The 113,800-nt window shown below is 55.9% G+C and carries 110 protein-coding genes and 4 tRNA genes; 40 read left to right on the forward strand and 74 right to left on the reverse strand.

Translation table 11 applies throughout. The features are described from left to right. Positions 1 to 35: 35 nt before the first annotated feature. A complete protein-coding gene (locus tag PQR63_RS17810; RefSeq protein WP_408169316.1) occupies positions 36 to 1,982 on the reverse strand; it encodes a SurA N-terminal domain-containing protein in 1,947 nt (648 codons plus the stop codon). Positions 1,983 to 2,265: 283 nt separating this feature from the next. Here PQR63_RS17810 and PQR63_RS17815 point away from each other — a divergent pair, with 283 nt between their 5' ends. Then, entirely contained in the window at positions 2,266 to 2,490 is a 225-nt protein-coding gene (locus PQR63_RS17815; RefSeq protein WP_408169317.1) for a hypothetical protein, read from the forward strand. Positions 2,491 to 2,503: 13 nt separating this feature from the next. Here PQR63_RS17815 and PQR63_RS17820 read toward each other — a convergent pair whose 3' ends face one another. From PQR63_RS17820 to PQR63_RS17850, 7 genes are all read right to left on the reverse strand, one after another. Next, a complete protein-coding gene (locus PQR63_RS17820; RefSeq protein WP_408169318.1) occupies positions 2,504 to 3,757 on the reverse strand; it encodes a phenylacetate--CoA ligase family protein in 1,254 nt (417 codons plus the stop codon). Positions 3,758 to 3,846: 89 nt separating this feature from the next. After that, a complete protein-coding gene (locus tag PQR63_RS17825) occupies positions 3,847 to 4,650 on the reverse strand; it encodes an ABC transporter ATP-binding protein (RefSeq protein WP_408169319.1) in 804 nt (267 codons plus the stop codon). A 96-nt stretch (positions 4,651 to 4,746) separates the two neighbouring features. Continuing rightward, a complete protein-coding gene (locus PQR63_RS17830) occupies positions 4,747 to 6,066 on the reverse strand; it encodes an ABC transporter substrate-binding protein (protein ID WP_408169320.1) in 1,320 nt (439 codons plus the stop codon). A gap of 88 nt (positions 6,067 to 6,154) precedes the next feature. Then, positions 6,155 to 7,231, reverse strand: a complete 1,077-nt coding sequence (locus PQR63_RS17835) for a branched-chain amino acid ABC transporter permease (RefSeq protein ID WP_050478826.1) — start codon at positions 7,229 to 7,231, stop codon at positions 6,155 to 6,157. 208 nt (positions 7,232 to 7,439) lie between these two features. Then, positions 7,440 to 8,354, reverse strand: coding sequence for a branched-chain amino acid ABC transporter permease (locus tag PQR63_RS17840; RefSeq protein ID WP_408169321.1), 915 nt, complete (start codon positions 8,352 to 8,354; stop codon positions 7,440 to 7,442). Positions 8,355 to 8,384: 30 nt separating this feature from the next. Then, positions 8,385 to 9,206 (reverse strand): ABC transporter ATP-binding protein, encoded by an 822-nt coding sequence (locus PQR63_RS17845; RefSeq protein ID WP_408169322.1) that lies wholly within the window; start codon positions 9,204 to 9,206, stop codon positions 8,385 to 8,387. 48 nt (positions 9,207 to 9,254) lie between these two features. Then, on the reverse strand, positions 9,255 to 11,228 hold the full coding sequence (locus PQR63_RS17850; protein WP_408169323.1) for an AMP-dependent synthetase/ligase: 1,974 nt from the start codon (positions 11,226 to 11,228) through the stop codon (positions 9,255 to 9,257). A gap of 314 nt (positions 11,229 to 11,542) precedes the next feature. Between PQR63_RS17850 and PQR63_RS17855 the strand changes: the two genes are divergently transcribed. After that, positions 11,543 to 12,199 carry a Crp/Fnr family transcriptional regulator gene (locus PQR63_RS17855; protein WP_408169456.1) on the forward strand — a complete coding sequence of 219 codons (657 nt, stop codon included), beginning with the start codon at positions 11,543 to 11,545 and terminating at the stop codon, positions 12,197 to 12,199. A 122-nt stretch (positions 12,200 to 12,321) separates the two neighbouring features. Here the strand turns inward: PQR63_RS17855 and PQR63_RS17860 are convergent, their stop codons facing one another. The 4 genes from PQR63_RS17860 to PQR63_RS17875 all read right to left on the reverse strand — a co-directional run bounded on the left by PQR63_RS17860 (position 12,322) and on the right by PQR63_RS17875 (position 16,793). Continuing rightward, a complete protein-coding gene (locus PQR63_RS17860) occupies positions 12,322 to 12,753 on the reverse strand; it encodes a response regulator (RefSeq protein WP_408169324.1) in 432 nt (143 codons plus the stop codon). A gap of 225 nt (positions 12,754 to 12,978) precedes the next feature. Beyond that, complete coding sequence (locus PQR63_RS17865) at positions 12,979 to 13,629, reverse strand: response regulator (protein ID WP_408169325.1); 651 nt, start codon at positions 13,627 to 13,629, stop codon at positions 12,979 to 12,981. Between the two features lie 2 nt (positions 13,630 to 13,631). After that, positions 13,632 to 15,089: a hybrid sensor histidine kinase/response regulator gene (locus tag PQR63_RS17870; protein ID WP_408169326.1), complete on the reverse strand. Its 1,458-nt coding sequence runs from the start codon at positions 15,087 to 15,089 to the stop codon at positions 13,632 to 13,634. Between the two features lie 60 nt (positions 15,090 to 15,149). Continuing rightward, on the reverse strand, positions 15,150 to 16,793 hold the full coding sequence (locus PQR63_RS17875; RefSeq protein ID WP_408169327.1) for a sensor histidine kinase: 1,644 nt from the start codon (positions 16,791 to 16,793) through the stop codon (positions 15,150 to 15,152). 788 nt (positions 16,794 to 17,581) lie between these two features. Here PQR63_RS17875 and PQR63_RS17880 point away from each other — a divergent pair. From PQR63_RS17880 to PQR63_RS17915, 8 genes are all read left to right on the forward strand, one after another. Then, the gene (locus PQR63_RS17880) at positions 17,582 to 18,019 is read left to right on the forward strand and encodes a Csu type fimbrial protein (RefSeq protein WP_408169328.1); all 438 of its coding nucleotides are present in this window, start codon (positions 17,582 to 17,584) and stop codon (positions 18,017 to 18,019) included. Between the two features lie 255 nt (positions 18,020 to 18,274). Next, positions 18,275 to 18,904 (forward strand): fimbrial biogenesis chaperone, encoded by a 630-nt coding sequence (locus PQR63_RS17885; RefSeq protein WP_408169457.1) that lies wholly within the window; start codon positions 18,275 to 18,277, stop codon positions 18,902 to 18,904. Between the two features lie 86 nt (positions 18,905 to 18,990). Continuing rightward, positions 18,991 to 19,929: a fimbria/pilus outer membrane usher protein gene (locus PQR63_RS17890; RefSeq protein ID WP_408169329.1), complete on the forward strand. Its 939-nt coding sequence runs from the start codon at positions 18,991 to 18,993 to the stop codon at positions 19,927 to 19,929. Continuing rightward, the gene (locus tag PQR63_RS17895) at positions 19,812 to 21,197 is read left to right on the forward strand and encodes a fimbria/pilus outer membrane usher protein (RefSeq protein WP_408169330.1); all 1,386 of its coding nucleotides are present in this window, start codon (positions 19,812 to 19,814) and stop codon (positions 21,195 to 21,197) included. Before PQR63_RS17890 ends, PQR63_RS17895 begins: the two co-directional genes overlap by 118 nt. Before the next feature lies 1 nt (position 21,198). Beyond that, positions 21,199 to 21,681: a Csu type fimbrial protein gene (locus PQR63_RS17900; protein WP_408169331.1), complete on the forward strand. Its 483-nt coding sequence runs from the start codon at positions 21,199 to 21,201 to the stop codon at positions 21,679 to 21,681. Positions 21,682 to 21,925: 244 nt separating this feature from the next. Continuing rightward, positions 21,926 to 22,423, forward strand: a complete 498-nt coding sequence (locus PQR63_RS17905) for a Csu type fimbrial protein (RefSeq protein ID WP_408169332.1) — start codon at positions 21,926 to 21,928, stop codon at positions 22,421 to 22,423. 225 nt (positions 22,424 to 22,648) lie between these two features. Then, a complete protein-coding gene (locus tag PQR63_RS17910) occupies positions 22,649 to 23,149 on the forward strand; it encodes a Csu type fimbrial protein (protein ID WP_408169333.1) in 501 nt (166 codons plus the stop codon). Positions 23,150 to 23,419: 270 nt separating this feature from the next. Further along, entirely contained in the window at positions 23,420 to 23,920 is a 501-nt protein-coding gene (locus tag PQR63_RS17915; protein WP_408169334.1) for a Csu type fimbrial protein, read from the forward strand. A 141-nt stretch (positions 23,921 to 24,061) separates the two neighbouring features. Here PQR63_RS17915 and PQR63_RS17920 read toward each other — a convergent pair. From PQR63_RS17920 to PQR63_RS17970, 11 genes are all read right to left on the reverse strand, one after another. Further along, positions 24,062 to 24,138: transfer RNA gene (locus PQR63_RS17920), tRNA-Asp, on the reverse strand. Positions 24,139 to 24,164: 26 nt separating this feature from the next. Then, a tRNA-Val gene (locus tag PQR63_RS17925) sits at positions 24,165 to 24,240 on the reverse strand. A 49-nt stretch (positions 24,241 to 24,289) separates the two neighbouring features. Beyond that, positions 24,290 to 24,562: an HU family DNA-binding protein gene (locus PQR63_RS17930; RefSeq protein WP_408169335.1), complete on the reverse strand. Its 273-nt coding sequence runs from the start codon at positions 24,560 to 24,562 to the stop codon at positions 24,290 to 24,292. A gap of 281 nt (positions 24,563 to 24,843) precedes the next feature. Further along, a complete protein-coding gene (gene lon / locus PQR63_RS17935) occupies positions 24,844 to 27,252 on the reverse strand; it encodes an endopeptidase La (protein ID WP_408169336.1) in 2,409 nt (802 codons plus the stop codon). Between the two features lie 319 nt (positions 27,253 to 27,571). Beyond that, positions 27,572 to 28,837: an ATP-dependent Clp protease ATP-binding subunit ClpX gene (gene clpX, locus PQR63_RS17940; protein WP_050476998.1), complete on the reverse strand. Its 1,266-nt coding sequence runs from the start codon at positions 28,835 to 28,837 to the stop codon at positions 27,572 to 27,574. A gap of 323 nt (positions 28,838 to 29,160) precedes the next feature. Next, entirely contained in the window at positions 29,161 to 29,787 is a 627-nt protein-coding gene (clpP, locus tag PQR63_RS17945; RefSeq protein WP_050476999.1) for an ATP-dependent Clp endopeptidase proteolytic subunit ClpP, read from the reverse strand. A gap of 53 nt (positions 29,788 to 29,840) precedes the next feature. Beyond that, the gene (gene tig / locus PQR63_RS17950; protein WP_094563667.1) at positions 29,841 to 31,187 is read right to left on the reverse strand and encodes a trigger factor; all 1,347 of its coding nucleotides are present in this window, start codon (positions 31,185 to 31,187) and stop codon (positions 29,841 to 29,843) included. 208 nt (positions 31,188 to 31,395) lie between these two features. After that, positions 31,396 to 32,739: an amidase gene (locus tag PQR63_RS17955; protein WP_408169337.1), complete on the reverse strand. Its 1,344-nt coding sequence runs from the start codon at positions 32,737 to 32,739 to the stop codon at positions 31,396 to 31,398. Between the two features lie 15 nt (positions 32,740 to 32,754). Further along, the gene (locus PQR63_RS17960; RefSeq protein WP_408169458.1) at positions 32,755 to 33,216 is read right to left on the reverse strand and encodes a CreA family protein; all 462 of its coding nucleotides are present in this window, start codon (positions 33,214 to 33,216) and stop codon (positions 32,755 to 32,757) included. A 122-nt stretch (positions 33,217 to 33,338) separates the two neighbouring features. Beyond that, on the reverse strand, positions 33,339 to 33,536 hold the full coding sequence (locus PQR63_RS17965) for a DUF1653 domain-containing protein (protein ID WP_408169338.1): 198 nt from the start codon (positions 33,534 to 33,536) through the stop codon (positions 33,339 to 33,341). A gap of 116 nt (positions 33,537 to 33,652) precedes the next feature. Beyond that, positions 33,653 to 33,739: transfer RNA gene (locus tag PQR63_RS17970), tRNA-Leu, on the reverse strand. A gap of 383 nt (positions 33,740 to 34,122) precedes the next feature. On the opposite strand from PQR63_RS17970, the gene hpnC reads away from it, so the two are divergent. Then, positions 34,123 to 34,932, forward strand: coding sequence for a squalene synthase HpnC (hpnC, locus tag PQR63_RS17975; RefSeq protein WP_408169459.1), 810 nt, complete (start codon positions 34,123 to 34,125; stop codon positions 34,930 to 34,932). Positions 34,933 to 35,045: 113 nt separating this feature from the next. Here the strand turns inward: hpnC and PQR63_RS17980 are convergent, their stop codons facing one another. After that, positions 35,046 to 35,387: a hypothetical protein gene (locus PQR63_RS17980; protein WP_408169339.1), complete on the reverse strand. Its 342-nt coding sequence runs from the start codon at positions 35,385 to 35,387 to the stop codon at positions 35,046 to 35,048. Positions 35,388 to 35,591: 204 nt separating this feature from the next. After that, positions 35,592 to 35,807, reverse strand: a complete 216-nt coding sequence (locus PQR63_RS17985) for a hypothetical protein (protein ID WP_094563661.1) — start codon at positions 35,805 to 35,807, stop codon at positions 35,592 to 35,594. Positions 35,808 to 36,001: 194 nt separating this feature from the next. Here PQR63_RS17985 and PQR63_RS17990 point away from each other — a divergent pair. Both PQR63_RS17990 and dbpA read left to right on the forward strand, forming a co-directional pair. Next, a tRNA-Met gene (locus tag PQR63_RS17990) sits at positions 36,002 to 36,078 on the forward strand. Between the two features lie 159 nt (positions 36,079 to 36,237). Further along, positions 36,238 to 37,644 carry an ATP-dependent RNA helicase DbpA gene (dbpA, locus tag PQR63_RS17995; RefSeq protein WP_408169340.1) on the forward strand — a complete coding sequence of 469 codons (1,407 nt, stop codon included), beginning with the start codon at positions 36,238 to 36,240 and terminating at the stop codon, positions 37,642 to 37,644. A gap of 85 nt (positions 37,645 to 37,729) precedes the next feature. On the opposite strand, the gene PQR63_RS18000 is transcribed toward dbpA, so the two are convergent. Continuing rightward, entirely contained in the window at positions 37,730 to 38,566 is an 837-nt protein-coding gene (locus tag PQR63_RS18000) for an HDOD domain-containing protein (protein WP_408169341.1), read from the reverse strand. A gap of 399 nt (positions 38,567 to 38,965) precedes the next feature. Here PQR63_RS18000 and hpnD point away from each other — a divergent pair, with 399 nt between their 5' ends. The 4 genes from hpnD (at position 38,966) to PQR63_RS18020 (ending at position 42,966) form a co-directional block, all read left to right on the forward strand. Next, complete coding sequence (hpnD, locus tag PQR63_RS18005) at positions 38,966 to 39,799, forward strand: presqualene diphosphate synthase HpnD (RefSeq protein WP_408169342.1); 834 nt, start codon at positions 38,966 to 38,968, stop codon at positions 39,797 to 39,799. A 48-nt stretch (positions 39,800 to 39,847) separates the two neighbouring features. Beyond that, positions 39,848 to 40,270, forward strand: a complete 423-nt coding sequence (locus PQR63_RS18010; RefSeq protein WP_408169343.1) for a YxeA family protein — start codon at positions 39,848 to 39,850, stop codon at positions 40,268 to 40,270. Then, positions 40,254 to 41,621, forward strand: coding sequence for a hydroxysqualene dehydroxylase HpnE (gene hpnE, locus PQR63_RS18015; RefSeq protein ID WP_408169344.1), 1,368 nt, complete (start codon positions 40,254 to 40,256; stop codon positions 41,619 to 41,621). The genes PQR63_RS18010 and hpnE overlap by 17 nt, the downstream gene beginning before the upstream one ends. Positions 41,622 to 41,823: 202 nt before the next feature. Continuing rightward, positions 41,824 to 42,966, forward strand: a complete 1,143-nt coding sequence (locus tag PQR63_RS18020; RefSeq protein WP_408169345.1) for an alpha-hydroxy acid oxidase — start codon at positions 41,824 to 41,826, stop codon at positions 42,964 to 42,966. A 92-nt stretch (positions 42,967 to 43,058) separates the two neighbouring features. On the opposite strand, the gene PQR63_RS18025 is transcribed toward PQR63_RS18020, so the two are convergent. The 6 genes from PQR63_RS18025 to PQR63_RS18050 form a co-directional block, all read right to left on the reverse strand. Then, positions 43,059 to 43,751, reverse strand: coding sequence for an ankyrin repeat domain-containing protein (locus PQR63_RS18025; RefSeq protein ID WP_408169346.1), 693 nt, complete (start codon positions 43,749 to 43,751; stop codon positions 43,059 to 43,061). 10 nt (positions 43,752 to 43,761) lie between these two features. Beyond that, the gene (locus tag PQR63_RS18030) at positions 43,762 to 44,541 is read right to left on the reverse strand and encodes a TatD family hydrolase (protein ID WP_408169347.1); all 780 of its coding nucleotides are present in this window, start codon (positions 44,539 to 44,541) and stop codon (positions 43,762 to 43,764) included. 70 nt (positions 44,542 to 44,611) lie between these two features. Then, positions 44,612 to 46,075: a PepSY domain-containing protein gene (locus PQR63_RS18035; RefSeq protein ID WP_408169348.1), complete on the reverse strand. Its 1,464-nt coding sequence runs from the start codon at positions 46,073 to 46,075 to the stop codon at positions 44,612 to 44,614. An 11-nt stretch (positions 46,076 to 46,086) separates the two neighbouring features. After that, positions 46,087 to 48,333 (reverse strand): TonB-dependent receptor, encoded by a 2,247-nt coding sequence (locus tag PQR63_RS18040; protein ID WP_408169349.1) that lies wholly within the window; start codon positions 48,331 to 48,333, stop codon positions 46,087 to 46,089. A gap of 72 nt (positions 48,334 to 48,405) precedes the next feature. Then, a complete protein-coding gene (locus PQR63_RS18045; RefSeq protein ID WP_408169350.1) occupies positions 48,406 to 48,951 on the reverse strand; it encodes a response regulator transcription factor in 546 nt (181 codons plus the stop codon). A gap of 38 nt (positions 48,952 to 48,989) precedes the next feature. Beyond that, positions 48,990 to 50,252: an ATP-binding protein gene (locus PQR63_RS18050; protein ID WP_408169351.1), complete on the reverse strand. Its 1,263-nt coding sequence runs from the start codon at positions 50,250 to 50,252 to the stop codon at positions 48,990 to 48,992. 329 nt (positions 50,253 to 50,581) lie between these two features. On the opposite strand from PQR63_RS18050, the gene PQR63_RS18055 reads away from it, so the two are divergent. Beyond that, complete coding sequence (locus tag PQR63_RS18055; protein WP_408169352.1) at positions 50,582 to 52,804, forward strand: TonB-dependent receptor; 2,223 nt, start codon at positions 50,582 to 50,584, stop codon at positions 52,802 to 52,804. Between the two features lie 154 nt (positions 52,805 to 52,958). Here the strand turns inward: PQR63_RS18055 and PQR63_RS18060 are convergent, their stop codons facing one another. The 4 genes from PQR63_RS18060 to mltG all read right to left on the reverse strand — a co-directional run bounded on the left by PQR63_RS18060 (position 52,959) and on the right by mltG (position 56,273). Beyond that, positions 52,959 to 53,462 carry a GNAT family N-acetyltransferase gene (locus tag PQR63_RS18060; protein ID WP_408169353.1) on the reverse strand — a complete coding sequence of 168 codons (504 nt, stop codon included), beginning with the start codon at positions 53,460 to 53,462 and terminating at the stop codon, positions 52,959 to 52,961. An 80-nt stretch (positions 53,463 to 53,542) separates the two neighbouring features. Then, positions 53,543 to 54,571 carry a DNA polymerase III subunit delta' gene (locus tag PQR63_RS18065; protein ID WP_408169354.1) on the reverse strand — a complete coding sequence of 343 codons (1,029 nt, stop codon included), beginning with the start codon at positions 54,569 to 54,571 and terminating at the stop codon, positions 53,543 to 53,545. Between the two features lie 58 nt (positions 54,572 to 54,629). Beyond that, entirely contained in the window at positions 54,630 to 55,238 is a 609-nt protein-coding gene (tmk, locus tag PQR63_RS18070; protein ID WP_408169355.1) for a dTMP kinase, read from the reverse strand. Positions 55,239 to 55,292: 54 nt separating this feature from the next. Next, positions 55,293 to 56,273, reverse strand: coding sequence for an endolytic transglycosylase MltG (gene mltG, locus PQR63_RS18075; protein ID WP_408169356.1), 981 nt, complete (start codon positions 56,271 to 56,273; stop codon positions 55,293 to 55,295). A gap of 97 nt (positions 56,274 to 56,370) precedes the next feature. On the opposite strand from mltG, the gene ygfZ reads away from it, so the two are divergent. From ygfZ to PQR63_RS18090, 3 genes are read left to right on the forward strand one after another with little or no spacing between them, the layout of a single operon-like run. Beyond that, positions 56,371 to 57,438, forward strand: coding sequence for a CAF17-like 4Fe-4S cluster assembly/insertion protein YgfZ (gene ygfZ / locus PQR63_RS18080; protein ID WP_408169357.1), 1,068 nt, complete (start codon positions 56,371 to 56,373; stop codon positions 57,436 to 57,438). 16 nt (positions 57,439 to 57,454) lie between these two features. After that, on the forward strand, positions 57,455 to 57,742 hold the full coding sequence (locus PQR63_RS18085) for a DUF4936 family protein (protein WP_408169358.1): 288 nt from the start codon (positions 57,455 to 57,457) through the stop codon (positions 57,740 to 57,742). Then, positions 57,733 to 58,554: an NRDE family protein gene (locus tag PQR63_RS18090; RefSeq protein WP_408169359.1), complete on the forward strand. Its 822-nt coding sequence runs from the start codon at positions 57,733 to 57,735 to the stop codon at positions 58,552 to 58,554. Before PQR63_RS18085 ends, PQR63_RS18090 begins: the two co-directional genes overlap by 10 nt. A 516-nt stretch (positions 58,555 to 59,070) precedes the next feature. Here the strand turns inward: PQR63_RS18090 and PQR63_RS18095 are convergent. From PQR63_RS18095 to PQR63_RS18110, 4 genes are all read right to left on the reverse strand, one after another. Then, positions 59,071 to 60,390 (reverse strand): dicarboxylate/amino acid:cation symporter, encoded by a 1,320-nt coding sequence (locus PQR63_RS18095; RefSeq protein WP_408169360.1) that lies wholly within the window; start codon positions 60,388 to 60,390, stop codon positions 59,071 to 59,073. A gap of 250 nt (positions 60,391 to 60,640) precedes the next feature. Then, entirely contained in the window at positions 60,641 to 61,066 is a 426-nt protein-coding gene (locus PQR63_RS18100) for a GNAT family N-acetyltransferase (protein WP_408169361.1), read from the reverse strand. A gap of 2 nt (positions 61,067 to 61,068) precedes the next feature. Continuing rightward, positions 61,069 to 61,545: a PaaI family thioesterase gene (locus tag PQR63_RS18105; protein WP_408169362.1), complete on the reverse strand. Its 477-nt coding sequence runs from the start codon at positions 61,543 to 61,545 to the stop codon at positions 61,069 to 61,071. A 12-nt stretch (positions 61,546 to 61,557) separates the two neighbouring features. Beyond that, complete coding sequence (locus PQR63_RS18110) at positions 61,558 to 61,860, reverse strand: Dabb family protein (RefSeq protein WP_408169363.1); 303 nt, start codon at positions 61,858 to 61,860, stop codon at positions 61,558 to 61,560. A gap of 188 nt (positions 61,861 to 62,048) precedes the next feature. On the opposite strand from PQR63_RS18110, the gene PQR63_RS18115 reads away from it, so the two are divergent. Both PQR63_RS18115 and PQR63_RS18120 read left to right on the forward strand, forming a co-directional pair. Beyond that, complete coding sequence (locus PQR63_RS18115; RefSeq protein ID WP_408169364.1) at positions 62,049 to 62,666, forward strand: 3'-5' exonuclease; 618 nt, start codon at positions 62,049 to 62,051, stop codon at positions 62,664 to 62,666. Between the two features lie 205 nt (positions 62,667 to 62,871). Further along, a complete protein-coding gene (locus tag PQR63_RS18120) occupies positions 62,872 to 64,530 on the forward strand; it encodes an MFS transporter (protein WP_408169365.1) in 1,659 nt (552 codons plus the stop codon). A gap of 85 nt (positions 64,531 to 64,615) precedes the next feature. On the opposite strand, the gene PQR63_RS18125 is transcribed toward PQR63_RS18120, so the two are convergent. Further along, positions 64,616 to 65,521 carry a LysR family transcriptional regulator gene (locus PQR63_RS18125; RefSeq protein WP_408169366.1) on the reverse strand — a complete coding sequence of 302 codons (906 nt, stop codon included), beginning with the start codon at positions 65,519 to 65,521 and terminating at the stop codon, positions 64,616 to 64,618. Positions 65,522 to 65,712: 191 nt separating this feature from the next. Here PQR63_RS18125 and PQR63_RS18130 point away from each other — a divergent pair, with 191 nt between their 5' ends. The 3 genes from PQR63_RS18130 to PQR63_RS18140 are packed head-to-tail and all read left to right on the forward strand — an operon-like array spanning position 65,713 to position 68,671. Then, the gene (locus tag PQR63_RS18130) at positions 65,713 to 67,014 is read left to right on the forward strand and encodes a CitMHS family transporter (RefSeq protein ID WP_408169367.1); all 1,302 of its coding nucleotides are present in this window, start codon (positions 65,713 to 65,715) and stop codon (positions 67,012 to 67,014) included. 9 nt (positions 67,015 to 67,023) lie between these two features. Further along, on the forward strand, positions 67,024 to 68,364 hold the full coding sequence (locus PQR63_RS18135) for an acyclic terpene utilization AtuA family protein (protein WP_408169368.1): 1,341 nt from the start codon (positions 67,024 to 67,026) through the stop codon (positions 68,362 to 68,364). A 1-nt stretch (position 68,365) separates the two neighbouring features. After that, complete coding sequence (locus PQR63_RS18140; RefSeq protein ID WP_408169369.1) at positions 68,366 to 68,671, forward strand: AtuA-related protein; 306 nt, start codon at positions 68,366 to 68,368, stop codon at positions 68,669 to 68,671. Positions 68,672 to 68,952: 281 nt separating this feature from the next. Here PQR63_RS18140 and PQR63_RS18145 read toward each other — a convergent pair whose 3' ends face one another. The 5 genes from PQR63_RS18145 to PQR63_RS18165 form a co-directional block, all read right to left on the reverse strand. Next, positions 68,953 to 69,291, reverse strand: a complete 339-nt coding sequence (locus PQR63_RS18145; RefSeq protein WP_408169460.1) for a TolC family protein — start codon at positions 69,289 to 69,291, stop codon at positions 68,953 to 68,955. After that, positions 69,288 to 69,491 carry a cysteine peptidase family C39 domain-containing protein gene (locus tag PQR63_RS18150; RefSeq protein ID WP_408169370.1) on the reverse strand — a complete coding sequence of 68 codons (204 nt, stop codon included), beginning with the start codon at positions 69,489 to 69,491 and terminating at the stop codon, positions 69,288 to 69,290. Before PQR63_RS18150 ends, PQR63_RS18145 begins: the two co-directional genes overlap by 4 nt. 102 nt (positions 69,492 to 69,593) lie before the next feature. Further along, positions 69,594 to 69,974, reverse strand: a complete 381-nt coding sequence (locus tag PQR63_RS18155) for a hypothetical protein (RefSeq protein ID WP_408169371.1) — start codon at positions 69,972 to 69,974, stop codon at positions 69,594 to 69,596. A gap of 290 nt (positions 69,975 to 70,264) precedes the next feature. Further along, entirely contained in the window at positions 70,265 to 70,519 is a 255-nt protein-coding gene (locus PQR63_RS18160; RefSeq protein ID WP_408169372.1) for a hypothetical protein, read from the reverse strand. Then, on the reverse strand, positions 70,512 to 70,835 hold the full coding sequence (locus PQR63_RS18165; RefSeq protein WP_408169373.1) for a porin: 324 nt from the start codon (positions 70,833 to 70,835) through the stop codon (positions 70,512 to 70,514). The genes PQR63_RS18160 and PQR63_RS18165 overlap by 8 nt, the downstream gene beginning before the upstream one ends. A gap of 356 nt (positions 70,836 to 71,191) precedes the next feature. Here PQR63_RS18165 and purT point away from each other — a divergent pair, with 356 nt between their 5' ends. The 4 genes from purT (at position 71,192) to PQR63_RS18185 (ending at position 76,969) form a co-directional block, all read left to right on the forward strand. Further along, positions 71,192 to 72,403 carry a formate-dependent phosphoribosylglycinamide formyltransferase gene (purT, locus tag PQR63_RS18170; RefSeq protein ID WP_408169374.1) on the forward strand — a complete coding sequence of 404 codons (1,212 nt, stop codon included), beginning with the start codon at positions 71,192 to 71,194 and terminating at the stop codon, positions 72,401 to 72,403. 162 nt (positions 72,404 to 72,565) lie between these two features. After that, on the forward strand, positions 72,566 to 74,167 hold the full coding sequence (gene nadB / locus PQR63_RS18175; protein WP_408169375.1) for an L-aspartate oxidase: 1,602 nt from the start codon (positions 72,566 to 72,568) through the stop codon (positions 74,165 to 74,167). A 94-nt stretch (positions 74,168 to 74,261) separates the two neighbouring features. Continuing rightward, on the forward strand, positions 74,262 to 74,540 hold the full coding sequence (locus PQR63_RS18180; protein ID WP_408169376.1) for a putative quinol monooxygenase: 279 nt from the start codon (positions 74,262 to 74,264) through the stop codon (positions 74,538 to 74,540). Between the two features lie 146 nt (positions 74,541 to 74,686). After that, the gene (locus PQR63_RS18185; RefSeq protein WP_408169377.1) at positions 74,687 to 76,969 is read left to right on the forward strand and encodes a patatin-like phospholipase family protein; all 2,283 of its coding nucleotides are present in this window, start codon (positions 74,687 to 74,689) and stop codon (positions 76,967 to 76,969) included. A 53-nt stretch (positions 76,970 to 77,022) separates the two neighbouring features. On the opposite strand, the gene PQR63_RS18190 is transcribed toward PQR63_RS18185, so the two are convergent. From PQR63_RS18190 to PQR63_RS18210, 5 genes are all read right to left on the reverse strand, one after another. Next, entirely contained in the window at positions 77,023 to 77,862 is an 840-nt protein-coding gene (locus tag PQR63_RS18190) for an alpha/beta hydrolase (protein WP_408169378.1), read from the reverse strand. Then, complete coding sequence (locus PQR63_RS18195) at positions 77,859 to 79,172, reverse strand: MASE1 domain-containing protein (RefSeq protein WP_408169379.1); 1,314 nt, start codon at positions 79,170 to 79,172, stop codon at positions 77,859 to 77,861. The genes PQR63_RS18190 and PQR63_RS18195 overlap by 4 nt, the downstream gene beginning before the upstream one ends. 215 nt (positions 79,173 to 79,387) lie before the next feature. Continuing rightward, a complete protein-coding gene (gene nadC, locus PQR63_RS18200) occupies positions 79,388 to 80,275 on the reverse strand; it encodes a carboxylating nicotinate-nucleotide diphosphorylase (RefSeq protein WP_408169380.1) in 888 nt (295 codons plus the stop codon). Further along, entirely contained in the window at positions 80,272 to 81,411 is a 1,140-nt protein-coding gene (gene nadA / locus PQR63_RS18205) for a quinolinate synthase NadA (protein WP_408169381.1), read from the reverse strand. The genes nadC and nadA overlap by 4 nt, the downstream gene beginning before the upstream one ends. A gap of 34 nt (positions 81,412 to 81,445) precedes the next feature. Further along, entirely contained in the window at positions 81,446 to 83,044 is a 1,599-nt protein-coding gene (locus tag PQR63_RS18210) for an ABC-F family ATPase (RefSeq protein WP_408169382.1), read from the reverse strand. 185 nt (positions 83,045 to 83,229) lie between these two features. On the opposite strand from PQR63_RS18210, the gene PQR63_RS18215 reads away from it, so the two are divergent. Beyond that, positions 83,230 to 83,826 carry a DUF1439 domain-containing protein gene (locus PQR63_RS18215; protein ID WP_408169383.1) on the forward strand — a complete coding sequence of 199 codons (597 nt, stop codon included), beginning with the start codon at positions 83,230 to 83,232 and terminating at the stop codon, positions 83,824 to 83,826. 44 nt (positions 83,827 to 83,870) lie between these two features. On the opposite strand, the gene ldcA is transcribed toward PQR63_RS18215, so the two are convergent. The 4 genes from ldcA to queE form a co-directional block, all read right to left on the reverse strand. Further along, positions 83,871 to 84,806 carry a muramoyltetrapeptide carboxypeptidase gene (ldcA, locus tag PQR63_RS18220; RefSeq protein ID WP_408169461.1) on the reverse strand — a complete coding sequence of 312 codons (936 nt, stop codon included), beginning with the start codon at positions 84,804 to 84,806 and terminating at the stop codon, positions 83,871 to 83,873. Positions 84,807 to 84,858: 52 nt separating this feature from the next. Next, positions 84,859 to 85,389 carry a tRNA adenosine(34) deaminase TadA gene (gene tadA / locus PQR63_RS18225; protein WP_198361817.1) on the reverse strand — a complete coding sequence of 177 codons (531 nt, stop codon included), beginning with the start codon at positions 85,387 to 85,389 and terminating at the stop codon, positions 84,859 to 84,861. A 19-nt stretch (positions 85,390 to 85,408) separates the two neighbouring features. Then, positions 85,409 to 85,855: a 6-carboxytetrahydropterin synthase QueD gene (gene queD, locus PQR63_RS18230; RefSeq protein WP_408169384.1), complete on the reverse strand. Its 447-nt coding sequence runs from the start codon at positions 85,853 to 85,855 to the stop codon at positions 85,409 to 85,411. Positions 85,856 to 85,990: 135 nt separating this feature from the next. Continuing rightward, on the reverse strand, positions 85,991 to 86,626 hold the full coding sequence (queE, locus tag PQR63_RS18235; protein ID WP_408169385.1) for a 7-carboxy-7-deazaguanine synthase: 636 nt from the start codon (positions 86,624 to 86,626) through the stop codon (positions 85,991 to 85,993). A 416-nt stretch (positions 86,627 to 87,042) separates the two neighbouring features. Between queE and PQR63_RS18240 the strand changes: the two genes are divergently transcribed. Both PQR63_RS18240 and PQR63_RS18245 read left to right on the forward strand, forming a co-directional pair. Next, the gene (locus tag PQR63_RS18240; protein WP_408169386.1) at positions 87,043 to 87,198 is read left to right on the forward strand and encodes a hypothetical protein; all 156 of its coding nucleotides are present in this window, start codon (positions 87,043 to 87,045) and stop codon (positions 87,196 to 87,198) included. Positions 87,199 to 87,228: 30 nt separating this feature from the next. Further along, positions 87,229 to 87,507, forward strand: coding sequence for a helix-turn-helix domain-containing protein (locus tag PQR63_RS18245; protein ID WP_408169387.1), 279 nt, complete (start codon positions 87,229 to 87,231; stop codon positions 87,505 to 87,507). Between the two features lie 33 nt (positions 87,508 to 87,540). Here the strand turns inward: PQR63_RS18245 and PQR63_RS18250 are convergent, their stop codons facing one another. Next, positions 87,541 to 88,128 carry a TetR/AcrR family transcriptional regulator gene (locus PQR63_RS18250; protein WP_408169388.1) on the reverse strand — a complete coding sequence of 196 codons (588 nt, stop codon included), beginning with the start codon at positions 88,126 to 88,128 and terminating at the stop codon, positions 87,541 to 87,543. 140 nt (positions 88,129 to 88,268) lie between these two features. Here PQR63_RS18250 and PQR63_RS18255 point away from each other — a divergent pair, with 140 nt between their 5' ends. Beyond that, positions 88,269 to 89,492 carry a YbfB/YjiJ family MFS transporter gene (locus PQR63_RS18255; protein ID WP_408169389.1) on the forward strand — a complete coding sequence of 408 codons (1,224 nt, stop codon included), beginning with the start codon at positions 88,269 to 88,271 and terminating at the stop codon, positions 89,490 to 89,492. Positions 89,493 to 89,576: 84 nt separating this feature from the next. Here the strand turns inward: PQR63_RS18255 and PQR63_RS18260 are convergent, their stop codons facing one another. After that, positions 89,577 to 90,191: a 2'-5' RNA ligase family protein gene (locus PQR63_RS18260; RefSeq protein WP_408169390.1), complete on the reverse strand. Its 615-nt coding sequence runs from the start codon at positions 90,189 to 90,191 to the stop codon at positions 89,577 to 89,579. 11 nt (positions 90,192 to 90,202) lie between these two features. After that, positions 90,203 to 92,407, reverse strand: coding sequence for an OsmC domain/YcaO domain-containing protein (locus PQR63_RS18265; RefSeq protein ID WP_408169391.1), 2,205 nt, complete (start codon positions 92,405 to 92,407; stop codon positions 90,203 to 90,205). A 222-nt stretch (positions 92,408 to 92,629) separates the two neighbouring features. Between PQR63_RS18265 and PQR63_RS18270 the strand changes: the two genes are divergently transcribed. Continuing rightward, entirely contained in the window at positions 92,630 to 92,932 is a 303-nt protein-coding gene (locus PQR63_RS18270; protein ID WP_408169392.1) for a type II toxin-antitoxin system Phd/YefM family antitoxin, read from the forward strand. A gap of 16 nt (positions 92,933 to 92,948) precedes the next feature. Then, the gene (locus PQR63_RS18275; protein ID WP_408169462.1) at positions 92,949 to 93,335 is read left to right on the forward strand and encodes a type II toxin-antitoxin system RelE/ParE family toxin; all 387 of its coding nucleotides are present in this window, start codon (positions 92,949 to 92,951) and stop codon (positions 93,333 to 93,335) included. A 140-nt stretch (positions 93,336 to 93,475) separates the two neighbouring features. On the opposite strand, the gene guaA is transcribed toward PQR63_RS18275, so the two are convergent. The 4 genes from guaA to PQR63_RS18295 all read right to left on the reverse strand — a co-directional run bounded on the left by guaA (position 93,476) and on the right by PQR63_RS18295 (position 97,502). Continuing rightward, positions 93,476 to 95,056, reverse strand: a complete 1,581-nt coding sequence (gene guaA / locus PQR63_RS18280; protein WP_408169463.1) for a glutamine-hydrolyzing GMP synthase — start codon at positions 95,054 to 95,056, stop codon at positions 93,476 to 93,478. 106 nt (positions 95,057 to 95,162) lie between these two features. Then, the gene (gene guaB / locus PQR63_RS18285; protein ID WP_094563603.1) at positions 95,163 to 96,623 is read right to left on the reverse strand and encodes an IMP dehydrogenase; all 1,461 of its coding nucleotides are present in this window, start codon (positions 96,621 to 96,623) and stop codon (positions 95,163 to 95,165) included. Between the two features lie 161 nt (positions 96,624 to 96,784). Continuing rightward, positions 96,785 to 97,078, reverse strand: a complete 294-nt coding sequence (locus PQR63_RS18290; protein ID WP_408169393.1) for an RnfH family protein — start codon at positions 97,076 to 97,078, stop codon at positions 96,785 to 96,787. After that, on the reverse strand, positions 97,071 to 97,502 hold the full coding sequence (locus PQR63_RS18295; protein ID WP_408169394.1) for a type II toxin-antitoxin system RatA family toxin: 432 nt from the start codon (positions 97,500 to 97,502) through the stop codon (positions 97,071 to 97,073). The genes PQR63_RS18290 and PQR63_RS18295 overlap by 8 nt, the downstream gene beginning before the upstream one ends. A gap of 68 nt (positions 97,503 to 97,570) precedes the next feature. Here PQR63_RS18295 and smpB point away from each other — a divergent pair, with 68 nt between their 5' ends. Beyond that, a complete protein-coding gene (smpB, locus tag PQR63_RS18300; protein WP_007875730.1) occupies positions 97,571 to 98,020 on the forward strand; it encodes an SsrA-binding protein SmpB in 450 nt (149 codons plus the stop codon). Positions 98,021 to 98,091: 71 nt separating this feature from the next. Here the strand turns inward: smpB and PQR63_RS18305 are convergent, their stop codons facing one another. After that, positions 98,092 to 99,690: a tetratricopeptide repeat protein gene (locus PQR63_RS18305; protein WP_408169395.1), complete on the reverse strand. Its 1,599-nt coding sequence runs from the start codon at positions 99,688 to 99,690 to the stop codon at positions 98,092 to 98,094. Between the two features lie 77 nt (positions 99,691 to 99,767). After that, complete coding sequence (locus PQR63_RS18310; protein ID WP_408169396.1) at positions 99,768 to 100,496, reverse strand: hypothetical protein; 729 nt, start codon at positions 100,494 to 100,496, stop codon at positions 99,768 to 99,770. A gap of 416 nt (positions 100,497 to 100,912) precedes the next feature. Here PQR63_RS18310 and PQR63_RS18315 point away from each other — a divergent pair, with 416 nt between their 5' ends. After that, positions 100,913 to 101,602: a response regulator transcription factor gene (locus PQR63_RS18315; protein WP_094566242.1), complete on the forward strand. Its 690-nt coding sequence runs from the start codon at positions 100,913 to 100,915 to the stop codon at positions 101,600 to 101,602. A gap of 3 nt (positions 101,603 to 101,605) precedes the next feature. Then, complete coding sequence (locus PQR63_RS18320; protein WP_408169397.1) at positions 101,606 to 103,012, forward strand: HAMP domain-containing sensor histidine kinase; 1,407 nt, start codon at positions 101,606 to 101,608, stop codon at positions 103,010 to 103,012. A gap of 102 nt (positions 103,013 to 103,114) precedes the next feature. On the opposite strand, the gene PQR63_RS18325 is transcribed toward PQR63_RS18320, so the two are convergent. From PQR63_RS18325 to ppsA, 3 genes are all read right to left on the reverse strand, one after another. Continuing rightward, positions 103,115 to 104,029, reverse strand: coding sequence for an SPFH domain-containing protein (locus PQR63_RS18325; RefSeq protein ID WP_408169398.1), 915 nt, complete (start codon positions 104,027 to 104,029; stop codon positions 103,115 to 103,117). A 51-nt stretch (positions 104,030 to 104,080) separates the two neighbouring features. Beyond that, positions 104,081 to 104,524 carry an NfeD family protein gene (locus PQR63_RS18330; protein WP_408169399.1) on the reverse strand — a complete coding sequence of 148 codons (444 nt, stop codon included), beginning with the start codon at positions 104,522 to 104,524 and terminating at the stop codon, positions 104,081 to 104,083. A 163-nt stretch (positions 104,525 to 104,687) separates the two neighbouring features. Further along, a complete protein-coding gene (gene ppsA / locus PQR63_RS18335) occupies positions 104,688 to 107,045 on the reverse strand; it encodes a phosphoenolpyruvate synthase (RefSeq protein ID WP_408169464.1) in 2,358 nt (785 codons plus the stop codon). Positions 107,046 to 107,444: 399 nt separating this feature from the next. On the opposite strand from ppsA, the gene ppsR reads away from it, so the two are divergent. Beyond that, positions 107,445 to 108,299: a posphoenolpyruvate synthetase regulatory kinase/phosphorylase PpsR gene (gene ppsR, locus PQR63_RS18340; protein ID WP_094563595.1), complete on the forward strand. Its 855-nt coding sequence runs from the start codon at positions 107,445 to 107,447 to the stop codon at positions 108,297 to 108,299. 26 nt (positions 108,300 to 108,325) lie between these two features. Here the strand turns inward: ppsR and PQR63_RS18345 are convergent, their stop codons facing one another. The 7 genes from PQR63_RS18345 to lpxD are packed head-to-tail and all read right to left on the reverse strand — an operon-like array spanning position 108,326 to position 113,759. After that, entirely contained in the window at positions 108,326 to 108,781 is a 456-nt protein-coding gene (locus tag PQR63_RS18345; protein ID WP_408169400.1) for a DUF6314 family protein, read from the reverse strand. Positions 108,782 to 108,826: 45 nt separating this feature from the next. Further along, positions 108,827 to 109,618: a TrmH family RNA methyltransferase gene (locus PQR63_RS18350; protein WP_408169401.1), complete on the reverse strand. Its 792-nt coding sequence runs from the start codon at positions 109,616 to 109,618 to the stop codon at positions 108,827 to 108,829. Positions 109,619 to 109,627: 9 nt separating this feature from the next. Beyond that, entirely contained in the window at positions 109,628 to 110,251 is a 624-nt protein-coding gene (rnhB, locus tag PQR63_RS18355) for a ribonuclease HII (RefSeq protein WP_408169402.1), read from the reverse strand. A gap of 5 nt (positions 110,252 to 110,256) precedes the next feature. Next, positions 110,257 to 111,408 carry a lipid-A-disaccharide synthase gene (gene lpxB, locus PQR63_RS18360; RefSeq protein WP_408169465.1) on the reverse strand — a complete coding sequence of 384 codons (1,152 nt, stop codon included), beginning with the start codon at positions 111,406 to 111,408 and terminating at the stop codon, positions 110,257 to 110,259. A gap of 13 nt (positions 111,409 to 111,421) precedes the next feature. Then, complete coding sequence (gene lpxA, locus PQR63_RS18365; protein ID WP_408169403.1) at positions 111,422 to 112,210, reverse strand: acyl-ACP--UDP-N-acetylglucosamine O-acyltransferase; 789 nt, start codon at positions 112,208 to 112,210, stop codon at positions 111,422 to 111,424. A gap of 3 nt (positions 112,211 to 112,213) precedes the next feature. Next, positions 112,214 to 112,678, reverse strand: coding sequence for a 3-hydroxyacyl-ACP dehydratase FabZ (gene fabZ / locus PQR63_RS18370; protein ID WP_050477075.1), 465 nt, complete (start codon positions 112,676 to 112,678; stop codon positions 112,214 to 112,216). Further along, positions 112,671 to 113,759: a UDP-3-O-(3-hydroxymyristoyl)glucosamine N-acyltransferase gene (lpxD, locus tag PQR63_RS18375; protein ID WP_408169404.1), complete on the reverse strand. Its 1,089-nt coding sequence runs from the start codon at positions 113,757 to 113,759 to the stop codon at positions 112,671 to 112,673. The genes fabZ and lpxD overlap by 8 nt, the downstream gene beginning before the upstream one ends. Positions 113,760 to 113,800: the final 41 nt, after the last annotated feature.

A 113,800-nucleotide genomic window follows, 5' to 3' on the forward strand; every position in this document is an offset into this window, starting at 1 on the left:
TAAGCGGCCTTTTTCTATCTTTTACGTCAATTACTTCACTTGGCCGCATCAACCGGCTTGTTGGCCGATGCACCCGAAGTAATCGCCTCGCCACCCTTCAGGATCTTGGTCTTCGCCTTTTCCTTGATGAAGTTGATGTACGACAGCATTTCCTGTTCGGCCAACACATTGGCAATCTGCTCCTGCTCGGTCTTGCGACGTGCAGTATCAGGCGTTGCCGGCTGCGCCACCTTGGTCACGCGGAATACGCTGTAACCCTGGCCCGGCAATTCGACTCCGGTGTAAGCAGGCAACTTGGCGGTATCGGCCTTCATGACTGCCAGGAAAGCTTCCTGATTCCAGCCTTGCGTCTTCACGCGGGAAGCCACCTTGACGTCACCAAAACCGGCTGCGTCGTCCTTGACCTTCAGCGCTGTCAGTTTGGCTTCGCCGGCTTTCTTGGCCAATGCCAATGCTTCGTCTTGCGTTACCAGCTCGCGCACCATGCTCTTGACGTCGTCAAACGGACGCTTGGTGACCGGCTTGTATTCCACGATGTGGCCCGCGATCAAGGTGGTCGGTGCGATTTGCACCGCTTCCGTATTGTGCTTGCCCTTGATGGTGTCGTCCGTGAACAGCGCCTTCAGGAACTTGGCATTGTTGTATGGAGTATTTGGCGCCAACGTTGGATTAGGCAGACGGGTCACGCCGGCAACCGTTTCAATCTTCAGCTTGAGCTTGTCGGCCACCGGCTTCAGGCTGTCGCCTTGTTCGTAGACGGTATTGTTGAAGATGTCGGCCAGCTCTGCGTATTTCTTGGCGGCCAATTGCTTCTTGATGTCACCGGCGATTTCGCCTTTGACTTCGTCCAGCGGCTTGACGCTGCCGGCCTTGATGCCGGTCAACTGGATGATGTGATAGCCGAAGTCGGACTCAACCGGATCGCTGATCTCGCCTTGCTTGAGCTTGTACGCAGCATCTTCGAACGACTTGAGCATCGCACCCTTGCCGAAGAAACCGAGGTCGCCGCCCTGATCCTTGGAGCCTGGATCCTGGGAATTGGCCTTGGCCAGCTTGGCGAAGTCGCCCGGATTCTTGCGCAGTTGCGCGACCAGCTCATCGGCCTTTGCCTTGATGGCAGCCTTGTCGGCGGCAGAAGCGCTCTTCTTGACTTCGAGCAGGATATGGCTTGCGCGACGTTGCTCTTCCGTCGAATACTGCTTGAGGTTCTGATCGTAGTACGACTTGATGTCGGCATCGGACACGCTGACTTGCGCGGCCACAGCGGCGCTGTCGAGGATCACGTATTCGATCTTCGCTTGTTCAGGTACTTCGAACTTGCTGCCGTTCTTGTCGTAATAAGCCTTAATCATGTCATCGGTGACCTTGACCTGGCTGATGTACGACGCAGCCTTGAAACTCAGTTCCTGAACCGAACGCTCCTGATCGTTCAAGTCCGACAGGCGGGCCGAAACAGCCTTCGGCGCGAACGCGGTGCCTTGTACGGCAAAGTTGAGCTGCTGCAATGCCAACGCACGGCGTTGGCTGGCTTCATAACCCTTCGGCGTGAGGCCTTGGGCTGCCAGCAACATGGCGTACTGTTCCTTGTCGAAGCTTCCGTCTGCCTTGAGCAAACCGGGGATCTGCATGATGTTTTGCTGCAAGGCCTGGTCGGTCACGGTCAGCTTGTCGCTGACGACTTCCGCTGCCAATGCACGCTGGGCGATCAGGCTTTCCAGCACATCGCGGCGCGCTTCAGGCGTATCGAACACCTTGGCGTCGATCTGGCCGCCGGACATCTGGCGCAGACGCTCCAGTTGCTGGCGCTGCGCGGCGTCCCATTCTTCCTTGGTGATAGTTTGCCCGGCCACCTTGGCCACGGCATTGTCGCCATCGGACAAACGGCTGTAGCCTTCCAGGCCAAAGAACGCGAAAGACGGGAAAATAAACAGCAGCAGCAGGAATTGCATCAAGCGCTGATGGTTACGGATAAATTCAAACATTGGTCAGCCGATCACGAAATCACAAACAAATGACATCAAATAAGAAAAAAGGCGAACTCACGTTCGCCTTATAGCAATTTATAGCAATGCTACCGCTGGCGGAGCAAACCAGGGCCTGCTCAGGGGGGGATGCCGCCTTGGCAACACCCGCGCGTCATTATACACAGCCAGCCGGGTCAAGTCACCGATACTGCCTCAGGGAAATACCCGGAATTACCGCTTTCGAGCCTGAGCTTACGATATCATCCTGCCCAAAACACGCTCTGGAACTAAAGGATCAAACATGGCCAAGCTGGAAGATATCGTCAAAAGACAGAAACAAGGCGCGCAATTCGTGCTGTCGGCACAGATGCTGGGCATGGACTTTGGCACCTTCGACACGGTTGCACAAACCTGGATAGAGCGCGGCGGCCCCGGTTTCGAGGCGACCGGCGTGCCGTTTCGCAAGGTGATCGACGGCGAGTTCCTGATTGCTCGTCTGACCGTGGTCAAGACTGATCCGGACTAACCGATCTCACTCACTACTCATATTTGCGCGCGTCCTCAATGACCTTGCCGTCATTGGGCAAACTCCCGGGAGCCGCAAACAGCACTTCGCCACGCAACTTGGTGATGTCGCGCACACTGTCTGCGATCGCCCCCGCCTGTTCCACCGCACTGTCCATGTCCATGGTTTCGCAATGCAGCGTCATGCTGTCATTCGCCATTTCCCCGCTGACAACCAGGCGCGCCTTCAGGATCAATGCGTGACGGCGCGTAATCTCCGCCACCTGCGAGGGATGCACAAACATGCCTCGCACCTTGGTCGTCTGATCGGCACGCCCCATCCAACCCTTGATACGCGTATTGGTGCGCCCACACGGTGACACACCGTCCAGCACGGCCGACAGATCACCGGTGCCAAAGCGAATCAGCGGATAGTCGGGATTGAATGACGTCACCACCACCTCACCGACCTCGCCCGGCTTCACCGGATCACCGGTGCCGGGGCGTACGATTTCCAGAATCAGATCCTCATCGAGAATCATGCCAGGATTGACCTTGCCATCGCTGATCGACTCGTAGGCAATATTGCCGATATCGGCCGAGGCATACAGTTGCAGCACGTTCGGTACGCCATGCTCGTGAAACCAGCTGCGCAGCGATGGCGGCAAGGCTTCGGCGCTGACCAGTGCGCGCTGCAAGCTGTCGAGGGCGACGCCCATTTCCTGCGCTTTTTCGATGATGATCTTCAGGAAAGACGGCGTGCCGACATAAGCGTCCGGCCTGAGCGACGCAATGGTCTGCACCTGCAACTCAGTCTGCCCGATGCCCGAAGGAATCACGGCGCAACCGATCTTGGCTGCCGCGCCCTCGGCCATGAAAGCCGCCGGCGTGAAGTGATAAGAAAAACAGTTCTGGATAATGTGCCCCGCACGCAACCCCAGCGCACGCATCGGCCGCTCGAAACGCCACCAGTCCAGTTGATGCCCTTCCGGATCAAAGATCGGTCCCGGCGAAACGAACAAGCGGCGCAACTGGCGATGCGGCGTGGTGTTGAGTCCGCCGAACGGCGGCGCGGCACTCTGCAAATCTTTCAGATCAGACTTGCGCGTGACCGGCAATTGCGCCAATGCAGCACGGTCGCGGATGTCACCGGCATTGACGCCTTTAAGGATGCGATTCCAGCCTTCTGCACCCTGCGCGCGTGCCACCAGATCCGGCAAAGCCTGCATGAGCGCGTTCTCGCGCTGTTGCGGGTCGCGTTGTTCCAGAGAATCAAGAATGTCAGACATGAAAGTACCGTATGCGTAGGCTGAAAGAAAAAGTGCGGCAAGGATGCCAACGACGCCAATGAAACCAATCGTATGTTTACGTTGCGGCGTCAGGCCAGCCAGCGTTTGCGGCGTCTGTAAAACTTCATGTCGCGGAAGTTCTTGCGTCCCGCTGCCGAGACGCCGAGATAGAACTCCTTGACGTCTTCATTGCTGGCCAAATCGTTGGCAGCGCCTTCCATCACCACGCGACCGTTTTCCAGGATGTAGCCAAAATCGGCGTAGCGCAGCGCTACCATGGTGTTCTGTTCCGCCAGCAGGAAGGACACGTTTTCCTTGGTATTGAGGTCTTTGACGATCTCAAAGATTTCTTCCACGATCTGCGGCGCCAGTCCCATTGACGGCTCGTCGAGCAGAATCATCGACGGCTTGGCCATCATGGCGCGGCCGATGGCTGTCATCTGCTGCTCGCCGCCGGAGGTATAGCCGGACTGCGACTTGCGACGTACTTTCAGGCGCGGAAAATAATCGTAGATTTTTTCCAACTCCTGCTTCACTTCGTTGTTGCTGATGTTGCGCGTGTAGGCGCCGGTCAGCAGGTTTTCTTCCACGGTCAGGTGGCCGAAACAATGCCGGCCTTCCATCACCTGAATCACACCGCGCTTGACCAGATCGTTCGGCGTCAACTGATCCACCCGCTCGCCCTTGAATTCGATACTGCCCTTGGTGACGTCGCCGCGCTCGGCCGTCAGCAAATTGGAAATCGCCTTCAGCGTCGTGCTCTTGCCCGCGCCATTGGCGCCCAGCAATGCCACGATTTTGCCTTCCGGCACCGCCAGCGACACGCCCTTCAGAACCAGAATCACGTGGTCGTAAATGACTTCGATGTTGTTGATATTCAGTGCTGTACCCATGCTTACTCCAGCTTGCCTACCTGTTTTCGGACTGTCTTTTCAAAAAAGCGTCGGCGCGCCCGACACACCTCAACACGCCGACGCCAAGGCCTGAACTTATTTCATGCAGGCTGGGGTAATACCTTTTTCTTTTGCATACTTCGCAGCAGATGCCTTGAACAGCGGGTGGATCAGGTTCTTGTTGCCTTCGATCCAGTCCGATACCAGCACCCATTTGCTGCCGTCCCATTGCTGAATCTTGACCTTGCCCGAACCCTCGTGGTTGTCGCAGGAAGTCTTGATCTCCGGCAGCAGACCGGTTGCGCCCAGTTGTTGCAGGCGAGCGTTGGTGATGTTCAGGTTTTCCAGACCCCAGCGCACGTCTTCGCCGCTCATGACCTTTTTGCCGAACTTGCCTTGCGCGGTGCGCACAGCTTCAACCGTTGCCAATGCCGCCGAGACGCCGCGGTTGTAGAGCACCGAACCAATCTTGTTCTTATCCTGCAGGTTGCCCTTGCCGGCGCCGTAGACCACCTTCTCGATATCGGCGATCAGCGGCACACCCTTGCCGGCCACGTTCCAGGTCGCGCTAAGGTAACCCTTGGCGGCATCGCCTGCAGGAATGGTGTCTTCCTCAGAGCCTGCCCACCACGAACCGATGATCTTGTCGCGTGCAAAGCCGACTTTTTGCGCCGCCTTCAACGCGGTCTGGTTCATCACGCCCCAGCCCCAGAAAATCACATAGTCGGGATTCTCCTGACGGATCTTCAGCCATTGCGCTCCCTGCTCATTGCCTGGATGAGCAACCGGAATTTCAACCAGTTTGAATTTACCGATACTGGCTTCCGCTTCCAGCGCAACGATCGGTTCTTTGCCGTAAGCAGAGTCGTGGTAGAGGAACACGATCTTCTTGCCGACCAGCGAACCACCGTTCTTGGTTGTCAGGTATTTGACGATGGCCGACACCTGCATCTGATAGGTCGTCACCAGCGGGAAAGCATAGGGAAAGACTGAGCCGTCCACTGCATCGGTGCGACCGTAACCGATCATCAGCAGCGGCACTTTGTCCTCCGCGCTCTTGTCGATCAGCGCGTAAGAAATCCCGGTCGCCATCGGATTAATGGCGGTGCCCTTGGTAACGGTGTTCTTGTTTTTCATGCGCTCATAGCACTCGACGCCTTTGGCATTGTTGTACTCGGTTTCGCATTCTTCCCAAGACAACTTGACGCCGTTGACGCCGCCATCCTTGAGATTGACGTAATTCAGGTAGTCGACATAGCCGCCGTAATACGATTGGCCGTTGGTACCGTAAGGGCCGACCCGATAGCTCGGAATCGCGATGAACTGATCATTGGCCTGCGCCATCGCCGGCAGCGCGGGAACCAGGAAGCTTGCGGCAGCGGTCGCAGCAAGCACCAGCTGTTTGATATTTTTCATACATGTCTCCTTGTGTAGTTTTACCCATGTGCGCGCTTTTATTGCGCGCATCGTTTTACTTCTGCAAAGCGGTTAGTGCATAAGCGTATTAATGCGGGAACGGCCACAGGCGCAACTTCTCCTTGGTAATCTGCCACAGGCGCGCCAGCCCATGCGGCTCAACAATCAGGAAGAAAATGATCAGCCCGCCGAACAGCATGAGCTGGATATGCGACACCGTCGCATTGGTGAACGGCAAGTGCAGAAAAGACGCCAGCGGCGGCAACACGTTGTCGAGGAAGATTGGCAGCAACAGGATGAAGGCCGAACCGAGGAAGGCGCCGAGTATGCTGCCCACGCCGCCAATGATGATCATGAACAGGATACGGAACGACAGATCCAGCGAGAAGCCGTCCGGCTCCACCGAACCAAGGTAGCAGAACGCATACAGCGCGCCCGCCACGCCGCAGAAAAACGAACTCACCGCAAACGCCAGCAGCTTGGTGCGCATCAGCTGGATGCCGATCACCTCCGCCGCCACGTCCATATCACGCACCGCCATCCAGGCGCGGCCGGTCGATGAGCGGACCAGATTCTTGGCCAGCATCGCCATCACGCAAACGATGCCAAGTACGAACAAATATTTCTTCACCGGCGAGTTGATGTCGATGCCGAAGAAATCGATCTTCTGCGTACTGATCACACCCGACGAACTATTGTTGGAGAACCAGGAAAACTTGGTCAGTGCCCACACCACGAAAAACTGCGCCGCCAGTGTCGCCACAGCCAGATAGAAACCTTTGATACGCAAGGAAGGCAGACCGAACACAATCCCCACCAACGCCGCACAGCCACCCGCAAGGATGAAGGACAGCACAATGGGAATGCCCTCAATACGCAGCTGGAAGTTATACGCGGCATAGGCGCCCACAGCCATGAAAGCGGCAGAGCCCAGCGACAGCTGACCCGCATAGCCGGTGAGAATATTCAACCCCAGCGCTGCAAGCGCAAACACCAGAAAAGGAATCAGAATCGCAGAGAACCAATACTCGCTGCCGATCAACGGAATGCCGACGAAGGCAATCGCCAACAGTATCGCCATACCGATCCGATCCTGCCGGATCGGGAAAATCTGGCTATCGGCAATGTACGACGTCTTGAACTGCCCGGCCTCACGATAAAGCATAGTGTTTCTCCTGTGTCTCCATCAGATATGGCGCTCGCAGTCATCAAATCAGCGATGCGTCTCACATCTCTATTTTTATCTCCGTCGTCCCAGCGCACGCTGGGACCCAGTGTCGTTTTACTCAATCACGCCAATGCGTAGAACGACGCTGGATTTCTGCGTTCGCAGGAATGACAAGGGTGTTATTTAATGCATTGACAGGTATTCCTTAAACCCGGTCAATATGCCGCTCGCCGAACAATCCCTCAGGACGCACCAGCAGGAATAACAGCGCGAACACATAAGGGAACCATCCCTCGATGCCGCCGAAGTTGCCGCCGAACAGATCTTGCAAAACGGGTGGAATGTAGATCTCGGCCAGCTTCTCCGACGCGCCGATGATCAGACCACCAACAATCGCCCCCGGGATCGACGTAAATCCGCCCAGAATCAGCACCGGCAATGCCTTCAGCGCCGTCATCGTCAACGCGAACTGCACGCCGTTGCGTGAGCCCCACAGCAAGCCGGCTATCAGCGCCACGAATCCGGCCACACCCCACACCACCGCCCAAATATGTTGCAGTGGAATGCCCAGCGATAATGCCGCCTGATGGTCATCGGCAACAGCGCGCAAGGCACGGCCGACTTTGGTGCGTTGGAAGAACAAGGCCAGCAGCGACACCAGCGCAATCACCATGCCGGACGCAAACAGATCGAACTTGGAGATGCCGATACCGATACTGTCCATGATGGACATGATCGGCTCGTCAACGATGCCCAGATTGATCGCGCGCACTTCGCTGCCGAACAGCAAAGGTCCCAGACCCTCCAGGAAAAACGCCAGGCCGATCGTCGCCATGAACAAGGTGATCGGCGGCTGATTGACCAGCTTCCGCAAAACGAACCGTTCGGTCGCCAACCCCACCAGAATCATCACCACGAACGAGCCGATGATGGCCGCCCACATCGGCATGCCCTTGTCCATCAGGCCGACCACGGCCAGCGCAGCGAAATACACCATCGCGCCCTGGGCAAAGTTGAATACGCCCGAGGCCTTGTAAATCAGCACGAAGCCCAGCGCCACCAGCGAATACATCAGGCCGGACAGCAAACCGCTGAGCGTCACTTCAAAGAAAAATTGCATCTGCGTTCTCCGCTTGTTCTGTTCGCTGGATTAGTGTGATGTGCCGAGATAGGCCTTGATCACTTCCGGATTGGCCATCACTTCGTCCGGCGTGCCGTCGCCGATCTTCTTGCCGTAGTCGAGCACGACCACGCGATCCGAGATATCCATCACCACGCCCATGTCATGTTCAATCAGCACGATGGTGGTGCCGAACTGTTCGTTGACGTCGAGGATGAAGCGGCACATGTCCTGCTTCTCTTCCACGTTCATGCCGGCCATCGGTTCGTCCAACAGCAGCATGCTTGGCTCAGCGGCCAGCGCGCGCGCCAGCTCGACGCGCTTTTGCAAGCCGTACGGCAGGCGCCCTACTGGCGTCTTGCGGATGTGCTGAATCTCGAGAAAGTCGATTACCTCTTCGACTTTGTGACGATGCTGGATCTCTTCATTGCGTGCCTTGCCCCACCAGATCGCATTGGCGAGAAAGCTGGAATGCATCTTGGTGTTGCGTCCGGTCATGATGTTGTCGAGCACGGTCATGCCCTTGAACAGCGCAATGTTCTGGAAGGTCCGCGCAATGCCTTGTCGCGCCACTTTGCTGGGATGCATGCTGTGGCGCTGCTCACCGCGAAAAACGATGTTGCCCTTCTGCGGATGGTAGACGCCGTTGATGACGTTGATCATCGAGCTCTTGCCGGCGCCGTTGGGGCCGATGATGGCGCGGATCTCATGTTCGCGTACATTGAACGAGATGTCGGTCAGCGCTTTGACGCCGCCGAAGGACAGCGAAATATTCTGCAGATCCAGCACGACTTCGCCGATCTTGCGACCGCCGTCTTCCGTTGCAGGCACATCCTGTCGCGCTGGTTCCATTGGCTGCACTTCTTCCGTGATATGTCTTTTCATGGTGGTCATGCAGGCCTATGCCGCTTGATTGAGGTTGGCGAAGGTCTTGACGTCGGCGATTTTCAGATCGGCCGAGATCATGCCCTGGCGACCGTCTTCGAACTTCACCTGCGTCTCGATGTATTGCGATTGCTTGCCCGCGTAGAGCGCTTCGATCAGCACGCCGTATTTTTCGGCGATGAAACCGCGCCGCACTTTGCGGGTACGCGTGAGTTCGTCATCGTCCGGATCCAGCTCTTTATGCAAGATCAAAAAGCGATGAACCTGGGAATCGGCCAGCAAAGGATCTTGCACCAGATCAGCGTTGACCTTTTCGACGCATTCGGCAATCAAGGCATAGACACTTTGATGCGCAGCCAGATCGGTGTATCCGCTGTACGCAAGGTGGCGTCGCTCAGCCCAGTTACCGACGGCGTCCATGTCAATATTGATGAAGGCAGTACATTGCTCGCGCTGGTTGCCGAAGACCACCGCTTCCTTGATGAAGGGGAAAAACTTGAGCTTGTTCTCGATGTACTTGGGCGCGAACATCGTGCCGCAAGCCATCTTGCCGACGTCCTTGGCGCGGTCGATGATTTTGAGATGACCATCGGCGTCGAAGAAGCCGGCGTCACCGGTATGGAAATAGCCGTTTTCATCAATCGCTTCGGCGGTTGCATCAGGACGTTTGAAGTAAGACTTCATCAAGCCCGGTGAGCGCACCAGCACTTCGCCATTGCCGTCGATGTGCACCTCGACACCCTTCATCGGACGACCGACCGTGTCGAGCTTGACGTCGCCGGATGGCTGCATGCACACCGTCACGCAGGTTTCCGTCATGCCGTACAACTGTTTGAGATTGATGCCAAGCGAACGATAGAAGTCGAACAGATCCGGGCCGATCGCTTCACCACCGGTATACGCCACACGGATGCGCGACATGCCGAGTACATTTTTCAGCGGGCCGTAAATCACCAGATGACCGATTGCGTAGAACAGACGGTCGCTCAAGGAGACATCGGGCTTCTTGTCGAGAATGCGCATGCCGACGCGGCGCGCAATCTTCATGAAGCCATGGAACAGCTTGCGCTTGACCCAGCCCGCGTCTTCGATGCGGATCATCACTTGCGTGAGGATGTTTTCGTAGATGCGTGGCGGCGCGAAATAATAGGTCGGGCCGATCTCGCGCAAGTCCGTCATGACGGTGCTCGGCGACTCCGGGCAATTGAGGCAGAAGCCTGCCACATGCGTCTGCGCGAACGAGTATAGAAAGTCGCCCACCCAGGCCAGCGGCAGATAACACAGCACATCGTCGCGATCGTTGAGCTGATCGAACTCCACCAGCGTGGTCGCAGTAGCGATCATCGCAGCGTGCGAGTGGCATACGCCTTTTGGCTTACCGGTGGTGCCGGAGGTGTACAGAATGATGGCGATATCATCGGTCGTGAGCGTATTGACCTGATCCATAAAGAACGATGGATTTGCCTTGTCGTAGGCACGTCCAAGTTCTTGCACGCTGGCAAACGATGACAGTTCCGGTTGGCGATAATTGCGCATGCCGCGCTCATCGTCATAGATGATATGCGTCGGACGTTCGCTGCCTTCGGAGAAGTTCAGTTTGATGTCAAAGACCTTGTCGACCTGCTCCTGATCTTCAGCAACGACGAAATCGATTTCTGCATCGTTGAGTACATAGGACATATCGGCTGCGGGCGCATCCTGATACAACGGTACCGGCATACCGCCCAGGCATTGCGTGGCCGACATTGCCCAATACAAGCGTGGGCAATTATTGCCGATGATCGCCAGGCTCATGCCGCGTTTGAAACCGAGTGCGGCCAGGCCGCAGGCAAACGCTCTCACCTCGTCGGCAACCTGCGCCCACGTTGTGGTTTGCCAGATGCCGAGATCCTTCTCCCGGAATGCAGGGCGATCCGGGCGTGCTTGTGCATTCATCAGGAGCAATTGCGGAAATGTCTGCGCTCCTGGACGTTGTGTTGTCTCCACCATCGTCCCACCTTTATTTATAAACACTCGGTTGCCGCCGGGTATGGCATGCACGCGAAGCGTTTGGGGTCTCTATGTGTGTCAAGTCAGTCTGAACCGGGATGCTTACGTCGCACTTACTGGGGCGCCATCTGTTTTTCTGCTTGTCCGCCCTCGTAAGCGAGCCGGTATTGCGCTGCTTTTGTGCGATGATAGTAGTGTGAGTTGACTGGCAGGGTTGTCATCTCACAGACAATTGCATGACAATTGCCAAACTTTTGATATTGCGACGCATCATAGAACTCATTCCAATGACAAGAGACACATCGATTAAGGACATGCTGGGCAAGACTATCTGGGCGCAATCGCTGACAGCCGAGCAATTGACGCGCGTTCAGGCAGAAGTATTCAGCCGCAAGTTTTCCGCCGGCGCATTCGTATGCCATAAAGGCGATCCGGTCACGCATTGGATAGGCGTGCATGAAGGCCTGCTGAAGATGAGCAGCGTTTCACCGGAAGGCAAGACCGTTTCTTTCGCAGGCATGGCCAATGGCGGCTGGCTGGGAGAAGGCTCGCTGCTCAAGGACGAGCCGCGTAAATATGACGTGGTAGCGCTGCGCGACAGCGAGTTGCTGTACATGCCGAAAGCGACTTATCTCTGGCTGCTGGACAACAGTATCCCCTTCAACCGTTTTCTCGTAACGCAGTTGAACGAGCGGCTGGCGCTGTTCATTTCGTTGGTGGAATATGATCGCATGCTCGAACCCGATGCACGTGTGGCGCGTTGCCTGGCCGCCTTGTTCAATCCCTATCTGAACCCGGGCATCGGACTGGAGTTGCAAATTTCTCAGGAAGAAGTCGGCAACCTCTCCGGCGCGTCACGCCAGCGCGCCAATCAAGCCTTGCAGGTATTGGAGAAAGCCGGTTTGCTGAAAGTCGATTACGGCAGCATCACTATTCTTGATCTGGAAGGCTTGCGTCAGTTTCCGTCTTGAAAAAGATAAAGCACGCAGAAATCAACCCGACATCACAGTGACAAAAAAACTGAAGCACCAAAGAAAAATGCAGGCTCGATGCCTGCATTTTTTATTTGTACTTGATCATCACGGCCGGCAACTTAACGAACCGGCTTGTTACGCGTCACCCAATACTGCCCGGCATCCGCAACCGTACCGATGAATTCGCGCGGATCGGCTGACTTCATCAGATAGCCGTTGGCGCCCAACTGATAACTTTGCACGATGTCGCGCTGATCATCAGAAGACGAAAACATCACTACCGGAATGTGCGCGGTGGCAACATTTGACTTAAGCATCTTGAGAAAGTCATGCCCGCTCATCAGCGGCAGATGCAAATCAAGAAGAATCAGACGCGGATGCAAATCCTTGCGATCAGCGTAACCGTTGTCGGCAAACATGAAGTCGGCAGCCTCTTCGGCATCGGCAAACCAGGTCATCTTGTCCGCAAGTTTTTTTGTCTCCAAAGCAATGCGCGTCAGCTCCGCAACCTCCGGGCTGTCGTCCACCAGCATGATATCCATTTGCTCCATATGCAGATCACTTTCTTGCGGCTACTACCTAAAACATCATCAGATTCTGCACCACATTGCAGCATGATCTGCTCATGGCAGACCAGACGCGTGGTGCAGCCTTGATCGACGTTGAATTTATCTGCATGTATCAGGCTAATCACTACATTCGCAGTATCAGGTCGGCGAATTAATTATGGCATAAGCAACAAAGGTCGCTATCAGGATTTTCCCGACATTGATCCTTTATTTATCGGATGTCGTCAGGCCGGTGCGGATGGCATAGCGAACCAGTCCAGGGACGTCCCTGATCTCCAGACGCTCCATCAATTGGGCGCGATGCGTCTCGATGGTTTTGGCACTGACATTGAGGCGGTAGGCGATTTCCTTGGTGTTGTTGCCTTCCGCAATCAGTTGCAGGATCTCGCGCTGGCGCGGCGTCAATACTTCGACCGGCGTACCGTCCTGCGCAACTTTCTTCATGTACAGATCAAGCGCCTCCTTGGAAATATGCGAATCGAGATATTGCCGGCCATGGATAACTTCGATCAGCGCCTTTTCGAGTTCATAGGCAGCCGAATCCTTGAACAGATAACCGTTGGCGCCCGCGTTGAGCGCCTGCATCACGTATTCTTCGCTGCCATACATCGACAACATCAGGAACTTGATGGTCGGATGATCGGCACGCAAGCGGCGCACCGCTTCCAGCCCGTTCATGCCTTTCATGGCAATGTCCATGACGACGACGTCGGGCTTGTACTTTTCCGTCATTTCAATGGCAGCGTTGCCGTCATCGGCCTCCCCGACTACTTCAATACCAGGCATCGCCGTCAGTAGCGAGCGAATGCCGCTGCGCACCAGTGCATGATCGTCCGCCAGCAAAATTCGTGTCAACATGTTCAAACCCTCCGCATGACTGGTGTAACAGGCAATTGCAAAACAATCTCGACGCCCTCGCCGGGCGCAGAGGCGATGTCCATGGTGCCGCCGACCAGCACGGCACGTTCTTCCATATTCAACAATCCAAAACTCGTCCCCGAAATGGCGTTGCTGCGCGCCTTCTCGATGTCAAAACCTTTGCCGTCATCGCGGATGCTCACGTTGAGCTGATCCTGGCGTTGGCTGACTTTGACCCAGATGTTTTCTGCCTTGGCGTGACGCAGGATGTTGGTGACGGCTTCCTGCACGATGCGAAAGCAGGTGTTTTCAATGTCATGATGCAACTCAACCGATATCGGCGAACTCTCGAACCAGCCTTTCACATTGGCAAGGTTGGATTTGTTCTCGACATAGGATCGTAGCGTGGCAATCAGCCCAAGGTTATCCAATTGCGGTGGCCGCAGATCCAGCGACAGGCTGCGCACCTGCGACAGCACGGACGCGACGATGTCGATGCCGTTCTGCAGCGAAGGGCCTTCCAGTGAGCCGGTTTTCTTGATGGTTTCCAGATTGATCTTCAAGGCGGTGAGCGATTGGCCGACGTCGTCGTGCAGCCCACGCGCCAGATGCTGGCGTTCGCGTTCCTGGACTTCGATAACGCGGCTGGCCAGCATCTTCTGCCGCTCCATGGCGTGCTCCAATTCTTTTTGCGAGTTGACGCGCTCGGTCACATCCATCGCCAGACCTGCCGCAAGACTCTTGCCGTCGCTGCCGATCGGGAAGCGCACCATGTCCATGATTTTTGGATTGTGGTTGGCATCGAAAATGGTTTCCTGCGTGTGCATTTCGCGTTTATTTTCGAGCACGATACGGTCATGCTCTTGTGCGTTTTGCGCCGCACCGCTGGACATCAGGTCAAAGTCGCTCAGGCCGATCATGTCGCTAGGCGTCATGCCAAAAAATGCGGACTGCGCAGGATTGACGTAGAGGTAACGCAACTCGGCATCCTTGATCCAGGCAGGCATCGGCGCGGCGTTCATGAAGGCATAAAAGCGCGCCTGCATCTCACGTAACGCGGCGGAACTGGCACGCTGCTTGCGCCGTACCAGCGCATCGCGCAGCTCACGCTCGACCGCAATCGGAAGCCGCGCGATACTGCTCTTGAGGAAGTAATCCTGCGCGCCCGCCTTCATCACCTCCACCGCCGTTTGTTCCCCGATGGCGCCGGAGACGATGATGAAAGGAATCTGATCGTTCTGGCGCTTGACCATCTCCAGCGCATCCACCGCACTGAACATCGGCATGGAATAATCGGAAATGACGATGTCCCATTTGTCGCGCATCGCAGCTTCCATGTCAGGCTCGGTATCGACCCGCTTCCATGTCGGCTCGAAACCACCGCGCTTGAGCTCGCGAACCATCAGGATCACGTCTTCTTCCATGTCTTCGACAAACAGAACCCGAAGTGGGATGCTCATAAATTCGGCTTTCGTAAAAAGTCGTCAGGGATGCCGCGCGAGGGCGTCATCCAAATCGATTCATGCAAGGTCGGACTGTTCTCTCGGCAGGGAAAAATAAAAACTGGTTTCTTCACCCGGCGTGCTTTCTGCCCAGACACGGCCACCATGCCTGACGACGATACGCTGCACCAGCGCCAGGCCAATGCCGCTGCCCGGAAAATCTTCCTGCTTGTGCAAACGCTGAAAAGTCCCAAAGAGTTTTTGTACATAGCGCATGTCAAACCCGACGCCGTTATCGGTCACCCGATAGATCGTTTCGTCAGGCGTTTCCGTGACGCCGACGCTGATCCTCGGCTCCGTCGTCTTGCTGCTGAATTTGGCGGCATTGCCGAGCAGGTTTTCCCACACTTCGACAATCAGGGCGCGGTTGGCGATCACGTCGTCGAGTGGATCGACGACAAACTCAACGTCACTGTATTCGCGTTGCAATTTTTTGATGACTTGCCCAACGATGTCCCGCATAGAGATGCTTCCCAAGGTTAGCTCGCCGGTACCTGACCTCGACAATCGCAACAAGTCGTTGATCAGTCCATCCATTTTCTTGACGTTCTTGCCGATGACTTGCAGCAGCTCCCGGCCCTTATCGTCCAAGGCCTCGACATAATCTTCTTCGAGCATCATGGCGTAGCCGGAAATGGCCCGCAACGGAGCGCGCAGATCGTGCGAAACCGAATAAGAAAAGCTTTCCAGCTCTTTGTTGATATTGCTCAGATGCAGAGCCTGCCGTTTGAGGTCGGCGTTGAGCTCTCCAATCTCACGCTCGGTTTGCTTGCGCGCCGAGATGTCATAGATTACGTTGCGGCTGAGTGTGTGACCGTTCTCCGGCTGGTGTGCCCAGCCGGCGCTCATCAGTGCGGAGAAATGCGTACCGTCAGCCCGCCGGTAATCGAGATCGATGTTGCTGACCGATTTGTCTCGCAGGAATCGCGGCCATACCTCAAGGCGATAGCGTTCAGCACTTTCCACCGTCAATAGATCCGCCTGCCGGAGTTTGCCGATCACTTGCTCGCGGGTGTAACCAAGCCAAGCCAGTTCGGTGTCGTTCATCTGCACGATCAATCCGTTCTCCTCGTCGATGGAGTGGTAGCCGCAAGGCGCTTGGTTGTACAGATCAGCAAGTTCCGCTGCATAGATGCGCTCCTTCAACTGCGCAGTCTTGCGGCGCTGCATCTCGCTCTTGAGACGCAAATACACGATCAGCAACAGCACCAGACTGACGACACTACCGCCGACAATCGCGACGATGCTCCAGTCGACGCTCTTTTTCGTCTCGATTGAGCGCTTTGCCAGCAAGGCGTTTTCCGCTTCCTTAAGCTGCATGAACTGCTTGCGTATGTCTTCGTTCAGAGCGCGGCCATATGAGTAAAGACTATCGAGCCGGACATCCTTGTTGGCTCCCACCAGGGTGCGAGCCAGTTCGACGCGTTTGCTGATGTTCTCGCGCAGTTGCGCCAGTCTCTCCATTTGCGCCTGATCACCCAGTTCCAGCGTACGCAAGCCACCAAGCATGTCGAGTAAGGCGGCACTATCAGCCTCAAAGCTGAGAAGATCATCTTGCTGACCAAAGAGTGCATAGCCACGCGCACTGGCGATCAAATCGCGCAAGGTCGAATGCGTCTCTTCAAGACGCTGCAAAACTGTATGCGTACGTTGAACCGACACCGCCCTTGCTTCGAAAATACGCACACTGCGATAAGAGACGACTGTGACGCCTACCGATAGCAGCATGGCGAAAAAGAAAAAGACGCCGGTATTCGCGATGGAGGATCTTCTCTTGTTTAATATCGGCATCGTAACGATAGATTTCGATGAGGCTTAAACAGTTTGTCGGGGACGCAGTGCCGGCGCTTTAGTACACATCTCCTTGCGCTGCTCTGATGTTGCGGTCCGCTAAAAATCGATTTGCAAAAACTAGCTTTTACTCGTTATGGTCGTTGCATTGCTTGTACTTACTGTCTTCGCTCTACGCTCTACGCTCTAAATTGCGATCTTCGTCTTTTGATTGTTGTCCGAAGTGAAATGTCACCTGCCTGGCGGCCCAGTCCTGCCGTGTCGGTACTTTAAGTCGGTACTTTTCGCGCGACTGCCTGAAATGTCCGCATCCCGCAGTCTCTGCGTTGATATTGAGATGCCCCGGACCGTCAATCTCCGTTCGACTTGGTATTACTCTTTCATGCCAGTCGAGAAAAACACCTGATCTATTTGTTTTTTTGGCATTTCCGGATGAAGAAAAATTTCCAGCATGACATTAAATGTTTTCATATAAACACTAAATGTGGCCTTCTTCTGACATTTTCTCCGCCAAATAGCTTGATCCCACTGTCAAGTCAGGGTTTTCCTTAGAATTTATTTTATAATAGCCTCAAACATCTGACGTTACCAAACGGCATTTTATTCAAATGAAAACAAAGCAAAAAATCGCATTTGCAATGGGGGCAGGAGTACTGTTCATGAGCAGCCTGGGTCAGGCCGCAACATCGACAGGAAACCTGGCAGTGTCCGCTATCGTCGCTTCGACGTGCAGCGTGCAAAGTGCCGCGTTGCCATTTGGTACCTACAATTCTTCCGCAGTACAACAGTCGGCGCAAGTCGGTGTAGTTTGTTCCAACGGCACCAGCTACACCGTCAGTCTCGATGCAGGTGCAGCCCCTGGCGCCACATCAACCGACCGCAAACTGGTCGGCGATTCCAGTGCAACACTGAGCTATGGCTTGTATCAGGATCCGGCTCGCAGCAAGAACTGGGGCAACGCATCCGGTTCGGAAACAGTGACCAACGTCGGTAACGGCTCCCAACAAAATCTGCCTGTTTATGGGTATATCCCAAGCGGCCAAAATGTTAAAGCGGGTAGCTACAATGATGTTGTAGGGATCACACTCTCGTATTAATGCGTTCTATTTCTAATGTATTTCTGATACGCTGATAACTAGAAGTAACATTTCAGCTTAATTAACAGTCACATTAGCAAACAGTAGTAACACACTCCGGCAGTCATGCACTGCTACATCCATTGTTGTAGTTGAATTAGCGTTCTTTCGTCGTCACGGGGGAAAATTATTTTTTACTACCTTGCACGCCTCTCTCTCCTCCTCTGCTTAGCTTACGGGCTAGTCTTCCAAGCAGCTGTTGCCTCAAACTTCGAAATATCCCCGGTAGTATTGGAATTGTCATCAGCCCGAACGGCTGGCGTCGTGAAGATCGTGAACAACGATACGCACGATGTGTCGCTGCAAATCCGCGCCTACGACTGGACGCAAAAAGACAGCCAGGACAGTCTTGAACCGACCCAAAGCCTGATCATCAGTCCGCCCGTATTTACCGTGGCGCCTGGCGCATCGCAGACTATCCGCATCGTTTCCAGGCGCCCTGCTGAAATTAACGAAATCGCATATCGGTTGTTGGTCGATGAGATCCCGACTGCCGCCGCCGGACCGGCGATCAATTTCAAATTCCGCATTTCCATGCCGATTTTCATCGCTCCCAATGCGGCGGCAAATCTGAAGATGGGTTGGAGCATCAGCGCCGGCAAAACACCCAAGCTCATCGTCACCAATACCGGCAACCGGCGCGGACGTCTGCTCAATCTGGCGCTGACACTGCCCAACGGCAAGAAAATCACACCGCCCGCAGGTGCCAATCCATACACGCTTGCGGGTATGACCAGACAGTATGTGTTTGATGTGGAATCGCCGCTACCCGCCGGTTCGCTGGTGAAGATGACAGCGAACTCGGACTCCGGCCCGATTGATACCGAGCTCACCGTGACGCCTTGAGAAGACCCAAAACATGGATCGGCTTGCTAGTCTTTACCGCCAGTGCTTATGCATATGGCGCGGACCAGAATTCCACTGAAACTTTGTTGCTGGAAGTATCTATCAACGGCCGGACGACCGAACTGGTCGGGCAATTCACGAAGCGCCAGGACGGCTTGTTTGCCACCGCAGGAGAACTGCGCAGCCTGGGCATCAAGGTGCCGGGAAAAGAGGATGAGCTGGTGCCGATCTCCGGCGTCACCAGCAAGATCGACCTGAATCAGACGGCGTTGAAAATCGACATGGAAGTCCCCATGAATTTTCTGAACACCACCGATATTGCAACATCAGGCAAGTCGGCCGACAACGTGCCGCTGACCGAAAACGCACGTGGTGTGCTGCTGAACTACGACCTGCTGGCGACCACCAGCGAAGGCGTACACAGTCTGGGCGGCTACTTTGACGGGCGCTATTTTTCCGGCAGCAGCGTGTTCAGTTCGACTGGTCTGGCCTATTTTGCCGGCAGTCCTGCCAAGTCGGCCCGGCTGGACACCACCTACACCTATTCGAACCCACGTGAACTGATTCGCTACCGGGTCGGTGACTTCATCACCAGCGGCCTCTCATGGACGCGACCGGTACGCTTCGGTGGCGCACAGTTCGGCACCGACTTTTCCTTGCGCCCCGATCTGATCAAGTATCCAACGCCAAGCCTGGGCGGTGAGGCGGTTGTGCCCTCGACAGTTGATTTGTTCGTCAATGGCGTGCGGCAGCTTTCACAACCAGTGCCGCCGGGCCGTTTGAAATCCGGCAGGCACCGATCGCCACCGGTGCAGGCCAGATCTCGGTCGCGGTCACCGATGAGCTGGGACGCCAGACTTTCCGTACCATACCGTTTTACGCTACCGACAGGCTGCTCGCAGAGAACTTGTCTTCCTACACTGCCGAAGGCGGCTTCGTACGCCGCAACTACGGATTGCGCAGCAACAATTATGGCGAGTTCGCCGTTGCGGGGACTGCGCGCCACGGATTCACTAAAACGCTGACGATGGAGACGCATGCGGAAGCAATGAGGGGCATGACGCTGGCCGGCGGAGGTCTGGTCTACAACGTCGACAACTTTGGTGTATTGACTGGTGCGGTATCGGCGAGCAATTCGGATGCAGGCACTGACCAGCAACTAGCGCTGGGCTTCGAGCGCAGCACCAGCCTGTTTAGCATGTCGCTGATGCGCACGCAGTCGGGTTCTAATTATCGCGACATCGGTGCCATGGAAGGATCGCCGGTATCACGCTCGTCCACTATCGCGACGGTAGGTCTCAATCTGGGCTCGTTGGGCTCGGTCAGCCTGGCGTATACCTTGGTAAAGAGTCCGGTGATTATCTCCACCTTGGGCAACATCGGGATCAGCAACAGCGAGAGCGTCACCGTTTCTTATTTCAAATCGGTGTCGCGCGGGGCCAATCTGTATGTAACCGGCTTCCGGGATTTTCGTAACGGCGGTTACGGCGCATCGATCGGCCTGATCATGCCATTTGGCGACAACAGCGCGGGCGGCGTGAGCGTGAACAACAACAACGGCATGAAGACCACCTCTGTGCAAGCCAGCCGCCCGACGATCTCTCCAGGCGACATAGGCTGGCAGTTGCAGACATCCGAAGGTTCCTACAAGCAACGTTATGGCGAAGTCGATTACAAAGGCACCAAAGGCCGCGCCAGCTATACCGTGGCGCAAAGCAATGACACCACCAGCCAGCGTGCAGGTGTTCGCGGTGCAGTGGCATGGATGGACAATTCCTTGTTCATGTCGAACTGGGTAGACGACAGCTTTGCCGTCGTCAATACGGAAGGTGCTAAGAATGTCGGCATCTATACCGAGAACCGCTATGCCGGCAAAACCGATAACAGCGGCCAGCTTCTGCTGACCGACTTGCGCGCTTATGACGTCAACAAGGTATCAGTCGACGTGCTGGATTTGCCCCTGACACTGCAAATGGATCAGAACGAGCAGTACGTCAAACCACGTGACCGCTCCGGCGTCGTCATCAACTTCAAGACCAAACGGACTTCTGACGTGAACCTGGTTCTCAAAATGTCCAACGGTGACTATGTCCCGGTCGGCTCCAGCGTCAAGATCCGCGAAAACGGCCAGCAAGCCCCCGTTGGCTACGAAGGCGCAGCCTATTTGTCCGAACTTGGCCCCATCAATACGCTCGATATCCTCATGCCGTCTGGAGAGACTTGCCAGGCGGTGTTGATCCCTGACCGCAATCTGGATGGCGGCATGAGCAGCAGCACATTGGAGTGTCACTGATATGAAGAACTTACGCTGCCTGCTTCGGGTTGCCATCCTGCTCTGCGCCAGTCTCTGCGGTATTGGAAATGCACAGGCGCAAGCCTGCACCACCTCGTCCCTGCCGGTTGCGTTTGGTCTTTATGACCCGAAGAGTGCGTTGCCCAGTGAAACCACGGGCACCGTCACCGTTGTCTGCCAAGCTACCGTCGCCTTGCTGGTCGCGTTTTCAGTCAAGCTCAACGGCGGCTCAAGCGGCAGTATCGGCGCCCGCAAGATGAATACCTCCGGCTCGCAGATGGGCTACCAGATCTACATGGACGCCGCGCGCACTATCGTTTGGGGCGACGGCACCAGCAGCAGCAGCTTTAACGTCGGTGGTTATCTGCTGGCCGTATTGGTACCTGTCACGACCACGTATACCGCCTACGGACGCATCACGGCGCTGCAGAACGTCTATGCGGGCGCATACACGGATACGTTGACGATTCTGGTGACGTACTAGAACCCAGTACTACACAAGCTCTTACAATGCCTTGAATAGGCATAGGCGTAGAAATAAAACAGATCACGGAAATTACGTTGTTTTTGTAACTCCTAAGGAATTTCCTGATGCGCTGGAACCCCGTGTAGGGATTCCCCTGATTTTGCATGAGGTATCAAAAATATAAAGTTCACCTGTACCCGGCGAGTTCGACATTCTTGTAATGGGACAAGAACCAGAACCACCGAATCCAGGAGAGATTGCCATGTTCACAATCAAAAAAAATCGCGTCATCTGTGCCACACTCGCTGCCGCCATGCTGATTTCCGGCGCACCGGTAATGGCTGCTACATCCAGCGGTTCGCTGGTCGTCACAGCCACCGTACTGGCATCCTGCACCGTGGTCGGTTCGACCATTGCCTTCGGTAACTACACCAGCTCGCAAGTTGACCAAACAGGCAACGTCGCTGTTTTGTGCACCAATGGCACTTCTTACACTATCGGCCTGGATGCAGGCGCCGGCACAGGCGCCACCACCAGTGTCCGCAAACTGACCGGCTCGCTCGGCGGCACCTTGAACTACGCGCTGTATCGCGATTCCGGCCGCACCAACAACTGGGGTTCGACCATCGGCACCGATACACAAGCAGGTACCGGCAACGGCCTGATCCAGAACCTGACCGTCTACGGCCGTATTGCAGCCAGCCAAACTCCCCTGGCCGGCGTCTATACGGACACAGTGACTGTCACCCTGACCTACTAATTTCCTTTCGATATCGACTGAGCCAGCTGTTGCTTTTACAGCGGCTGGATGGTGCCGGTCTTGCGGATTGAAAAGATCAAGGCAACTGCCAACTGAATCTGTTCTTCCCGCTCCTTGAGAAGCTGTTAAGTATTACCTCAGGTTCACCAGAAGTTCGCTTGTACCCGCCGCTGTATGGATGCTGCCAATAACACCAAAACGCAGGCTCGGGGTAAGGAGAGAACAATGTTCTTTGTACGAAAACATCGTATTTTTTGCGCCGCTGCGGCTATCGCCATCGCAACGGCGGGCATGCCCATGGCTGCGCATGCCAACAGCACCAGCGGCGTGAATTCATCGGCGGCAGTGCTCGCAACCTGCACGATTGTCGGTTCTGCCATTGCATTCGGCACCTATTCGTCAACGCAAGTCGACCAGACCGGCACCATCGCTGTGGTGTGCACCAATGGTATTTCTTATTCGATCGGACTGGACGCTGGAGCAGGCACCGGCGCTACGACCGCAGTGCGCAAACTGACAGGCTCTTCGGGAGGCACGCTGAATTACACCTTGTATCGGGATGCGGCACGAACCAGCAACTGGGGATCGACAATCGGTACCGACACACAATCCGGCAACGGCAATGGCATCGTACAAAATTTAACCGTCTACGGCCGGATCCCTAGTGGGCAAACACCACAAACCGGAAGCTATACGGATACCGTAACAATTACGCTTACGTATTGAGGTCTCCCAGGCTTACTGACGCTCCTGACTCCCTGACGCGCTCCGGCAGTATTTCTCTTTGCCGACATCCCCGCTCCGAAGCCAACCCGGCGGCATTCTTGCATCTGCTTTTGTCCGTCTAGGGAAATTCCTTAAGCAAATAACATCACATTCAGGAATCTCCTGATTTTGGCGAAGGCGTCAAAAATATAAAGTTCACCTGTGCCCACCGAATTGGAAATCCTCGTAATGGGACGAGGATACAAAAACGGTAATCCAGGAGAAATCGCCATGTTCACATCCAACAAAAACCGCGTTATCAGTGTCGCAACCGCCGCTATCCTGCTGGTTTCCAGCGCTCCGGTGTTTGCGTCTTCCACAGCAACAGGTTCGCTGATCAATACAGCCACGGTGCTGGCATCCTGCACCGTGGTCGGCTCGACCATCGCCTTCGGCAACTACACCAGCTCGCAAGTTGACCAAACCGGCAACGTTGCGGTTCTGTGCACCAACGGCACTTCTTACACAATCGGTCTGGATGCAGGCGCCGGTACCGGCGCCACCACCAGTGTCCGCAAGCTGAGCGGCTCGCTCGGCGGCACATTGAACTACGCGCTGTATCGTGATTCCGGCCACACCAACAACTGGGGATCAACCATCGGCACCGATACACAAGCCGGCACCGGCAACGGCCTGATCCAAAATCTGACCGTTTATGGCCGTATCGCCGGTAGCCAGACTCCCCTGGCCGGCGTCTATACGGACACAGTGACCGTTACGCTGACTTACTGAGTTTGAGTGATTGATGTGTGCGAATCGAAGATATCTGCCCGTACAACAAATTGTCGAAGTGACGAAATGAATCCGGCGCGAGTCAAGTAACTCTGACAAATAAAAAAGCCCGCTTAGTTTCCTAAGCAGGCTTTTGTATTTTGGCGGAGCGGACGGGGCTCGAACCCGCGACCCCCGGCGTGACAGGCCGGTATTCTAACCAACTGAACTACCACTCCTAAACTATTGCTGACCGTTTGAGTTTTGGTGGGTGCTGAGAGGCTCGAACTCCCGACCCGCGCCTTGTAAGGGCGCTGCTCTACCAACTGAGCTAAGCACCCGCACCTAAGCCCAAACAATCACTCGTCATCTGTCAACAACGAAAGACCGCTAGTTTAGCGCATCTTTCAAAGCTTTGCCAGGTTTAAATTTAGGTACCTTTGCTGCCTTGATTTTAATTGCTGCGCCGGTGCGTGGATTTCGCCCTGTACGCGCCGCCCGTTTACCGACGGAAAATGTGCCGAAACCTACCAGCGTAACGCTGTCGTTCTTTTTTAATGTGGTTTTTACTGCGCCAATGACGGCATCCAGCGCACGCGCCGAAGCTGCTTTGGAAATATCCGCAGACTTGGCAATGTGATCGATCAATTCGGTTTTGTTCACTTACGCCCCTTTAGACAAAGATTGGATTTCGCAACAGCGTCTTCCTCTGTGAATGAAGCAAGACGCTCATCACACGCAATGCAGAAAAATCTGCAGAGGGTATTAAACAAGCCGCAAACCCTTGTGTCAAGCGGTTTACAGCTGAATCAGCCTCGCCAAAAATCAGTCTTATCAAATTCGTAAAACATTTTATTTTTTGCCAACAGCATAAAAAAAGCGCTCCAAAGAGCGCTTTTTTATCTTGCCAGACAAATCCAGGGAATTGTCGGGCATGACTTCCATCAATGTTTCACGACGCTGGGATCTGTCGATTCTTCTTTCGGTGTCACCGCTGCGACAACCGCTTCTTCTTCAACCAAAGGGGTAGGCTGACGCTCCAAAGCAATTTCCAGCACCTTGTCAATCCAACGCACCGGCACGATTTCCAACTTGTTTTTTACGTTGTCGGGAATCTCGGTCAGATCCTTGACGTTTTGCTCAGGGATCAAAACCGTCTTGATGCCACCGCGATGCGCTGCCAGCAGTTTTTCCTTCAATCCACCGATTGGCAAAACTTCGCCGCGCAAAGTGATCTCGCCAGTCATTGCAACGTCTGCCCGCACTGGAATACCGGTAAAGACCGACACCATTGCAGTCGTCATCGCAATACCTGCCGAAGGACCGTCCTTCGGTGTCGCACCTTCCGGAACGTGAATATGGATATCACGTTTTTCGAACACATCGCTCTTGATGCCGAGCTTGTCCGCGCGGCTACGCACAACCGTGCGTGCTGCTTCGATCGATTCCTTCATCACATCGCCCAAGGTACCAGTGCGAATCACGCCGCCCTTGCCTGGCATTGTCACGGCTTCGATGGTCAGCAGATCGCCGCCCACTTCTGTCCATGCCAAACCAACGACCTGGCCGACCTGATTTTCTTTTTCGGCGATGCCGAAATCGAAACGACGCACGCCAAGGAATTTATCCAGATTGCGCGAGGTGACAGTGACCTTCTTTTCCTGTTTCTTCAACAGCAGCATCTTCACGACTTTGCGGCAGATCTTGGACACTTCGCGTTCCAGCGAACGTACGCCGGCTTCGCGGGTGTAGTAGCGAATGATGTCGCGGATCGCCGATTCAGCCACGCTGATTTCGCCTTCTTTCAGACCGTTGTTCTTGATCTGTTTCGGCAGCAAATAACGTTGTGCGATGCTGGTCTTTTCGTCTTCGGTATAACCCGACAGGCGAATCACTTCCATCCGATCCAGCAGCGCCGGCGGAATGTTGAAAGAGTTCGACGTCGCCACAAACATCACGTCCGACAAATCGAAGTCGACTTCGATATAGTGATCCGAGAATGTGTGGTTCTGTTCCGGATCCAGCACTTCCAGCAACGCGGACGATGGATCGCCGCGGAAGTCCATACCGAGCTTGTCGATCTCATCAAGCAGGAACAGCGGATTACGCACACCAACCTTGGCCAGGCTCTGCAGAATCTTGCCGGGCATGGAGCCGATGTAAGTACGACGGTGACCACGAATCTCAGCCTCGTCGCGCACACCTCCCAAGGCCATACGGACGAACTTGCGGTTCGTCGCACGGGCGATCGACTGGCCCAGCGAAGTCTTACCCACACCTGGAGGACCAACGAAGCACAGAATCGGCGCTTTCAGCTTGTCGACGCGTTGTTGCACAGCGAGGTATTCCAGAATGCGTTCTTTGACCTTGTCGAGGCCGTAATGGTCGCCTTCAAGGACTTTTTCAGCATTCGGCAGATCGTTATTGACCTTGGATTTTTTCTTCCAAGGCAAACCGACCAATGTGTCGATGTAGTTGCGCACGACCGTCGCTTCAGCGGACATTGGCGACATCAATTTGAGCTTCTTCAGTTCGGACTGAGCCTTTTCCAGCGCTTCCTTCGGCATCTTGGCGGAGAGAATCTTCTTCTCCAGCTCTTCCAGATCGGCGCCGTCTTCGCCTTCGCCCAATTCCTTCTGGATGGCCTTGACCTGTTCGTTCAAGTAGTACTCGCGCTGCGACTTTTCCATCTGGCGCTTGACGCGGCCACGGATGCGCTTTTCAACCTGCAGGATGTCCAGTTCGCCTTCGAGTTGGCCGAGCAGATGCTCATGACGCTTAGCGACGTTGAAGATTTCCAGAATGACTTGTTTTTGCTCGAGCTTGAGCGGCAAGTGGGCAGCGATGGTGTCAGCCAGGCGGCCGGCATCGTCGATACCTGCCAGCGAGCTCAGGATCTCTGGGGGAATTTTTTTGTTCAGTTTGACGTACTGATCGAACTGCTGAACGATGGTGCGGCGCATGGCCTCAACTTCAGCTTCGTCGCCCAGCTCAGATTCAACCGGTGTCAAATCGGCAACGAAATGGGTATCCAGTTCGCTGATGTGATGGATGCGCGCGCGTTGTGCGCCTTCAACCAGCACTTTGACAGTGCCGTCAGGCAATTTCAGCATTTGCAGGATATTGGCGACGCAGCCGATTTCATAGATATCGTCTGCCGATGGCTCATCCTTGGCGGCGGCTTTCTGGGCGGCAAGCATGATGCTCTTGCCCTGCTCCATTGCGGCTTCCAAAGCCTTGATCGACTTTGGACGACCGACGAATAAAGGGATCACCATATGCGGGAAGACAACAACATCCCGCAACGGCAACAGAGGCAATTGCGTTTGTTCTGTGAGAGTAGAAGTCGTCATGGCGAGCCTTATCAAAAGTTACTGTTAGTGATGTTGGCGCGAGCTGCTAAAACACAAGCCCAAACTGAATAAAAACACGACAACTTTTTGGCGTAATGCACTTGGCAAGGTAAAAACTGCGGTTAATAAAGTGTCAAAACAAGCTACAACAAGTGACAAAAATAACAACAATTTCACAAACAAAAAAAGCCACACACGAAGTCGCCCTCGGGTGGCTTTACGATGGAAGCCGAAGTGATGTTCGCGGTTTATTGTACCGCTTTTAGTTCAAACGGATTCCATCCGGTATTTTTTGCTCCCGGATGGTTTCCGCCTATGATCAGCCGCCCGAAACCTTGGGCTGTTCGTGATAGATCAACAAAGGCTTGGCGCCGTTGGTGATGGTGTTTTCATCGATGACTACCTTGGCGACGTTTTGCTGGCTTGGCAGCTCGTACATCACGTCCAGCAGTGCATGTTCAAGGATGGAGCGCAGACCGCGCGCACCGGTCTTGCGTGCCAGCGCCTTCTTTGCGATAGCTTGCAGAGCGGCAGGACGAATCTCCAGCTCGGCGCCTTCCATTTGCAGCAGCTTGGAATATTGCTTGATTAGCGCATTCTTCGGCTCCAGCAAGATCTGGATCAGTGCTTCTTCATTCAATTCGTTCAGCGCTGCGATCACAGGCAGACGGCCGACCAGTTCGGGAATCAGGCCGAACTTGACCAGATCGTCCGGCTCAGCGTGCAACAGCACTTCGCTGGCGGTCTTCTGAGTCTGACTCTTGACGCTGGCGCCGAAACCGATACCGCTCTTTTCCGAGCGCTCGGAAATAATTTTCGTCAAACCGTCAAATGCGCCACCGCAGATGAACATGATGTTGGTGGTGTCGATCTGCACGAAGTCCTGGTTAGGATGCTTGCGGCCGCCTTGTGGCGGCACCGACGCCATCGTACCTTCGATCAGCTTCAGCAAGGCCTGTTGCACGCCTTCGCCGGAGACGTCACGAGTGATCGACGGATTGTCCGACTTACGCGAGATCTTGTCGATTTCGTCGATATAGACGATACCTTTCTGGGCCTTTTCGACTTCGTAATTGCAGTTCTGCAGCAGCTTCTGAATGATGTTCTCGACGTCTTCACCGACATAGCCGGCTTCAGTCAGTGTGGTCGCGTCGGCGATCACGAACGGCACGTTCAGCATGCGCGCGAGTGTCTGAGCCAGCAAGGTCTTGCCGGAACCGGTTGGACCGACCAGCAGGATGTTGCTCTTGGCGAGTTCGACATCGTCCTTCTTGCCGAGATGCTTCAGACGCTTGTAGTGGTTGTACACGGCCACCGACAGAATGCGCTTGGCAGTCTGCTGACCGATCACGTACTGATCAAGCAATTCGGAAATTTCTTGCGGCGTCGGCAGATCCGATTTGGCACCGGCAACCGACTCAACGCTGGAAGCTTCGTCGCGAATGATGTCATTGCAAAGATCGATACATTCGTCGCAAATGAAAACCGACGGACCTGCGATCAGTTTTTTGACTTCATGCTGACTTTTGCCGCAAAACGAGCAATAAAGCAGCTTTTCGCCACTGGAAGATTTTTTCTCGGACATATAGGGCAAATGTGAATAGAGTTCGGCTTGATCATACCTGCGATTTCATGATTCGTCACGGAATCGCCATATTTGCGCGCCAGTAAAAACAGGTTCTAGCCTACTCCATATGGGATCGCAAACAAAAAAAGCAATACGATGGAAATCAGGCCTTAATCGAGGCATTGACAGGCGATATTGACCGTTTTTTACAGTATTTGCGTTGATGCAGTGCAAAAAGAAAATGCCCGAACCGAAGTTCGGGCATTTGCTGAAAACACAATAACCAAGCTACGTAAGAGGCCACGGAGACCGCCCGCTCAACACTGCTTGCCTGTTACTTGTTATGCGCGCTTTTCCAATACCTGATCGATCAGACCATACTCAGCAGCAGCTGCAGCCGACATGAAGTTGTCTCGATCGGTATCCTTGCCGATTTGATCGATCGTACGACCGGTCTTCTCAGCCAGGATGGCATTCAGGCGCTCACGCAGATACAGAATTTCGCGCGCCTGGATCTCGATGTCCGATGCCTGACCTTGCGCGCCGCCCAAAGGCTGGTGAATCATGATGCGCGAGTTCGGCAGCGAGAAACGCTTGCCCTTGGCGCCAGCAGCCAACAGGAAAGCACCCATCGAGGCAGCCAGACCAGTACACAGCGTGGAGACGTCCGGCTTGATGAATTGCATCGTATCGAAAATCGCCATACCGGCAGAAACCGAGCCGCCCGGGGAGTTGATGTACAGCGAAATATCCTTGTCTGGATTTTCGCTTTCCAGGAACAGCAATTGCGCCACCACCAGGTTGGCGGTCGCATCATTGACCGGACCAACCAGGAAAATGATGCGCTCTTTCAGCAAACGCGAATAAATATCATACGCACGCTCGCCGCGACCGCTCTGCTCGATCACCATTGGGACCATGCCGAGCATCTCTGTATCCAGTGCAGACTGCTTGATGAAACCTGTCATGTGCATTTCCTTATGCGTAGTAGTCTTCTCTGATGTTACCCGAGAAGGTCGAATTACGCTTGCGGCTGATTGCCCATCAACGCGTCGAACGCGACCGATTTCTCGGAGACTTTGGATTTACCCAACACGTAATTGACGACGTTTTCTTCCAAAACAAGAGCTTCGACTTCAGCCAGACGGCGACGATCGCTGAAGTAGTACTTCAGGACCTGTTGCGGGTCTTCGTAGCTTTGTGCGAAGTCTTCGACTTGCGCCTTGACTTGTTCTTCAGTGGCTTCCAGCTTGTTGGTCTTGACGACTTCAGCCAAGATCAGACCCAGACGGACGCGACGTTCTGCTTGTGCAGCAAACAGTTCGCGCGGCAGTTGCATGCCCTTAGGATCCATGCCGCGTTGCGCCATGTCCTGATGCGCCATTTCAACCAAACGCTCGATGTCTTGTTCAACCAATGCCTTCGGCACTTCCAGTTCGCTGACCTTGATCAGGGCGTCCATGACGCTGTCTTTGGTCTTTGCCTTGGTGCGAGCGCTGACTTCACGTTCCAGATTGCGCTTGATGTCTTCGCGCATCTTGGTCAGGTCGCCGTCTTCGATACCCAGCGACTTGGCAAATTCTGCATCGACTTCCGGCAGGTGCGCCCATTCCAGCTTCTTCAGGGTGATGGTGAATTCTGCAGTTTTGCCTGCCACGTCCTTGCCGTGGTAGTCAGCTGGGAATGCCAGCGGGAAAACCTTGGATTCGCCAACCTTCAAACCGATTGTCGCTGCTTCGAACTCAGGCAACATACGGCCTTCGCCCAGCACGAACGGGAATGCATCAGCCTTGCCGCCTTGGAATTCAACGCCGTCGATCTTGCCGACGAAGTCGACCGTCGCGCGATCGCCGTTTTGTGCAACTGGCTCACCGCCGTCGCCGTGCGCACCTTGCTCGCCCTTGACGTGGTAGTGCACGCGTTGCTTGCGGAGGATGTCCAGTGTCTTGTCGATTTCAGTATCGGAAACAGCCGATGTCGTCTTCTCGACTTCAGCCGAGGACAAATCGCCGATCGCGACTTCTGGGTAGACTTCGAATGTTGCGTCGAATGCCAACGAACCTTCAGCCACGCCTTCGCTGGTCTTTGGTTCGATCTTTGGATAACCGGCAACACGCAGGTTGTTTTCGACGGCGATGTCGTTGAATGCGCGACCGACTTTATCGTTCAGCACTTCGGTTTCGACTTGATAGCCGAACTGAGCGGCAACCATCTTCATTGGCACTTTGCCTGGGCGGAAGCCTGGCGCCTTGGCAGTGCGAGCGCGCACTTTCAGGCGTTTTTCAACTTCAGCCTGCACGTCGGCCAGTGGGAATGTCAGGGTGATACGGCGCTCAAGTTTGCTCAGAGTTTCGACTGCAGTTGCCATGTGAATCGTCCAAAAATTAATAAATTCCGTGGTGCGGCCCGGAAAGAACAAGCATGAAAACCATGCCTTTTGCCCTGCCCGGCCGCGCTAAAGTCCGCTATTTTATACGGAAAAGATGCCGTTGCGCCAAAACGCCCCGGTTCTGTTAATAAAAACGCCCGGCGCGGTCCGCAAACCTTGTACCGGCGCCGCCTGCGAGCCTTGTCCGTCAGCCCTGCTTGACGGACAAAACTGCCTCCACCGCGCGGCCGATTGCCAGCACACGTGCGTCGTCGCCATGCCGGCCGCAAATGCTGATGCCGACGGGCAATCCGTCTTCAGACGGGCAAGGCAAGTTCAACGCGCAGCCATCCAGGAAATTGATCACGCTTGGATTGCGTAATACTAGGCCGTTGGTTGCAAAGAAGGTTTCATCACTGTCTTGCAAAGCTTGCACCAACGGCGGCACCACAGGGACGGTCGGCATCAGCCATGCATCGAATACCGACAAGCGGCGCGCGGCCTGCGCAATGAGGCGCCGACGCGCCTCAAGAAGATCAAGATAATCAGCCGCAGTCTGTTGAGCGCCACGACGGATGCGCACCGCCACACGCTGATCGTACTGATCTGCAGAGCTTTCCAGCAGCTTGCGATGCCATGCCCACGACTCTGCTGCACTGAACCCACCGCCGGCATTAATCTGCGGCAACTCCTTCAATTCAGGAAATGAAAAGCGCTGAATCAACGCACCTGCGCTTTGCAAACGCGACAACGCCGCATCAAAAGCAGCGCGCACAGTAGCGTCCATGCCATCGGCGACAAAATCATCGGTTACACCGAATCGCAAGCCCGCCAAGGGCACCGCATCCGTTTCAAGATTTTCGCCGGACAAGATGGCATCGACGATGGCGCAACAATCCACGCTGCGCGACAAGGGTCCGGCAGAGTCCAACGTGGTCGACAACGGCACCGCCCCCAGCAGACTCACACGACGCGCAGTTGGCTTGAAACCGGTTAATCCGCAAAACGCAGAAGGAATACGGATCGAGCCGCCGGTATCCGTACCCAGAGCCGCTACAGCCATGTCCAGCGCTACCGTCACAGCGCCGCCGGAAGTCGAACCGCCACTGACGCGCTCCGCGTCCAAAGGATTGCGAGGCGTACCGTAATGCGGATTCAGGCCGAGACCGGAGAACGCAAACTCGCTCATGTTGGTGCGGCCGAGCAAAATGGCACCCGCATGCCGCAGGCGCGCCACAGCAGGCGCATCATTTTTCGCGGCCTGCGCGTTGGCGAGTGCTTTCGAACCGGCAGAAGTCACTTCACCTTGCACGTCAAACAAATCCTTGATCGAGACCGGCAAACCGGCCAACAACGAAGGCACGTTACCGGCAGCACGCGCGGCATCGCTGGCGCGCGCCGCAGCCAATGCCCGATCGGTGTCGACACTAATGTAAGCCACGCCGCCCTGCCCGCGATACGAGGCAATGCGATCCAAAGCCTGCTCCACCAGTTTGACGCTGGTCGTCTGCCCAGACTGCAGTTCTGCTGCGAGTGCTCTGATAGTTTTCATTGCTTTTTTCATTGCTTATTTCACCGGAATAGGAGTGGACGCAGCGACAGGAACCGCGGTAATCGCATTCATCGGACTACCGTCGATCAGCTTGTCGGAATACGTCAAATATACCAATGTGTTGCGCTTGACATCGACGAGCCGCACGATGTGCAAACGCTTGAACAGGATGGACATCCGCTCGGAGAAAACATCTTCCTGCTGAGGCACGGTGCCCTTGAACGTCACCGTCGCCGCAACCTGACGGCAGGCGATGGAAGCTTCCGCCTTGTCTTCGGCCAGACCGACTGTGCCCTTCACGCCGCCAGTGCGCGCGCGCGAGACGTAACAAGTGACCCCGATGACCTTTGGATCGTCGTAAGCCTCAACGGCGATGCGGTCATTTTTTCCCAGCCAGCGGAAAGCTGTGCTGACGTCGCCGAGTTCTTGCGCCGTCACGGGCAAGGTCGCGGACAGTGATACCAAAGACACGGTCATGAGCATGGCCAGTTTCAATACTTTACGCATAGGGTTCCTGCCTGAAGAAGAAGTCAACGAAGGTATGACATTAACAGATGCGACACGTCGGCCTCATCGAAGAATTGTCGAATTTGTGAGAATCAACCGGCCTCGTCCATCGGTGCAAAACGCGGCATACGCTTGCCGTCGACTTCGATGATTTCGTGGAATACCTCTTTCGGACGAATCCAGACCGTGCCATTGGCGGCACGATAAACAACCATCGGCGTCAGATCCGACTCCAGCGTCGCGTCGTAGAGATATTCGTAAATACCGCCCTTGTAATGTTGGTAGCGCATGCAAACCTCAACACAAAATGGAAAGACCGAAAATGAAAACGCCCGGAACAAGATGCGACCGAAGTCAGCACATTCTTGCCGGGCTAATATAACAACATCAATAACAAAGGGAATGTTGGTGCGAGGGAGGGGACTCGAACCCCTACACCATTGCTGGCGTCAGGACCTAAACCTGGTGCGTCTACCAATTTCGCCACCCTCGCTGAAAGGTGCATCACCGACCGGACTGCGTTGAGACTTTTCAGCGTATTTGCCGGAAAACCAAGCCCTGTCAATGAGGTAGCATTTTTATTGCAGCCCGCTATTCTACTGCAAGCTTGGCGAACTGTCTGCGTTTTTATAGAACCCTGATGCAATTTTTACGCACCTATCTCCCGTATCCTGCGACCGCTTTTATCGCCGCCAGCCCCCCATGCAAAGTCAGGACAAATGCAGCTAGCGTACGAATACTCCTCAGAAATCGGCCCAAACAAATTTTTCCATTACTATTCGGGACAGAAAAAGCAGGCTGCGACGCATGCTGCGCGCGGCACTGAAATACGTCACCACGCCTGCCCTCACCTATTTTCACTGGATATCCGTTTACATGGCTGTTGACCATTACGAAAATTTTCCCGTCGCTTCAATCCTTCTGCCGGCGCACCTGCGTCCCGCTGTCAAAGCCATTTATGCTTTTGCGCGCAGTGCCGACGATATTGCCGATGAAGGTGACGCCGAACCGGCGCAACGACTCGCCGCGCTGGCCGCGTATGAAAAGCAACTCGACAAGATCGAAGCCGGGACAGCACTTGCCGATCCGATGTTTCAGACATTGGCAGATGTTATTCATCAGTACCGACTTCCCTTGACTCCTTTTCGCGACTTGCTGTCGGCCTTCAAGCAAGATGTCGTGACCAAGCGTTATCAAGACTTCGATAGCTTGCTCGATTATTGCCGCCGGTCCGCCAACCCTGTTGGTTTGCTGATGCTGCACCTCTACCAAGCAGCAACGCCAGAGAACGTGCGCGACTCGGACGCCATCTGCTCATCATTGCAGTTGATTAATTTTTGGCAGGACGTTGCTATCGATTGGGAAAAAGAACGCATCTATCTTCCAAGGGAAGATCTGCAACGCTTTAGCGTCAGCGAACAAGATATCGCAGGAGCGACCAACAACCAGGCGTGGCGTGCGCTGATGCAGTTTGAAATCAATCGTGCGCGCGCCATGATGCTGGCTGCGGCGCCGTTGGCGCGTCGCTTGCCGGGACGAATAGGTTGGGAGTTAAAGATGGTTGTACAAGGCGGCTTGCGTATTCTGGAGCGCCTGGAACAAGCGGACGGTGATGTGTTCCGACACAGGCCGAAGTTGGGAAAGACAGACTGGTGCGCGATTCTGTGGCGTACCATTGTCATGTGACGACACTCATCAAAGCGACAGCCGGACGACAATAAGACGAAAAAAAGCCTCTTCATTGAAGAGGCTTTTTCGTCATCGACCTGATCTGATGCAGCGAGATTACAGACCTTGAATTACTGACCCTTGTTGAGATCGCTCTTGGGCTGAGGCTGCGCCAGCTGCGCATTACGCTCGGCAGTCGACTCCTTCTTTTCTGCCTTTAGCTCCTTCTTTGCGGCCTTCTTGTCAGCCTTCGCTTGCTGATTTACAGCCTTCTTCTGCGCCTTGTAGTCGGCCTTGGCGTCAGCGTCCGATTGACGCTTCTGCACAAACGGGTCGCTGGATACCCCGTTAGCCGTCGAAGCAGGCGCAACCATGCCGGGCGATGCAGGCACATCTGTCGTGCTTTGTTGTGCCATGGCGCCGCCGGTCATGGCGAGCAGTGCGGCTGTAATAACGAGTTGACGTGTCTTCATGTGTAAATCTCCTTCTACATTTTTCAATAAATCCATCGCCGGGAAGAAATGGCGCGATGTCTGTCAGACATCGCCGGACACCGCTTCCACAAAGGCTTTGCGACGGGCATGTATTAGTAGAGATCAGAAATTCACAATGGTTCTCGTGATTTGCAACTGAATGTTAGCGACCTTGCGTCAACGTCGATTTTCATCTCAGGCAATTCAGCGTTTTGGCGTCTTTCTTTTGCTTTGCTTATAAATCGTTTTAGCATCCAGCAATGCGCGCTCTTGCGTACGCATCGCTTCGAAATCATCGTGCTTGACGAAAAATTCCTCAGACTGCGCCTTCACCACCATCTTGATCGCATCGGCATCATTGACGTCATACAGCTCGGCAATCAGCGTGGTCACTTCATCCAGATATTCTTCGTAAGTCATTTGACACTCCCTCTTCTTGATTCTTGATTCTTAATCTACTCAATTGCTCGCACCGCGGCGGAACCGCGCAGTGTATGCGCCCCGCGCCTTGCAAGTCTATCGCCTCCAGCAAATATATTTACAAGAGAATGAGAAAGAATGGAAATGAGCGCTTGCTATTCAAATTGATCCTCTGTAGACTTCGGCTCCTCAGACGCGGGGTGGAGCAGTCTGGCAGCTCGTCGGGCTCATAACCCGAAGGTCGTAGGTTCAAATCCTGCCCCCGCAACCAAATACGATAAGGGCTTGCACATTGTGCAGGCCCTTTTGTTTTAGCTTCTGTTCGTTCTTATGGCGGATTCATCGCCTGCCGCCTCCGATATGACTGAAGGCCGCTCCTGATGCCGCTCTGTTAGACTTCCCTCACTTCCGTTAGCGCTCAGGTCCAATCATGGTGAACACGACACCCTCGCCCTCCTTTCCTTTTTCAAATCTGGCGCTTATGCCGGCCATGCTCGCCAACCTGGACGCGCTCGGCTATCGCGAGATGACGACGATCCAGGCTGAAAGTCTGCCTGCGGCGCTGGAAGGACGCGATCTGATTGCGCAAGCCAAGACCGGTAGCGGCAAGACTGCGGCATTCGGCATCGCCATGCTGCATCGGCTCAATCCATCGTATTTTGCGATTCAGGGCCTGGTCATTTGCCCGACGCGTGAACTGGCGGATCAAGTATCGAATGAATTGCGCCGCCTCGCGCGCTTTACCGAAAACATCAAGATCCTGACCTTGTGCGGTGGCACTGCCATGCGCCCACAAATTGCATCGCTGGAACATGGCTGCCATATCGTCGTCGGTACGCCCGGTCGTATCCGTGATCACATCGGCCGCGACACCATCAACCTCAAAGCCGTTCAGACGCTGGTGCTGGACGAAGCCGACCGCATGGTAGACATGGGATTCTACGAAGACATCGAAGGCATCGTCAGCGCCTGTCCTTCGCGTCGCCAGACTTTGCTGTTTTCAGCAACCTATCCTGACGACATCCGCAAGGCCAGTGCACGGTTCCTGCACGACCCGGTGGAGATCAAGGTTGAAGCCCAGCACGATGGCGAAAAAATCGAACAGCGCTTTTTTGAAGTCTCGGCCGAGCAGCGCAATTTTGCGGTTGCACGCCTGCTGCAACACTATCAGCCGATATCGACCCTGGCCTTCTGCAATACCAAAATCCATTGCCGCGAGTTGGCTGAAGAATTACGCGCACAAGGATTCAGCGCATTAGCCCTGTACGGCGATCTGGAGCAGCGCGAACGCGATGAAATCCTGGTGCAGTTCGCCAACCAAAGCTGCTCAGTGCTGGTTGCGACCGATGTGGCAGCACGCGGACTCGACATTGCCAACCTGAGCGCAGTGATCAACGTCGACGTCACCCGCGACACGGAAGTCCACATCCACCGTATCGGCCGCACCGGCCGCGGACAGGACAAAGGTCTGGCACTGAATCTGTGTATCCCGACCGAAAAACGCTGGGTAAAGCTGATTGAGGAATATCAGAAAGCGCCGGTGCAATGGTTCGACCTCAATGCGCTGGATACCAATGAAGACAAGGTATTGCGGGCACCGATGCGCACCCTGTGCATTCAAGGCGGCAAGAAGGACAAGCTGCGTCCGGGCGATTTGCTCGGCGCGCTGACAGGTGATGTCGGCCTGACCAAGGAACAGGTCGGCAAGATCAACGTGTTCGAGTTTTCAACCTATGTGGCGCTGGACTACCGCATTGCTGAAAAAGCCTACGCGCGCCTGAGCGAAGGCAACATCAAGGGCCGCAACTTCAAAATGCGCCTGATGCGCACTGCCTGAGGTTCAATCGACGGTAAATAAAAAAGCAGCCTTGATGATGATGGCTGCTTTTTTATTACCGCAGGCGCTCACCCGACTCAGGGAATCAAATCAGCAAAGCCTGGGTCAGTGAACGGATTTCGTCGGCAGAATCTTCCAGCATGTCCCGCAAGGAATCATCACCGATGAATTCGTCGACGATGGTGTCCGGGCCACGGCCAGCTTCCAGCAGACTCTTCTGGAACGGCGAAGGCACCGGCGACAACTCTTTCGCCAGCAACAGCACGTCTCCCAGCGTTTCCGGCGGCAACACCCGGATGCCATGCCACAAGGACTCCACGGCGGCAACCACAGCTTCGGGAATGCCGAGCTTTTTCAGCACGGCGCGACCGATCATTTTTTCACCGTATTCTGCCCAGTCTTCGGAATTGCCATCGAGCAGGCCGGGGAACTCATCCGTGCGCGACAACAGGTAAAACCCGCCGACTTCGTGGACGATACCGGCAAACATGGCAGTTTCCGGATCCAGCCGCGTCATCTTCAACGCAATCACCTGGGCGATCGCAGCGACGTTGGCCGTGTGCTCCCACAGTTGCGCCGCCTTGACGCGCATTTCCGGGTCGGAGATGTTGCGGCCCAGCTGGCGCACGATAACGGCTGTCGTAATCGCGTTCAGGGTTTTGAAACCGAGACGCATGACCGCCGTACGGACGTTGTTGATTTCACCACCGGAGCGGTTGTATGCGGCCGAATTGGCGATCGCCACGGTACGTGCCGACAGCAGCGGTTCTGCCATCACAAGCTTGGCAGCCGCTTCCAGGTGACAATTCGGATCGTTAAGCGCTTGCTGCAGTTTGATCGATGCATTGACGTTGGTAGGAAATACCAGTTCGCCGCGACCGGCCTGCGCTGCAATGCTTCTGAAAGCTTCCAGTCTGTTCATGAAGAATTAGTCTCCTCGCTTTGATATGAGCTGCTTACCCCTGCCGCATCCGGGAATGGCTTCCATCAGAAGCGCATGCGCCGATCCAGCTTCTTTTCTTATATTCTCTTATCCTGCCGTGCTGTCGCCATCCCTGCTGCCTTGACCCACGTTTTTTTGCATTTTTACCAACAGGATCCGACTGCCCGCCAGCGATCAAGCCATTGCCGCCAATCATGTCTCGTTGCCCTCAGCTTAATGTACAAAGTCTACTGCTGCAACAATATATATCGAGACTTTTCCCCTCTATTTTCGAGGCTTTGCGAGAATGCCGCGTACAAAGCAGATTGCCCTTCGCCCCCTAGTCGGCTAGCATAGCGGCTTCGCGCATTGCGCCCGCTTTCATTGCTATCCCACTTCATGTCTCCTGACGAATATTGCCAGCAAAAAGCTGCCCAGAGCGGCTCCAGCTTTTACTACAGCTTTTTGTTCCTGCCACCTGAGCGCCGACGTGCCATTACTGCACTGTACGCCTTCTGCCGCGAAGTGGACGATACCGTTGATGAAATAGAAGACACCGGTGTGGCGCGCACCAAACTGATGTGGTGGCGCAAGGAAATTGCTGCAATGCTCAATGGAAATCCCAGCCATCCGGTCACCCTTGCCCTGCAGCCGCATGTAGCGCCTTACGGCCTTAAAGGCGAGCACCTGCAGGCGATCATCGATGGCATGGAGATGGATCTGGATCAGACCCGTTACCTCGACTTCCCCGGCCTGCAACGCTATTGCTGGCATGTCGCCAGCGTGGTGGGCATTTTGTCGGCGAGCATCTTCGGCGTCACGCAAGGCGGTACGCTGCTATTCGCGGAAAAACTCGGACTTGCGTTTCAACTGACCAACATCATCCGCGACGTCGGCGAAGACGGGCGCAAGGGTCGTATCTACTTGCCGGTCAACGAATTGCAGCAATTCAACGTCACCGCCGCCGACATTCTCAATGCCCGCCACAGCGAAAACTTCGAGAAGCTGATGCGCTTCCAGGTGGAACGCGCCCAGCGCGTTTACGACGAAGCCTTTGCCCTGTTGCCGAAAGAAGACCGCCGCGCCCAGCGCCCGGGTTTGATGATGGCGGCGATTTATCGCACCTTGCTCAACGAGATTGAGCACGATGGTTTCCACGTCTTGAATCAACGCATCTCGCTCACGCCGATACGCAAACTGTGGCTGGCGTGGAAGACTTATATACGCGGCTGAAGCAAGCCACAGAAACACAATATAGAAACAGACTTGTAACAGCTGCCGGTGCAGCTGAACTTTAGCCCGCTCAGAACGTCAATTCGCTTTCCGGATTTGACCGACGAGAAAATGAAACGAATTTACGCAGTATCGCTGTTTGCCGGCCTTGCCTTCATTGCCAGTATGGTTCTCAATCCCGCATTCAACAACACGTTGAATCGCTGGGGTAAAAAAGAGTTTTATGTCTACGTAGTGGATCCTGGCAAACGTATTTTGCCGGACACCATCGTGCGGCATATTTATGAATACCGCCTGCCGGCCATGGATGAAGGCGGCAGCCAGAAAACGCTGACCTTCACTTCGGACAAGCAATTGTCGCTCGACACGTATCTGCGGCTCTACGTGTCCTCAGCCGACAAAGTGACCGCCTGGGAAGAAGTACCGCAGCAGGAATTACCGGACCGGATCAAGAATGGGAACATCCCCTGACAATAAAAGTACCGATCACATCGCCGTCATCGGCGGCGGCTGGGCCGGCTGCGCTGCGGCAGTCAAACTGGCTCAGGCCGGACGACGCGTCAGCCTGTTCGAATCCAGCCGCGTCCTCGGTGGCCGCGCCCGGCGTGTAGAAATCGACGGCCGCACGCTGGACAACGGCCAACACATCCTCCTCGGCGCCTACCGCGCCACGCTGCAACTGATGAAAACTGTCGGCATCGATGCCGGAAAAGCCTTGCTGCGCCTGCCGCTGCAGATGCGTTATCCGGCACACACCGACGGCATGGATTTCATCGCGCCACGCTTGCCAGCCCCTTTGCATGTGCTGGTCGCGCTGGTCAAAGCCAAAGGGCTGACACGCGAAGACAAAATGGCGCTGGCGCGTTTTTCCACCACTGCGCGCTGGATGGGCTGGCAGCTGTACGACGATTGCAGCGTCGCAGAATTGCTGGAGCGCTACGAACAAACCGAGCGCCTGACGCGCCTTATGTGGACGCCGCTCTGTATTGCGGCACTCAACACGCCACCGCAGCGCGCCTCTGCCCAGGTCTTCCTGAACGTACTGCGCGACAGTCTGGGTGCGCGTCGCGCTGCGTCCGACATGCTGATTCCGCGTACCGACCTGACGGCGTTGTTTCCGCAACAAGCAGCCACGTTTATCGAGCAATGCGGCGGCGATATCGTATGCGGGCGTGCGGTGGAATCGATCTCTCCGCACGCCCTCTCTCAAACCGGATCCCCGTCGGTGCGCTGGCAAATCCGTTTCAAGCAAATCGACGATCCGGCCTCCTTCGACGGCGTCGTCATCGCTACCGGCCCGGAAGTCGCCGCCGATTTGCTGGAGGGAATCTGCGATACCGCTTCGCTACGTGCGCTGGATTACGAACCGATCACAACGTGCTATTTGCAATACCCGCCGCAAGTACGTCTCGATCAGGCGTTCTACGCTTTGGTGGATGACCCGCAACAAGCGGCGTGGGGGCAATTCGTCTTTGATCGCGGCCAGCTCAGTGTTGATGACGCCGACAGTGCGGGCCTGCTCGCCGTCGTGGTCAGCGCCGCCGGCGACGCCATCGCACAGGGACATGCGGCACTCACCGAAGGTATTACCAATCAACTGGCACAACAGTTGCAAAATCCGCTACTGAAAACGCCGCTCTGGAGCAAGGTCATCTCAGAAAAACGCGCAACGTTTTCCTGCACACCCGGCTTGTTACGCCCCGACAATAGCGCCATGCCGCCTGGCTTGGCGCTGGCCGGCGACTATGTCGCAGGCGACTATCCCGCGACGCTGGAGGCTGCCGTGCAAAGCGGCATCAAGGCCGCCGAGCTGCTTTTGTAAGCAGACGGCCCGTCTTGGCCATTTAAATGGCCATTTTGGCGACAATGTCGTCCACGGTCGTGCAGACATTTAATTCAGCGAAACTTTTCATCTTTGCCGCCAAAGGGATTCACCCCATGAGCGGCCTGTTTGTTCTACGATACGGTCAAAATTCAGCAAACACGTATCCCTATTTACGGATTCTATTTTTCGGAGAATAAACATGCCCGTCATCACCTGTGTCGAAGATTTGCGCGTTCTGGCAAAAAAACGGGTACCTAAAGCGTTTTACGACTACGCCGACAGCGGCTCCTATACTGAGAGCACCTATCGCGCCAATACCGACGACCTGGCTGCGCTGAAGCTGCGCCAGCGCGTTGCCATCAACGTCGACGAACGCTCCACCCGCACCACCATGATCGGCCATGACGTCACCATGCCGGTGGCGATTGCTCCGACCGGACTGACAGGCATGCAGTGGGCAAACGGCGAAATGCTGGGCGCGATCGCGGCAGAAAAATTCGGCATCCCTTTCACACTGTCGACCATGAGCATATGCTCGATTGAAGACGTCGCCAGCGTCACCACCAAGCCGTTCTGGTTCCAGTTGTATGTGATGCGCGACCGCGGCTTCGTAAAGTCGATGATTGATCGCGCCAAGGCAGCAAAGTGCTCTGCGCTCGTGCTGACGCTGGATTTGCAGATCCTCGGGCAACGCCACAAGGATCTGAAAAACGGCATGTCGGTGCCACCGAAGCTGACGCTGGACACGCTCATGGATCTGGCGAGCAAACCGGGCTGGGCCTTGCGTGCGCTGACCGGCCGCAAGACCTTCGGCAATCTGGCGGGCCACATCACCGGTGGCGGCAGCGGCATCCAGACACTCAGCCAATGGACGGCAAGCCAGTTCGATCCGACGCTGAACTGGGACGACGTCGCGTGGATTAAAGAACAATGGGGCGGCAAGCTGATCCTCAAGGGTATCCTCGACGTCGAAGACGCCAAGCTGGCGGCACAAACCGGTGCCGATGCGTTGGTCGTCAGCAACCACGGCGGCCGCCAGCTGGATGGTGCGATGTCGTCAATCGAAGCGCTGCCGGCAATTGCCGAAGCAGTCGGCGACCAGATTGAAGTTTGGTTCGACGGCGGCATCCGCACTGGTCAGGACATCCTGAAGGCAACCGCACTGGGTGCCAAAGGCACAATGATCGGCCGCGCCTTCCTGTATAGCCTCGGCGCCATGGGTGGCGAAGGCGTAACCAAGATGCTGCAGATCCTGCAAAAAGAACTGGATGTCAGCATGGCGCTGACCGGCACCAAGGACATCAAGGATGTCGGCCCGCAGATTCTGATTCCGCGTCGCTGATCAGTACCTGCAACAAAGAAAAATCCCGGTTCACGTCTGACGTGGCCGGGATTTTTTTATAACTACAGGAGGTATAGGGATGCAGATACGAGCTACTGTCCGGGACGCTGCTGCGACCACGGCGTGTGCTGACCGGTCAGTTCTTCAACCACGTCCTTTTGATCGAAATGACGCGCCAGATCAAGAGCAGTCATGCCATCTACGTTTTTCAGCGTGATATCTGCGCCCTCTTCCTTGAGCAACCTGACGGCGGCAGTCCGGCCGCGCACAGCGGCCAGCATGATCGGCGTCATCTTGTCGTCGGGGGATTCCGCATCGATATAAGCGGACGCGTCCAGCAGTTGCTTGATGATGTTCGGATTGCCGTTGATGGCCGCATAGTGCAAGGCAGCCCAGCCGGGGCGATTGACTTCCACTTCCTTGTCGAGCAACAGTTTCACCACGCGCTGATTGCCGTAAAACGCGGCAACCATCAAGGCCGTATCACCATTCTTCGCTTTCACTTCAAGATCGACGCCCGGCGTGTTGAATAACACGTCGAAAGCTTTCATCGAATCTTCGCGGATGGACAGGGTCAGCGCTGAATAGCCGCGCTGCGGCTCAACCACATTGGGGCCAAGACCGCGCTTGATCAGCTCCTGCAGCTCGCGCGGCGCATCCATTTTGACCGCAGTGATGTAATCCTCGTAAGAGCCGGCCTGCGCAAAAGGCGACGCCAATGTGACTACTGCCAGCGAAGCAACCCCGACAAAACGTTTAACAAACTGCTCGATCTGATTCAGCATGCCGCAACCCTTATTTGGCTATCTTGAACAAGGTGAAGAAATTTTCCGTGGTGTGACGCGCCACTTCTTCCAGCGAAATACCGCGCAAGTCGGCGATGAATTCTGCGACGTGACGCACAAGCCCGGGCTCGTTGGTTTTACCGCGGTGCGGTACCGGCGCCAGATAAGGCGAATCGGTTTCGATCAGCATGCGCTCCAGCGGTATCGTACGTGCGACCTCTTGCAACGCCTTGGCGCTTTTGAACGTGACGATGCCGGAGAAGGAAATATAAAACCCAAGCTCAATGGCTGCATCAGCGACTTCCTGCGACTCCGTGAAGCAATGCATGACGCCGGCAACGCCACCGGCTTCAGGACTTGCCCCCTCTTCGCGCAGGATACGGATTGTGTCTTCCGAGGCTGAGCGGGTGTGGATGATCAGCGGCTTGCCGGTGATGCGCGAAGCACGGATATGCGTGCGGAAACGTTCGCGCTGCCATTCGAGATCACCTTGCAGGCGGAAATAGTCGAGCCCGGTTTCACCGATGGCGACAATGCGCGGATTGTCGGCCAGCTCGACCAGTTGCTCGACAGTCGGCTCCGGCGTGTCTTCATAGTCGGGATGCACCCCGACCGAAGCGTAGATATGTGGATGCTGCTCCGCCAGCGCGAGCACTTGCGGAAATTCAGGCAGGTTCACCGATACGCACAACGCATGGCTGACGCGGTTCTCAGCCATCTTGCCGAGGATATCGGGAAGACGCGCTACGAGTTCGGGAAAATTGATATGGCAATGGGAATCGATATACATGATGGCCGCTATTTTACGCCATCGCCCCGCCGCCGGCCTGCGGTGATCATTGGTACGCCGACGCAGCCCTTCAGCGACGCAACCGGCGTACCCCTATCACTACGCCGGTGCCGCTCAACGCCAGTCCGCCCAGGCTCAGTAAAATCAACGCGGCATCCCACCAGGGGCGGCTCGACAGCAATACCGGCAAATCCCAACTGTGCAAAAAGGCGAACAACCAGCGTTTGACACGTTGCCGCTGATCCAGCTTGCCAAGCACGACGCCGGTAGCCGGATCTATATGCACCCAGGTTTGCGCCGCATCAGCATACCGGATGCGCAATACCGGCAAGGAATGCGACATGCCGCCCATCATGGTGTGTGCCTCACGGCTGTAGTAGTAGGCATCCTCTTGTTGCAACAATTGCACGTCCGCAATCGGTGCGTCGATCAGCCTGGCGGCGGCACTCAATATATCTGCTGGCGGCGCCACATCGCTAACCCTCTGCGCCTTAGCATCGATCATGCGCGTTGCCCCCGCGCCGTCGACGGCGATCAGATACGGCTTGCCGTCAAGCAGATGCCAGCGCAACTCTTTGACATGCAAATCGGACGGCAACAAACGCAAGGCATCGCGACCGCCAAGCGGCCAGGTCACCGGCGTCAACTTTGCACCTGCGTAAGCCTGCTGATTCATTGCCGGCGCGGCGCCGCTGAAAATATTCCAGGGATTCATCGACATCAAGCCACTGAACACCCAGGTCAACGTCACACCGGCAAATCCCAAACCGACCAGATGATGCCAACGCATGACAGGTTCACGATAAGGCGTCTTCGCTCCAGATCGAAACCGGCCGCGGAATCGCCAGCGCCAGATGCCGATCACGCTGCCGCTGATGGCGACCAACACGCCGGCCAGCGACAGGTAGACCACGATGCCATTCCACGCGCCTTCCAAGGGACCGCCGCGAAAAGCGTATAGCCAGTGCAACCAGGCGCCGGCGTAATTCCAGAAACGCTCGGTCTGCGTTGCCTTGCGCACGACTTCGCCTGTCGCGCCGGATATATAAAGCAGCGTCCGCTCGGGATCATTCATCTGCACACGATGCAAGGGCCGATGCATATCAAGGCCACGTGTGTGTGTCCAGGTATCCTCATCAATCAAATCGACATAACGCGGCGTTGCCTGCGGCATGAATACCTGTGCCGCCGATATGGCGTCGTTGCTCGAAACACCTTTTATCAGCGCTCCGCTGATCGCATCGACGGCAAAGATTTTTTTACCGCTGCGAAATTGATACTGTGCTTGTTCGCCCGCACTGGTCAGCACAATGGACGACGGCTGGATACCTTGAGGCAGCGCACGAGCAGCCTCATCCACGGCGATGCAGCAGCGGCGACTATCGAGATCCGGCAAGCGTGCCAATCGCTCTGCCGATGTCAGCTTGGGATAGCCGACATACATCATCACCACGCCGCTGACGAACCACAACAGCATGACCAGACAGACGACAATCCCGAGCCATCGATGGATGAGAAAAATTCCACGTTTCATGGCCGTGCTGCTTAGAAATTCGCCAGCACGGCGATTTCAAACGTACGCGGTGCGCCAAGGTAGAACATCGGCGCCGAGGTGACGTTGTCGGCATACACTTTGTCCGTCAGATTTTTGACGCGCGCAGTGACAGTCGCGACGCTTTGGATCTTGTAACTCAGGCTGGCGCCAAAGATGGCGTAGCCCGGCGCACTCAGCGTATTTGCCGTATTGCCATAGACCGACGATACTGCGCGCGCATCGAGGCCTGCGTTCCAGCCTGGCATGAAGGCGTAGTCCAGCCACAGGTTGGCGACGCGCATCGGTGTATTGGTGGGTCGCTTGCCGGCGCGCGACACGGCTACGCCGCCGACGTTTTCGGTAAAGTCATCGTACTGCGCCTTGACCAGCGAAAAATTGCCCTGCAGGCGCACATTCTTTACCGGCCGCACACCGAACGCAAACTCCAGCCCGCGCGAAGACTGTTGGCCTGCCGGCACCGTATTGTTGGGGTTGGTGGAATCGGTGACCGCCAGATTCTTGCGCTTGATTGCGTAGGCGGAAATAGTCGCGTTGCCGCGGCCGTCCCAAAAATCGAACTTGCTGCCGGCTTCGACCTGATCGCCGGTAGTCAGATTGAAATCTCGTACCTGGCTGAAACTCGCCGTCGTCAACACACCTGCCGGTGGATCTGCCGCCGTACTGTACTGGACGAATACATTGGCGCTCGGCGTGATGTCCCACACCAGCCCTGCCCGGCCGGTGGTCGGGCGATAGGTATTGCTGAAATAGGCAGGATCAGTCGCGCTGGCCGTGCGCAGGTTTTCGACTTCCAGCTTGATCTGATCGTGGCGCAACCCCGTGACCAAGGACAGCGAAGGCAACAGCCTGGTGCGGTTCTCAAGAAAGGCTGCCAGCGTGGTGACGCGATTGCTGCGATCCGGAACAAAATCCGGCGTCATGCCTGGAATGGAAAAGAAGCTCTCCGTGCTGAAATTGTAGGGATCAACCGAGCTGATCGGTCCGGCCACAGTGCGCGGAAACCGTTTCATCCGATTGATGCTGTAGTCGACGCCGCCGGCCCAATCAGACTGCATCGCGCCCAGCTTGCCATGGTGCTGCCACTCCAGACGATTACCGGTCAGCTCCTGATCGTGCCGCTGCAGAAATGCTGAATTGCGCACGACCTGCGTATTGGTGGCGTTGTATCGATACACCTCAACATTGCGATAGTCGCGCAAGGCATTGTAGTGATAGAAGGTATTCTTGATCGACGTGTCGGCAGACAGCCGATAGTCAACGATGGAGCGAAACCATTCCACGGTTTGTTCATAAACGCCATCGTTGGCATTGTAATTTTTAAAGCGCGTGGCCGGATCGATACGCCCGACGCCGGTAGTCGGATTGAGCAACGGCGTGCCCCAGTATGGGCGATCAACATGCTCCTGCTGGTATTCATAGGCGAGCGTATGCGACAGCTGCGGCGTGATGTCAGTCAACAGCGAAAAAGCACCGGTCAGAGAGCGGCGTTTCTCACCATCGACATAACCGTCGCTGCCGCTGCGGCTGAGGTCGATGCGCAGGTAGTTGGTCACACCAGCACCATCATCGGCTGAATTCTCGCCACCGATCTTGCGATTAATCCCTGCTGCGACGACTGATGAATTGTTCGAACCATAGCTGCCGTAAAGCTGTGCCGTGTTGCCGTCGCGATTGGCGAGCTTGGTGATGTAGTTGATCGCACCACCAACCGATCCGGCGCCATTGACGAAACCGGATGCGCCACCGACTGCTTCGACGCGATCGTAAATCCAGCTATCGATCGGCCGAGCCGAGATGGAGTCGTACTGGACGGTGATACCGTTAAAAAGCTGCGTGATTTGCGACGCAGAAAAACCGCGATAAGAGACGAAACCCGCCTGGCCTGGCGGCGCGGACGCCGTGACGCCGGGAATACCTCGCAAGATCTGTTGCGTGTCGCTGGCGCCGCGCGCTTCGATGGCGCTGCGATCGATGATGCTGATGCTGCCGGGCGTTTCACGTACGCTCAGTCCTAGCCGGCTGGCGGTCGATGCACTTTGATCCAGCGGCAGTTTTTCATTCGGTTCGTCTCGCGTCTCGCGTACTTCAATGGTCTCCAGAACATCACCGGCTGCCACGGCGGTGCTACCGGCTGTTCCCGACAAACTCAAGATGGCGATGACGACCGCGCGCCGTGGCGGCAAGACTTTACCGAATAGCTTTTTCACCTGACTTCCCCCTAGAAACAAAGGGGGCATCCTAGTGCGTAGTGCGGTGATTGGGAATGCGACCGATTGTCGCAGTAGTGTCTGCGACGAACTTCGAGGGACTTATTTTGCGACCGGACGTTTGGCCAGCTTGCGCTGCAAAGTGCGGCGATGCATGTTGAGCGCACGCGCTGTCGAGGAGATGTTGCCCTGATGTTCGGCCAGCACACGCTGGATGTGCTCCCATTCGAGACGTTCCACCGACAACGGTACGGCGACGTCGACGCTATCTGCCCCTTCGCTGTCGGTATTGTTGGCGCTATGTTCAAGCGCTGAAAGAATGGAGTCCAGATTGGCTGGTTTGGCGAGGTAATTGTCAGCACCGGCCTTGATCGCCTGCACGGTCGTAGCAATGCTTGCGTAGCCGGTCAGCACCAAGAGGCGAGCGTGAGGCAATTGCTGCCGCAATGGCGCAATCCATTGCAAGCCCGAGTCCTGTTGCAATTGCAAATCGATCGTGGCGTAGGCGAAATCGGTATCGGCGGCGGCCTTCATCGCCTCTTCCCCGCTATGGGCGACGGTCGCAGAAAATCCTCTGCGCGATAGCGAACGCGCCAACGTGGAGGCGAAGACGTCGTTATCATCAAGGATCAGAAAAGCTGCGCTCATTGTAATTTTTCTTTCTTCTGTGGAGCAGTTCTATTGTCTTACAAGGGGACCGTCAAGGTCGCGCAGACGCCGCGTCTCCCGTCCGAAGCCAAGGTCAGTTTTGCATCGAATTGCCGCGCCGTGGCAAAAGCCAGCATCAGACCGATGCCCTTGCCGCCGGTATTGCTGCGTACCGGTTCGTAGCCAAGACGTTTGAGCAGATTGGGCGCAATGCCCGACCCATCGTCGACGACGCGAATCATAGCCTCATTGCGCTGCATGCTCAATGCCATGTCGATCTTGCCGCCTTCGTTGACCGCCTGCGCGGCGTTGTCCAACAACGTCGACAGAATCTGTCCGATCAATTGCTGGTTGCTGACCGGCACCGCTTCGGCAGGCAGCGAGAGGCGAATCGATATAGCAGGATGACGCAAACGCCAGGTATCAACAAAATGCCGCAACCAATCCGTCAAGCGCACCGGCGTTGCACTATCTGCGTGCCCCCCCTGCACCTGTAAATCCATACCCATGCGGTCGAGCGCGATCTTGCAAGCGGCGATCTGCTCTTCCACGATCGCCAGATCGTCGCGATACATCGTGAGCGCGCCGTTGCGTCCGGCTTCGATACGCAACTCGCCGGCAATCACGGCAACTGTCGCCAAAGGTGTACTCATTTCGTGGGCCGCACTGGCAGCTTGCGTGCCAAGGGCGACGATACGCTCGTCTTGCAATTGCTGTTCACGTGCCTGCGCGAGCTGTGCATCACGGGCGCGCACGGTCGCCGACATGCGCGTCACAAACCACGTAATCAATGCCGCCGAGACCAGAAAATTGACCCACATGCCGGCCAGGTGATAGGCCATGGCCTGATCATGGTCGTGAATATGCAGCGGCTGATACAGATAAGTCAGTCCCGAATAACAAGCAAAGGAATAGAGCGCCAGCACGAACGCGTAGCGTGGTGCGAGGATTGCCGCACCGACTGCCAGCGCCGGTAGGTAAAAAGACACGAAGGGATTGGTCGCACCGCCGGTGAAATACAGCAACGCCGACAAGCCGCTGATATCGACAAAAAGCTGAAAGAACAGCTCCGGCTCGCGCACCGGATACACCAGACGCATGCGCCACCACGTCAGGCCATTGAACGCCAGCATCAGCATCAGGACCGCACACAAGGGGGTCAGCGGCAAGCTGAGCTCCATGCCCAGATAGGCGCCGGCAACCAGCAAAGCTTGCGCCAACGTCGCAATGCAACGCATCCAGAACAGGCGTAGCAGCAACTGATGTTGGGGCAAAGGGCGAGAGAGGGAAAGTATCGGCATGAGGGAATTATATGTCGTCACGATCATGACGCAGTTGGGTGCCAGACGGCGGTCGACTGGGGGCGACCGACTCGAATCAAAAATGGCGGCAAGAAAATTACCCCTTGGAAATATTTTGAGCAAACAAGCAACATCTGAGCAAAAATTTACATAAATTATGAGCTTTTAAGTAAATCGTAAACGCAAATAATAACGATTCCTAATTATAATCAAGACCACCCTGCTCTCCAGCGCCCGCTATCGCTACCGTATCAACCTTGATTTGTTCAGGTGCGATCTGCTCTGGAACGCCAAAATTTTCGATTATTTCCCTGCTATCAAAGGATCCCATGCACTACCGCCTTACCCCTATCGCCGCTGCATTGGCTGTCGCATTTATCGTCCCACTGACTTATTCCAGCCCCGCCCGGGCACAAACTACGTCAACCGATACCGTACAACCTGCAGCAAAAGACGCAAAAACCGATCAGGCACTGCCATCCGTGACGGTCAATGCTTCTGCGGATGCATCCGCAGAAGGCTTGCCGCCGGCATATGCAGGTGGTCAGGTCGCGCGTGGCGGCCGGGTGGGCTTCCTCGGCAACAAGGATTTTCTGGAAACGCCGTTCAGCACGACGAGCTATACCCAGGAATTCATCAAGGATCAACAGGCGCGGGGTATTGGTGACATTCTGCAAAGCGATCCGACTATTCTGGTGACACGCGGTTATGGCAATTTCCAGGAAATGTACGTCATCCGGGGCATGGCGCTCAACTCTGACGATCTCGCCTACAACGGCTTGTACGGTTTGCTGCCGCGCCAGTACGTCGCTTCCGAATTGCTTGAACGCGTCGAAGTATTGCGTGGCGCGAGCGCCTTCCTCAACGGTATGACACCTGGCAGCAGCGGCTTGGGCGGCACCATCAATCTGCTGCCCAAACGTGCTTCCAGCGATCCGATCACGCAAGTCACGATGGGCTGGGAATCCGGCGGCCAAGGTTACTATGCTGCCGACATCGGCCGTCGTTTCGGCCCTGACGATCGTATCGGCGTACGCGTCAATGCAGTCCGTCGCGAAGGCGGCACCGGCGTGAGCGGCGAAAACCGTGAGTTGAGCCTGGCATCGGTAGGACTGGATTATCGCGGCAACAGCTTCCGCCTGTCGGCCGACTTCGGCGTACAAGAACAACGCTTGACCAATGCCCGCACCAGCGTTGCACTCGGAACCGGCGTCGCCGTTCCGTCAGCGCCAAGCGCCTCCAGCAATTATGGCCAGCCGTGGGCTTATTCGAATGAACGCGATCAGTTCGGCACCTTGCGCGGCGAATGGGATCTGACCTCCGACATCACTGCCTGGGCTGCTTACGGCATGCGTCACAGCTATGAAAGAAATTCGCTGTCGGGCGTCACCGTCACCGGTGCGAATGGCGCTGCTGCCACCTATCGTTTCGACAATGCCCGTGAAGACACCGTCAACACCGGAGAAGTCGGTATCCGCGGCAAGTTCAATACCGGCCCGGTAAAACATGAAGTCAGCGCTACCGCATCGATTTTCGAACTGGATTCGCGAAATGCTTACGGCTTCAGCGATTACAACGCGCTGGCAACTAATCTCTATTCCCCAACCACCTATGCAATCCCGGCGATTACGTCCACCGGCGGCGGCGACCTGGCTGCGCCAAAGACCACCAACAAGCAACAACTGAGCAGTGTCGCAATTGCCGATACCGTATCGTTCTTCGACGATCGCGCCCAGGTGACTCTGGGTGTGCGCAATCAACGCGTCAAGACTACCGGTTATGGCTACGACGGCATCCAGAGCAGCTATTACAATGCCGACGCGACAACACCGATGGCAGCGGTCGTCTTCAAGCTTCTGCCGAATCTGTCGGTCTACGGCAGCTATGTCGAAGGTCTGCAAACCGGCACGTCGATCACTGATAACACCGCCAGTAATTTCGGCACAACATTGGCTCCGTACAAGTCGAAGCAAAAAGAAATTGGCGTCAAATACGATGCCGGCAAAGTTGCTCTGACCGCAGCCTTGTTCACTATGTCGAAGCCCAATATTTATAAAAATACGACGACCAACTACTACGGTGAAAACGGTAATCAACGTAATCGCGGCGTTGAGTTCTCTGCCTTCGGCACACCGATGCGCGGCGTTCGCCTGCTGGCAGGCCTGACCTTGCTCGATGCCAAACAACAGAGCACGGAGAACGGCACCTATGACGGCAAGTACGTCATCGGCGCGGCCAAGACCCAGGCCAATGCAGGCGTGGAATGGGATATCCCGGGCGTGCAAGGTCTGAGCATCAATGCGCGTACGGTGTACACCGGTTCTCAGTACGTTGACTCGGCCAACACGCAGGAAATCCCGTCCTGGACGCGCTATGACCTCGGCGCGCGTTACGTGACGACCATTGGCGGCAAGGTCATCACTTTCCGCGGTCGTGTCGACAACGTCACCAACAAGGGTTACTGGGCATCGACTGGCGGCGGCTCGGGTCTCGGCTATCTGGTCCAGGGTTCGCCACGTACCGTGGTCTTGTCCGCAGCGGTCGACTTCTGATCGCACGTCATGCGCTATCGCATGACGCGTTGATACAATTTCATGCAATTTAATGCAGGTTGATGAGGCAATAAAAAAGCAGATCTCCGGATCTGCTTTTTTACGCCCTGACAATCAAGCTTCATCCATCTTCGCGCACCTTCGTGGACTCCACTCACGCCACACGCTTACCCAAAATCACCAGATCGCGCTCAATACCGTCCAGCGTTGCCACCCGTGGCATATTGGCCCAGCGTTCAAATGAAAACGCTTCAAACAGTTTCAGGCTCGGCTGATTGTGACCAAACACAAATCCCAGCAGCGTATGCACATTGATCGAGGGTGCAAACGCAATGGCCTGCTCCAAAAAATAACGTCCCAGTCCCTGTCCGCGGGCCGTCTCATGGATATAGACCGACAATTCCGCCGTGCCTGAATACGCCGGACGGCCGTAGAAGTTGGAATACGACAGCCAGCCGATAATCTCACCGTCCCGCTCGGCAATCCACAGCGGGCGCTTGTCGGGCGTGTGTTCGTCGAACCAGGCTTGGCGCGACTCGACCGAAACCGGTTCGGTGTCCGCAGTCACTTCGCGCGAAGCAACAGTGCTGTTGTAGATGGCGACGATGGCATTCAGATCTTCCTGGCGCGCCAGGCGATGGGTATAAGTAAAGCGCATGGTGAAAACTTAGTGAATGAATCAGTTGAATCAGTTTGTTGGTTGACCAAGCTAAAAGCCGCTAACAAAAAGCGGGCGGCTTAAGCGAACAAGGTCGAATACTCGATCAGCATTTCTTCAATGAACAGCCTTGCCGACAACGGATGATCCGCAATCGCACGGCGATCATTGGCAGCCTTCAGTGCAGAAGCAATTGTCGCTGTATCAATGCGACCACTCAGCGCGCCAAGCTCTTTGCTATAACGCGGATAGTAGCGAATCGGGCCGCCGGATTTCAGCGAAAACAAATCGTAGAGCCAGCGCTGTTGCCAGCCCACCAGATCGACAACCGGAATTTTTTGCAGCCGCTCGGCAGTCTTCAGCGCCACATCGATGCCGGGATGACTCAAGGACCGCAGGAAATCATCCATCGTCTCACGGCTATCGCCCTGCGAGGCATTCAATGCCGCCAACGGTGCACCGCCCTGCTCCGACAGCCAGACGTCGGCGTCTTTGACGTTCTGTTGCTTGAGCCACGCCAGACCGTCGTCATGCGACGGCAGTGCCAGCGCAAATTTACGGCAGCGCGACAGGATAGTCGGTAACAAACGGTCGAGCCGGTTGGACACCAGCAGAAACATGGTGCTCGGCGGCGGTTCTTCCAGCGTTTTCAGCAAAGAGTTCGCGGCAGCGGTATTGAGCGCTTCGGCCGGATACAACACCACCACACGCATGCCCGAACGGTGTGTCGACACGTTCATGAAATCAGACAAGGCACGGATCTGGTCGATCTTGATTTCCTTCGAAGGTGTTTTGCTAGCCTTCGCAGTCTTTTTTTCTTCGCCGTCGCCGTCATCGGCAGCATCGTCACCGTCAAGGACTTCCGGCCGGACACGACGGTAATCGGGATGGTTGTATTGCGAAAACCAGCCACAGGAAGGACATGCACCGCAGGCATGGCCGTCAGGCTGGACGTTTTCGCATAGCAGCGACTGTGCAAACGACTCGACGAAGTCGGTCTTGCCGATGCCTTCGGGGCCGTAAAACAAAATGGCGTGCGGCAAGCGGGCTCGCAACTGCTGAAGTTGCAGCCAGCTGTCCTGCAGCCAGGGAAAAACGGTATTGCTCATGCGTGATCAATCAAGAATGAAGCGTTGATCGGAAAATAGGTGTATCTCAGAAATTCGCTCAGACATCCGCCAGCAACTGCGCGATCTCTTGCTGAATGTCGATGATGGGACGGGTCGAATCGATGACTCGGAAACGCTGCGGGAACTGCTTTGCCCGGCGCAGATATTCAGCACGCGTGGCGGCGAAGAAGTCAGCTTTCTCTTGCTCGAACTTATCCAACGTGCGCTCGGCATCAAGACGCGCACGCGCCACTTCCAGCGGCACATCGAACAACAGCGTCAGATCAGGCTGAAGATGCGGATGGACCCACTGTTCCAGCGCGTCGAGCTTGTCAAGCGACAGATGGCGGCCACCGCCCTGATAGGCGAATGTCGCGTCGGTAAACCGGTCGGAAATCACCCAGTCGCCGCGCGCCAAGGCAGGTTCGATGACTTGCGCCAGATGTTCGCGACGGCCGGCGAACATCAAGAGTGCCTCGGTTTCCAGATGCATCTTTTGATGCAGCACCATGGAACGCAGACTTTCGCCCAGTTCGGTGCCGCCTGGCTCACGCGTGGTGACGACAGTCAGTCCGCGTGTACGCAGCAGGTCAGCGACGAAAGCGATGTGCGTCGACTTGCCCGCGCCGTCGATGCCTTCAAAGGTGATGAATTTGCCTGATGCCATGTGGTCGGTCTTCGTCAGATAAAAAGTTTCAGCGTGGAGTCGTTGCGATGCAGATCAACGTTGATATTTGTTGACCGCCTGATTGTGTTCGCTCAGGTTGCTGGAAAAATGGCTGGTGCCGTCGCCGCGCGCAACAAAATACAGCGCCTCGGTCTTGTCCGGATTCATTGCAGCCGCCAGCGATGCCGCACCCGGCAAGGCAATCGGCGTGGGCGGCATGCCCTTGCGAGTGTAGGTATTGTAAGGCGTGTCGGTCAACAGGTCGCTTTTGCGGATCACGCCCTGATAGCGCTCGCCCATGCCGTAAATAACCGTCGGATCGGTTTGCAGCAACATGCCGGTTTTCAAGCGATTGACGAATACGCCTGCCACCATGCCGCGCTCGGACTTCTGGCCTGTTTCTTTTTCGACAATGGATGCCATGATCAGCGCATCGTAGGGCGTCTTGTAAGGCAACGACAGGTCACGCTTGCTCCAGGCTTCGGCCAGGCGCTTGTTCATTAGCGAAAATGCCTGGCGATAGATCTGCATATCGCTGGCACCTTTGGCGAACAGATACGTATCCGGGAAGAACAAACCCTCCGGTGCGGTGAATTCGGTGGTCAGCCTGGCCAGCAACTCAGTGTTGGAAAGCGCGGCGGTATCGTGTTTGAGTCCCTTGTGGTCGGCGATTGCCTGGCGCATCTGCCGAAAACTCCAGCCTTCGATGATGGTCAGCGATTCCTGTGCAAATTCGCCGCGCACCAGTTGCTCCAACAGGCGTAATGGCGTGGAACCCGGTTTCAGCTCGTAGCTGCCGGCCTTGATGCGATTGCCTTTGCCGCTGCCGCGCGCCAGCAAGGCGAACAGAATGGGATTGACGGGCGCGCCGGCATCCGCGATCTGCTGGGCGGCGCCATTGGTGCCTGCCCCCGGCGTGATGGTGAATTCAACCGGCTTCTGCCCTTCTTCGATAATCGGCTGGCTCAGCCAGTAAGCCGCCCCGCATGCAAGAGCGACACAAAGCAACAGGAGAGTGTTAAATATTTTTTTCATTGTTGAGGCAAAATCCGGCGCAATCCAACGCGTTTTTCCAGCGCCACTATAATCGAGGCATCAATGATAATCGCTGTATAGCTCAGTAACCTAATTTATGACCGAATCGACTCAAGCATCCACGCCCTGGCAGGCATTTCTCGAACAGCAAGGCGCTCATATCGAGGCCGCAAACGGTGCGGAAGTGCGCTATTTCGGCCCGACAGCAGCAGCGGAGTTGCCTGACAATTTCGTTGCGCCGCTGACCGATCTTGGCCTGATCTCGCTGAGCGGAGACGATGCCGCCAGCTTCCTGCACAATCAGATTACCAACGACGTCGAAAAACTCGACCTCGCCACAGCTCGGCTAGCCGGCTATTGCACGCCGAAAGGCCGCCTGCTGGCGACCTTCCTGATGTGGAAGGATGCAGGACAAATTATGCTGCAGTTGCCGCGCGCCCTTCAGCCGGCTATCCAGAAGCGCCTGCAGATGTTTGTGATGCGCTCCAAGGCCAAGCTGGCTGATGTCAGCGAACAGTACGTCGCGCTCGGTCTGGCCGGCAACACTGCCGCTGAGGTTTTGCAACAATGGTTTCCCCAATTGCCGGCGCAGCCTTATACCAAGATCGACAATGAACACGGCACGCTGGTGCGCGTCGCGGACAGCCGCCAGGCCCCGCGCTATCAGTGGATCGCCTCGGTTGAGCAAGCGATTGCCGCCTGGCCTGCCCTGACACAAAAGCTGAGCGCAGTCGGCACTCATGCCTGGCGCCTGACAGATATTTATGCGGGCGTACCGGTGATTACGCAGCCGACACAGGAGCAATTTGTGCCACAAATGATCAATTTTGAATTGATCGGCGGCGTCAACTTCAAAAAAGGCTGCTATCCCGGCCAGGAAATCGTCGCGCGCAGCCAGTATCTGGGCAAACTCAAACGCCGCAGCGTGCTGGCACTGGTTGATGCAGTCGATGTCCGCGCCGGCGCGGAAGTGTTCTCCAGCGAAGATCCGGGCCAGCCTTGCGGCATGATCGTCAATGCAGAACCCGCAGGCACAGGCAAATCCGCCTGCCTGGTGGAAATCAAACTGGCGGCGAGCGACAACGGCACTATCCACCTGGGCGCCGTCGGTGGCCCCGTACTGCAATTGCAGCCCCTGCCCTACGAATTGGCGGAACCGCAATAAGCGCCCGGGATTGTCGATGGATCTATATATCTACTACCGCGTGTTTCTGAGCAATAGCGAACAGTTGCAAAAGCAGGCTACGGTCATGCAGGCACAATTGTCACAGCAATACAAAGTCGCCACCGAATTGAAACGCCGCCCGCAAGACCAGGATGGCAAACACACCTGGATGGAGGTTTATCTGGATGTGCCCGATGGATTTGAGTCGGTATTGAAGCAAAGTATCGCCGCCAATCAGCTGGATCAGCTGATTGACGGCCCGCGCCATACCGAACACTTTCTGGACTTTTCACCATGTGTCTGATCATTTTTGCGTGGAAAGTCATTCCCGGCATGCCGCTGATTGCGGCAGCCAATCGCGACGAGTTCTATCAACGCCCCGCCGCTGCGGCCGGCTGGTGGGAGGATCGGCCGGACGTATATGCCGGCCGCGATCTGCAAGCCGGCGGTACATGGCTTGGCGTGACCCGTGACGGACGCTTTGCAGCATTGACCAACGTACGTGCGCCGTCGGAAAAACGCCCCGATGCGCCCACCCGCGGCAAATTGGTTTCAGACTATCTGTCCGGCACATTCACTCCAGAACAATACGTCGAACAAATCCGACCGGGTGCGGCGGAATATAACGGCTTCAACCTCCTCATCGGCGATCGCGAAACGTTGCTGTGGTACTCCAACAAGGGTGACGATGATCCGCGCAATGGCAAGCCGCTCGGTTACGGCGTCTACGGCCTTTCCAATGCCTTGCTGGACACGCCATGGCCCAAGGTGACCCGCGCCAAGGCGCAGTTTGCCAGCCTGCTTTGCCAGGGAGCACCGGAAGAAACCTTTTTCGAGCTTCTCAGCGACGGCACCCGCGCCAACGATTGCCGTCTGCCAAGCACAGGAGTCAGCCTGGAGTTGGAGCGCGTCTTGTCGCCGATTTTCATCTGCTCTCCGGATTACGGCACACGCGCCTCTACCGTTGTACGTGTGCCCATCGTCGGCGAGCCCGTGTTAAGCGAACATGTCGTTGATCCGGTCAGTTCATGCCAGGCGGCACCGACGACTGAACCGCAAAAGAAAAACGCTCCGTGCAGGATCAAGATCCAACCAGACGCAGAAAGCCCGAGCTGAATGCCGCAATATCACGAGATATAAGCAAAATAGATATCTGATATTTGATAAATAAAGTAGTCGAAATTTGTGCGGAGCATTAAAGTTACACCTGTCTCCTCCAATTTCCTCCTTAAAGAATTGGATTTAAGCCCGCGCCGCAAGGCAGCGGGCTTTTTTTTCGCCCCGTCACAACCAGCACCAGCAGCCCATTGCGCTTGCCAAACCTTCTGAGACACTCATATTCAGCCTGCCGTTTGCCTTCGATTTCCCTCATCATTCTTGTTGAAATAACATGCTGCACCGCAGAATGACTATTGCGCGCAAAGGGAACACAATAGATCTAAATAAATCCAGTCCTTAAGAGGCTGTGAGGAGACCAAGACCCGTAACGTTCCCCCTTCGTTATGGGTCTTTTCTTTTGTGCGCACGCTTTACGCTTGCTTCGGCAAATAAAAAACGGCGGCAGGACCATCAAGTCCCGCCGCCGTTTTTTTACAGCACACTCCAGCAAGCCGGAGTGCGCCGTCCTCACTGTCAGTGATGAATCTTCGCTTCTGTACGATCCAACACCGCTTCCGGCGAGTTCGCCTCTTCCGATGTTTCATTGTTCAGTTGAGCATGCAGACGCTTCTCGTCCAGTTCATTGCTCCACTTCGCGACGATGATGGTTGCGACGCCGTTACCGATCGTGTTGGTCAGCGCGCGCGCTTCGGACATGAAGCGGTCGATACCAAGAATCAGCGCCAGACCGGCTACAGGCACGTGGCCCACTGCCGACAAAGTCGCTGCCAGCACAATGAAGCCGCTACCGGTGATGCCTGCGGCCCCCTTCGAAGTCAGCAACAAGACTGCCAGCAAAGTGAGCTCTTGCGTCAGCGTCATCGGCGTATTGGTCGCCTGTGCAATAAACACCGCCGCCATGGTCAGATAAATCGCGGTACCGTCCAGATTGAACGAGTAACCGGTCGGGATCACCAGGCCGACGACCGTCTTCTTCGCGCCCAGGTTTTCCATCTTGGCCAGCATGCGTGGCAGCACCGATTCCGAAGAGGAGGTACCAAGCACGATCAACAGCTCTTCCTTGATGTATTTGACGAATTTCCACACGCTGAAGCCGTGCAGACGCGTGATGATGCCCAGCACGACAAAAATGAAGATCAGGCAGGTGAGGTAGAAAGTGCCCATCAGCTTGCCCAAAGACAGCAGCGAGCCGACACCATACTTGCCAATAGTGAACGCCATCGCACCGAACGCGCCGACCGGAGCTGCCTTCATGATGGTGCCAACGACTGCGAACAGGACGTGGGAGATTTTTTCGATGAAATCAAAAATCATGGTGCCGCGACCGCCGAAGCGATGCAGCGCAAAACCAAACAGCACCGAAATCAGCAGCACCTGCAACACGTCGCCCTTGGCGAACGCATCCACCATGCTGATCGGGATGATATTCATCACGAAATCGATCGTACTGGTCATCTTGCCCGGACCGGTGTACGCCGTGATGCTCTTGGTATCGATGGTGGTCGGATCGATGTTCATGCCTGCGCCAGGCTGCAACACGTTGACCAGCACCAGACCGACGATCAGCGCCAGCGTGCTGACGACTTCAAAGTACAACAGCGCCAGGCCACCGGTCTTGCCGACCTTCTTCATGTCTTCCATGCCCGCAATACCGAGCACGACAGTACAAAAGATCACCGGAGCGATGATCATCTTGATCAGTTTGATGAAGCCGTCGCCCAGCGGCTTCATTGCCTCGCCGGAGGATGGATAGAAATGTCCCAGCAGGACGCCGATGACAATTGCCACCAACACCTGAAAGTAGAGTGATTTATAAAGTGGCGTCTTGCCCATGCGGTTCTCCATTTATTCTAGGATCTCAGGAAACTTGTCGTGCAGTCGACATTGCCAAAGAATAAAGCCGCAACTGTCACTGCGGGCGCAAGTATGCATTACCAGCATACCCCTAGATATTGTGGGAAACCACAACAAAACGACTAAACATGGCCGGAAGGCAACGGAAGAACTTTTAAATTCGCTTGCTTAAATTGCTGCAATGCGAAAAAAACGGAAGCCGCCGTCATCGTCGCTACTTAAAGTTAGATCAGGCCAATGCTGCCCGCATGTGGATATGCGGAATACCCGCGTCCATGAACTCGTCGCCTTCTTGCGCAAAACCGTGGCTGCCATAGAAAGACGCCGCATGTGTCTGCGCGTTCAGAACCACTTCATGATCACCGCGTTGGCGCGCCGCGGTCATCAGCGCCTGCAATACGGCGCCACCGACACCTTTGCCACGACCAGGCTTACGCACCGCCATGCGGCCGATATGACCATCCGGCAGCAAACGTCCGGTGGCGATGGGTGTGCCGCCTTCGTCGTAAGCGACCGCATGTACGCAGACGGCGTCCATTTCGTCCATTTCCAGCTCTGCCGGCACATTCTGCTCTACGACAAAAACTTCATTGCGAATCAATGCAGCATCTTCACGCAGATCATTCCACGCAGCGATTTTGATGTTGTGTTTCATATTCAGTCCTGTTGCGATGCTGCCGGCGCAGCCGGTGTCTCATTTATTTCGTGCGTCAGTTTCTTGGCGATGTCGACGCGTTTGATTGCCTTGAATGTTCCCATGGATTTGGCGACCAGCTTGTCGCCGTTCCACAACTCGGCGTCACAAAAACACATCGTCGTGGAACGGTGGTACACATTTCCGCGCGCGATGATGGTTTCGCCAGCCTTGCCTGCGGGCTGCAGAAAACTGGTGCTCATGTCAACGGTCGCCGACGATTTCGCGTCCGGGATGGCGGTGCGTGCAGCCAGCCCCATCGCCACATCCATCAGCGTCATGGAAATGCCGCCTTGCGCCACCGCCCAGCTGTTCATGAATTCGGGCTGCAGCTTGAGCGCCATCACGGCCTTGCCGTCACCGTATTCCAATACTTCGACGCCGAGGCTTTCCAGATAAGGATTGCCATTGGTGAAAACTTCAGAGAGTGAATAAGTCATGTCGGCGTGAACTCAGACCAGATAGTCCATGCATTGACGTGCCTCGCGAATCGCACCGATGAATGGCTTGATGGCGATATGTTCCGGGTGATCCTGATAGGCATCCAGCGCCGTCTGGGATTCGAATTCGGAATACAGCACGACATCGTATGTGGCTTCCAGACCGGGTTGCGCCAACGCTGCTTCGAACCTCAGGATACCCGGCACCAGATTGGCACAGCCGTCGAGCAACTCTTTCATCTTGCGCGCGTTGGTGGCCTTGTCGGCACCTTCGGCCTGGTCTTTTAGTTTCCACATGACGATATGTTTGAGCACGGTGTTTCTCCTGACTGCAATGGGTGAATGATAAATCGCAAAGCCGTAATGATAAGCGAAGGCAGCCAAGCAAGCAGGCAATGCGATTCCCCGGTTTTCGGAGAAGACGCCTCCACGTATTAAAATGATGTCTTTCCGCTGTCATTCGTTGTCAGTTTTTGCCATTTTATTTTTGGACTAGCGTTACCGTGATCAATCAACCTGTCGTCATGCTGGACTTCGAAACCACCGGCCTGAGCCCTGCGCAAGGCGCCCGCATCACCGAAGTCGCCGCGCTGCGCATCGTCGACGGACGTATCGTTGAACGATTCGTGTCGCTGATCAATTGCGACGTCGAGGTTCCTTACGAAATCACGACGCTGACAGGAATTACACAAGAGATGGTCGATTCGGCACCGTCCGTGGAGCGTGTTCTGCCGGAACTGTTGCGCTTCATCGGCACCGATGCTCTTGCAGCGCACAATGCCAGTTTCGACGCCAAATTCCTGACTTCGGAAGCTGAACGCCTGGACATGCAGACGGGTTATTCGGAGCTGGTCTGCTCGCTGTTGCTGTCGCGCCGGTTGCTGCCGGGGCTATCCAGCTACCGCCTGTCGAGCCTGGCCGACAGTCTTGGCATTCGCTTCAGCGGCAACGCCCACCGGGCCGAGGCCGATGCTGAAGTGTCCGCAGAATTGCTGCTGCACCTGAGTGATCGCTTGCGCGGTCACTACAAATGCCCACGTATCGATCCCGGCTTGCTGGCCGCGATCAACCGCCTCCCTGCCGCCAAGGTTCCCAGCTTCTTGCAAGAACAGGCAGCCTGATTTTTGCTGCACTGCGTCTGCCGTAAGCCTGCGCACCCGTTTCTGATCTACCCCAATCCGCCGTTTTGCGTCTGTAAGCTTATGTAAGTTTCAAGCAAGTCCTGCGTAAGTTTCGCGTCGCACACTCCATGCGTGCACAAATGGCGCCTGCGCAGTTTGAGTCGCCCGTTTGTACATCCACATTAATAAAATCAAGGAGACAAGCATGGCGACAGCTTCCACTGCGCACACCATTACGCCTGAAGAGCGCAAAGTTATTTTTGCCTCTTCCCTGGGCACTGTGTTTGAATGGTACGACTTCTATCTGTACGGCTCGCTGGCAGCGATCATCGCCAAGCAATTCTTCGCCGGTACCGATCCCAACACCGCTTTCATTTTCGCGCTGCTGGCATTTGCCGCAGGCTTCATCGTGCGCCCGTTCGGCGCGCTGGTGTTCGGCCGCCTGGGTGACCTGGTCGGACGCAAATACACCTTCCTGGTGACCATCCTGATCATGGGTGCGTCCACCTTCATCGTCGGCATCCTGCCGAACTACAACTCCATCGGCATTGCCGCACCGGTGATCCTGATCATCCTGCGCATTCTGCAAGGCCTGGCGCTGGGCGGTGAGTACGGTGGTGCAGCAACTTATGTTGCCGAGCACGCGCCGGAAGGCAAACGCGGCTCCTTCACTGCATGGATTCAAACGACAGCGACACTGGGCCTGTTCCTGTCGCTGCTGGTGATCCTGGGCGTGCGTACTGCCGTGGGCGAAGCTGCATTCGCGGACTGGGGCTGGCGCATTCCTTTCCTGGTCTCCATCATCCTGCTGGGCATTTCCGTCTGGATCCGCCTGTCGATGAATGAGTCTCCTGCTTTCCTGAAAATGAAATCCGAAGGCAAGATTTCCAAAGCGCCGCTGACCGAAGCATTCGGCCGCTGGAAAAACCTGAAACTGGTTATCCTGGCACTGATCGGTATGACTGCAGGTCAAGCCGTGGTCTGGTACGCAGGTCAGTTCTACTCGCTGTTCTTCCTGACGCAAACGCTGAAGGTTGACGGCCCGCTGGCCAACATCCTGATCGCGCTGGCACTGTTGCTGGCGACACCGTTCTTCCTGATCTTCGGTTCGCTGTCCGACAGAATCGGCCGTAAGCCAATCATCCTGGGTGGTTGCCTGATCGCCGCACTGACTTACTTCCCGATCTTCCAGGGCCTGACCCACTACGCTAACCCAGCGTTGGAAGCGGCTCTGCAAAAAGCACCGGTGATCGTCACTGCCGATCCTGCCACTTGCCAATTCCAGTTCAACCCGACCGGCACCAAGAAGTTCACTTCGTCTTGCGATATCGCCAAGGCCAAGCTGTCCGCTGCTTCGGTGAACTACGAAAACGTGGCTGCGGCACCCGGCTCGGTTGCCACCATCAAGATCGGCGACAAGATCCTCACGTCGTATGACGCCGCCGGCCTGTCCAAAGAAGATGCTGCGGCAAAAGACAAGGCGTTTTCCAAGGAATTGGCTGACGACATCAAGGCTGCAGGTTATCCAACCAAGGCTGATCCTGATCAGATGAACAAGCCGATGGTTCTGCTGCTGCTGTTCATCCTGGTGCTCTACGTGACCATGGTCTACGGCCCGGTCGCTGCTGCGCTGGTCGAAATGTTCCCGACCCGCATCCGCTATACCTCGATGTCCATGCCTTACCACATCGGTAACGGCTGGTTCGGCGGTCTGCTGCCAACCACAGCGTTCGCACTGGTGGCGTACAAGGGCGACATCTACTACGGCCTCTGGTATCCGATCGTGATCGCTCTGGCGACTTTCGTCATCGGTCTGCTCTTCGTCAAAGAGTCCAAGGACAACAACATCAACGCCGAAGACTAAAAGCATCAAGAGGGGGAAGCCAGGCGACTCCCTCGCTTGAAATCAGGTAGCTTTTAGTTAAAAGCGAGAGAGAACGTCGAGCCGGTCAGGGTGCAAATCCTGACCGGCTTTTTTCTTGTATCAGCTCCAGCAAACCTTGCGCGGCGATAGACAGGCTGCGCTCCTTGGCTTTGACGATCAACAGCGGCCGCACCAGATCGGGCGCGTTCAGCGGGATCGCCACCAGATTCGGATGGCGGAACTGGAACAGCGTCAGCTCCGGCACCAGACTCACCCCCAACCCGCTTTCAATCAGCCCGGCGACGGTCGCCAGATGCTCCACTTCCAATCCTGTATTGATCACGCCAACCGGCTGCAGCAACGCGTCGAGATGCTGACGCACGCTGGTCGAGCGCGCCAGATGGATCAGCTCGCAACCGGCCAGTTGCGAAATCTGGATAACGCGTTTTTTCGCCAGCTTGTGATCGCGCCGGCACACAAGATAAAACGGGTCTTCACACAGTGGTTGCGTGTCGAACTCCATCAGATTCGGCCCCGGGGCGGTCAATGCAATATCGGCCTTTCCCTGTCGCAGATAGTTCAGACAATGGTCTGAAATCGCATCGAACAACTCCACCGTCACGCCCGGATGCTGCGCGCGATACTGAGCCAGCACAGGCGGCAACCAGCCCGCCGCCAATGAAGGCAAAGCTGCGATCGACACCCTGCCCTTGCGGCGTGCGACGTAGTCGCTCATGTCTGAAAACGCGGCCTCGATATCGCTCATCAGTTGCCGCGCCACCTCGACGAACAGTTCTCCTTCCGGCGTCAACGTCACGTTGCGGGTATCGCGTTCGAACAGCTTGGCGCCGGCGGCGGCTTCCAGCTTTTGAATCATCACGCTGAAGGCCGATTGCGAGACATGACAGCGCTCGGCCGCATGACCAAAATGACGGCAATCGTTCAATGCCAGAAAACCTTGCAACAGCTTGGTCGAGATATTTGCTTGCATGGCAATTCATTCATAAAACCGATTAATCAATCGGAAAAATGCACTTTACAACAAAATTGCACGCCGCCTACACTCGGCCTGCAATTGCATAGCGTCTGGACCAGACCTATAGAACCATCCAGACGGATCGACAAGAATCCTCGGAAACCGCCAAGCGGTATTCCGCCAAACAAAAAATACCGGAGACACGCATGCTCGCCCTGCTCGGCTTTATCACGATCGTTTTGCTATTCACGGCCATCTTGACCAAAAAGATGTCGCCGCTGGTGGCCCTCATTGCCATTCCTATTGCTGCTGCACTGATCGGCGGCTTCGGCATGCAGACGTCCAAATTCATCGTCTCCGGCGTGACCTCGATTGCACCGGTGGCAGGCATGTTTGTCTTCGCGATTCTATTCTTCGGCATCGTCACTGACGCCGGCATGCTGGATCCGATCATCAGCCGCATCCTGCGCACCGTCGGCAGCCGCCCCAGCCGTATCGTGCCAGGGACTGCCTTGCTGGCATTGCTGATCCATCTGGACGGCTCCGGTGCAGTGACCTTCCTGATCACCATTCCTGCGATGCTGCCGCTGTACAACCGCCTCGGTATCGACAAGCGTATCCTCGCCTGTGTTGCTTCGCTGGCTGCGGGCGTCAACTTCCTGCCGTGGACGGGGCCAATGATTCGCGCTTCGGCGGCGCTGCATATCCCTGTGAGCGACATCTTTACGCCGCTGATTCCGGTGCAGCTGGTCGGTCTGGCATTCGTCTTCATCACATCGTATGTACTCGGCTTGCGTGAAGAAAAACGCCTCGGCCTGAGCGCCGGTGCTGCTGCAGGTTTCGTGCAGGAACACACACTGACAGAAGACGAAAAGAAGATCCGCCGTCCGCGCAATTTCTGGATCAACATCATCCTGACCGTGTTCGTGCTGGGCGTGATGATCAGCGGCAAGGTCGACCCTGTTGTGATGTTCATGATCGGCGTGGTTCTGGCGCTGATGATCAACTATCCTGATGTCAACATGCAGCGCGCCCGCATCGATGCGCATGCCAAGGCGGCATTGCTGATGGCGAGCATTTTATTTGCCGCAGGTGTGTTCACAGGCATCATGACCAAGTCGGGCATGCTGACCGCGATGGCGAAGATGGCAGTAGGTTTCGTGCCGCCGTCGATGGCCTCGCATATCCCGGTTGTGCTCGGCTTGCTGTCGATGCCGCTGAGCCTGCTGTTCGATCCTGATTCGTTCTACTTCGGCGTGCTGCCGGTGATTGCGGAAGTCAGCCACATCCTTGGCGTGCCCTCGATCCAGGTTGCACAAGCAGCATTGCTGGGCCAGATGACCACCGGCTTCCCGGTCAGCCCGCTGACGCCGGCAACCTTCCTGGTGTGCGGCCTGGCCGGCATCGAACTGGCCGATCATCAAAAGTACACGATCCCTTTCCTGTTCGGCGCATCGGTGATCATGACGATTGCCTGCGTGCTGCTCGGACTGTTTCCCTTGCTGTAAAGAGCTGCCATGAAACATATTCGCATCGGCGCCGGCGCCGGCTATTCCGGCGACCGCATTGAACCCGCCGTCGAACTCGCCGAACAAGGCGATCTCGATTATCTGATCTTCGAGTGCCTGGCCGAACGCACCATCGCCATTGGCCAGCAGGCGCGCCGCGCCGATCCGCAAAAAGGCTATGACCCGCTGCTGGCCGAGCGCATGCATGCAGTGCTGAAATTGTGCGCAGACAAGGGCATCAAGATCGTCACCAACATGGGCGCGGCCAATCCGCTGGCCGGTGCCGCAAAGATCCGTGAAATCGCCACGGAACTCGGCCTGCCGCAGTTGAAGATTGCCGCCGTCAGCGGCGACGACGTGCTCGACATCTTGCAGAACGACGACTACCGCATTGAAGATAATGGCCTGCCGGTGAAATCGCTCGGCGACAAACTGGTATCGGCCAACGCCTATCTCGGCGCACAGCCTATCGTCGACGCACTCAAAGCCGGCGCCGATGTCGTCATCACCGGCCGCATCGCCGACCCCGCACTGGTGCTCGGTCCGCTGATCCATGAATTTGGCTGGGCTACGGATGACTGGAAGCTGATGGGACAAGGAACGCTGATCGGCCATTTGCTGGAATGCGCCGGGCAAATCACCGGCGGCTATTTCGCCGATCCCGGCATGAAAGACGTGAAAGACCTGGCGCGCCTGGGATTCCCCATCGGCGAAGTGGCGGAAGACGGCAGCGCTGTCATCACCAAAGTCGCCGGCTCGGGCGGACAAGTCACAGCTGCGACCTGCAAGGAGCAATTGCTGTACGAGATTCACGATCCGCGCAGCTACTTCACACCTGATGTGATCGCCGATTTTTCGCAAGTCGTCATTACCGAAATCGGCCCTGATCGTGTTGCCGTCAGCGGCGGCAACGGACGCGCCCGGCCAGACACTCTCAAGACCACGCTTGGCTATGTCGACAGCTATATCGGCGAAGGTCAGATCTCCTACGCCGGCCCCGGCGCGCAGGCACGCGGACAACTGGCCCTCGACATCGTCAGGGAACGCCTCGCCATCATGGGCGTGCAAAGCGATGAAATGCGCTACGACCTGATCGGCGTCAACGCCATCCACGGCCCGCAAATTTCCACCGCATCCAACGAACCTTACGAAGTCCGCGCACGCGTGACTGGCCGCACAGCCAGCATGCGCGAGGCCGTACGCATCGGCAACGAAGTCGAAACACTCTATACCTGCGGCCCGGCAGGCGGCGGCGGCGCCACCAAATCAGCCAGGGAAATCATCGCGGTACTCTCGGCGCTGGTGCCGCGCGCCTTGATCAAACCGACCATCCATTTCGAGGAGAGCTGACATGCTGTTACGCGACATCGCGCATTCGCGTGCAGGCGACAAGGGCGACATCTCCAATATCTCCGTGATCGCCTACGACATCAAGGACTACCCGCTGCTGGAAAAGCAATTGACGGCCGAACGCGTGAAGGCCCATTTTGCCGGCGTCGTGCATGGCGAAGTCGTACGCTACGTGTTGCCGCACCTGGGCGCACTCAACTTCGTGATGAAACAGGCGCTGGGCGGTGGCGTGACCCGTTCGCTGGCGCTTGATGCGCATGGCAAGTGTCTTAGTGGGGCGATGTTGGGGATGGATATTACTGACTGATATATCTTCACTCTTGCATGATGCTGACACGACCTTGGCCTCGATTCTGTTACGAAACCACTCTATTGCCAAACCATGCTCACGGTCTTGCTGTGTCCTGATGAATAATTTCCACGGAAGTCGACTCATGCGGGTTGACGGCATCGTCATTACAACCAAATTTTTCAATGGATATCAATAAATCGGACATTTTTTCAATGTTTAAAATGTCAACGCGCAAGACGGAGACTGTTATGCAATCACAACAACGCTGATCATGAGGGGGCGATGAGAATTTCTTGTTATTTTTTCTCCAAAACTTCCATCTCTCCTAGCATTGCGACTAAACGAACCTGAGCCGCGTGCCAATCAGAAATCGCCTTAATTCTCTGCTGCTGAATATCGGCCAAATCGTTTTGCCCCTTAAGCAACTCTACAACCGTCCCGATTCCAGAGGCATATCTTCCGGAGACAGCCTTATAAGTTAGCTGAACCTTCGCCAGTTGCTGGTTTAAAAGTCTTACATGCTCGGTCTCCTTATCCAATAGCTCTCGATTTTTATATACCTGAGCCTCAAGATCGCGCTGTGCCTTATCAAGATCTGCTTGCGCCGATTGTTTTTCGGCAGTATTGCAACTTATAAAAAGACTCTAGCGATAATACGATCAGCCATCTTAACAAGATGAGACAACGTGGCGCCCTTAAGCGACACCGGAAATTTGTTTCGCAGTTTTCGAATGTCGATATCTAGTCCATGAAAACTAGCCACCATGCAAACAGACACCAAGCCACATTCAGTAGCTTCCGTTTGCAATATTATTGGTAGATCTGCTCTGCCCAATCTGGAGAGATATGTGAATTATTCATGCGCACAATGATGGGCTTATCTGAATTCAGATAAACCCTCATATTTGATTTCAGGGATTAAGTAGTTACGCTCTCTTTAATGCGTTTTTTTAGCGAAAGAAATTAGCTTGCCTTCACGCAGTGAAATTATTCCTTCACTACCCAAAAAAGTCATAAAAATCCCAATTTCCAAAACATTCGAATTTTTGAGATAAGGAAAACTTGCGCAACAAATGATTCCAAAAAATAAAATACACACACATACGGTGTTGAGATCCATTCCGAGAAACTTTTCTCGAAATCCGTAGTGCCGGTGCATGAAATGGGCAACTGGCGTCCATATTATCGACATCGGAATGTAAGCTCCAATCACTGTCATGAGCGGGCCAAGTATTGAATAACTAGGAAGGAGCATCACCCCTAACAGTATTAGTATGACGGCTACATACCACAGCACTCTTGATAAATAGATTTTCATAACACCTCCAGGAAATCAAAAAAATTAATCCCCATCGCTTCCTGAGTTTCCCGAACTCGGGCCAGTTACAGTCTCAATTAATTTACCGCACCCATAGCTTGCAATTCTCGTCGTCAGATATCCAATGGCTGGATTTTGACTGAGGATGCCTGCGGCCAATCCAAATCCCCCGGCAAATATGTAGCATGCAAGGGCTTGACCACTGTTCCATGTATAAAATGGTGTATTGCTTCCCACATAGGAGAAACGAAGCGTAGTACTTTGGTTAGCTTCAAGGGTCGTTGTTAACCTCATATTTCCAGGGAGAGAATATTCAATCGTATCGGCGCCCGATATCCCATTCCATAAAGAGCGACCTTGCTCCGCGATGCTTTGTCGGCCGTACGCGAAATCGCCGCAAGGATTCTGCCGCGCCCCAGACGATATTGCGTGCCGACGCTGACACTATGAGAATCCAGCCTGGCATTGCTCCCAACAATGTTGACGTAGGTCGCCCCGATCACAGGCGTCAACAGCGGCACGATGGCGGAATGGTCGTTACGCATGTGCGCATAAACCCCGCGTCAGATTAGCGCTGATATTGGGCGCAATATAGCCGTTCGATATTCCTCCTGTATCGACCTCGATCCGGCTTTCCAGGTTGATCATTGCCTTGTAGCCTTGCCCAAGGTCTTCCCATCCTTTGACGCCAATCCTCGAGCCTTCGAATTGTCCGCTTGCCAGATTGAATTGCGTGCCGTTACCAAATCGGGAAACCTGCGTGCCGGCATCCATGACGCCGTAGATCGTGATACTGGATTGTGCCAAGGCCCCGGTAAAAGGAAGTACGAGAACGCCCATGCCGATGATGAGTCGATGCATACGAATGACTTACTTAAAGAGGAAATTAAAAACAGGCTTGACGATTGGCTAGCCGATGCGCGTCATGTCAGATGGCTTGATCAACGCTTATCTCTCTGACAAGGATGCGGATTGAAACAGAAATATGAGCCCATTGGCCGCGACCTCACTCTATACCTGTCACTTTTCAGATTTTTTCTGTGGCGATCCCATTTAAATATCGTCGATAAAAGTTAATAAATTGAAAACACGTGCGACATCTGACTGTCCGAGATCGTGTACCTTATCGGCAACTTTGGCTGTCCAAAACAGTCAAGATTTGGTATCGTCGCGCGATTCCCCGACTTTCCCATCCTTTCCTATCTGCATTGACCTCCATGAAGACACCTGTCCGCCTCGGCACTCCGCTTTCCCCTTCCGCCACCAAAGTCATGCTGCTCGGCTCCGGCGAGCTTGGCAAAGAAGTGATCATCGCCCTGCAACGCCTGGGCGTGGAAGTCATCGCCGTGGACCGCTATGCTGATGCGCCCGGCCATCAGGTGGCACATCGTTCACACGTCATCAACATGACCGACGGTGCGGCGCTGGCTGCACTGATCGAAAAGGAACAACCTGATCTGGTCGTGCCGGAAATCGAAGCCATCGCCACCGAGACCCTGGTCGAGCTGGAAAAAGCCGGCAAGGCGCGCGTCATCCCGACCGCCCGCGCCGCCTGGTTGACCATGAACCGCGAAGGCATTCGCCGCCTGGCCGGTGAAACCCTGAGCCTGGCGACGTCGCCTTACCGCTTTGCCGATAGCCTGGAAGAACTGAAAGCCGCCACAGAACAAATCGGTTTCCCCTGCGTGATCAAACCGGTCATGTCGTCCTCCGGCAAGGGCCAGTCGAAAATCGACAGCGCCGCCGAAGTCGAAGCCGCATGGAACTACGCCGCAGCCGGCGGCCGCGTCGATTCCGGTCGCGTGATCGTCGAAGGCTTCATCGACTTCGACTATGAAATCACTCTGCTGACCGTACGTTCGCTCAACGAAAACGGCGACACCATCACCAGCTTCTGCGAGCCGATCGGCCACGTGCAAGTCAAGGGCGACTATGTCGAATCCTGGCAGCCGCATCCTATGCATCCGACCGCATTGGACAAGGCTCGCGACATCGCTCGTAAGGTCACCGAAAACCTCGGCGGTCTCGGCCTGTTCGGCGTGGAATTGTTCGTCAAGGGTGAAATGGTCTGGTTCTCCGAAGTCAGCCCGCGTCCGCACGACACCGGCATGGTCACCATGGTCAGCCAGATTCAGAGCGAATTCGAACTGCACGCCAAGGCCATCCTTGGCCTGCCGGTCAACGTTGCATTGCGCACGCCGGGCGCGTCTGCCGTGATCTACGGTCAGCACGATGCCAAGGCCATCGCCTTCGAAGGCGTGGCTGACGCTCTGCGCATACCAGGTGCCGATATTCGCCTGTTCGGCAAGCCGGAGTCCTTCGAGCGCCGCCGCATGGGCGTGGCACTGGCTGCCGCCGACAACGTCAATGATGCACGCATCCGCGCCAAGCAGGCTGCCGCCAAGGTCAAGCCAGTCAAGACCAACTAATCTCTGCAGAACCCGCTGTATCGGCATCGCTGTGCATTCGTGCAGCGATGCATCCTCCCCGCCGTTCTTTCCCGACTTCCCCGCTGACAGCGACCTGTGCGATTGCCGACCACGATTGGCAGCTATAATCGTGCATTCCTTTCAACATCTTTGCCTGCTCTCATGAAATTCGATGTCGCCATCATCGGCAGCGGACTTGCCGGTTTGTCGGTTGCTCTGCATCTTGCCGAAAAGAAAAACGTAGTCGTGATCTCCAAGGGTGAACTGCTCGACGGGGCCAGCAACTGGGCGCAAGGCGGCATCGCTGCCGTGCTTGATTCGGGCGACAGCCATGAGCAGCACATCGACGACACGCTGATCGCTGGCGCCGGCTTGTGCGACGAAGGCTCGACCCGCTTTATCGTCGAACACGGCCGTGAAGCCATTGAATGGCTGATCGAGCAAGGCGTACCCTTCACACGCGACGACAGCGCCGAGCTGGGCTATCACCTGACGCGCGAAGGCGGCCATAGCCAGCGCCGCATCATTCACGCCGCTGACGCCACCGGTCATGCGGTGCAGGTGACGCTGGAGCAGCGCGTCCGCGCACACCCGAACATCACGTTGCTGGAGCATCACTGCGCCATCGACGTCATCACGACGAAAAAACTCGATCCGTCCACCAAGGGCACGCCACGTTGCGTCGGCGTCTACGTACAAGACATCAGGCAAGGCAAGGTCGTCACCGTCGCGGCCGATCACACCGTGCTGGCAACCGGCGGCGCAGGCAAGGTCTATCTCTATACGTCCAATCCCGATTCCGCCACCGGCGACGGCATTGCGATGGCTTCGCGCGCAGGCTGCCGCGTGGCCAACATGGAGTTCATCCAGTTCCACCCGACCTGCCTGTATCACCCGTACGCCAAGTCTTTCCTGATCAGCGAGGCCTTGCGCGGCGAAGGCGCCTTGCTGAAACTCCCCGCCGCTGCCGGTGCGGCTGCCGGGACGCGCTTCATGCCCGAGCACGACGACAGGGCCGAACTCGCGCCCCGCGACATCGTCGCCCGCAGCATCGACTTTGAGATGAAAAAGCGCGGTCTCGATCACGTCGACCTCGACATCAGCCATCAGCCGCCGGAATTCATCAAGGAACATTTCCCAACCATTCAGGCGCGTTGCCTGGAGTTTGGTATCGACATCACCAAGCAGCCGATCCCGGTCGTGCCGGCCGCGCATTACACCTGTGGCGGCGTGGTCACTGACATGTCCGGCCGTACCGACCTGCCCGGCCTGTATGCCGTCGGCGAAACCGCTTACACCGGCTTGCACGGCGCCAACCGCCTGGCCAGCAATTCACTGCTGGAATGCCTGGTGCTGGGCCGTGCTACCGCTCAATACATTGAACAGCAGGCGGCCGCCCCCGAACTCGCCTTGCCTGTCTGGGACGAAAGCCGCGTCACCAACGCCGATGAAGAAGTCGTGATCTCGCACAACTGGGATGAATTACGCCGTTTCATGTGGAATTACGTCAGCATTGTGCGCACCAACAAGCGGCTCGAACGCGCCCAGCATCGCATCCGTCTGCTGCGCGAAGAAATCGACGAGTACTACGCCAACTTCCGGATCACGCGCGACCTGTTGGAACTGCGCAATCTGGTGGAGGTGGCGTCGCTCATCGTCAACAGCGCACTGGCACGCAAAGAAAGCCGCGGCCTGCATTACAGCCTGGACTATCCGGATACACTGGCGAAAGCTTTGCCAACGGTGCTGTCACCACAAAAATAAACAGGCTGAAACACAAGCTGAGGTGCATGTTGAAGCGCAGGTTCGGGATAATAATGGAAGGCAGTACAAATCGAATTTGCTGAAGGAGGAGATGATGAGCATTACGCGTATCAATACATTCCGGGCACTCGACGACCGTGTCGATGATTTGAAAAAATTCCTGCTTGCGCTGCTTCCCACCATACGCGCATCGGCCGGTTGCCAGTCCTGCCAGTTCCTGCAAGATCAGAGTATCCCGTCGCGCATGGTCATCATCGAAGTCTGGGACAGCATCGACGCGCATCACGACTCGTTGCAGCACGTCTCCAAGGCCAGTATTGAAGAAGTCAAAACCATGCTGGCGGCAGCGCCTGTGGGCGGCTACTACCAATAACACCAAGGGCTCCGGCAAATACGGCACCAGAACGTATCCGATTTCGGCTACATCGCGGTCTGCGCCCATCTTTCTTGCGCTCCTCGCATTGCCGACATGGCGGGGAGCGATTTACCATTACCGCATTGCCATTCTCTCTTTCTATCGTGACACGCACTCCCTTCTTCAATCTGCCCCGTCTTGTCGCGGGAGTTGCCCTGGCGACTCTGCTCACGCAGTCCGCGCTGTCCGCCGAGAATGTCGATACGCCAACCAAGGAAGCCGCCACAAAGCCCAGACCGCGCATCGGCCTGGTGCTATCCGGTGGCGGTGCACGCGGTTATGCCCATCTGGGCGTCCTGCAATATCTGGAAAAGCTGCACATCCCGGTCGATTACATTGCCGCCACCAGCATGGGCGCACTGGTGGGCGGCCTTTACGCCAGCGGGATCTCGGCGGAAGAGCTGGAGCACCGACTGTCCAAAACCAACCTGAGCGATATCGCCTTTGATCGCAATGAACGCGCCAAGCTCCCCCAGTCGCAACGCGAGGATGATTTTCAATATCCGATTTCGATTGCGGTCGGTTATGACGACGGCAAACTGAAGCTTGCACCGGGGCTCGTACAAGGCAACAACCTGCTGACGCTGCTGCAAAACTGGACGGCACAGCTACCGGGCAACATTTCCTTTGACCGGCTACCCATCCCTTTCCGTGCCGTCGCCACCGATCTCGGCAAGGGTACAGCCGTCATTCTCGATCATGGTTCGCTGCCGCGTGCGATGCGCGCCAGCATGGCCGTTCCGGGGTTATTTGCACCTTATCAGATTGACGGCCGCACGCTGGTCGACGGCGGTCTGGTAAGCAATCTGCCGGTACAGGAAGCGCGCGACATGGGTGCCGATATCATCATCGCCGTCAACATCGCCACGCCGCTGCAGGATCCTGCCAATCTGCAATCGCCGACCGCTGTGGCGCAACAGATGGTGGGCATCCTGATTCAGCAAAACGTCAAATCGCAGAAAGCCTTGCTCGGCAAAAGCGACATCCTCATTGAACCGGAACTGGCCGGCATGTCTTTCACCGATTTTGCACGCGGCAGAGATGGCGTGAATGCCGGGTGGGACGCCGCTCAGGCGCAAAGCAAGCGGCTCACTGAACTCTCTCTGCCGCCGGAAGAATGGAAAACCTATCTGGCAGCGCGCCACACCGACATGGCATTGGCGAAAGGCACACGCGTCGATGCCATCGAGATCAAGACCACCGGCCGCATTCCCGCCGCCTACGTACGCAGCCGCCTGAGCGTCAAGGAAGGCGACGTCTACGATGCCGACCAGATCAACCAGCAGTTGTCGCAACTGTCGACCAACGGCGACTTCAATGCCTTGACACAGGAGATAGTCAACAAGGACGGCCGTAACGTCCTGCTGATCGATGCCGAAGAAAAATCCTGGGGACCGCAATACCTGCTGTTCGGTCTCGGTATTTCCAATACCTTCGATGGCCGCGGCAGCGTCAACCTGCAGATCGGCCATCGCTATCCATGGATGAATCAGAGCGGTCTGGAATGGCGCAACGATGTCATTCTCGGCAATAAACGGGCAAGCCTGCACAGCGAATTGCGGCAACCACTCTTCGGCTCGTCAGGATTGTATGTTTCGCCCTATATTGATATCGGCCGTCGCTATGTGGATATCTATCCGGACGGCAGTAATGCCAAGGCATCGCCTGTAACGCAATATCGTTTCGACACCGATACTGCCGGCATCGATCTTGGCATGCCGTTGGCGCAATTGGGCGATTTACGATTGGGTGTCAGCTATCAGCATACAAAGTACACGCCGACCTACAACATCTCTTTGGAAAGCGTTGGGCCGCTATTCACGGCCATCCAATCCAACCAGCCGGTCGCGCGTGCCCGCCTGACCATCGATCAGCTCGACGATCCACTTTTCCCGCGCAAGGGCTATTACATTTATTCAGAGGTCAATCGCGGATTTGGTCAGGTGGACAATCGTTATAGCGATGCCCAGCTCAAAACACTATGGGCATTCAGCCGGGATCGCAACACCTTCAATGTCGCGGTGGAAGCGGCCAGCAATCTGTCCAGTAACAACGCTGGGCCGGGATTTTTCCTTGGCGGATTTCAACGTTTATCGGCTTACGCGCCGGATCAGTTCTATGGCAACTACTTGCTGTACAGCCGCCTGACTTATTTGCGCGACCTGACTGACTACAGCTTGCTCGGTCTGCGCAATCCGGTTCTCGGCAGCAGCCTGGAGGCCGGCAATGTCTGGCAAACACGCGATGCTTTCGGGGATGGGCCCTACAAAAAGAGTCTGAGTCTTTTCCTTGGCGGGAACAGCCCTGTCGGCCCCGTCTATTTCGGCGCGGCCTTAGGACAGCAGGGAGTGTGGAATTTGTATTTGCAGCTGGGACGGGTGTTCTGAGTCGAACCTGAGGCACGACAAGGCAAGACAAGGCAAGACAAGACGATGGGCCTTTAGCTTTGCGCGTTGTCGTTCTTTTCTTCCGCAACTGCGCCGCGCATGCGCTTGCGCGCACGTTCCGGCATAGGCGGAAAACCGAAGAATTCCAGCACGCTGTTGGCAACCTGATCACGATCATTGTCGACGCAAATCATGTGATAGCTGTTCTCCAGCACAACGGTGCGCGCATCCGGGATGCTTGCCTGCAGATATTCTGCCGACCGCAAGCTGGTCAGTTCGTCTTCGCGCGCATGCACGATCAGCGTCGGTGCTTTGATGTTCTTTGCCCCCGCACTGGCCCAACTGCGCAGACGATCGACCTGGCGAATGCAAGCCATCGGCACCCAGCGATAATGGAAATTGTCGCCACGCTCGAACTTGGCTTTCACCACAGCACGCACCAGCGTGTTCTTGATGCCGAATGGTTCGCCCTCCTCCACCTTCATACGCGACGCAACACCTGGGATCAGATAGAACAGCGACCGCAAGCCGGCATACCAGGGCGTTGACCAGCCGTCGATGTAAATCGGCGGCGCCAGCGTGACCAGCTTGCCCTGCTGTGCGGTGTGACCGACGCGCTCGCACACGGCGAGCGCGAGCAAAGCGCCCATGCACATGCCCATGACATGCAATTGCTCATATTGCGGCTGCAATTCTCGATACTGCGCCACGACCAGATCTATCCATTGTTCAGCACGAATCGGGATGAGATCCTCCGGCCTTGTACCGTGTCCGGGCAAGGTAACGGCATGGGTATCGGCGCCGGCTTTTTGCAGGATCTTGTGCATGGATCCCAGATCGTATTGTGTGCCGCCAAGCCCGTGAATCAGTATGACCCCAACCTTGGCGGTCATTTTTCGCTCCGGCCTTGCGTGAGATCAGCGGCATCGAAATGCCAGGTACCCGCGACCATGACGAGACTGCCATCCGGGTCGTGCAGACTGCGGCTCATGTCCGTTGCGCCGATAACACGGCCATTGCCCAGCAAGAGACGAAACGGCAGGTCTTCGCGCACATCATCGCCCTCATTGCCCTCATCGCCTTCACTACGATTGTCTTCCGACCAGCGCTGACGCATGCGGTGCTGATCCAGAGGATGCACCAGCTTGAGCGCATCATCCAATGTTGTGAACTTGTCCGGCGACAGACCCAACAGGCTTTGCACATCGCCGCTCCAGGCAATGGTTTTCTTTTCAGGATTGATGCTGTACACCAGTTGGCGACTTACTGTCAGCGCCAGCTCGACTTCGCTCTTCCAACGCGCTACATCCTCATGCAGTTGTTCGCGCGTCGTCTTCAAGGCGCTGATCAGCAACGACAGCAACGAGGCCACTGCCAGATAGACCTGTAATTCGAGCAAGGCATTGCTCGAATTCAGCTGAACCAGTTCGACGAAAGGTCCGCGCCCGAGCGAGTTGTAGACAAACGCCATCAGCGACAGCACCGCCACCGACAAGGCGCCGCCGCGACCACCCCACAGCAGCGCAACCAGTGCGATGAAGAACAACGGCAGATAGGTCGATGAAAAATCGATATCGAAAATGATCCGATCAAGATTGCTGTCGAAGGCAATGTAGCCAGTCGCAATCACGGCAATGAACGCTGCCAGACCCAGCAAAAATTCAGTACGTGCAATCCCGCCCGAACGCGTCGCACGGAACTGCGACCAACTCGCCAGCACCGGCGTCATGATCAGGATGCCGACCAGATCAGACAGCGCCCATACGCGCAAGGTCGGCCAGAATGGTGTGTCTTGCGTCATCACGAACCAGGCTGCGCCAAAAATCCCGCTGACGACGCTGGCGCCGACCCCGACCATCAGCAAACCACGCACAAAATACAGCCCTTCCATCGGAAAGGGCGCACGCCGCACCAGCCATACCGCTATCGCGGCAACACCGATCTCATCGAGGCAAAACAAGGCCATGCGCCAGAGTTCGCGATGTTCCAGCCAGCCCAGCAGTATCTGCGCGGCAAACAGCAGCACCAGCAACGGAAACCAGCGCGCCGTCGGCGTCAGCAACAAGGCGCTGACGGTGATCCCTGCCGGCAGCCAGATATACCCCGTCGCCACGAAGGAGCCGTTCAATGCATGCGACACATAACCGAACACAAAGTACAGTGCGGCCCACAGAAGAGGTGCGACAAGATTGTTTGATTTCACGATGAATTCCCTGAGGATTGCCTGCTTGTTCTTGCACGCCCCGACCACGCAAATAACATGATGCGACTTGCTTGCCGGGAACGACTGGATGGCGCATTTTAGCAGGCTCGCTGATACCAGCCGCCAATGTAAAACAACCCGCATCTTCCGAAGAAAATGCGGGTTGCTTCAAGAACCGAACCTCAACATCTGAACCGGCTTTTCAGCCGATGAGATCAATCGATAATGCGCAAGGAGTAATCGATCGCCTGAATATCCTTGGTGAGACTGCCCACCGAAATGCGATCCACACCCGTCTCGGCGATGGCGCGCACGGTTTCCATGTTGATGCCGCCCGAGGCTTCCAGCACGGCGCGGCGTGCCGTGATCATGACGGCTTCACGCATCATGTCCAGCGAGAAGTTGTCGAGCAGGATGGACGTTGCGCCCGCTGCCAGTGCTTCGCCCAGTTCATCGATGCTTTCGACTTCCACCTGGATGGTGACGCCGGCATTGAGCTTGATGGCGGCAGTCACCGCCGCCGTGATGCCACCGGCTGCAGCGATATGATTTTCCTTGATGAGGATGCCATCGTAGAGCGCCAGACGCTGATTCATGCCGCCGCCGACGCGCACCGCGTACTTCTGCGCCAGGCGCAAACCCGGCAAGGTCTTGCGGGTATCGAGAATGCGCGCACGTGTGTCGCGAATCAGGTCGACGTAGCGGCGCGTCGCCGTCGACACGCCGGACAACAGTTGCAGGAAATTCAAAGCACCTCGTTCTGCCGTCAGCAAGGCGCGCGCGGGACCTTCGATACGACAGACTTCGTCGTTGGCTTGCATGAGATCGCCTTCACCGAATTTCCACTCAACGCGCAAGCGCGGATCGAGACGCGCCATGACAGCTTCGAACCAGGGCGCACCGCATAACACGGCTTGTTCACGCACGATGACACGCGCCTTGACGTGTTCGTTTTCCGGCACCAGCTTGCCGGTATGGTCACCGTTGCCGACGTCTTCGGCGATGGCCAGATTGACGTTGGCGTCGAATGCCGCCGACAAGGCAGGATCGAAAGGCGCAAACGGATTGCGCAGATTGCTGGTGCTGCTGACGGTGAGACTCATGCTGGGCCGATTCCTGCAAACAGTTTTTGTTCGTTTTCCAATGCGCCGGTCGCGCGCACATTGGCTTTCTTCTGCGCCGCGAAATCCAGCATGCGGTCAATACACACCACGGCCTTCTTGCCGATAGCAGGATCGATGTGGATTTCGTTGCTGCCGGTTTCCAGTACCTGCAGCAGGTTCTGCAAACCGTTCATGGCCATCCATGGGCAATGCGCACAGCTCTTGCAGGTGGCGCTGTTGCCGGCGGTCGGCGCATCGATGAAGATCTTGCCCGGTGCAGCCATGCGCATCTTGTGCAGAATGCCGTTGTCGGTGGCGACGATGAATTCCTTCGCATCCGACGACTGCACGGCAGCAATCAGTTGCGAGGTTGAACCGATGACGTCAGCCTGTGCAACAACGGCTTCAGGAGATTCCGGATGAACCAAAATGAGCGCCTTGGGATATTCCTTGCGCAGCAGCTCCAGCTCGACGCCCTTGAACTCGTCATGCACCAGGCAGGAACCCTGCCACAGCAGCATGTCGGCGCCAGTTTGCTTTTGGATATAGCCACCCAGATGCTTGTCGGGGGCCCAGAGAATTTTCTTGCCCTGCTCATGCAGGTGCTTGACGATATCGAGACCGATTGACGATGTCACCATCCAGTCGGCACGCGCTTTGACGGCGGCGCTGGTGTTGGCATAGACCACCACCGTACGATCGGGATGCGCATCGCAGAAGGCGGTGAACTCGTCGGTCGAACAACCCAGATCGAGGGAGCATGTCGCATCGAGATCGGGCATGAGGATGCGTTTTTCAGGACTCAGGATCTTGGCGGTTTCACCCATGAAGCGCACGCCGGCAACCACCAGCGTCTGCGCCTCGTGACTGCGTCCGAAGCGCGCCATTTCCAGCGAATCGGAGACGCAGCCGCCGGTTTCTTCGGCGAGGTCTTGCAGGTCTCCGTCCACGTAGTAATGGGCGACCAGCACCGCGTTCTTTTCCTTCAGCAATTGCCTGATGCGCGCCTTCAATGCCTGGCGTTCATCTGCCGTCGGCGTGGCCGGAACCTTGGCCCACGCGTTGGCGGTACAGCTGCTGCCTGTCTCCATCTGCGGCCGTTCAAATTCGACGACCTTCATTGCTGTTGCTTGCATGGCTTTTGTGTGACGCCGAAGCGCCTGAAAAGATTTACTGAATGCCCTGGCTGGCCAGATAGTCTTCGTAGCTGCCGCGGAAGTCGACGATCTCGTTTTCTTTCACTTCCAGAACACGCGTCGCCAGCGACGAAACGAATTCACGGTCGTGCGACACAAAGATCAATGTGCCGGCGTATTTTTCAAGTGCGATATTGAGCGATTCGATCGACTCCATATCCATGTGGTTGGTCGGTTCATCCATCAGCAGGACGTTGTGACGACCCAGCATCAGCTTGCCGTACATCATGCGGCCCTTTTCACCACCGGACAGCACGTTGACGGATTTCTTGACGTCGTCGCCGGAGAACAGCAAACGACCGAGGATCGAACGCACAGCCTGATCGTCGTCGCCTTCCTGCGTCCATTGGCCCATCCAGTCGGTCAGGGTCTCACCCCTGGCGAATTCTTCGGTCGGATCCTGCGGCATGTAACCGGCATTGGCGTTCTCGGCCCACTTCACCAGACCGCTATCCGGCTGCAGGCCGGCGATGTCGCCGCCAATGCTGCGCAACAGCGTGGTCTTACCGACACCGTTGGCGCCGATGATGGCGATGCGCTCACCGGCTTCAACCATGATGCTGAAGTTCTTGAAAATCGGACGGTCGTAGGTCTTGCTGATGCTTTGTGTTTCCACTGCCAGACGATGCAGTTTCTTCTCGCCGTCGAAACGGACGAAAGGATTGGCGCGGCTCGATGGCTTGATGTCTTCGACCTTGATCTTGTCGATCTGCTTGGCGCGCGATGTCGCCTGGCGCGCCTTGGATTTGTTGGCCGAGAAGCGGCGCACAAAGTCTTGCAGTTCAGCGACTTTTTCCTTCGCCTTGGCATTGACCGACAGTTGCTGCGCACGTGCTTGCGAGGATGCCAGCATGTATTCGTCGTAGTTGCCCGGATACACCTTCAGCGTGCCGTAGTCCATGTCGGCCATGTGCGTACAGACCTGGTTCAGGAAGTGACGATCATGGGAAATGATGATCATGGTGGAGTTACGCTCGTTGAGCATGTCTTCCAGCCAGCGAATCGTGTTGATGTCGAGGTTATTGGTCGGTTCGTCGAGCAGCAGTATGTCCGGATTCGAGAACAAAGCCTGCGCCAGCAAAACGCGTAGCTTCCAGCCCGGCGCGACGTTGCTCATCGGGCCTTGATGCTGTTCGATCGCGACGCCCACGCCCAGCAGCAGTTCACCAGCACGTGCTTCCGCGGTGTAGCCGTCGTATTCGGCAAACTTGGCTTCCAGATCGGCAGCCTTCATGTAGTCGTCGTCGGTGGCCTCAGGATTGGCGTAAATCGCATCGCGCTCGGCCATCGCGGCCCACATCTCGGTGTGGCCCATCATCACGACATCCAGCACGCGCATTTCTTCGTAGGCAAACTGATCCTGGCGCAGCTTACCCAGACGTTCGTTGGTATCCAGGCTGACATTGCCTGCCGATGGTTCGAGATCGCCGCCGAGGATTTTCATGAACGTCGATTTGCCGCAACCATTGGCGCCGATCAGGCCATAGCGGTTGCCGTCGCCGAACTTGACGGAAATGTTTTCAAACAGCGGCTTCGGGCCGAACTGCATCGTGATGTTTGCTGTGGATAACACTGAAAAAAGCCTTTACGTATGAAAATTGCCTGAAGCCAGGTGTAAACGCGTGATTTTACCATTGTGAGCCAAGTCCCGCGTGACTCTGCCTCACCTACGCGCCTCGATGAAATGGTTTTTGAATTATTTGCGCACAACGCGGCTCTAAGAGTTTCGGTAACAAATGAACAACAAACGGACAATCTATGAACATGAAGACAACACACACGCCGGCAAAACGCTTGCGTCATGCTCTTGCCGCAGCTCTGCTCGCCTGCGGCACACTGGCGGCAACCGGTGCCAGCTGGGCTGCCTACAACATCTGGACCAACGAATACACCTTCGCGCGCGCCGATCTGCAAAACGCCATTGCCACCCAGTTTCCGCGCAAGCTGCGCTATATGGAAATGTTCGACGTCAATCTGACCAATCCGCGCCTGAGTCTGAATGAAAAGACCAATCGGCTGATTACCACCGTCGATGCGGAGATCGACAACAAACTGCTGATGAACAAACCCGTCACCGGCACACTGTCGATGAGCAGCGCGCTCAAGTACGACCCGGCAGCGCGCGCCGTCAAACTGGATGCGCCCGCAGTAGAGAAAGTCGATATCGCCGGCGTCCCGGCGCAATACGCGCCGCAATTGAACGCCATCGGCAATGCCGCTGCGGAACAGGTATTAAAGGATTATCCGGTCTATACCTTCAAGCCGGAACAGCTGGAAATGAACGGCAAACGCTTCGAGCCCGGAACCATTACGGTCCTGAGCGACGGCGTGAAGGTAGAAATCAAACCCCAGTAAGCTCGGCAAGTTGAACAAGCTTGGGCTGACGCCAATCCAAATGACTACGCAGCCGGCAAGGTCGGATAACCGCTCAGCGTCAGCGTAAAGCCGCCCTCATCCGCCTGCAGCTCGGCATGACCGCCCACCGGCAGCGTCACGCGATCAGGGATATGCCCGAACGGCAGACCGGTCACAAGCGGCGCCGACAGGTGCTGGCGCGCGTAGGCCAGCATCTGTTCGAAGTTGTAGCCGTTGTCGTAGTCCGACAAGCGGTAATTGGAAAAATCGCCCAGCAACACCGCCTTCTGACGCGCCAACACGCCTGCATGCTCCAATTGCAGCAGCATGCGCTCAACGCGGTAAGGATGTTCGTTGACGTCTTCGATAAACAGGATGCCGCCGTCGACCTGCGGGAAATATGGCGTCCCCAGCAAGTGCACAATCATCGCCAGATTGCCGCCCCACAGCATGCCTGAGGCCTTGAGCGTTGGGTTGCCGGCAGATACAGTCTTGATGGTTTGGGTCGGCTGCGTCATGGTGCGCCAAAAACTGTTCATCGTCATCGCACTCGGCGTCTCGGTGCCGAAATCGCTGCACAGCATTGGGCCGGCAAATCCAGGAGCGCCCGTCTGGGCCAGCAAGGCCAGATGCAAGGCAGTGATATCGCTGTAGCCGATAAAAAATTTGCCGCTGGCAGCCAGTGCACGATAGTTCAGTGCAGGCAGGATGCGCGACACGCCATAGGCGCCACGCAAGGCCATGACGATCTGCACTTCTGGATCCGCAGCCGCTTGCTGAATATGTGCAGCACGTCCGATATCGGTGGCGCCGAAACGCTGATGCCGCGCCGAATGATCGTAATAACTTTTGACTTTGCATCCCTGCGCTTCCAGCAAGGCGATGCCACGCTCGACTGCAGCTTCATCAGGCGCGTAACCGCCCGGTGCGACGATGGCGACACAGGTGCCTGGCGGGATGCGGATATCGGAAGGAAGCATGGGTTCAGTCACGGTCTCAGTCACGGTCTCAGTTACAGCGTCAGTCACTAATTCAGTCATTGAGTTCTTCATCGGTTAACTGCGCATGGGCGATTGCCTGGCGCTGCAATCTTTCCTGCTTCAGGCGCTCGCGCCGTTCAGCAAAAAAAGCCTTGAGCAACTGGCCGCACGCATCAGCCATGACGCCACCGACCAGCTCGGTGTGATGATTCAGCTGTTCCTGTTCGAACAGATTGACCACCGAACCGCCGGCGCCGGTCTTGGGATCGGCTGCGCCGTACACGACGCGCGCCAGCCGCGCATGCATCATTGCCCCGGCACACATGATGCACGGCTCCAGCGTGACGTACAACTCGCAACCGGGCAACCGGTAGTTGCCGAGCTTCTCTGCTGCCGCGCGCAAGGCCATGATCTCGGCATGCGCGGTCGGATCATGCTTGCCGATCGGCTGATTGAAGCCGGTCGCAATGACTTCGCCATCCTTGACCACGACCGCACCTACCGGCACCTCGCCCAGATCCCAGGCGTTTTGCGCCTGCGACAAAGCCAGGCGCATGTGCTGTAGCTCAATGGCGTCGCTCATGATCTGGGTCGCTATCCGGTCAGTCTGCCGTCACTTCTGCCCAACAATTGGGCGTCTCGTGCAGCACCAGCTTTTGCAGATGCAGGCCCGTACCATAAGCGTCTTTATAGGCTGCATTGAGGATGTCAAATGCGGTACGCGCCAGGTTCTCCACGGTAGGAATGCGATCGATCACAACGGTTTTGTGATCCGGCAAACTTGCCAGGAAGTCACGTACGGGCATGTCCTTTTCATACACCAGAAAAGCGTGGTCCCAGACATCAACCAGATGCTGTTTCGCCAGCGTCTTGATGTCGGAGAAATCCATGATCATGCCGTTGTCGGAACTACCCTCGACTTCGATGACCTTACCGACCAGCGTGATTTCCAGCGTATAGCGATGGCCGTGCAGGTTGCGGCACTGGCTTTTGTGGTCGGGGATGCGATGGCCGGCATCAAATTCGAGTTTACGGGTAATGGTCAGCATGAATGCTCGGTAATGTTGAAAACGGGGTCAGATTGTAAACAAACGCATAACGCGGCGGTGTCGCCGTCGGCTATAGCGGGTATTCGTTTGCAGTGTAAGCCAAAGCGCTATGACAAATTGCGCAATATGGCTCGCTCAGGGAATCTGCAGCAGCTTGTGCGTCTGGATACTCAACTTCCACTTGGGGTTATTTTTCACCAGTTCGATCGCCAGCTTGGTGTTGCGTGCGGCGTCGGGGCCATCCATCGGCTGCAGCAGGAAATGCTCGAAGTCCAGCTTTTCATAGTCGGACAACACCTGCGCCTGCTGCGGAATTACCACTTTGAGTTCGCTACCCTTGAACACCTTCAACTCGGAACCCATCTTTGGGCTTACGCAGATCCAGTCGACGCCTTCTGGAACCGGGATCGTGCCGTTGGTTTCAATCGCGATCTCAAAGCCGACCGCGTGCATGCTGGCAATCAGCGCTTCGTCCAGCTGCAGCAAAGGCTCGCCACCGGTGAACACCACATACTTGCTGGCGGCATAAGTCTCCGGCCAGAGATTATTGATGGTCTCTGCCAGCGAATCGCTGGTCTTGAACTTGCCGCCACCCTCGCCGTCGATCCCGACAAAGTCGGTATCGCAGAACTGGCAGATCGCCTTGCTGCGGTCTTCCTCGCGGCCGGTCCACAGATTGCAGCCGCTGAAACGGCAAAACACCGCCGGGCGACCGGCGTGCGTACCCTCGCCTTGCAAGGTATAGAAAATTTCTTTGATGCTGTAAGTCACAATGATAGGAAGCGCTGGCGGCGTGGGTGCCGCGGGTTTCGGAGTTTGCCTGAGCGGCAGTCACGGAGCGTGTTGCTCCGGTTTTCCGTAAAGCGGCATTATAGCCTGTCCGGCGCGCAAGCCGCTCGGAAAGGCGCATAGCGTTGCCGCGAGCCATCTCTGCGCCAAACAGCAACACTTCATGACAACATTCTCTATAGCGGCAGAAAAATATCACTATCATCAGTAAAAACTTACTTACTAATACAGTTTTTCTGCCGTTATGCAAAACTTCTGCACCATAGAACTGTTCAGCGACAATCAATGGACTGATGCCGCCACCATCAGCCTGACGGGCGATACCTCGCTTGGCACGCTCGCACCTACCTCCAGCGGATATGGCCTGGAATATGCTGTGACCTGGTCAAACCGGCGCGATGCGCGTGCCTCTGCTGGAGACCTTGCACGCCATGGCCACACCGCTGCTGGAGGTCGCCGATCATGGTGAAGATTTCGGCCTGGAAGCCGATGTGCTGAGCTATCTCCAGCAGCATTTACGCACGCACGCAAAACGCCTGAAGGCATTGCACTAAACGATTGCACGGAATCGCTGAGACAACATCATGGATAAACGTTTTAATCCCATCCCGATACAAGAACAGGTACACCTGCGCAAACAGGCCGTAGAAGAAGTGCTCGCCCATCCTGAATGGAACCTGGGCGAAGCGACACGTCACTTGCGCACGACCATGCGCCTCACCATCAAGGAAATGGCTAAAGTAACCGGTCTGTCCGAACGTACGCTGCGCGACATCGAAAGTGGCCGTTCCAGCGGCACCATTGCCACGGCAGAAAAACTACTGGGACTGGTCGGCCTGCGTCTATCGATCAGCCGGAAATAGAAACAGGAAACAGACCGGAAGGTGCGGCAATCATCATTTCGCAGCCACGCCAAGCAACAGCTTGACCAGCATGCCTGCCGTATCAATCAAACGCTCCCTGCTCTGATACACCCGCTCCATCACGACCAGCCCGCGCGTGAACGTCGTGATCAGACGCGCAGCTTCTGCCGGCGAAGTCATCAACTGCGCTGTATCTTCCGGGCGGGACAGACGGTCCAGCAGAGCCTGCTCCAGCCTGTCGATCAGCTTTTGCAACACCTGGCGTATCGGCTCTTCGATCACTTCGCCGCTTAATGCAGTCTTGCTGGTCAGACAGCCTCTGGTCGGCTCTCCCGCCGTCATCGAATCGATGACGAATTCAAAAAAGCCCGTCAATGCCGTCGATATAGGCTGCTGGTCCAGTATCTGGACGACACCTTCCATGAAACGATCCATGTACAGGTCGAATACTTTCAGGAACAGAGCATCCTTGCCTTGATAGGCGTTATATAGCGACCCTCGCTGCACGCCGGTGACTGCCGCCAGTTCCTGCATGGTGGTTTCGGCATAGCCTTTCTTCCAGAACAGGCCCATGGCTTTGTCCAGGACTGCTTCTTCATCAAATTGTCGAACGCCGGCCATGCCTTGCTCCGCTGTGTTGTTTCCGTAGAGCGATGACTGTAGATCATCATTGACACACATGTCAATGATGATTAGGATTGCTGATTATTGACATTAATGTCAAACATAAACTACGCATATTTGCCCCAAAGGAATTATCCATGTCTGCCGACACGACACTTTCGCAACTCCCTGCCTCAGATCGCAATGCCGTCTGGCGACATATCCTTGCCGGGCTGTGCGCCAGTCTGGTCAGCATCGGTCTGGCGCGTTTTTCTTATACGCCGCTGATTCCCCCGCTGATTCAAGCGCACTGGTTTTCTGCGGCGGACATCGTCTATCTGGGCGCGGCAAATCTGGCGGGGTATTTGCTCGGAGCACTGTTAGGTCGGCCGATTGCGCGCCGACTGTCCAACGTGACCACGTTGCGGCTGATGATGGTGCTGGTGACACTTGCCTTCCTGGCGTGCGCCATGCCGCTGTCGGTGAGCTGGTTCTTCGGCTGGCGGCTAGTGTCAGGCATTGCCGGCGGTGCGATCATGGTGCTGGTGGCGGCGACGATCTTGCCGCACGTCCCGGCTGAGCGCAGAGGATCAGCCAGCGGTGCAATTTTCCTTGGACTGGGCTTGGGCATTGCCGGTTCAGGCACGCTGGTTCCACTGCTGTTGAATCTCGGACTGTGGCAGACCTGGTTCGGCCTTGGCGTTGTGTCGGCACTGCTGACAGCCGTCAGTTGGTTCTGGTGGCCATCGTCTGCGCCGGCGCCAACGGCGCATGTCGCGCATGCATCCGCCACAGGCGACAAAGCAGCTTCCGGTACCGGCCTGCTCTATCTCCAATACGCCTTGATGGCGGTCGGCCTGGTACCTGCGATGGTGTTCTTCGTGGATTTCATCGCACGCGGTCTGGGTGCCGGTGCGCATCTGGGTTCGCTGTTCTGGATTTTGTATGGCGTCGGCGCGATCTTCGGACCGCCGGTCTACGGTTTTCTCGCCGATCGCATCGGTGCGCGTCCGACAATGCGCTATGTACTGTTGACGCAACTGCTGGCCGTCGTGGGCATCTGCGTGACGGATAATCATTGGTACATTGCTGCACTGACCCTGCTGATCGGTGCCTTCCCTCCCGGCGTGGTACCGCTAATGCTGGCGCGTGTACGCGAAACAGTCATTGGGCATGCAGAACAACAAAATGCGACTTGGGGCCGCGCCACCACGGTATTCGCAGCATTCCAGGCAATTGCTGGCTATAGCTATTCGGCGATATTCAATGCGACGGGTGGCAATCATCGCTTGCTCTTTCTCATTGGCGCTGCGGCGATCGCCATTGCCTTGATGGCAGATTTCGGCTCGCAGCTACTCACCCGGCAACAGAAATCAGCCTGACCACAGATTCGCACCTGCCATCAGTTCCCTAGTCGCAGCAGGTGGGAATAATTCACTCCCAGATCATCCAACTATCGTCAGCGATCAGACACTCAGTGTCCAAGTACGCATGACTTCATGACGAGACAGTCCGATATGGCTTTTGACGAGCGCGAATTCGGCAATCTGAAAACCGATGGGATCAATGGCAATACGCTCCACACGGTGACGCGGATCGTAGCCGAGAGTCATGTGTGGTTCATAGGAGCGCTGCGGCGTAAAACCATGCTCGGCCATCGCACAACCAAGCGCGGTGCGCAGCTCACGTACGCCATTGAGTCCATCGCCTCCAAGCAGCACGAACGGCCCGCTGGGTGCAGAGAATGTCATCGCGGCATCGAAACGTGCATCGATTGCCGAAAAGCGAACCGCATCGGCTGCACGGCATGCCGCCTCCACCACACGATCATCGCTGTCGTGTCCGACCAGTTCCAGAGTGATGTGGAGCCGTTCCGGCCCGACACGCTTGCCGGTGACGCCATGCAACGCCAGGAGCTTTTCGGCATAGGCGTCCAGATGCGCCGCATCAGCGACCGCAGGACGCAACGCGAAGAACCAGCTGTGCTGCGGTGGAGCGACTGACGGCCGCGTGCGAGGCTGACGCTGGCGCGTTGCAGCTACAGGTGGGGGCACCTCTCCAAACAGATCCAATTCAGCCATGATTCACGACCTTAGCTGACGGTAGCCGCCGCGTTCGCGCGCGCCTTATGCAATTTCTTGTAGCTGTCGATCAGGCGATGGTGCCTGTCGAGACCTTCCAGCTTCATGCTCGTTGGCGTCAACCCGAAGAAACGCACACTGCCGTCGACAGAACCTATGACGGCGTCCATCCGCGCATCGCCAAACATCCGGCGGAAGTTGACCACATAATCGTCCAGCTCCAGATCATCATCGAGCGTGACCTCCAGCACCACACTCAAGGCCTGGTAAAACAATTTGCGCTCGACCGTATTGTCGTTGTACTGCAAGAAAGCGCCCACCTGATCTTGCGCATCTTCGAATTGCTGCAAGGCCAAATTGATCAGCAGCTTCAACTCAAGCACTGTCAGTTGGCCCCACTCCGTATTTTCGTCAAACTCGATGCCGATCAATGTGGCGATATCGGAGTATTCATCCAGTTCGCTGTTCTCCAGACGTTCAAGCAGCGCTTCCAGCGCGGCATTGTCCAGGCGATGCAAGTTCAACACATCCTCGCGGAACAACAATGCTTTGTTGGTGTTATCCCAGACCAAATCCTCCACGGGATAAACTTCCGAATAACCGGGCACCAGAATCCGGCAGGCTATTGCGCCCAGTTGGTCGTACACCGCTACGTAAGACTCTTTGCCCATCTCTTTGAGAATACCGAACAAGGTGGCGGCTTCTTCGGCGTTGGCGTTTTCACCCTGAGCGGTAAAGTCCCACTCGACAAACTCGACATTTGCCTTAGCGCTGAAAAAGCGCCACGACACGATGCCGCTGGAATCGATGAAGTGTTCAACAAAGTTGTTTGGCTCCGTCACCGCATTGCTTTCAAAAGTCGGCGGAGGCAAATCGTTCAGGCCTTCAAAACTGCGCCCTTGCAGCAACTCCGTGAGACTGCGCTCCAACGCGACTTCAAAGCTTGGATGCGCGCCGAAGGAAGCAAACACGCCGCCCGTGCGCGGGTTCATCAACGTGACACACATCACCGGATAAGTCCCGCCCAGCGATGCATCCTTGACTAGCACCGGAAAGCCTTGCTCTTCCAGACCTTGAATCCCGGCCAGGATACCTGGGTATTTCGCCAGTACTTCCTGCGGCACGTCAGGCAAGGTGATTTCACCTTCGAGGATTTCGCGCTTGACCGCCCGCTCAAAAATCTCGGACAGACATTGCACCTGCGCTTCGGCCAGCGTGTTGCCGGCACTCATGCCATTGCTGACGAACAGGTTTTCGATCAGATTGGACGGGAAATACACCACTTCGCCGTCCGACTGACGCACGTAGGGCAACGAGCAGATGCCACGCTTTACGTTGCCGGAGTTGGTGTCGATCAGATGCGAACCACGCAGCTCGCCATCCGGGTTGTAGATTTCCAGAGAGTAGGCATCCAGGATCTCTTTCGGCAGCGCATCCTTGCGGCCGGGCTTGAACCAGCGCTCGTTCGGATAATGGACAAATTCCGCCTCGGCGATGTCTTCACCCCAGAACGCACCGGCGTAGAAATGGTTGTTGTTGAGGCGCTCAATGTACTCGCCCAAGGCCGACGCCAGCGCGCTTTCCTTGGTTGCACCTTTGCCGTTGGTAAAACACATCGGCGAGTGTGCATCGCGAATGTGCAAGGACCACACGTTGGGAATGATATTGCGCCACGACGCGATTTCAATCTTGATGCCCAGGTCCGCCAGAATGCCCGACATGTTGGCGATGGTCTGTTCCAGCGGCAGATCCTTACCCAGAATAAAGGTACTGGCGTCAGCGTCCGCCTTCAACGTCAGCAGGGACTGCGCATCGGCATCGAGGTTCTCGACTTCTTCGATGATAAAGTCCGGGCCTTCCTGTACCACCTTCTTCACGGTACAGCGCTCAATGGAGCGCAAGATGCCGCGACGGTCACTTTCTTCGATATCTGCGGGCAACTCCACCTGGATCTTGAAGATCTGCTTGTAACGATTTTCCGGATCGACAATATTGTTTTGCGACAGACGGATATTCTCGGTCGAAATATTGCGGGTGTTGCAGTACAACTTCACAAAATAAGCCGCGCACAAAGCCGACGAGGCCAGGAAGTAGTCGAAGGGCCCGGGCGCGGAACCATCGCCCTTGTAGCGGATAGGCTGGTCAGCGACGACAGTGAAGTCGTCAAACTTGGCTTCAAGGCGCAGCTTATCGAGAAAGTTGACTTTAATTTCCATGGGGGAATTCCAAAAATGGTGCTAAAAAGATGTGGCCGCTATTATCCGTCATCCTGGATCAGGCCGGTGCCAAGGACGCACGGGAAAGCCAAAGCATGTGACGAATAAGCCTACGAAGGCATCCAGGTTCGAGTCAGCTCACGCCTACAAGCTTCGCCATATGACATATATGCAGTATCATGTACTTTATTTTGTACACTTTTCACGCCTTTGGAGCGCCCCATGCCCATCTCAGCCAGCGATGTGATTCCTCTTTCTCAAGCCCGAGCCAATCTATCCGAACTGGCCGATCAGGTGAAAGCCGGCGCCGAGAAGATCGTCACAAAAAACGGCGAAAGTTACGTTGCCATCATCGACGCACAGCGGCTCGATTACTACCATCAACTGGAACGTGAACACATTCACTTGCTGCTGATTGCAGACGCCGCCAAAGGCTTGGCAGATGTCGCTGCAGGACAGATCAAAGATGCTCGCAGCGCCCTCTCGGCAATCAAGCAACGCCGTAGCACCAATACGTCAAGATAACGGGCCGATTCAAACCGTGACAGCCCAACACACCGTCAAACTCACCGCCAGCTTCGAACGCAACCTTGATGAAATCGAAGTATTTTTGCGAGAAGCCGAAGCTCCGCAAGCCTTCGATGCATTGCTGGATGAATTATCGGATACCGTCATTCCCAATCTTGAAAGATTTTCCGGGATAGGATCTTCCTTTCTTGCTCGCCCTACCCGCTCTGTAGAAGCAAGCAACGGCATCGCCCATCTGAAGGCGCAATTGGATGCCATTGCCGCAGACGGCGAATTGTATGAGTACGTGATGACGCGTTACTTGCTGCTGTATGCGCGGATCAAAGGCACGGTATATTTGCTGTCGATTCGCCATCATCGACAGCTTTCGTTCGATTTGACGAGTCACTGGCCGACGTAAAAAATAGAACAATAAGAGAATTCGCGATGGCCGCCAACTCGACTTGGCTGTCGATAATTTTGCCTATAAAAAAGCCACGGCATGCCGTGGCTTTTTCTTTCTCAATCGACAATCAACACAAAGAACGATTGCAAGCGAGATTATTCCCACTCAATCGTGGCAGGCGGCTTGCCGGAAATGTCGTAGACCACACGGTTGATGCCACGCACTTCGTTGATGATGCGGTTGGACACGCGACCCAGCAACTCATGCGGCAGATGCGCCCAATGTGCCGTCATGAAATCCTGCGTCTGCACGGCGCGCAAGGCCACCACGTATTCGTAGGTACGGCCATCGCCCATCACACCGACCGACTTGACCGGCAGAAAAACCGCAAACGCCTGGCTGGTCTTTTCGTACCAGCTTTGGCCATCGGCTTCCTTGGTGTTACGCAGTTCTTCGATGAAGATCGCATCGGCACGGCGCAGCAGGTCAGCGAATTCTTTCTTCACTTCGCCGAGAATACGCACGCCCAGACCTGGGCCCGGGAATGGATGACGGTAGACCATTTCGTGCGGCAGACCGAGGGCCACGCCCAGCTCGCGCACTTCATCCTTGAACAGTTCGCGCAGCGGCTCGAGCAGCTTCAGGTTCAGCGTCTCTGGCAGGCCGCCCACGTTGTGGTGGCTCTTGATGGTGTGCGCGCCCTTCTTGCCCTTGCCGGCACTTTCGATGACGTCAGGGTAGATCGTACCTTGTGCCAGCCATTTGGCGTTCTTCAGCTTGCCGGATTCGGCCTGGAATACTTCCACGAATTCGCGTCCAATGATCTTGCGCTTGGCTTCCGGATCGGTCACGCCGGTCAGGTGACCCATGAACTGATCGGTTGCATCGACGTGGATGACCTTGACGCCGAGATTCTTGCCGAACATGTCCATGACCATCTTGCCTTCATCGAGGCGCAACAGACCATGGTCGACGAATACGCAAGTCAGTTGATCGCCGATGGCGCGATGGATCAGTGCTGCCGCCACGCTGCTGTCAACGCCGCCGGACAGGCCGAGAATGACTTCATCGGTGCCGACTTGCTGGCGAATCGATTCGACCGCTTCGGCGATGTAGTCGGGCATGTTCCAGTCTGATTTACAGCCGCAGATGTCATGCACAAAACGGCCCAGCAATGCCTTGCCTTGCACGGTGTGGGTGACTTCGGGGTGGAACTGCACGGCGTAGAAACGACGCTCTTCGTCGGCCATGCCGGCAACCGGGCAATTGCCGGTCGATGCCATCAGCTTGAAGCCGTGCGGCATTTCATTGACCTTGTCGCCATGACTCATCCAGACCTTCAACATGCCATGGCCTTCGGCTGTAGTGAAGTCGGCGATATCTTTGAGCAGCGCTGTGTGGCCGTGTGCGCGCACTTCGGCGTAACCGAATTCGCGCAGCTTGCCGTTTTCGACCTTGCCACCAAGTTGCTCAGCCATGGTCTGCATGCCGTAGCAGATGCCCAATACCGGCACACCCAGTTCAAACACTGCGGATGGCGCGCGTGGCGTATCGCCTTCGGTCACGCTGTTCGGGCCGCCGGAGAGAATCACGCCGGAAGCGCCATAGTTGCGGACGAATTCGTCGCTCACGTCATAAGGAAAGACTTCGGAAAACACACCGGCTTCGCGTACGCGACGCGCGATCAGCTGGGTGACCTGGGAACCGAAATCAATGATCAGAATTTTTGAGTGCATGGCAGTGGAGGTAGGCAAGTTTGAAATTATTTCAGCGGCAAAAATAAGTCAAAAGGCCGCGGCCAAAACTAAGTGGCGCGGCCTTTTGTCACTATCGTCACCTTGCTTAGTCGGCGCGGTAGTTAGGAGCTTCCTTGGTGATCTGTACATCGTGGACATGCGACTCACGCATACCCGCCGAGGTGATCTCGACGAATTCAGCTTTTTCACGGAATTCATCGATCGTGGCGCAACCGCAGTAACCCATGGAAGAACGCACGCCGCCGACCAGTTGATACAGAATCGCCAGCACGCTGCCCTTGTAGGCAACACGGCCTTCGATACCTTCCGGCACCAGTTTTTCGGCGTTGTTTTCGCCGTCCTGGAAGTAGCGGTCAGCGGAACCATCGGTCATCGCGCCGACGCTGCCCATGCCGCGATACGACTTGTAGCTGCGGCCCTGGAACAGGATCACTTCGCCCGGTGCTTCTTCGGTACCGGCGAACATGCTGCCCATCATGACGGTCGAAGCACCTGCCGCCAACGCCTTGGAAACGTCGCCCGAGAAGCGGATACCGCCGTCAGCGATGACCGGTACGCCAGTGCCTTCGAGTGCTTTTGCCACGTTGGCGATCGCCGAGATTTGCGGCACGCCGACGCCTGCAACGATACGCGTGGTGCAGATCGAGCCTGGGCCGATACCGACCTTGACCGCATCCGCACCATGTTCGACCAGCGCCTTGGCAGCCGCGCCGGTGGCGATGTTGCCGCCGATGACATCAACGTGCGGGAAGCGTGTCTTGACCCATTTGACGCGATTCAATACGCCTGCCGAGTGACCGTGGGCGGTATCGACGACCAACACGTCCACACCTGCAGCGACCAGCAACTCGATACGCTCGTCGTTATCCGGACCGACGCCGACGGCAGCGCCGACGCGCAGCTTGCCTTGGCTGTCTTTGCTGGCGAATGGATGGGCAGTCGACTTCTGGATATCTTTAACAGTGATCAGGCCGCGCAACTCGAAGTTGTCGTTGATGACCATGACGCGCTCGAGGCGGTGCTTGTTCATCAGACGCTTGGCTTCTTCCGGATCGGCGCCGTCTTTGACGTAGACCAGCTTGTCGCGTGGCGTCATCTTGGCGCGCACTTCAGCGTCCAGATCTTCTTCAAAACGCAGATCGCGGTTGGTAATCACACCAACCAGGGCGCTGCCTTCGACGACGGGGAAGCCGCTGATGCCGTGCAATTCAGACAACGCGATGACTTCGCGAATCTTCATGGTCGGCGGGATCGTGATCGGATCACGCACCACACCGGATTCAAAACGCTTGACCTTGGAAACCTCGCGCGCTTGTTCCTTCGGCGTCAGGTTCTTGTGAACAATACCGATACCGCCTTCTTGTGCGATGGCAATTGCCAGGCGTGCTTCAGTCACGGTGTCCATTGCCGCAGAGATAAGCGGAATGTTCAGGCGAATGTTGCGCGTCAGGCGCGTGGCAAGGGAAGTATCTTTAGGGAGGATGTCCGAATAAGCCGGGACTAGGAGCACGTCATCGAATGTGAGTGCTTTTTGGAGAAGACGCATAGCATTTCCTATAGGCGCAAAAGCGAATTATACAGAAAACTTTTACGCTCGTCGCGGAGACCTTGATTTTTCCGTGAAATATGCACCCAAGGTGTGGCGCGGGCGCACCTGTTGTCAAAAATCACTCCCGCGCGTTCAACCCTAAACAAGCCATGCAGCGATCAGCCACCCTTCTTCTGCACCCGGCGCCGGCGCGAATCCATCGGATCGGCAATCAGCGGCCGGTAAATCTCAATGCGATCTTGCTCACGCAACACCGTATCGAGTGTTTTCAGCTTGCCGTAGATGCCGACGCGACAAACGGTCAGGTCGATTGCTGTACACTCCCGCAGCAGACCGCTTTGCATGATGGCCTGCTGGACAGTTGTGCCGACGTCGACGCGAACCGGCTTGCGGATCTCCAGATCCGGCGTGGCATAGCAGATCTCGACTTGCAATTGCGTCGTTTCAGCCATATATCTGTTCTGCACGCTTGCAAAAAGAATCGACGAAGCTGTTGGCGATCATGCTGAATACCGGCCCGATCACCGACTCCAGAATGCGGCTCGAAAACTCGTACTGCATGTCGAATTCGATCTTGCAGGCATCATCGCGTAGCGCTATGAAATTCCAGCGCGCTTCGAAATGTTTGAACGGCCCTTCCACCAGATGCATCGTCATGCTGCTTGACGGCACATTGGTGTTTTCGGTGGTGAAAGACTGTTTGAGGCCGTGATAGTTGATCTTGAGCTTGGCCTTGAGCTTGTCGCCCTGCCGCTCTTCAACGTCGACGCCACCGCACCAGGGCAAGAATGCCGGGTAATCTTCGACGCGGTCGACGAGCTTAAACATCTGCTCCGCGCTGTAATTGATCAGGACTGTTTTATGTACGACTGCCATGAAAGGTGGTCCGTTTGATAAAATCGCAAAGTTGAAATTTTAACCGACACCACGGATTTTCCGATTAGATGAGTATTGTTGATAATAAAAAAGCTTTTTTCGATTACTTCGTCGAGGAGCGTTTCGAAGCCGGCATCGTCCTGGAAGGCTGGGAAGTCAAGGCTATCCGCGCCGGCAAAGCACAGATCAAAGAAGCGTATGTGACGATTCGCAACGGCGAGATCTTTCTGTTCGGCGCGCACATCAGCGCCCTGACCAGCACGTCCACGCACGTCCATCCGGAAACCACGCGCACACGCAAACTCCTGCTCAACGCCGCAGAAATTGCCAAACTGATCGGGAAAGTGGAACGCTCAGGCTATACGCTGATGCCGCTGAACTTGCATTTCAGCAAAGGCCGCATCAAATGCGAGATCGGCCTGGCCAAGGGCAAGAAGCAACACGACAAGCGGGAAACCGAAAAGCAACGCGACAGCCAACGCGAAATCCAGGCCGCCATGAAGACGCACCGCCGCTGATCGGCGGCGCTGGCTTCACCGGCGACACGCCCTACTCAACGGCGCTCTATCAGAATCCTGTTATCAGGATCTTATTTGCTGGCTGCAAGACGCAGGCATTCGGCAACCTTTTCCACCACCCCGGACCAATCGCCACGGACTTTCTGACGGAACACCTTGACCGTCGGATACCAGCGCGACGTGCCCGTTTGCCATCCCCAGCGCCATTCGCTTTCATACCGCAGCAATAACCACGCTGGTTTGCCTAACGCGCCTGCCAGATGAATGACGGCGGTGTCGGCGCTGATGACCAGATCAAGATGACTGATCAGCGCAGCCGTTTCGGCCATATCGCTCATCGATGCTTCGAAACGACGCATGGTTTGCCACACCTCGATCTCGGCGGCATCGCCCTCTGGAATCTCGCGTTGCAGGCTGATCAGATCCACAGGGATATCCGCTAACGGCCGCAGATAACGCAAGGGAATATCGCGCGTGTGATTCAATACACCAACCTGCCTGCCCGCCCAGGCTATGCCCACTTTCAACTTGCCGGCGTTCTGCACCGGGTCTGCACTGAGAATGGCTGACCACTGCTGCAGCGTAGTACCATCGGCATACAGATAAGGTGCGCTTGCTGGAATCGTCGCCAGCTTCCAGCTCAAGGCCAGCGGCAAACTCATCAAAGGACAGTGAAAATCGTGCGGAGCGAGCCCCAGATCGTTCACGACAATAGTGACGTTGGGCAGCGCCTCAAACGATGACAAGAGCCTGTGCAAGGCTTCCGGTACGCACACGGTCACCTTTGCGGCACTTTCTGCGATGAGAGGAATATAGCGTGCAAACTGTATCGTATCTCCCAGCCCCTGTTCCGCCCAGAGCAAAATGCTCCGTCCTTCCAGAGATGGTTCGCCCAGCCATGCCGGTATTTCCGGAAACATTACTTGCCCTCGCAGCTGTGGAGTTCGCCAACGTGCTTCATGCCGCTGCCAGCCACCCGCAAAATCCCCCTGCAACAACAAGCAATGGCTCTGCGCCATCTCTGCCTCCGGGAAGTTTGGTTGCAGCGTCAGCGCCTGCTCGTAACACCAGAGCGCCTGATTCAGGCAGTTCATTTTTTGGAGGACGTTGCCGCGGTTGAAGATGGCGGCGGCGTTGGCGGCTGAATGCGCAAGAATACGGTCGTAGCAAAGTACGGCTTCTTCATGTCGGTTCAAATGAAGCAAGACATTGCCGCGCTGATTCAGCGCTTGCTGATGCGATGGCGCAAATGCCAGCACACGATCCAATGAGGACAGCGCTTCATCGAAGCGCTCCAGATGCGTGAGCAACTCGGCCTGCCGACACCAGAGATCTGCATCCTGCGGGGATTCTTCCAGCGCCATTTCAGACTGCTCCAGCGCAAGAAACAACGCGCGCTGCCGGGATTGACGCGCTTCCAACAAGGCGGGGAAACGTGTGAGGCAATCGTCATAGGCTGCGATCGCGTCGTGATAGCGCTCTCCCGCCAACAGCAGATCGGCGCGACGCATCAGTGCAGGGACGAAGCCGGGATCAAGCTTGATGGCCAGCTCCAAAGAAGCCATGGCCTCTTCGGATTTTCCCTGCACGTCTGCGGTAATGCTCTGCGTCAGCAGATGCATCAGCTCTTGCAGATGTGCCGGGTCTTGCAAAAGCTTGTCATGCAGCATGTATCAAATCCATCCCGTCCATACCAGTGTGCGAGGCGCAGTGTGATTCTGCATCAGAGTTCCTGTCGTTGCCCGGCTCATGCCGTTGTGTTGATGATGTTGCCACTAGATGGCGTTGCATGCAATTTGGTCGTAATGCTCTGCAAGAAACTGCTCAATGATGTCCCACCCGCGTCGCCCAGCGCACTCAGAAGATTCGCAAAGCTGCTTTCCAGATCGGTGTTGGTTGCCGAAGAACTGGGACTGCTTGAATCGCTGGTCGATGTTGCCGTATCCGTCGATGACGTACTGGACTCGGACGCCGACAGCGACTGAACAAGTTTGGTGAGATCCGCTTCGAGACGCCCGTCCCCAGGTGGTGGCGGAGGTGGGCGATTAGCCGCCGCTGCGGCTGCCGAAGATGCAGTCGCAGCGGCCACGGCCGACGCTGAGGTGCTGCTGTCCGTATCAGTGCTGCTGTCCGTCGAGGGGCTGGAAGCGCTTTCCGAATGCAAGGCAACCAGCAGATTTTGCAGGAAGCTGTTCAATGCGGCGTCGACATTTTTTGTCGATGTCGCATCATCGCTTGAGGAGGTTGTGACGCTGCTGGAGGTAGCGCTGCTCGTACTGTTGGTATCGGCCTCCAGTGCTGCCAGCACCTCTTTGATGGCATCCATGAAACTGCCCCCACCGCCATGACGTGGTGGCGGAGGCGGTGGTGGAAAATCGGAAAAACTGACCGTGGCGCTTGTCTGGTCAATGCCTGTAACGCCACCCAGGTCGGCCAAGGAAAAAAGATTGCTGCCGGATACGCTGCTGATGCTCATGTTGTTCTCCCTCTGACAAGTTGCCCCCTGCATAGACGGACATGCTTCTTTACCGCCATTTGCACCTCGCAGCAAAAACCACGAAAGTGTTGTCTGCGCACTTAACAAGTATCGGCGATACGCACATGCAAATCCCGGTCCAAGTGTGTAAATTAGGGTAAATTTCAGTTGATCGAAGGCACTTTTTCAGAGGGTATCCACGATACTTCCTGATCTGTTTCAGCATTGCCCGGATGACACTATTTCGTACCGGAAAAACGGCACCGTTTCCAACAGTCAAATGCCCGGAAGCAGGGGTAAAAAAGTGTAAAGATGAAGACACCAATCGTTACTGTTGTACCGTCCGCAGCCTTTTTGCGCATATGATTGAACTATCCGAAATGCAGCAGTAATCAAAGAAAGAGAAGCACACAACGATGTCAAAAGTATTACTGATAGACGACGACATTGAACTCGTTGATATGCTCAAGGAATATCTTGAGCAAGAAAAATTTGAAGTCCGCGTTGCCTATGACGGCGAGTCGGGTGTTGCCGAAGCCCTGACCAACCAATATGCCATCGTGGTGCTCGACGTGATGATGCCTCGCCTCAATGGACTGGAAACATTACGCCGTATCCGCGCCAAGAGCAATCTTCCTGTCTTGATGCTGACAGCCAAGGGCGACGACACCGATCGCATCATCGGCCTCGAACTCGGCGCCGACGACTATGTCCCAAAGCCTTGCACCCCGCGCGAACTGACTGCACGGGTACGTGCCATCCTGCGCCGCACTGTTATAGACAATCCGGATCACAGTCCCTACTCGCCACTGGCAGTTGGTGCACTTTCCATGTGGCCGGAACAGCGCCGCGCTACCTGGTCTGGCCGCCCACTGGAACTCACCAGCAGCGAATTCAATCTGCTTGAAGTCCTGGCGCGCAACGCCGGTAAGCCTGTGAGCAAACAACATCTTTCGGAACAAGGCCTGGGCCGCCCTCTTGCACGTTTCGACCGCAACATCGACGTGCATCTGAGCAGCATTCGACAAAAAATCTCCACGCTCGGCAGCGACAAATCCTGTATCCAGACCGTCTATCGCTTGGGTTACCAGTTCATCAAGGAGTAATCGGTGGGCCGGCTGTTCTGGAAGTTCTTTTTCTTCATCATGGTGGCGCAGATGACCGCCATCATCGGTGTGGGCATCATGTTCTCCTTCGAGAACCGCGAACGCAATCAGCGCGCCACCGATCTCGATCTGAGTCCGCCGGCGGTGTTCACCATCCGTTCCGCTGCGGCGACACTCCAATATGGCGGCACCGAGGCGCTGCGCAAGCTGATAGTCAACGCTGAGCGGCATCAGGTGTATGTCGTGAACGAAAACCAGCAGGAGCTGCTGGGGCGTGACGTCAATCCCAAATTGGTCGAGGAAGCACGCGCCCTGCTAACCACTGAAGTACGTCGTCGCGTGGTGGAAGAAATCAAGGCTTCCGACGGCCATACTTACCTGCTCTTCCTGCCGTCGCCGTCGCATATGAATAGCGGACGGGAGCCGCGCCATGAGAATCCGCCTCCACCGCCGCCACCATTTTCTTTCCCGATGATGCCGATGCTGGTCTCAACAATCGCCAGCCTGTTTTTTGCGATGTTGCTGGCCTGGTATTTTTCGCAACCGATCCGCCAACTCAAATCGGCTTTTGCCAATGCAGCTTCAGGCAATCTGAATGATCGTCTGGCACCGCTGATGAGCAAACGCAGTGATGAACTGGCGGATCTCGGTCGTGACTTTGACAGCATGACGGACAAACTGCGTGCACTGATGGAAAGTCAGCGCCGCTTGCTGCACGATGTATCGCACGAATTGCGTTCGCCCATCGCCAGACTTCAGGCCTCGATCGGTCTGGCGCGCCTGCAACCGGAAAAAACCGCGGCTACGCTGGAGCGCATCGAACGCGAAGGCGTACGTATGGACAAACTGGTCGGAGAATTGTTAACGCTGTCGCGCTTGGAAGCCGGCGTCACGGGAGCCATGGAGGATCACATCCGCATCGAGGATCTGCTGGGGGAAATCATCGACGACGCGCGCTTTGAGGCTGAATCGATAGATCGGCATGTGGAAGGCCAGGCTCGCACCAATGTCGTCATCAAGGGGGGCGCCGAGCTTCTCTACAGGGCGATTGAAAACGTCGTGCGCAACGCCATCAAGCAGACCGCCATCGATACCGTGGTTGCGATCAACACGCTCGTCGACCAGGAAAAGAAGCATGTGCAGATTTCCGTCATTGACCGTGGCCCCGGCGTACCGGAAGACGAATTGCAACTGATTTTCGAACCCTTCTTCCGCAGCACACGTACGCAAAAAAGCACCCACGGCTATGGCCTTGGACTGACCATTGCGCGACGTATCGTCGAGGCGCACGGCGGTACCATCCGCGCCTTCAATCGCATCGACGGCGGCTTGTGCGTGAACATCTCATTACCTTACGACAGCATTGATCCATTGCCATCATCTGCAGACTGCAGCGACCATCACGCCTGAGAAATTAGACCCGCGAGCATCGACATAAAAAAGCGCCTGAAAATCTCTTTTCAGGCGCTTTTCACATTTGCATTCCGTTTGTTCTTGACGACTTCTACCTGACTACTTTTGCTGAGCCTTTACGACCTGCATTGCGCTGGCAATCAAGGTACTCATGTCGCCAAGATTGGCGGGAACGATAATCGAATTATTGGTTTTGGCCAATTGTGAGAATGCGGCGACATATTGCTCGGCGACTTTCAGGCTGACCGCATCTGCGCCACCGGGCGATTGAATCGCCGCTGCGGTCTTGCGCAGCGCTTCGGCGCTCGCCTCTGCAATCGCCAGAATGGCCGCGGCCTGCCCTTCGGCGCGATTGATCGATGCCTGCTTTTCACCTTCCGATTTGGCGATGGATGCTTCGCGTTCTCCGGTAGCGATATTGATCTGCTCTTGCTTGCGACCTTCCGACGCAGCAATGAGTGCGCGCTTTTCACGTTCTGCAGTGATCTGCGCCTGCATGGCGTGCAGAATTTCTTTTGGTGGTGTCAGATCCTTGATCTCGTATCGCAGGACTTTAACGCCCCAGTTTTCGGCGGACTCATCGATCGCGCTGACGATGGTGGTGTTGATGTGATCGCGCTCTTCAAAGGTCTTGTCGAGCTCCATCTTGCCGATGACCGAACGCAAGGTGGTTTGCGCCAGTTGTGTGATTGCAGCGATGTAGTTCGATGAGCCGTAAGAGGCACGCATCGGATCGGTGATCTGAAAATACAGAATGCCGTCGACCTGCAATTGCGTGTTATCACGCGTGATGCAGACCTGTGGAGGTACATCCAGCGGGATTTCTTTAAGGATGTGTTTGTAGGCAACGCGGTCGATAAACGGCACCACAATATTAAGCCCTGGCCCGAGCGTTGCATGATATTTGCCCAGCCGCTCTACGACCCAGGCGTGCTGCTGTGGCACAACCTTGATGGTCTTGACGACGAAGATGATGGCGATGAAAAAGATAACCAGCGTGACGCTACCGAACATAGAAATTCCCCTTGTGAATGAAGCTTGATGACAGCTAACGCCAAGTAAGGCCTACTGCACAACTGCGTGCGCGACGATCAGACGACTGCCGCGTATTTCCCGGATGATGAATTGACCGGCCTGAACTGCATTGCCCGGTGCAAGTTCCACGTCCCATTCGGCGCCGCGATAACGGACACGCGATGTCGGTGTGCCGTCGAGATCCGTCCAGAGCTCGACGTGCACTGCCTGCCCGATGTCCAGAAGGACATTGGGGTCGCGCGCGGCGGCTTCCTTGTTCATTTTCCCAAAGCGGCTGCGACGCAGCAAACCTACCGCGACGAAGCCGACAACAGCCGCCGCCAGGAACTGCCACTCGGCGGCCCCGCCAAGCAAGGCAACGACACCGCCGACGGCCAGACCAATGGCGATCATCAATAAATAGAATGTTCCGGTAAAGAGCTCCACCCCGATTGCCAGTCCGGCCAATACGAACCATATCGCCCAGTCCATCATGTTGATTTCCTTTTTGGATTTGAGACAAGCCACTGCTTGCTGGCAAGACTTTAACAGCCTCTGACGCACTATTGCTAAAAACAAAAACGCGGGCATCAAGCCCGCGTTTTTGTTTTTCTGAAACCAGACAAGCGAACTTGTCCGGTTTAGACCATATTGGCGCTTACTTAGTGCCGGCCAGCTTCTGCCAGGTGTCGATCACTGAGTCTGGATTCAGCGAGATCGACTCGATACCTTGCTTCATCAGCCATTCTGCGAAGTCCGGGTGATCCGATGGGCCCTGACCGCAGATACCAACGTATTTTCCCTTGGCGAGACAAGTCGAGATGACCTTGGTCAGCAAGGCTTGCAACGCAGGATCACGCTCGTCAAAATCGGCTGCCAGCAACTCCATACCGGAGTCGCGATCCAGACCCAGTGTGAGCTGCGTCAGATCGTTGGAACCGATCGAGAAACCGTCGAAGAATTCCAGGAATTGTTCGGCCAAGATCGCGTTGGAAGGCACTTCGCACATCATGATGACGCGCAGGCCGTTTTCGCCGCGTGTCAGGCCGTTTTTGCCGAGCAAGTTGATGACCTTTTCCGCTTGTCCCAGTGTACGGACGAACGGCACCATGATCTCGACGTTGGTCAGGCCCATGTCGTTACGGACGCGCTTCATGGCCAGGCATTCCATTTCGAATGCTTCAGCGAAATCGGCAGCCAGATAACGTGCGGCACCGCGGAAACCCAGCATTGGGTTTTCTTCATCCGGCTCGTAACGCGAACCGCCGATCAACTTCTTGTACTCGTTCGACTTGAAGTCGGACAAGCGCACGATGACCGGCTTTGGCCAGAACGCCGCCGCGATGGTCGCAATTCCTTCGGCCAGCTTGTCGACGTAGAACGCCTTCGGCGATGCGTGACCGCGTGCGACGGATTCAACAGCCTTCTTCAGGTCAGCATCGATGTTCGGGTATTCCAGAATCGCCTTCGGATGCACGCCGATGTTGTTGTTAATGATGAATTCCAGACGCGCCAGACCGACACCGCCATTTGGAATCGACTGGAAGTCGAATGCCAGTTGCGGATTGCCGACGTTCATCATGATCTTCAACGGAATCGGTGGCAGTTCGCCGCGTGCGACTTCGGTGATTTCGGTTTCCAGCAGACCGTCATAAATCTTGCCTTCGTCGCCTTCAGCGCAGGAAACGGTGACCAGGTTGCCGTCCTTCAGGATATCGGTAGCATCACCGCAACCAACCACCGCCGGCACACCCAGTTCACGCGCAATGATCGCCGCGTGGCAGGTACGACCGCCACGATTGGTGACGATGGCTGCAGCGCGCTTCATGACCGGCTCCCAGTTCGGATCTGTCATGTCGGCGACGAGCACGTCGCCTGGTTGCACGCGTTCCATTTCGGAGGCATCGCGAATCACGCGCACCGGACCGGCGCCGATCTTCTGACCGATTGCACGACCGGTTGCCAACACCGCGCTGGAGCCCTTGAGCTTGAAACGTTGTTGCGCGTCAGTCGCCTTTTGCTGCGACTTCACGGTTTCAGGACGCGCTTGCAGAATGTACAGCTTGCCGTCGCGGCCGTCTTTGCCCCATTCGATGTCCATCGGACGCTGATAGTGCTTTTCGATGATGGTGGCGTATTTGGCCAACTCAACGATTTCGGCGTCGTTCAGCGAGTAACGGTTACGCATTTCAACAGGCACGTCGACAGTCTTGACCGAGCGGCCGGCCTTGGCTTCACCGGTGAACTCCATCTTGATCAGCTTGGAGCCGATGTTGCGGCGGATGATCGGCAGCTTGCCTTGTTCCAGCATCGGCTTGTGGACATAGAATTCGTCCGGATTGACCGCGCCCTGCACCACTGTTTCGCCCAGACCGTAGCTGGAGGTGATGAAAACCACGTCCTTGAAGCCTGATTCGGTGTCGATCGTGAACATCACGCCGGCAGCGCCGACGTCGGAGCGCACCATGCGTTGCACGCCTGCCGACAGCGCGACTTCAGCGTGGGTGAAGCCCTTGTGAACGCGATACGAGATAGCGCGATCGTTGTACAGCGAGGCGAACACGTGCTTCATCGCTTCGAGCACGTTGTCGATGCCGACAACATTCAGAAATGTTTCTTGCTGACCGGCAAAAGAGGCGTCAGGCAAGTCTTCTGCAGTTGCAGACGAACGCACGGCGAAAGACATCTCACCAGTGGAGTCGGCAACCAGTTTGTCGTAGAAAGATTTGATCTGCTCTTCCAGCGCAGGCTGGAAAGGCGTGTCGATAATCCATTGACGAATCTCCGCGCCGGCTTGCGCCAATGCACGCACATCTTCGATATCCAACGTTACGAGACGATCTGCAATGCGTTGGGCCAGCGTTGCGCCGCCATTTGCACTGTGTTCCAGAAAGTCGCGGAAAGCCTGTGCCGTCGTGGCAAAGCCACCTGGCACTCGGACTCCGGCACCGGCCAACTGGCTGATCATTTCACCCAGCGACGCGTTCTTGCCGCCGACGGATTCGACATCCGTCATGCGAAGATTTTCAAAGGAGACTACGTATGCGGCCCCCTGGGTAGAACCCATGCTTACTGCGTTGGACATAACAACCTCTAGTTTGATGATAAGAAATCTTCACGCGGCCGGCAGTCGTCATTTGTTCTTTGTTATTTTGGGACGAAGGCGACATAATCGATACAGCGGCTTGGCTCAATACCTGATGCAGGTTCCGATACATGAGCTGACATAATTGGCGCGCGGCAGTTCCGAAGGTGTTTGCATGAGCAAACATCCAGAGGCATTCGGTCAACTTGCGCAGCACTATCAGGATCATTTTGAGCTAGCTTCTCAATCTGTTGCATGGCATTTTACAGGGTAGCCAGCAAATTTTTCATCTGGCCCGTTATTTTTTATTGTTTTCTTTTTAACAACACTATGCTCGATCTCGCACCGCCCGCCTGCCCCGTCCCTTTGCCTCCGGCCAACCGTACGGTTTTCTTCGTCTCTGACGGTACCGGTATTACGGCGGAAACATTGGGCCATTCCGTTCTCAGTCAGTTCGAGCTGCGCTTCAAGCAGGTGCGCCTGCCTTTCGTCGATACACTAGATAAAGCCTATGACGCCACCCGCCGCATCAACGAAGTGGCAGAAACCGATGGCAAGGCGCCCATCGTCTTCTCGACGCTGGTCAAGGCCGACCTGTCGGCCGTCATCCGCCAATCGAAGGCGATGCATATGGACTTGTTCCAGACCTTCGTCGAACCGTTGGAACAAGAACTCGGCGTCAAGTCGACGCATACGATTGGCCGCAGCCACAATACAGCCGATTCCGAAGAATACAAAAACCGCATTGAGGCGATCAATTTTTCGCTGGCGCACGACGATGGCCAGTCGAACAAAAATCTGGCTAGCGCCGACGTCATTCTGGTTGGCGTATCCCGTTCGGGCAAGACACCGACCAGCCTTTATCTAGCCATGCAATACGGCATCAAGGCGGCAAACTACCCGTTGATTCCTGAAGATTTCGAGCGGGACAAATTGCCAAGTGGGCTGGTCAATTTCAAAAAGAAGATCTTTGGCCTGACGATCGCGGCGGAGCGCCTGTCGGAAGTTCGTAACGAGCGTCGTCCCGGCAGCAAATACGCCGCGATTGAAAACTGCCGTTATGAAATCAATGAGGCGGAAAAAATGATGCGACGCGAAGGTATACGCTGGATGTCGTCTACTGCCAAATCAATCGAGGAAATTGCAGCGACGATTTTGCAGGAAATCAAGCCGGACACTCGCTGATTCCTGCTAAGTTAATACCGGCTTGATCAGTCGATTGCTCTCTTGAACTGTGTATGGAGCAGATAGTCTTTATGTGGCCCTTCGATACGCGTATGCAAATCGAAGCGGTCCGCGTCAATCAGCACATAGCGCCCATCGTAGCGATCCAGAATGCAAAGATGGGTCTCAAGCGGCAATAGCGCTTTTTGTGCCGGCTCATATCGATAGCTCTGATACGCCTGCCCTGCCTGAACACCATCGGCAAAGGCGACATGAACGACGTCGCCCTCAATCCGGTAATCAAACCTCCGGGTGAACGACACGACGCGCTGGTCAGCCGCCAAAAGCAACTGACCGGATTCCTTGTATTCCAAGCAGTTTGCTTCGCAAGAATGGAATTCGGCACGTCCCTCGGCGTCACCGATGACGAGCTTATCGGTACCAAGCATGCTGCGCGTGAAGCGCCAGCTTCCACTGAAATAAGCGTAGAGGTCAGGATACATGCAAGCGTCGGTCTTCAATATAAATAGCAGTCAGGCGAACCACCCTCAACCGCCGCCCTGCCTTTGCCGGGCTTGCTCAAAAAAACAGACTGCCGCTGCTGCTGCGACGTTAAGCGATTCCATTTGCCCCAGATGCGGGATAACTACTTTGACGCCGGCGGCGTCCATCAAATCGTCGGCGACACCCTGCCCTTCGTGGCCGAACAGCCAGGCAACTTCTTGCGTCAGATCGATCTGATAAATGGTTTCCTGCGCATACGAACTGGTCGCCAATACGGGAATTTTGCTGGTCTTGCAGAGACTCAGTAAATCGGCGCCTTCAAAAATCTGGAGCAAAAAATGCGCGCCCATGCCTGCCCGCAACACCTTGGGCGACCACGCTGCGGCAGTTCCTGCCGAGCAAAACACCTGACGAATTCCAGCCGCCGCTGCACTACGCAAAATTGATCCGAGATTGCCCGGATCCTGCAGACCATCGAGCAAAACCGCCGATGTCGTCAATTCCGCCGGCAGTTGCGGCTGAGGTGTCGCAACGATCAGCAACAAGCCGACGCCGTTTTCAACCTGACTCAATGCCTGATACAGCGCGTCCGGCAAACAAATGCATTGGCTGCCTGTAGCTTCACACTGAGCCAGCACCGGTGCGACTTCGGCGTGATACACCGCACTCTCGGCGACAACACACAATTCGGGCGTGCCGGCCTGCTGCAAATACGCTTCTGCCAGATGCACGCCGTCGAGCAAACTCCGTCCTGCCTTGCGACGCGCCTGCGCGCTGGTTGCCAGTTGCTTGAGTTCTTTGTACAGCGCGTTATCGCGAGAAGAGATCGACTTCATCAACGATCCTCAGGCACCAGCCAGCAAGGCGCGAACGGGGGCGTAAGACTTACGATGCACAGGGGACACGCCATGCAGGCGCAGACGCTCAAGATGCAATGCGGTCGGATACCCCTTGTGCTGATCAAACGCGTAATGCGGATATTGATCATGCAATACCCGCAAAGCTGCATCGCGCGCAGTTTTGGCGAGAATCGACGCTGCGGAAATGGCAGGCACTTTGTCGTCGCCTTTGACGATCGCTTCGGAGCGGATCGCCATCACCGGGCAACGATTGCCGTCAATCAGCGCCAGCGTAGGAATGGTGCGCAAAGCCTCCACCGCACGGCGCATCGCGAGCATGCTTGCATGGAGAATATTGAGTTGATCGATTTCGTCTTCGGAACATTCGGCAATCGCCCAGGCAATCGCGTGCTCCTTGATTTCCAAGGCCAAGGCGTCGCGACTGGCTTCGCTCAGTTTCTTTGAATCGCGCAAACCGACGATAGGTCGCGCCGGATTGAGAATGACGGCGGAGGCGAAGACCGGCCCTGCCAAGGGGCCGCGTCCAGCTTCATCCACGCCGCAAATGACTTCGCCGGCATAATCGTCGAGTGCGAACAAAGATAAATTCGAATCGTGTTTCTTGGCCATATCGCCTAAACTCCTTGCGCAAAGCGCGTCTGCTGACGATCCAGCAAAGTACATACTGCCTGCGCGCTGACATTGGCAGTATCGCGTAACAACGAGTGATGCATGTCGGTAAACCGTTGACGCAGATTCTGTAAATGGACCGGATCGTCCAACTGTTTCCAAAGCGCATCAGCCAGCGCCTGTGGCGTGGCCGCGTCTTGCAACAATTCTGGAACAACATACTCGCGCGCGAGAATATTCGGCAAACCTACCCACGGTTGGTAGTTCATGTGACGCATGATTTCATAAGACGCACGCATCATCTTGTAGGCAATCACCATCGGCTTCTTGTAGAGCGCGACTTCCAGCGACGCAGTGCCTGAGGCAACCAATACCGCATCCGCCGCCGCCATTGCTGCATGCGATTGCCCGCTGATGATTTTGATATCCAGATCGATGCTATCGGTTTGCGAAATCAATTGTTCGAAATAGGCGCGCTGTTTTTCGCCGGCCATTGGCGCGACGAATTGCAATTGTGGCTCTCGCTGTTTCAGCAATCGGGCGGCACCAAGAAAACTCGCTGTGTTGTACTTGAGTTCCGACATGCGGCTGCCGGGAAGAATGGCAACGACACGGCGATCTTGCTGCAGGCCTAATGCTGTGCGTGCTGCAGATTGATCCGGCTCCATGGGAATAACCTCCGCCAGCGGATGCCCCACATAGGTCACGGGCACACCTGCCTTGCGGTAGATTTCTTCTTCGAAGGGGAAAATCACCAGCATGTGCGACACCGCACGCGCTATTTTTTTGATGCGTCCGCCACGCCAGGCCCATATTTGCGGCCCGATAAAATGCATCGTCGGAATACCGGCCTCGCGCAATTGCAGCTCCAGCCCCAGATTGAAGCCACCATAGTCGACGCCGATGAATACCGCTGGACGCTCTGCCAGCAACTGATCACGCAAAGCGTTCTGGATGCCCCTGATCTCGCGATAGCGTGGAATGACTTCGAACAGGCCGCGCACAGTGAGCTTATCCATCGGCCAGTCACTGATGAAGCCGTGCTCAGCCATGTGGGGCCCGCCGATACCATGCAAACGCGCATCCGGCAAACGCGGACGCAAGCCTGATAGCAAACGGCTCGCCAGCAGGTCGCCAGAGCTTTCGCCGGCGACCATGGCGATCGACATCTTATCGGATGATGCCACGAGAGGACGATGCGATGAATTCACGCATCAGGCGGATGTGTGCTGCGGATTCAGAGGATTTTTCTTCTTGCAGCAGTAATTCCTGCTTGGCTTCTTCCAACGGCAGACTGGAACGATAGATGGCCTTGTACGCACGCTTGATCGCGGCGATCTGCTCCGACGTAAAACCACGACGCTTCAAGCCCTCACTATTGATGCCAGCGGGTACAGCGCGATTGCCTGCAGCCGTCACGAATGGTGGAACATCCTGGCTAACGGCGGCAGTAAACGCGGTCATCGCATGGGCACCGATACGGCAGAACTGATGCACCGACGTAAATCCGCCAAGGAACACCCAATCGCCCAAATGCACGTGACCGGCGAGTGTCGCATTGTTGGCCAGAATGATGTTGCTTCCAAGCTGGCAATCATGGGCGATGTGCACGTAGGCCATGATCCAATTGTCGTCGCCGATACGGGTCACACCGGCATCCTGGGTGGTTCCCAGATTGAAGGTGACGAATTCGCGGATGGTGTTGCGATCGCCGATTTCCAGGCGGGTCGGTTCACCGGCGTATTTTTTGTCCTGCGGTGCAGCGCCAAGAGAGCCGAACTGAAAGATCTGATTGTCACGGCCAATGGTCGTATGGCCCTCGATCACGACATGCGGACCGATCTTTGTACCGGCATCGACGCGAACGTTGGCGCCGATCACGGAGTAAGCGCCGACCTCGACCGTCGAATCGAGCTGAGCCCCCGACTCGATGACGGCAGTAGGATGGATACGCGACATCGCTTAGCCCGCCTGGCTGGCGTCGTTGGCGTTGCGCATCGTGCACATCAGATCGCCTTCTACTGCAACCTGGCCGTCAACTGTGGCCACAGCCTTGTACTTCCAGATGCCACGGGCACGGCGGGTAATTTCCACGTGCATCTTCAACTGATCGCCCGGCTCTACCGGACGCTTGAAACGCGCGTTGTCGATACCGACGAAATACACAACGGTATTGGCGTCAGGTTTACGGCCTTCGGTCAAAAAGGACAACAAAGCAGCAGTCTGCGCCAGCGCCTCGATCATCAACACACCAGGCATCACAGGCTTGTGAGGAAAATGGCCGTTAAAAAATTCTTCGTTGACGGTCACATTCTTGATGGCAGTGATGTCCTTGCCGCTTTCCCATGTGAGAACACGATCCACCAACAACAGCGGATAACGGTGCGGGAGGTATTCTTTGATTTGATTGATGTCGAGACTAGTCATTTTTTTGCTCAGTATTTTGCTCAGTATTTCGCCCATTAAGCGGCTCTGTAAGCGATTTAATCGTTTTTTCCAACGCACGGATTTTCTCACGCATTGTGCCCAGATTGCGCACCAATGCTGCTGATTTTTCCCATTCGCCGTGCTTGGCGATAGGATAAAAGCCGGTATATTGCCCTGGTTCCAAGATCGAACGGAGTGCCAGCGTGCCTGCCGAGACGTGAACTTTGTCAGCAATCGTAATATGGCCGTGGATCATTGCCGCGCCGCCGATCGAGCAGTATTTGCCGATTTTGGCGCTGCCGGCGATACCGACACAGGCCGCAATAGCGGTGTGCGCACCAATATGGCAGTTGTGGGCGATCTGAATCTGGTTGTCGAGCTTGACTCCATCTTCCACCACCGTATCGGACAAAGCACCCCGGTCTATCGTCGTATTGGCACCAATTTCAACGTCGTTGCCAATGACCACCCGCCCTACCTGGGGGATCTTGACCCAATTACCGCCTTCGTTGGCAAAGCCAAAACCATCTGTGCCAATTACAACACCAGAATGCACAATGCCGCGTTCGCCGATTTCACAGCCGGAATGGAACGTTACACGAGCATAGAAATGCGTATCAGCACCGACACGCGCATTACGACCGACATAACTGCCCGCGTCAATCACGGCGCGTTCGCCGATAACGGCACCGGCCTCAATGACGACGTGTGGGCCGATGGTCGCGCTTGCCGCCACCTGCGCCGTTTCATCCACACAGGCGCTGCGGTGAATGCCGGCAGTAACCGGCACTGCCGCCTGCGCCGCAAACAATTGCGCTGCGTGGGCGAAATAGGCGTAAGGATTTTTGGTGACAATACGTGCGCCCAGATAACCGGCAACGGCTGCGTCATCCACTTCAGACAAAATCAACGCAGCGGCCTGCGTTTGCTCTGCCTGGGATCGAAACTTGGGATTGGAGAGGAACGTGATATGCGACGATGTCGCCACATCCAGAGGAGCGATGCCGCTGACATCAATCTGCGCATCGCCTTTTAGCTGGCCACCCAAGCGTTCGACCAACTGTTCTAGCCGAATACCCATCTTGGCCTTCTTAGATTATTGCGTTACCTGCTCAAGCAACG

Origin of the sequence: Herbaspirillum rhizosphaerae, assembly GCF_046025915.1 — a bacterium.
GTDB classification, from domain to species: domain Bacteria; phylum Pseudomonadota; class Gammaproteobacteria; order Burkholderiales; family Burkholderiaceae_D; genus Herbaspirillum; species Herbaspirillum rhizosphaerae_A.

What these genes read in the sequence shown, in the direction of transcription:
- PQR63_RS17810 (WP_408169316.1), bottom strand. Translation starts at nt 1,982, where the DNA reads ATGTTTGAATTTATCCGTAACCATCAGCGCTTGATGCAATTCCTGCTG.
- PQR63_RS17815 (WP_408169317.1), top strand. Translation starts at nt 2,266, where the DNA reads ATGGCCAAGCTGGAAGATATCGTCAAAAGACAGAAACAAGGCGCGCAA.
- PQR63_RS17820 (WP_408169318.1), bottom strand. Translation starts at nt 3,757, where the DNA reads ATGTCTGACATTCTTGATTCTCTGGAACAACGCGACCCGCAACAGCGC.
- PQR63_RS17825 (WP_408169319.1), bottom strand. Translation starts at nt 4,650, where the DNA reads ATGGGTACAGCACTGAATATCAACAACATCGAAGTCATTTACGACCAC.
- PQR63_RS17830 (WP_408169320.1), bottom strand. Translation starts at nt 6,066, where the DNA reads ATGAAAAATATCAAACAGCTGGTGCTTGCTGCGACCGCTGCCGCAAGC.
- PQR63_RS17835 (WP_050478826.1), bottom strand. Translation starts at nt 7,231, where the DNA reads ATGCTTTATCGTGAGGCCGGGCAGTTCAAGACGTCGTACATTGCCGAT.
- PQR63_RS17840 (WP_408169321.1), bottom strand. Translation starts at nt 8,354, where the DNA reads ATGCAATTTTTCTTTGAAGTGACGCTCAGCGGTTTGCTGTCCGGCCTG.
- PQR63_RS17845 (WP_408169322.1), bottom strand. Translation starts at nt 9,206, where the DNA reads ATGGAACCAGCGCGACAGGATGTGCCTGCAACGGAAGACGGCGGTCGC.
- PQR63_RS17850 (WP_408169323.1), bottom strand. Translation starts at nt 11,228, where the DNA reads ATGGTGGAGACAACACAACGTCCAGGAGCGCAGACATTTCCGCAATTG.
- PQR63_RS17855 (WP_408169456.1), top strand. Translation starts at nt 11,543, where the DNA reads ATGCTGGGCAAGACTATCTGGGCGCAATCGCTGACAGCCGAGCAATTG.
- PQR63_RS17860 (WP_408169324.1), bottom strand. Translation starts at nt 12,753, where the DNA reads ATGGAGCAAATGGATATCATGCTGGTGGACGACAGCCCGGAGGTTGCG.
- PQR63_RS17865 (WP_408169325.1), bottom strand. Translation starts at nt 13,629, where the DNA reads ATGTTGACACGAATTTTGCTGGCGGACGATCATGCACTGGTGCGCAGC.
- PQR63_RS17870 (WP_408169326.1), bottom strand. Translation starts at nt 15,089, where the DNA reads ATGAGCATCCCACTTCGGGTTCTGTTTGTCGAAGACATGGAAGAAGAC.
- PQR63_RS17880 (WP_408169328.1), top strand. Translation starts at nt 17,582, where the DNA reads ATGAGCAGCCTGGGTCAGGCCGCAACATCGACAGGAAACCTGGCAGTG.
- PQR63_RS17900 (WP_408169331.1), top strand. Translation starts at nt 21,199, where the DNA reads ATGAAGAACTTACGCTGCCTGCTTCGGGTTGCCATCCTGCTCTGCGCC.
- PQR63_RS17905 (WP_408169332.1), top strand. Translation starts at nt 21,926, where the DNA reads ATGTTCACAATCAAAAAAAATCGCGTCATCTGTGCCACACTCGCTGCC.
- PQR63_RS17910 (WP_408169333.1), top strand. Translation starts at nt 22,649, where the DNA reads ATGTTCTTTGTACGAAAACATCGTATTTTTTGCGCCGCTGCGGCTATC.
- PQR63_RS17915 (WP_408169334.1), top strand. Translation starts at nt 23,420, where the DNA reads ATGTTCACATCCAACAAAAACCGCGTTATCAGTGTCGCAACCGCCGCT.
- lon (WP_408169336.1), bottom strand. Translation starts at nt 27,252, where the DNA reads ATGACGACTTCTACTCTCACAGAACAAACGCAATTGCCTCTGTTGCCG.
- clpX (WP_050476998.1), bottom strand. Translation starts at nt 28,837, where the DNA reads ATGTCCGAGAAAAAATCTTCCAGTGGCGAAAAGCTGCTTTATTGCTCG.
- clpP (WP_050476999.1), bottom strand. Translation starts at nt 29,787, where the DNA reads ATGACAGGTTTCATCAAGCAGTCTGCACTGGATACAGAGATGCTCGGC.
- tig (WP_094563667.1), bottom strand. Translation starts at nt 31,187, where the DNA reads ATGGCAACTGCAGTCGAAACTCTGAGCAAACTTGAGCGCCGTATCACC.
- PQR63_RS17955 (WP_408169337.1), bottom strand. Translation starts at nt 32,739, where the DNA reads ATGAAAACTATCAGAGCACTCGCAGCAGAACTGCAGTCTGGGCAGACG.
- PQR63_RS17960 (WP_408169458.1), bottom strand. Translation starts at nt 33,216, where the DNA reads ATGACCGTGTCTTTGGTATCACTGTCCGCGACCTTGCCCGTGACGGCG.
- PQR63_RS17965 (WP_408169338.1), bottom strand. Translation starts at nt 33,536, where the DNA reads ATGCGCTACCAACATTACAAGGGCGGTATTTACGAATATCTCTACGAC.
- hpnC (WP_408169459.1), top strand. Translation starts at nt 34,123, where the DNA reads ATGGCTGTTGACCATTACGAAAATTTTCCCGTCGCTTCAATCCTTCTG.
- PQR63_RS17980 (WP_408169339.1), bottom strand. Translation starts at nt 35,387, where the DNA reads ATGAAGACACGTCAACTCGTTATTACAGCCGCACTGCTCGCCATGACC.
- PQR63_RS17985 (WP_094563661.1), bottom strand. Translation starts at nt 35,807, where the DNA reads ATGACTTACGAAGAATATCTGGATGAAGTGACCACGCTGATTGCCGAG.
- dbpA (WP_408169340.1), top strand. Translation starts at nt 36,238, where the DNA reads ATGGTGAACACGACACCCTCGCCCTCCTTTCCTTTTTCAAATCTGGCG.
- PQR63_RS18000 (WP_408169341.1), bottom strand. Translation starts at nt 38,566, where the DNA reads ATGAACAGACTGGAAGCTTTCAGAAGCATTGCAGCGCAGGCCGGTCGC.
- hpnD (WP_408169342.1), top strand. Translation starts at nt 38,966, where the DNA reads ATGTCTCCTGACGAATATTGCCAGCAAAAAGCTGCCCAGAGCGGCTCC.
- hpnE (WP_408169344.1), top strand. Translation starts at nt 40,254, where the DNA reads ATGGGAACATCCCCTGACAATAAAAGTACCGATCACATCGCCGTCATC.
- PQR63_RS18020 (WP_408169345.1), top strand. Translation starts at nt 41,824, where the DNA reads ATGCCCGTCATCACCTGTGTCGAAGATTTGCGCGTTCTGGCAAAAAAA.
- PQR63_RS18025 (WP_408169346.1), bottom strand. Translation starts at nt 43,751, where the DNA reads ATGCTGAATCAGATCGAGCAGTTTGTTAAACGTTTTGTCGGGGTTGCT.
- PQR63_RS18030 (WP_408169347.1), bottom strand. Translation starts at nt 44,541, where the DNA reads ATGTATATCGATTCCCATTGCCATATCAATTTTCCCGAACTCGTAGCG.
- PQR63_RS18035 (WP_408169348.1), bottom strand. Translation starts at nt 46,075, where the DNA reads ATGAAACGTGGAATTTTTCTCATCCATCGATGGCTCGGGATTGTCGTC.
- PQR63_RS18040 (WP_408169349.1), bottom strand. Translation starts at nt 48,333, where the DNA reads ATGCCCCCTTTGTTTCTAGGGGGAAGTCAGGTGAAAAAGCTATTCGGT.
- PQR63_RS18045 (WP_408169350.1), bottom strand. Translation starts at nt 48,951, where the DNA reads ATGAGCGCAGCTTTTCTGATCCTTGATGATAACGACGTCTTCGCCTCC.
- PQR63_RS18050 (WP_408169351.1), bottom strand. Translation starts at nt 50,252, where the DNA reads ATGCCGATACTTTCCCTCTCTCGCCCTTTGCCCCAACATCAGTTGCTG.
- PQR63_RS18055 (WP_408169352.1), top strand. Translation starts at nt 50,582, where the DNA reads ATGCACTACCGCCTTACCCCTATCGCCGCTGCATTGGCTGTCGCATTT.
- PQR63_RS18060 (WP_408169353.1), bottom strand. Translation starts at nt 53,462, where the DNA reads ATGCGCTTTACTTATACCCATCGCCTGGCGCGCCAGGAAGATCTGAAT.
- PQR63_RS18065 (WP_408169354.1), bottom strand. Translation starts at nt 54,571, where the DNA reads ATGAGCAATACCGTTTTTCCCTGGCTGCAGGACAGCTGGCTGCAACTT.
- tmk (WP_408169355.1), bottom strand. Translation starts at nt 55,238, where the DNA reads ATGGCATCAGGCAAATTCATCACCTTTGAAGGCATCGACGGCGCGGGC.
- mltG (WP_408169356.1), bottom strand. Translation starts at nt 56,273, where the DNA reads ATGAAAAAAATATTTAACACTCTCCTGTTGCTTTGTGTCGCTCTTGCA.
- ygfZ (WP_408169357.1), top strand. Translation starts at nt 56,371, where the DNA reads ATGACCGAATCGACTCAAGCATCCACGCCCTGGCAGGCATTTCTCGAA.
- PQR63_RS18085 (WP_408169358.1), top strand. Translation starts at nt 57,455, where the DNA reads ATGGATCTATATATCTACTACCGCGTGTTTCTGAGCAATAGCGAACAG.
- PQR63_RS18090 (WP_408169359.1), top strand. Translation starts at nt 57,733, where the DNA reads ATGTGTCTGATCATTTTTGCGTGGAAAGTCATTCCCGGCATGCCGCTG.
- PQR63_RS18095 (WP_408169360.1), bottom strand. Translation starts at nt 60,390, where the DNA reads ATGGGCAAGACGCCACTTTATAAATCACTCTACTTTCAGGTGTTGGTG.
- PQR63_RS18100 (WP_408169361.1), bottom strand. Translation starts at nt 61,066, where the DNA reads ATGAAACACAACATCAAAATCGCTGCGTGGAATGATCTGCGTGAAGAT.
- PQR63_RS18105 (WP_408169362.1), bottom strand. Translation starts at nt 61,545, where the DNA reads ATGACTTATTCACTCTCTGAAGTTTTCACCAATGGCAATCCTTATCTG.
- PQR63_RS18120 (WP_408169365.1), top strand. Translation starts at nt 62,872, where the DNA reads ATGGCGACAGCTTCCACTGCGCACACCATTACGCCTGAAGAGCGCAAA.
- PQR63_RS18125 (WP_408169366.1), bottom strand. Translation starts at nt 65,521, where the DNA reads ATGCAAGCAAATATCTCGACCAAGCTGTTGCAAGGTTTTCTGGCATTG.
- PQR63_RS18130 (WP_408169367.1), top strand. Translation starts at nt 65,713, where the DNA reads ATGCTCGCCCTGCTCGGCTTTATCACGATCGTTTTGCTATTCACGGCC.
- PQR63_RS18135 (WP_408169368.1), top strand. Translation starts at nt 67,024, where the DNA reads ATGAAACATATTCGCATCGGCGCCGGCGCCGGCTATTCCGGCGACCGC.
- PQR63_RS18140 (WP_408169369.1), top strand. Translation starts at nt 68,366, where the DNA reads ATGCTGTTACGCGACATCGCGCATTCGCGTGCAGGCGACAAGGGCGAC.
- PQR63_RS18155 (WP_408169371.1), bottom strand. Translation starts at nt 69,974, where the DNA reads ATGAAAATCTATTTATCAAGAGTGCTGTGGTATGTAGCCGTCATACTA.
- PQR63_RS18160 (WP_408169372.1), bottom strand. Translation starts at nt 70,519, where the DNA reads ATGCGTAACGACCATTCCGCCATCGTGCCGCTGTTGACGCCTGTGATC.
- PQR63_RS18165 (WP_408169373.1), bottom strand. Translation starts at nt 70,835, where the DNA reads ATGCATCGACTCATCATCGGCATGGGCGTTCTCGTACTTCCTTTTACC.
- purT (WP_408169374.1), top strand. Translation starts at nt 71,192, where the DNA reads ATGAAGACACCTGTCCGCCTCGGCACTCCGCTTTCCCCTTCCGCCACC.
- nadB (WP_408169375.1), top strand. Translation starts at nt 72,566, where the DNA reads ATGAAATTCGATGTCGCCATCATCGGCAGCGGACTTGCCGGTTTGTCG.
- PQR63_RS18180 (WP_408169376.1), top strand. Translation starts at nt 74,262, where the DNA reads ATGAGCATTACGCGTATCAATACATTCCGGGCACTCGACGACCGTGTC.
- PQR63_RS18190 (WP_408169378.1), bottom strand. Translation starts at nt 77,862, where the DNA reads ATGACCGCCAAGGTTGGGGTCATACTGATTCACGGGCTTGGCGGCACA.
- nadC (WP_408169380.1), bottom strand. Translation starts at nt 80,275, where the DNA reads ATGAGTCTCACCGTCAGCAGCACCAGCAATCTGCGCAATCCGTTTGCG.
- nadA (WP_408169381.1), bottom strand. Translation starts at nt 81,411, where the DNA reads ATGCAAGCAACAGCAATGAAGGTCGTCGAATTTGAACGGCCGCAGATG.
- PQR63_RS18215 (WP_408169383.1), top strand. Translation starts at nt 83,230, where the DNA reads ATGAACATGAAGACAACACACACGCCGGCAAAACGCTTGCGTCATGCT.
- ldcA (WP_408169461.1), bottom strand. Translation starts at nt 84,806, where the DNA reads ATGCTTCCTTCCGATATCCGCATCCCGCCAGGCACCTGTGTCGCCATC.
- tadA (WP_198361817.1), bottom strand. Translation starts at nt 85,389, where the DNA reads ATGAGCGACGCCATTGAGCTACAGCACATGCGCCTGGCTTTGTCGCAG.
- queD (WP_408169384.1), bottom strand. Translation starts at nt 85,855, where the DNA reads ATGCTGACCATTACCCGTAAACTCGAATTTGATGCCGGCCATCGCATC.
- PQR63_RS18240 (WP_408169386.1), top strand. Translation starts at nt 87,043, where the DNA reads ATGCGCGTGCCTCTGCTGGAGACCTTGCACGCCATGGCCACACCGCTG.
- PQR63_RS18245 (WP_408169387.1), top strand. Translation starts at nt 87,229, where the DNA reads ATGGATAAACGTTTTAATCCCATCCCGATACAAGAACAGGTACACCTG.
- PQR63_RS18250 (WP_408169388.1), bottom strand. Translation starts at nt 88,128, where the DNA reads ATGGCCGGCGTTCGACAATTTGATGAAGAAGCAGTCCTGGACAAAGCC.
- PQR63_RS18255 (WP_408169389.1), top strand. Translation starts at nt 88,269, where the DNA reads ATGTCTGCCGACACGACACTTTCGCAACTCCCTGCCTCAGATCGCAAT.
- PQR63_RS18260 (WP_408169390.1), bottom strand. Translation starts at nt 90,191, where the DNA reads ATGGCTGAATTGGATCTGTTTGGAGAGGTGCCCCCACCTGTAGCTGCA.
- PQR63_RS18265 (WP_408169391.1), bottom strand. Translation starts at nt 92,407, where the DNA reads ATGGAAATTAAAGTCAACTTTCTCGATAAGCTGCGCCTTGAAGCCAAG.
- PQR63_RS18270 (WP_408169392.1), top strand. Translation starts at nt 92,630, where the DNA reads ATGCCCATCTCAGCCAGCGATGTGATTCCTCTTTCTCAAGCCCGAGCC.
- guaA (WP_408169463.1), bottom strand. Translation starts at nt 95,056, where the DNA reads ATGCACTCAAAAATTCTGATCATTGATTTCGGTTCCCAGGTCACCCAG.
- guaB (WP_094563603.1), bottom strand. Translation starts at nt 96,623, where the DNA reads ATGCGTCTTCTCCAAAAAGCACTCACATTCGATGACGTGCTCCTAGTC.
- PQR63_RS18290 (WP_408169393.1), bottom strand. Translation starts at nt 97,078, where the DNA reads ATGGCTGAAACGACGCAATTGCAAGTCGAGATCTGCTATGCCACGCCG.
- PQR63_RS18295 (WP_408169394.1), bottom strand. Translation starts at nt 97,502, where the DNA reads ATGGCAGTCGTACATAAAACAGTCCTGATCAATTACAGCGCGGAGCAG.
- smpB (WP_007875730.1), top strand. Translation starts at nt 97,571, where the DNA reads ATGAGTATTGTTGATAATAAAAAAGCTTTTTTCGATTACTTCGTCGAG.
- PQR63_RS18305 (WP_408169395.1), bottom strand. Translation starts at nt 99,690, where the DNA reads ATGCTGCATGACAAGCTTTTGCAAGACCCGGCACATCTGCAAGAGCTG.
- PQR63_RS18310 (WP_408169396.1), bottom strand. Translation starts at nt 100,496, where the DNA reads ATGAGCATCAGCAGCGTATCCGGCAGCAATCTTTTTTCCTTGGCCGAC.
- PQR63_RS18315 (WP_094566242.1), top strand. Translation starts at nt 100,913, where the DNA reads ATGTCAAAAGTATTACTGATAGACGACGACATTGAACTCGTTGATATG.
- PQR63_RS18325 (WP_408169398.1), bottom strand. Translation starts at nt 104,029, where the DNA reads ATGTTCGGTAGCGTCACGCTGGTTATCTTTTTCATCGCCATCATCTTC.
- PQR63_RS18330 (WP_408169399.1), bottom strand. Translation starts at nt 104,524, where the DNA reads ATGATGGACTGGGCGATATGGTTCGTATTGGCCGGACTGGCAATCGGG.
- ppsA (WP_408169464.1), bottom strand. Translation starts at nt 107,045, where the DNA reads ATGACGGATGTCGAATCCGTCGGCGGCAAGAACGCGTCGCTGGGTGAA.
- ppsR (WP_094563595.1), top strand. Translation starts at nt 107,445, where the DNA reads ATGCTCGATCTCGCACCGCCCGCCTGCCCCGTCCCTTTGCCTCCGGCC.
- PQR63_RS18345 (WP_408169400.1), bottom strand. Translation starts at nt 108,781, where the DNA reads ATGTATCCTGACCTCTACGCTTATTTCAGTGGAAGCTGGCGCTTCACG.
- PQR63_RS18350 (WP_408169401.1), bottom strand. Translation starts at nt 109,618, where the DNA reads ATGAAGTCGATCTCTTCTCGCGATAACGCGCTGTACAAAGAACTCAAG.
- rnhB (WP_408169402.1), bottom strand. Translation starts at nt 110,251, where the DNA reads ATGGCCAAGAAACACGATTCGAATTTATCTTTGTTCGCACTCGACGAT.
- lpxB (WP_408169465.1), bottom strand. Translation starts at nt 111,408, where the DNA reads ATGGTCGCCGGCGAAAGCTCTGGCGACCTGCTGGCGAGCCGTTTGCTA.
- lpxA (WP_408169403.1), bottom strand. Translation starts at nt 112,210, where the DNA reads ATGTCGCGTATCCATCCTACTGCCGTCATCGAGTCGGGGGCTCAGCTC.
- fabZ (WP_050477075.1), bottom strand. Translation starts at nt 112,678, where the DNA reads ATGACTAGTCTCGACATCAATCAAATCAAAGAATACCTCCCGCACCGT.
- lpxD (WP_408169404.1), bottom strand. Translation starts at nt 113,759, where the DNA reads ATGGGTATTCGGCTAGAACAGTTGGTCGAACGCTTGGGTGGCCAGCTA.